At 68.1% G+C, this 115,343-nt stretch carries 111 protein-coding genes and 2 tRNA genes (1 of these 113 running past the window's edge); 29 read left to right on the top strand and 84 right to left on the bottom strand.

Annotation, left to right across the window (positions count from 1 at the left end; translation table 11 throughout):
• Positions 1–70 precede the first annotated feature (70 nt).
• Positions 71–721 carry a pentapeptide repeat-containing protein gene (locus tag DW298_RS08950; protein WP_136042096.1) on the top strand — a complete coding sequence of 217 codons (651 nt, stop codon included), beginning with the start codon at positions 71–73 and terminating at the stop codon, positions 719–721.
• Here the strand turns inward: DW298_RS08950 and DW298_RS08955 are convergent.
• The 11 genes from DW298_RS08955 to DW298_RS09005 form a co-directional block, all read right to left on the bottom strand.
• Complete coding sequence (locus DW298_RS08955; RefSeq protein ID WP_136042097.1) at positions 711–2,216, bottom strand: ABC transporter ATP-binding protein; 1,506 nt, start codon at positions 2,214–2,216, stop codon at positions 711–713. The genes DW298_RS08950 and DW298_RS08955 overlap by 11 nt on opposite strands.
• Positions 2,213–3,025: an ABC transporter permease gene (locus DW298_RS08960; protein WP_136042098.1), complete on the bottom strand. Its 813-nt coding sequence runs from the start codon at positions 3,023–3,025 to the stop codon at positions 2,213–2,215. Before DW298_RS08960 ends, DW298_RS08955 begins: the two co-directional genes overlap by 4 nt.
• Positions 3,022–3,966, bottom strand: coding sequence for an ABC transporter permease (locus tag DW298_RS08965; protein WP_240745078.1), 945 nt, complete (start codon positions 3,964–3,966; stop codon positions 3,022–3,024). The genes DW298_RS08960 and DW298_RS08965 overlap by 4 nt, the downstream gene beginning before the upstream one ends.
• A gap of 28 nt (positions 3,967–3,994) precedes the next feature.
• The gene (locus DW298_RS08970) at positions 3,995–5,608 is read right to left on the bottom strand and encodes an ABC transporter substrate-binding protein (RefSeq protein WP_136042100.1); all 1,614 of its coding nucleotides are present in this window, start codon (positions 5,606–5,608) and stop codon (positions 3,995–3,997) included.
• A 94-nt stretch (positions 5,609–5,702) separates the two neighbouring features.
• Entirely contained in the window at positions 5,703–7,238 is a 1,536-nt protein-coding gene (locus DW298_RS08975; RefSeq protein ID WP_240745079.1) for a beta-lactamase family protein, read from the bottom strand.
• Positions 7,235–7,948: a type 1 glutamine amidotransferase gene (locus DW298_RS08980; protein WP_136042102.1), complete on the bottom strand. Its 714-nt coding sequence runs from the start codon at positions 7,946–7,948 to the stop codon at positions 7,235–7,237. The genes DW298_RS08975 and DW298_RS08980 overlap by 4 nt, the downstream gene beginning before the upstream one ends.
• Complete coding sequence (locus DW298_RS08985) at positions 7,945–9,039, bottom strand: dipeptidase (protein ID WP_240745080.1); 1,095 nt, start codon at positions 9,037–9,039, stop codon at positions 7,945–7,947. The genes DW298_RS08980 and DW298_RS08985 overlap by 4 nt, the downstream gene beginning before the upstream one ends.
• Positions 9,040–9,055: 16 nt before the next feature.
• Complete coding sequence (locus DW298_RS08990) at positions 9,056–9,946, bottom strand: aminotransferase class IV (RefSeq protein WP_136042104.1); 891 nt, start codon at positions 9,944–9,946, stop codon at positions 9,056–9,058.
• A gap of 25 nt (positions 9,947–9,971) precedes the next feature.
• Positions 9,972–11,120: an o-succinylbenzoate synthase gene (menC, locus tag DW298_RS08995; RefSeq protein WP_136042105.1), complete on the bottom strand. Its 1,149-nt coding sequence runs from the start codon at positions 11,118–11,120 to the stop codon at positions 9,972–9,974.
• Complete coding sequence (locus DW298_RS09000; RefSeq protein WP_136042106.1) at positions 11,117–11,806, bottom strand: SIS domain-containing protein; 690 nt, start codon at positions 11,804–11,806, stop codon at positions 11,117–11,119. The genes menC and DW298_RS09000 overlap by 4 nt, the downstream gene beginning before the upstream one ends.
• On the bottom strand, positions 11,803–12,582 hold the full coding sequence (locus tag DW298_RS09005; RefSeq protein ID WP_136042107.1) for a GNAT family N-acetyltransferase: 780 nt from the start codon (positions 12,580–12,582) through the stop codon (positions 11,803–11,805). The genes DW298_RS09000 and DW298_RS09005 overlap by 4 nt, the downstream gene beginning before the upstream one ends.
• Positions 12,583–12,735: 153 nt before the next feature.
• On the opposite strand from DW298_RS09005, the gene DW298_RS09010 reads away from it, so the two are divergent.
• The 8 genes from DW298_RS09010 to DW298_RS09045 all read left to right on the top strand — a co-directional run bounded on the left by DW298_RS09010 (position 12,736) and on the right by DW298_RS09045 (position 22,209).
• Positions 12,736–13,824: a M20/M25/M40 family metallo-hydrolase gene (locus DW298_RS09010; protein ID WP_240745081.1), complete on the top strand. Its 1,089-nt coding sequence runs from the start codon at positions 12,736–12,738 to the stop codon at positions 13,822–13,824.
• Between the two features lie 289 nt (positions 13,825–14,113).
• A complete protein-coding gene (locus DW298_RS09015; RefSeq protein ID WP_136042109.1) occupies positions 14,114–15,946 on the top strand; it encodes an ABC transporter substrate-binding protein in 1,833 nt (610 codons plus the stop codon).
• A 71-nt stretch (positions 15,947–16,017) separates the two neighbouring features.
• Positions 16,018–17,061, top strand: a complete 1,044-nt coding sequence (locus tag DW298_RS09020) for an ABC transporter permease (protein WP_136042110.1) — start codon at positions 16,018–16,020, stop codon at positions 17,059–17,061.
• A complete protein-coding gene (locus DW298_RS09025; RefSeq protein WP_136042111.1) occupies positions 17,058–17,972 on the top strand; it encodes an ABC transporter permease in 915 nt (304 codons plus the stop codon). Before DW298_RS09020 ends, DW298_RS09025 begins: the two co-directional genes overlap by 4 nt.
• A gap of 1 nt (position 17,973) precedes the next feature.
• The gene (locus tag DW298_RS09030) at positions 17,974–19,623 is read left to right on the top strand and encodes an ABC transporter ATP-binding protein (protein WP_136042112.1); all 1,650 of its coding nucleotides are present in this window, start codon (positions 17,974–17,976) and stop codon (positions 19,621–19,623) included.
• On the top strand, positions 19,620–20,567 hold the full coding sequence (locus DW298_RS09035; RefSeq protein ID WP_136042113.1) for an LD-carboxypeptidase: 948 nt from the start codon (positions 19,620–19,622) through the stop codon (positions 20,565–20,567). Before DW298_RS09030 ends, DW298_RS09035 begins: the two co-directional genes overlap by 4 nt.
• Positions 20,564–21,400, top strand: a complete 837-nt coding sequence (locus DW298_RS09040; RefSeq protein WP_136042114.1) for a serine hydrolase — start codon at positions 20,564–20,566, stop codon at positions 21,398–21,400. Before DW298_RS09035 ends, DW298_RS09040 begins: the two co-directional genes overlap by 4 nt.
• Positions 21,397–22,209 (top strand): serine hydrolase, encoded by an 813-nt coding sequence (locus DW298_RS09045; RefSeq protein WP_136042115.1) that lies wholly within the window; start codon positions 21,397–21,399, stop codon positions 22,207–22,209. The genes DW298_RS09040 and DW298_RS09045 overlap by 4 nt, the downstream gene beginning before the upstream one ends.
• 9 nt (positions 22,210–22,218) lie before the next feature.
• Here the strand turns inward: DW298_RS09045 and DW298_RS09050 are convergent, their stop codons facing one another.
• Complete coding sequence (locus DW298_RS09050) at positions 22,219–23,268, bottom strand: P1 family peptidase (RefSeq protein ID WP_136042116.1); 1,050 nt, start codon at positions 23,266–23,268, stop codon at positions 22,219–22,221.
• Positions 23,269–23,425: 157 nt separating this feature from the next.
• Between DW298_RS09050 and valS the strand changes: the two genes are divergently transcribed.
• Together valS and DW298_RS09060 are read left to right on the top strand one after the other, a co-directional pair.
• Entirely contained in the window at positions 23,426–26,041 is a 2,616-nt protein-coding gene (gene valS, locus DW298_RS09055; protein WP_136042117.1) for a valine--tRNA ligase, read from the top strand.
• Positions 26,041–26,256 carry a hypothetical protein gene (locus DW298_RS09060; RefSeq protein ID WP_136042118.1) on the top strand — a complete coding sequence of 72 codons (216 nt, stop codon included), beginning with the start codon at positions 26,041–26,043 and terminating at the stop codon, positions 26,254–26,256. Before valS ends, DW298_RS09060 begins: the two co-directional genes overlap by 1 nt.
• A gap of 109 nt (positions 26,257–26,365) precedes the next feature.
• On the opposite strand, the gene DW298_RS09065 is transcribed toward DW298_RS09060, so the two are convergent.
• Together DW298_RS09065 and DW298_RS09070 are read right to left on the bottom strand one after the other, a co-directional pair.
• A complete protein-coding gene (locus tag DW298_RS09065) occupies positions 26,366–26,584 on the bottom strand; it encodes a hypothetical protein (RefSeq protein WP_136042119.1) in 219 nt (72 codons plus the stop codon).
• The gene (locus DW298_RS09070; protein WP_136042120.1) at positions 26,581–27,204 is read right to left on the bottom strand and encodes a helix-turn-helix domain-containing protein; all 624 of its coding nucleotides are present in this window, start codon (positions 27,202–27,204) and stop codon (positions 26,581–26,583) included. Before DW298_RS09070 ends, DW298_RS09065 begins: the two co-directional genes overlap by 4 nt.
• Before the next feature lie 136 nt (positions 27,205–27,340).
• Between DW298_RS09070 and DW298_RS09075 the strand changes: the two genes are divergently transcribed.
• Complete coding sequence (locus DW298_RS09075) at positions 27,341–29,392, top strand: M3 family metallopeptidase (RefSeq protein ID WP_136042121.1); 2,052 nt, start codon at positions 27,341–27,343, stop codon at positions 29,390–29,392.
• 80 nt (positions 29,393–29,472) lie between these two features.
• The gene (locus tag DW298_RS09080; RefSeq protein ID WP_136042122.1) at positions 29,473–29,970 is read left to right on the top strand and encodes a GyrI-like domain-containing protein; all 498 of its coding nucleotides are present in this window, start codon (positions 29,473–29,475) and stop codon (positions 29,968–29,970) included.
• A 6-nt stretch (positions 29,971–29,976) separates the two neighbouring features.
• Here DW298_RS09080 and clpX read toward each other — a convergent pair whose 3' ends face one another.
• The 10 genes from clpX to DW298_RS09130 all read right to left on the bottom strand — a co-directional run bounded on the left by clpX (position 29,977) and on the right by DW298_RS09130 (position 39,334).
• Positions 29,977–31,245: an ATP-dependent Clp protease ATP-binding subunit ClpX gene (gene clpX / locus DW298_RS09085; RefSeq protein ID WP_136042123.1), complete on the bottom strand. Its 1,269-nt coding sequence runs from the start codon at positions 31,243–31,245 to the stop codon at positions 29,977–29,979.
• 176 nt (positions 31,246–31,421) lie between these two features.
• Complete coding sequence (locus DW298_RS09090; protein ID WP_136042124.1) at positions 31,422–32,273, bottom strand: aldehyde dehydrogenase family protein; 852 nt, start codon at positions 32,271–32,273, stop codon at positions 31,422–31,424.
• Positions 32,270–33,712, bottom strand: coding sequence for an aldehyde dehydrogenase family protein (locus DW298_RS09095; protein ID WP_136042125.1), 1,443 nt, complete (start codon positions 33,710–33,712; stop codon positions 32,270–32,272). Before DW298_RS09095 ends, DW298_RS09090 begins: the two co-directional genes overlap by 4 nt.
• A 13-nt stretch (positions 33,713–33,725) precedes the next feature.
• Entirely contained in the window at positions 33,726–34,727 is a 1,002-nt protein-coding gene (gene deoC / locus DW298_RS09100) for a deoxyribose-phosphate aldolase (protein ID WP_136042126.1), read from the bottom strand.
• Positions 34,724–35,659 (bottom strand): sugar-binding domain-containing protein, encoded by a 936-nt coding sequence (locus tag DW298_RS09105; protein ID WP_240745082.1) that lies wholly within the window; start codon positions 35,657–35,659, stop codon positions 34,724–34,726. Before DW298_RS09105 ends, deoC begins: the two co-directional genes overlap by 4 nt.
• Before the next feature lie 154 nt (positions 35,660–35,813).
• Positions 35,814–36,455, bottom strand: coding sequence for an ATP-dependent Clp protease proteolytic subunit (locus DW298_RS09110; protein ID WP_021201511.1), 642 nt, complete (start codon positions 36,453–36,455; stop codon positions 35,814–35,816).
• Positions 36,456–36,475: 20 nt separating this feature from the next.
• Positions 36,476–37,072, bottom strand: a complete 597-nt coding sequence (locus DW298_RS09115; protein WP_017830295.1) for an ATP-dependent Clp protease proteolytic subunit — start codon at positions 37,070–37,072, stop codon at positions 36,476–36,478.
• Between the two features lie 81 nt (positions 37,073–37,153).
• Positions 37,154–37,648, bottom strand: a complete 495-nt coding sequence (locus DW298_RS09120; protein ID WP_136042127.1) for a tetratricopeptide repeat protein — start codon at positions 37,646–37,648, stop codon at positions 37,154–37,156.
• Between the two features lie 71 nt (positions 37,649–37,719).
• Positions 37,720–39,198, bottom strand: coding sequence for a trigger factor (gene tig / locus DW298_RS09125; RefSeq protein ID WP_136042128.1), 1,479 nt, complete (start codon positions 39,196–39,198; stop codon positions 37,720–37,722).
• Between the two features lie 62 nt (positions 39,199–39,260).
• Positions 39,261–39,334: transfer RNA gene (locus DW298_RS09130), tRNA-Pro, on the bottom strand.
• Positions 39,335–39,457: 123 nt separating this feature from the next.
• On the opposite strand from DW298_RS09130, the gene DW298_RS09135 reads away from it, so the two are divergent.
• Positions 39,458–39,528, top strand: a tRNA-Gly gene (locus DW298_RS09135).
• Between the two features lie 126 nt (positions 39,529–39,654).
• Positions 39,655–40,890, top strand: a complete 1,236-nt coding sequence (locus DW298_RS09140) for a hypothetical protein (RefSeq protein ID WP_136042129.1) — start codon at positions 39,655–39,657, stop codon at positions 40,888–40,890.
• Between the two features lie 74 nt (positions 40,891–40,964).
• Here the strand turns inward: DW298_RS09140 and DW298_RS09145 are convergent, their stop codons facing one another.
• The 16 genes from DW298_RS09145 to DW298_RS09220 form a co-directional block, all read right to left on the bottom strand.
• Positions 40,965–41,318: an RNA polymerase-binding protein RbpA gene (locus DW298_RS09145; protein ID WP_017830291.1), complete on the bottom strand. Its 354-nt coding sequence runs from the start codon at positions 41,316–41,318 to the stop codon at positions 40,965–40,967.
• Positions 41,318–41,566 carry a preprotein translocase subunit SecG gene (gene secG, locus DW298_RS09150; RefSeq protein WP_029261623.1) on the bottom strand — a complete coding sequence of 83 codons (249 nt, stop codon included), beginning with the start codon at positions 41,564–41,566 and terminating at the stop codon, positions 41,318–41,320. Before secG ends, DW298_RS09145 begins: the two co-directional genes overlap by 1 nt.
• 81 nt (positions 41,567–41,647) lie before the next feature.
• A complete protein-coding gene (gene tpiA, locus DW298_RS09155; RefSeq protein WP_136042130.1) occupies positions 41,648–42,439 on the bottom strand; it encodes a triose-phosphate isomerase in 792 nt (263 codons plus the stop codon).
• Positions 42,430–43,644, bottom strand: a complete 1,215-nt coding sequence (locus DW298_RS09160) for a phosphoglycerate kinase (RefSeq protein WP_136042131.1) — start codon at positions 43,642–43,644, stop codon at positions 42,430–42,432. Before DW298_RS09160 ends, tpiA begins: the two co-directional genes overlap by 10 nt.
• Before the next feature lie 10 nt (positions 43,645–43,654).
• Positions 43,655–44,665, bottom strand: coding sequence for a type I glyceraldehyde-3-phosphate dehydrogenase (gene gap / locus DW298_RS09165; protein WP_136042132.1), 1,011 nt, complete (start codon positions 44,663–44,665; stop codon positions 43,655–43,657).
• Positions 44,666–44,780: 115 nt separating this feature from the next.
• A complete protein-coding gene (locus tag DW298_RS09170) occupies positions 44,781–45,407 on the bottom strand; it encodes a superoxide dismutase (protein ID WP_029261619.1) in 627 nt (208 codons plus the stop codon).
• Positions 45,408–45,592: 185 nt separating this feature from the next.
• Positions 45,593–46,570: a DNA-binding protein WhiA gene (whiA, locus tag DW298_RS09175; RefSeq protein WP_017202788.1), complete on the bottom strand. Its 978-nt coding sequence runs from the start codon at positions 46,568–46,570 to the stop codon at positions 45,593–45,595.
• 67 nt (positions 46,571–46,637) lie between these two features.
• On the bottom strand, positions 46,638–47,510 hold the full coding sequence (gene rapZ, locus DW298_RS09180) for an RNase adapter RapZ (RefSeq protein ID WP_136042133.1): 873 nt from the start codon (positions 47,508–47,510) through the stop codon (positions 46,638–46,640).
• Between the two features lie 34 nt (positions 47,511–47,544).
• Complete coding sequence (gene uvrC / locus DW298_RS09185; RefSeq protein WP_136042134.1) at positions 47,545–49,449, bottom strand: excinuclease ABC subunit UvrC; 1,905 nt, start codon at positions 49,447–49,449, stop codon at positions 47,545–47,547.
• Positions 49,449–52,337, bottom strand: coding sequence for an excinuclease ABC subunit UvrA (gene uvrA, locus DW298_RS09190; RefSeq protein ID WP_136042135.1), 2,889 nt, complete (start codon positions 52,335–52,337; stop codon positions 49,449–49,451). Before uvrA ends, uvrC begins: the two co-directional genes overlap by 1 nt.
• A 9-nt stretch (positions 52,338–52,346) precedes the next feature.
• Positions 52,347–52,883 carry a hypothetical protein gene (locus tag DW298_RS09195; RefSeq protein ID WP_136042136.1) on the bottom strand — a complete coding sequence of 179 codons (537 nt, stop codon included), beginning with the start codon at positions 52,881–52,883 and terminating at the stop codon, positions 52,347–52,349.
• 44 nt (positions 52,884–52,927) lie between these two features.
• Positions 52,928–54,241, bottom strand: coding sequence for a DUF58 domain-containing protein (locus DW298_RS09200; protein WP_136042137.1), 1,314 nt, complete (start codon positions 54,239–54,241; stop codon positions 52,928–52,930).
• The gene (locus DW298_RS09205; protein ID WP_136042138.1) at positions 54,238–55,209 is read right to left on the bottom strand and encodes a MoxR family ATPase; all 972 of its coding nucleotides are present in this window, start codon (positions 55,207–55,209) and stop codon (positions 54,238–54,240) included. Before DW298_RS09205 ends, DW298_RS09200 begins: the two co-directional genes overlap by 4 nt.
• Positions 55,196–55,720 (bottom strand): hypothetical protein, encoded by a 525-nt coding sequence (locus DW298_RS09210; RefSeq protein WP_205820319.1) that lies wholly within the window; start codon positions 55,718–55,720, stop codon positions 55,196–55,198. The genes DW298_RS09205 and DW298_RS09210 overlap by 14 nt, the downstream gene beginning before the upstream one ends.
• Positions 55,717–56,472: a DUF4129 domain-containing protein gene (locus DW298_RS09215; protein ID WP_136042139.1), complete on the bottom strand. Its 756-nt coding sequence runs from the start codon at positions 56,470–56,472 to the stop codon at positions 55,717–55,719. The genes DW298_RS09210 and DW298_RS09215 overlap by 4 nt, the downstream gene beginning before the upstream one ends.
• 69 nt (positions 56,473–56,541) lie before the next feature.
• Complete coding sequence (locus DW298_RS09220) at positions 56,542–56,985, bottom strand: MarR family transcriptional regulator (protein WP_136042140.1); 444 nt, start codon at positions 56,983–56,985, stop codon at positions 56,542–56,544.
• Positions 56,986–57,030: 45 nt separating this feature from the next.
• On the opposite strand from DW298_RS09220, the gene DW298_RS09225 reads away from it, so the two are divergent.
• Positions 57,031–57,273 carry a hypothetical protein gene (locus DW298_RS09225; RefSeq protein ID WP_136042141.1) on the top strand — a complete coding sequence of 81 codons (243 nt, stop codon included), beginning with the start codon at positions 57,031–57,033 and terminating at the stop codon, positions 57,271–57,273.
• A gap of 67 nt (positions 57,274–57,340) precedes the next feature.
• Here DW298_RS09225 and uvrB read toward each other — a convergent pair whose 3' ends face one another.
• From uvrB to rpsA, 10 genes are all read right to left on the bottom strand, one after another.
• A complete protein-coding gene (uvrB, locus tag DW298_RS09230; protein WP_136042142.1) occupies positions 57,341–59,413 on the bottom strand; it encodes an excinuclease ABC subunit UvrB in 2,073 nt (690 codons plus the stop codon).
• A 37-nt stretch (positions 59,414–59,450) separates the two neighbouring features.
• Positions 59,451–59,993, bottom strand: coding sequence for a hypothetical protein (locus DW298_RS09235; RefSeq protein WP_136042143.1), 543 nt, complete (start codon positions 59,991–59,993; stop codon positions 59,451–59,453).
• Positions 59,994–60,149: 156 nt separating this feature from the next.
• The gene (gene coaE, locus DW298_RS09240; protein ID WP_136042144.1) at positions 60,150–60,749 is read right to left on the bottom strand and encodes a dephospho-CoA kinase; all 600 of its coding nucleotides are present in this window, start codon (positions 60,747–60,749) and stop codon (positions 60,150–60,152) included.
• Between the two features lie 32 nt (positions 60,750–60,781).
• A complete protein-coding gene (locus DW298_RS09245) occupies positions 60,782–61,366 on the bottom strand; it encodes a CoA-binding protein (RefSeq protein ID WP_168429616.1) in 585 nt (194 codons plus the stop codon).
• Positions 61,363–62,667 carry an O-acetylhomoserine aminocarboxypropyltransferase/cysteine synthase family protein gene (locus tag DW298_RS09250; protein WP_136042145.1) on the bottom strand — a complete coding sequence of 435 codons (1,305 nt, stop codon included), beginning with the start codon at positions 62,665–62,667 and terminating at the stop codon, positions 61,363–61,365. Before DW298_RS09250 ends, DW298_RS09245 begins: the two co-directional genes overlap by 4 nt.
• Complete coding sequence (gene acs, locus DW298_RS09255; protein WP_240745083.1) at positions 62,664–64,658, bottom strand: acetate--CoA ligase; 1,995 nt, start codon at positions 64,656–64,658, stop codon at positions 62,664–62,666. Before acs ends, DW298_RS09250 begins: the two co-directional genes overlap by 4 nt.
• Positions 64,659–64,660: 2 nt before the next feature.
• The gene (locus DW298_RS09260) at positions 64,661–65,518 is read right to left on the bottom strand and encodes an ABC transporter permease (protein WP_240745084.1); all 858 of its coding nucleotides are present in this window, start codon (positions 65,516–65,518) and stop codon (positions 64,661–64,663) included.
• Positions 65,515–66,555 carry an aliphatic sulfonate ABC transporter substrate-binding protein gene (locus tag DW298_RS09265; protein ID WP_136042147.1) on the bottom strand — a complete coding sequence of 347 codons (1,041 nt, stop codon included), beginning with the start codon at positions 66,553–66,555 and terminating at the stop codon, positions 65,515–65,517. The genes DW298_RS09260 and DW298_RS09265 overlap by 4 nt, the downstream gene beginning before the upstream one ends.
• A complete protein-coding gene (locus DW298_RS09270) occupies positions 66,552–67,403 on the bottom strand; it encodes an ABC transporter ATP-binding protein (RefSeq protein ID WP_136042148.1) in 852 nt (283 codons plus the stop codon). The genes DW298_RS09265 and DW298_RS09270 overlap by 4 nt, the downstream gene beginning before the upstream one ends.
• 142 nt (positions 67,404–67,545) lie before the next feature.
• Positions 67,546–69,003 carry a 30S ribosomal protein S1 gene (gene rpsA, locus DW298_RS09275; protein ID WP_105710170.1) on the bottom strand — a complete coding sequence of 486 codons (1,458 nt, stop codon included), beginning with the start codon at positions 69,001–69,003 and terminating at the stop codon, positions 67,546–67,548.
• A 239-nt stretch (positions 69,004–69,242) separates the two neighbouring features.
• Here rpsA and DW298_RS09280 point away from each other — a divergent pair, with 239 nt between their 5' ends.
• The 3 genes from DW298_RS09280 to DW298_RS09290 all read left to right on the top strand — a co-directional run bounded on the left by DW298_RS09280 (position 69,243) and on the right by DW298_RS09290 (position 71,543).
• Positions 69,243–69,782: a hypothetical protein gene (locus DW298_RS09280; protein WP_136042149.1), complete on the top strand. Its 540-nt coding sequence runs from the start codon at positions 69,243–69,245 to the stop codon at positions 69,780–69,782.
• A gap of 284 nt (positions 69,783–70,066) precedes the next feature.
• Positions 70,067–70,567, top strand: coding sequence for a hypothetical protein (locus DW298_RS09285; protein WP_136042150.1), 501 nt, complete (start codon positions 70,067–70,069; stop codon positions 70,565–70,567).
• 31 nt (positions 70,568–70,598) lie between these two features.
• A complete protein-coding gene (locus tag DW298_RS09290; protein WP_136042151.1) occupies positions 70,599–71,543 on the top strand; it encodes a 5'-3' exonuclease in 945 nt (314 codons plus the stop codon).
• A 19-nt stretch (positions 71,544–71,562) separates the two neighbouring features.
• Here the strand turns inward: DW298_RS09290 and DW298_RS09295 are convergent, their stop codons facing one another.
• Together DW298_RS09295 and trpD are read right to left on the bottom strand one after the other, a co-directional pair.
• Complete coding sequence (locus DW298_RS09295; RefSeq protein ID WP_205820321.1) at positions 71,563–72,549, bottom strand: PHP domain-containing protein; 987 nt, start codon at positions 72,547–72,549, stop codon at positions 71,563–71,565.
• Positions 72,550–72,551: 2 nt separating this feature from the next.
• Positions 72,552–73,622 carry an anthranilate phosphoribosyltransferase gene (trpD, locus tag DW298_RS09300; RefSeq protein WP_136042153.1) on the bottom strand — a complete coding sequence of 357 codons (1,071 nt, stop codon included), beginning with the start codon at positions 73,620–73,622 and terminating at the stop codon, positions 72,552–72,554.
• Positions 73,623–73,921: 299 nt separating this feature from the next.
• Here trpD and DW298_RS09305 point away from each other — a divergent pair, with 299 nt between their 5' ends.
• The 7 genes from DW298_RS09305 to DW298_RS09335 all read left to right on the top strand — a co-directional run bounded on the left by DW298_RS09305 (position 73,922) and on the right by DW298_RS09335 (position 79,732).
• Positions 73,922–74,479, top strand: coding sequence for a heme-copper oxidase subunit III (locus DW298_RS09305; protein WP_205828862.1), 558 nt, complete (start codon positions 73,922–73,924; stop codon positions 74,477–74,479).
• A 20-nt stretch (positions 74,480–74,499) separates the two neighbouring features.
• Positions 74,500–75,300 (top strand): cytochrome c, encoded by an 801-nt coding sequence (locus DW298_RS09310; RefSeq protein WP_136042154.1) that lies wholly within the window; start codon positions 74,500–74,502, stop codon positions 75,298–75,300.
• Positions 75,301–75,336: 36 nt separating this feature from the next.
• Entirely contained in the window at positions 75,337–76,413 is a 1,077-nt protein-coding gene (locus DW298_RS09315; RefSeq protein ID WP_136042155.1) for a Rieske 2Fe-2S domain-containing protein, read from the top strand.
• On the top strand, positions 76,410–78,224 hold the full coding sequence (locus DW298_RS09320) for a ubiquinol-cytochrome c reductase cytochrome b subunit (RefSeq protein ID WP_136042156.1): 1,815 nt from the start codon (positions 76,410–76,412) through the stop codon (positions 78,222–78,224). The genes DW298_RS09315 and DW298_RS09320 overlap by 4 nt, the downstream gene beginning before the upstream one ends.
• 80 nt (positions 78,225–78,304) lie before the next feature.
• A complete protein-coding gene (locus tag DW298_RS09325; protein WP_136042157.1) occupies positions 78,305–78,712 on the top strand; it encodes a Rid family hydrolase in 408 nt (135 codons plus the stop codon).
• Positions 78,713–78,714: 2 nt separating this feature from the next.
• A complete protein-coding gene (locus DW298_RS09330; protein ID WP_136042158.1) occupies positions 78,715–79,230 on the top strand; it encodes a GNAT family N-acetyltransferase in 516 nt (171 codons plus the stop codon).
• Between the two features lie 82 nt (positions 79,231–79,312).
• Positions 79,313–79,732, top strand: coding sequence for a rhodanese-like domain-containing protein (locus DW298_RS09335; RefSeq protein WP_136042159.1), 420 nt, complete (start codon positions 79,313–79,315; stop codon positions 79,730–79,732).
• A 68-nt stretch (positions 79,733–79,800) separates the two neighbouring features.
• Here DW298_RS09335 and DW298_RS09340 read toward each other — a convergent pair whose 3' ends face one another.
• The 5 genes from DW298_RS09340 to DW298_RS09360 all read right to left on the bottom strand — a co-directional run bounded on the left by DW298_RS09340 (position 79,801) and on the right by DW298_RS09360 (position 84,855).
• Entirely contained in the window at positions 79,801–80,235 is a 435-nt protein-coding gene (locus DW298_RS09340) for a cytochrome c oxidase subunit 4 (RefSeq protein WP_029261586.1), read from the bottom strand.
• 3 nt (positions 80,236–80,238) lie between these two features.
• The gene (gene ctaD / locus DW298_RS09345; RefSeq protein WP_205820323.1) at positions 80,239–81,972 is read right to left on the bottom strand and encodes a cytochrome c oxidase subunit I; all 1,734 of its coding nucleotides are present in this window, start codon (positions 81,970–81,972) and stop codon (positions 80,239–80,241) included.
• Between the two features lie 3 nt (positions 81,973–81,975).
• Positions 81,976–82,878 (bottom strand): cytochrome c oxidase subunit II, encoded by a 903-nt coding sequence (coxB, locus tag DW298_RS09350; RefSeq protein WP_136042160.1) that lies wholly within the window; start codon positions 82,876–82,878, stop codon positions 81,976–81,978.
• Between the two features lie 140 nt (positions 82,879–83,018).
• Complete coding sequence (erpA, locus tag DW298_RS09355; RefSeq protein WP_017830247.1) at positions 83,019–83,381, bottom strand: iron-sulfur cluster insertion protein ErpA; 363 nt, start codon at positions 83,379–83,381, stop codon at positions 83,019–83,021.
• 70 nt (positions 83,382–83,451) lie between these two features.
• Positions 83,452–84,855: a dipeptidase gene (locus tag DW298_RS09360; RefSeq protein WP_136042161.1), complete on the bottom strand. Its 1,404-nt coding sequence runs from the start codon at positions 84,853–84,855 to the stop codon at positions 83,452–83,454.
• A 45-nt stretch (positions 84,856–84,900) separates the two neighbouring features.
• Between DW298_RS09360 and DW298_RS09365 the strand changes: the two genes are divergently transcribed.
• Positions 84,901–85,473 (top strand): DUF3043 domain-containing protein, encoded by a 573-nt coding sequence (locus DW298_RS09365; protein WP_136042162.1) that lies wholly within the window; start codon positions 84,901–84,903, stop codon positions 85,471–85,473.
• On the opposite strand, the gene DW298_RS09370 is transcribed toward DW298_RS09365, so the two are convergent.
• From DW298_RS09370 to DW298_RS09495, 26 genes are all read right to left on the bottom strand, one after another.
• A complete protein-coding gene (locus tag DW298_RS09370) occupies positions 85,448–86,485 on the bottom strand; it encodes a quinone-dependent dihydroorotate dehydrogenase (RefSeq protein WP_136042163.1) in 1,038 nt (345 codons plus the stop codon). The two genes, DW298_RS09365 and DW298_RS09370, sit on opposite strands and share 26 nt — an antisense overlap.
• A gap of 10 nt (positions 86,486–86,495) precedes the next feature.
• Positions 86,496–86,966: a transcriptional regulator NrdR gene (gene nrdR, locus DW298_RS09375; RefSeq protein WP_136042164.1), complete on the bottom strand. Its 471-nt coding sequence runs from the start codon at positions 86,964–86,966 to the stop codon at positions 86,496–86,498.
• A gap of 10 nt (positions 86,967–86,976) precedes the next feature.
• The gene (gene hisD / locus DW298_RS09380; protein ID WP_136042165.1) at positions 86,977–88,281 is read right to left on the bottom strand and encodes a histidinol dehydrogenase; all 1,305 of its coding nucleotides are present in this window, start codon (positions 88,279–88,281) and stop codon (positions 86,977–86,979) included.
• A gap of 1 nt (position 88,282) precedes the next feature.
• Entirely contained in the window at positions 88,283–89,491 is a 1,209-nt protein-coding gene (locus DW298_RS09385; protein WP_136042166.1) for a PrgI family protein, read from the bottom strand.
• A 70-nt stretch (positions 89,492–89,561) separates the two neighbouring features.
• A complete protein-coding gene (gene dnaE, locus DW298_RS09390; RefSeq protein WP_136042167.1) occupies positions 89,562–93,080 on the bottom strand; it encodes a DNA polymerase III subunit alpha in 3,519 nt (1,172 codons plus the stop codon).
• Between the two features lie 305 nt (positions 93,081–93,385).
• Positions 93,386–93,643, bottom strand: a complete 258-nt coding sequence (locus DW298_RS19635; protein WP_240745085.1) for a sigma factor — start codon at positions 93,641–93,643, stop codon at positions 93,386–93,388.
• 31 nt (positions 93,644–93,674) lie between these two features.
• Positions 93,675–94,274, bottom strand: a complete 600-nt coding sequence (locus tag DW298_RS09400) for a GNAT family N-acetyltransferase (protein ID WP_136042168.1) — start codon at positions 94,272–94,274, stop codon at positions 93,675–93,677.
• Between the two features lie 48 nt (positions 94,275–94,322).
• Complete coding sequence (locus DW298_RS09405; protein ID WP_136042169.1) at positions 94,323–95,243, bottom strand: RluA family pseudouridine synthase; 921 nt, start codon at positions 95,241–95,243, stop codon at positions 94,323–94,325.
• Positions 95,244–95,245: 2 nt separating this feature from the next.
• Positions 95,246–95,923 (bottom strand): signal peptidase II, encoded by a 678-nt coding sequence (gene lspA, locus DW298_RS09410; protein ID WP_136042170.1) that lies wholly within the window; start codon positions 95,921–95,923, stop codon positions 95,246–95,248.
• Between the two features lie 8 nt (positions 95,924–95,931).
• Positions 95,932–96,528 (bottom strand): DivIVA domain-containing protein, encoded by a 597-nt coding sequence (locus DW298_RS09415; RefSeq protein ID WP_136042171.1) that lies wholly within the window; start codon positions 96,526–96,528, stop codon positions 95,932–95,934.
• A gap of 184 nt (positions 96,529–96,712) precedes the next feature.
• Positions 96,713–97,009, bottom strand: coding sequence for a YggT family protein (locus DW298_RS09420; RefSeq protein WP_136042172.1), 297 nt, complete (start codon positions 97,007–97,009; stop codon positions 96,713–96,715).
• A 3-nt stretch (positions 97,010–97,012) separates the two neighbouring features.
• Positions 97,013–97,486, bottom strand: coding sequence for a cell division protein SepF (gene sepF, locus DW298_RS09425; RefSeq protein ID WP_029261566.1), 474 nt, complete (start codon positions 97,484–97,486; stop codon positions 97,013–97,015).
• A gap of 43 nt (positions 97,487–97,529) precedes the next feature.
• The gene (locus tag DW298_RS09430) at positions 97,530–98,207 is read right to left on the bottom strand and encodes a YggS family pyridoxal phosphate-dependent enzyme (RefSeq protein WP_136042295.1); all 678 of its coding nucleotides are present in this window, start codon (positions 98,205–98,207) and stop codon (positions 97,530–97,532) included.
• A gap of 26 nt (positions 98,208–98,233) precedes the next feature.
• Positions 98,234–99,376, bottom strand: coding sequence for a cell division protein FtsZ (ftsZ, locus tag DW298_RS09435; RefSeq protein WP_136042173.1), 1,143 nt, complete (start codon positions 99,374–99,376; stop codon positions 98,234–98,236).
• Positions 99,377–99,562: 186 nt separating this feature from the next.
• A complete protein-coding gene (locus tag DW298_RS09440) occupies positions 99,563–100,504 on the bottom strand; it encodes an FtsQ-type POTRA domain-containing protein (protein ID WP_136042174.1) in 942 nt (313 codons plus the stop codon).
• Between the two features lie 2 nt (positions 100,505–100,506).
• Complete coding sequence (murC, locus tag DW298_RS09445) at positions 100,507–101,907, bottom strand: UDP-N-acetylmuramate--L-alanine ligase (protein ID WP_136042175.1); 1,401 nt, start codon at positions 101,905–101,907, stop codon at positions 100,507–100,509.
• Positions 101,908–101,947: 40 nt separating this feature from the next.
• Complete coding sequence (locus DW298_RS09450) at positions 101,948–103,024, bottom strand: UDP-N-acetylglucosamine--N-acetylmuramyl-(pentapeptide) pyrophosphoryl-undecaprenol N-acetylglucosamine transferase (protein ID WP_136042176.1); 1,077 nt, start codon at positions 103,022–103,024, stop codon at positions 101,948–101,950.
• Entirely contained in the window at positions 103,021–104,238 is a 1,218-nt protein-coding gene (gene ftsW / locus DW298_RS09455; protein WP_136042177.1) for a putative lipid II flippase FtsW, read from the bottom strand. The genes DW298_RS09450 and ftsW overlap by 4 nt, the downstream gene beginning before the upstream one ends.
• The gene (gene murD / locus DW298_RS09460; protein WP_136042178.1) at positions 104,207–105,742 is read right to left on the bottom strand and encodes a UDP-N-acetylmuramoyl-L-alanine--D-glutamate ligase; all 1,536 of its coding nucleotides are present in this window, start codon (positions 105,740–105,742) and stop codon (positions 104,207–104,209) included. The genes ftsW and murD overlap by 32 nt, the downstream gene beginning before the upstream one ends.
• Positions 105,732–106,838: a phospho-N-acetylmuramoyl-pentapeptide-transferase gene (mraY, locus tag DW298_RS09465; RefSeq protein WP_136042179.1), complete on the bottom strand. Its 1,107-nt coding sequence runs from the start codon at positions 106,836–106,838 to the stop codon at positions 105,732–105,734. The genes murD and mraY overlap by 11 nt, the downstream gene beginning before the upstream one ends.
• Entirely contained in the window at positions 106,835–108,247 is a 1,413-nt protein-coding gene (gene murF, locus DW298_RS09470) for a UDP-N-acetylmuramoyl-tripeptide--D-alanyl-D-alanine ligase (RefSeq protein WP_136042180.1), read from the bottom strand. The genes mraY and murF overlap by 4 nt, the downstream gene beginning before the upstream one ends.
• Before the next feature lie 27 nt (positions 108,248–108,274).
• A complete protein-coding gene (locus DW298_RS09475; protein WP_136042181.1) occupies positions 108,275–110,044 on the bottom strand; it encodes a penicillin-binding protein 2 in 1,770 nt (589 codons plus the stop codon).
• A 25-nt stretch (positions 110,045–110,069) separates the two neighbouring features.
• Positions 110,070–110,630, bottom strand: a complete 561-nt coding sequence (locus tag DW298_RS09480; RefSeq protein ID WP_136042182.1) for a hypothetical protein — start codon at positions 110,628–110,630, stop codon at positions 110,070–110,072.
• Positions 110,627–111,565 (bottom strand): 16S rRNA (cytosine(1402)-N(4))-methyltransferase RsmH, encoded by a 939-nt coding sequence (gene rsmH, locus DW298_RS09485; protein WP_136042183.1) that lies wholly within the window; start codon positions 111,563–111,565, stop codon positions 110,627–110,629. The genes DW298_RS09480 and rsmH overlap by 4 nt, the downstream gene beginning before the upstream one ends.
• A gap of 102 nt (positions 111,566–111,667) precedes the next feature.
• Positions 111,668–112,099, bottom strand: a complete 432-nt coding sequence (gene mraZ, locus DW298_RS09490; RefSeq protein WP_056418591.1) for a division/cell wall cluster transcriptional repressor MraZ — start codon at positions 112,097–112,099, stop codon at positions 111,668–111,670.
• A gap of 242 nt (positions 112,100–112,341) precedes the next feature.
• Positions 112,342–112,716 carry a DUF3040 domain-containing protein gene (locus tag DW298_RS09495; protein ID WP_136042184.1) on the bottom strand — a complete coding sequence of 125 codons (375 nt, stop codon included), beginning with the start codon at positions 112,714–112,716 and terminating at the stop codon, positions 112,342–112,344.
• Positions 112,717–112,813: 97 nt separating this feature from the next.
• Between DW298_RS09495 and DW298_RS09500 the strand changes: the two genes are divergently transcribed.
• Positions 112,814–113,902 carry a polyprenyl synthetase family protein gene (locus DW298_RS09500; protein WP_240745086.1) on the top strand — a complete coding sequence of 363 codons (1,089 nt, stop codon included), beginning with the start codon at positions 112,814–112,816 and terminating at the stop codon, positions 113,900–113,902.
• 12 nt (positions 113,903–113,914) lie between these two features.
• Here DW298_RS09500 and DW298_RS09505 read toward each other — a convergent pair whose 3' ends face one another.
• Positions 113,915–114,274, bottom strand: coding sequence for an Rv2175c family DNA-binding protein (locus DW298_RS09505; protein ID WP_342589085.1), 360 nt, complete (start codon positions 114,272–114,274; stop codon positions 113,915–113,917).
• A gap of 130 nt (positions 114,275–114,404) precedes the next feature.
• Here DW298_RS09505 and DW298_RS09510 point away from each other — a divergent pair, with 130 nt between their 5' ends.
• Positions 114,405–115,343 carry the 5' portion of a LysM peptidoglycan-binding domain-containing protein gene (locus DW298_RS09510; RefSeq protein WP_240745087.1) on the top strand. It continues 249 nt past the right edge of the window, so 939 of the gene's 1,188 nt are visible here — the first part of the coding sequence; the start codon lies at positions 114,405–114,407; its stop codon lies beyond the right edge, outside the window.

The following is a 115,343-nucleotide window of genomic DNA, read 5'->3' on the forward strand; positions in this document are numbered from 1 at the left end:
CACCCGTCGCAGGCGGCGCGGCGCGGCGCCGCCTGCGACGGGTGTCCGCGGCAGGCCATAGCCTCGAGGCATGGCCCGCACCGCAGAGTCCCCCGCACCGCCCCGCATCAGCGGTCCCGATCTCCCCCGCGAGTTCGAGCCCGCGACTCCCGCCCGCAGCGCCGACATCATCGCCGCGAGCCTCGATCTCCACGGCGCCGTCGACCTCGCCTACGCGACGCTCGAGCAGTGCACCGTGTCCGCCGATGCGGAGGCCGTCGATCTCACGGGAGCGACTGTGGTCGACGTCGAGATGTCCGGGGCACGCATCGCCTCTCTGCGTATGCGCGACGCCGGCGTGCGGCGGATGCGGATCAGCGGCGGCCGCATCGGCACGCTCGACCTCAGCGAGGCGCGCATCTCCGAGCTCGAGCTACGCGATGTGCGGATCGATTACCTCAACCTGGGCGCCGCGAAAGTGACCGACCTCGAGATATCCGGCTGCGCGATCCGCACGGTCGACATGCCGCAAGCCGAACTCACCCGCGTCCGGTTCACCGCCACGACCAGCGATGAGGTCGACCCGCGGGGCATGCGCGCGAAAGACGTCGACCTGCGCGGCCTCGACGCGATGACCTACCTCGACGCCAACAGCCTCCGCGGGACGACGCTCTCGTCATTCCAGGTGCAGCAGCTGGCGCCCGTGATCGCGGCGGGACTGGGCATCCAGATCAAGGACTGACGGGACCGCTCGCCGCCAGCAGCTCCCGAGTGAACGGATGCTGCGGCTCTGCGAACACGTCGGCGGTCGTTCCCTGCTCCACGATCCGGCCATCCTGCATGACGAGAACCTCGTCGGCGACGGCTCCGACCACGTCGAGGTCGTGCGAGACGAGGATCATCGTCAGCTGCCGTTCGCGCTGCAGTCGGGCCAGCAGCTGCAGCACCCGCTCCCGGACCGAGGGATCGAGCGCCGATACGGGTTCGTCGAGGACCAGCACCTCGGGATCGGCCGCGAGTGCCCGGGCGATCGCCGCGCGCTGCCGCTGTCCGCCGGAGAGTGCACGGGGGCGACGGTCCGCGAGCTCGGTCGCGAGGCCGACCTCGACCAGCAGCTCGGACGCCCGCTCGGCCCTTTTGTTCCGTGGCACACCGGCAGCCTCGAGCGCCTCGCGCAGGGAGCGGCCGATCGTCCATCGGGGGTCGAAGGCACCGAGCGGATTCTGATGCACCAGCTGCACCCGCGGCGTGCCGATCCAGCGCAGCGAGCCCGCGTCGGGCTGCTCGACACCGACGATCATCCGTGCCAGCGTGGTCTTCCCCGATCCGGACTCGCCCACGACGCCGAGCGTGTGCCCCGCCGAGACGGTGAACGAGGCGTCTGTGACCGCCGGCACCGCGTCGAAGCTCTTCGAGAGGCCCTCCACGACCAGCACCGGCGTCGACTCCGTCTGCACAGCCGTGCGGGGTTCGTGGATCGTCGCCGCGATCAGCTGACGCGTGTACTCGTGCTGCGGGTTCTCCAGCACCTCGACCACCGTGCCGGATTCGACCACCCGCCCGGCCTTCATGACCAGCACCCGGTCCGCGAGCCGCCGGACGGCCGCGAAGTCGTGACTGATGAAGACGAGCGCCGTCCCCGCATCCGTGATCTCGCGCAGCAGACCGAGGATCCGGGCCTGCACGGTGGCGTCCAGCGCGGTCGTCGGCTCATCGGCCACCAGCACGACGGGAGACGCGGCGATCGCCGAGGCGATCAGTGCCCGCTGTCGGAGTCCCCCGGAGAGCTCGTGCGCATACTGCCGGGCGCGACGCTCGGCATCCGGCATCCACACCCGTCGCAGCAGTTCTCGCACCCGGGCATCGAGCGCCGCACGACCGCGCACGATGCGGTGCAGGCGCAACGGCTCCGCCACCTCCGCACCGATGCGGCGCAGCGGGTCGAGCGAGACGAGGGCGTCCTGCGAGACGAGGCCGATGCCAGCTCCCCGGAGACTCCGCCAGCCGTGCTCGGAGAGGGTCGCCGCGTTCCGCCCGTCGACGGTGAGCGTGTCGACCGTCACCGTCGCATCCGACGGCGTGAGCCCGAGGAGTGCCCGGGCGGTGAGGGTCTTCCCCGCGCCCGACTCCCCGACGATGGCGACGCACTCACCCGGCTCGACCGCGAATCCGACGCCGTCGACCACCGGGTCCGCGCCGAACGCGATCCGCAGTCCCCGCACCTCCAGCGCGCTCACGTCGTCCGCCCATCTGCGCGTGCCCGCAGGATGCGCCCGATCACCGTCGCCGAGACGACCGTGAGGGTGATCGCGATGCCGGGGAAGACCGCGATCCACCACGCCTGTCCGAGCACATTGCGTCCGCCGGCGAGCATCAGCCCCCATTCGGGCGTCGGCTCGGACGGACCCAGACCCAGGAAGCTGAGGCCCGCGGCGGCCAGGATGCTCGAGCCGATGCCGATCGTGGCGAGCACGCTGAGCGCCCCGATCACACCGGGGACGACGTGACGCGTGAACGCCTTCCCCTTCGGCACGCCCAGGATCCGCGCGGCCTCGACGTGCTCGGCGACCCGCAGCGTCTGCGTCTGCACACGGGCGAGCCGGATGTACACCGGAACCGCTGCGAGCGTCACCGCGATCGCGATGTTCACCGGCCCGGGTCCCAGCACCGCGACCACGACGAGAGCGACGAGGAACTCGGGAAATGCCATCAGCACGTCGTTGACCCGCATCACCGTGGCGTCGACCTCTCTCGGCGCGACCCCGGCCAGTGCACCGATCACGAGGCCAACGGCGAGCGCGATCCCCGTGGCGAGCAGTCCGATCCCCAGCGAGCGTCCTGCGCCGTAGACGACACGCGAGTACACGTCGCGACCGCTCTGGTCGGTGCCGAAGAGATGGTCGGCACTCGGCGGGAGCAGTGCAGAGCGGACGTCGGTCTGCAGCGGATCGTGGGTCGCGAGGACTCCGGGGAAGAGCGCGGCGAAGACGATCACGGCGAGCACCGCCGCGGCCGTCCACAGCAGCACACGCTGTGCGCGCTTCATCGGATGCCTCCGGAGCGGGCCGCTCCGACCCGCGGATCGATCAGGGGATGCACGAGCTCGACGACGAGGTTCACGACGACGAACACGAGTGCGCTCAGGAGGATGATGCCGGTGATGACCGGGAGATCGCGGTCGCTGATCGCGGCGAGCGTGACGCGGCCCAGTCCCGGCCGGGCGAAGACGGTCTCGACGAGCACGGCGCCGCCGAGCACGGAACCCGTGAGGTACGCGGCGAGCGTGATGGCCGAGGCCGCACCGTGGCGCAACCCGTGCCGCACCGTGAACCACGAAGGGCTCGCCCCGCGCGCACGCACGGTCTCCGCGAACGGCATCCGCTCCGCCTGCATCAGGCCGTCGCGCAGTACCTGGCTCAGCAGCGCCGCGACCGGAAGGGCGAGGGTGATCGCCGGGAGCACGAGGGTGGCCGGGTTTCGCGCCCCGGAGACCGGGAACCAGCCGAGGCCGAACGCGAAGACGCTGAGCAGGATGAGCCCGATCCAGAAGACGGGCGACGACAGCACGACGAGCTCGATGCCCGCGGCGACGGTACGAGCCACCTGACCGCGCACCAGCACCGCGACCGCGAGCGCCAGCACCAGGGCGATGAGGAGCGCGAGGGCCGAGAGCTGCACCGTGGCACCGAGCTGTCGGCCGATGACCTCGGACACCGGCATCCGCAGCTGGTACGACTCCCCCAGGTCGCCTCGGGCGAGTTGCCCGATGAAGCCGAGGTACTGCTCGAACGGCGGCCGATCCAGCCCGAGGTCCGCGCGGATCCCGTCTTTGACCGCCTCGCTGACCTGCGCCTGGGGTCCGAGCATCACCGACACGGGATCGCCCGGGATCACCCGGAAGGCGAGGAACGCGACGGTGGCGGCACCCCACAGGACGATGACGAGGGATGCGGCGAGGCCGGCGATACGGACGAGAGCAGCCTTCACCACTCGTGCCCTCCGCTCAGCCGGCGGATCAGCCGACGGTCACATCGTAGAACAGCGGCCGACCGTACAGGTCGTACTGCAGTCCCTCGATGCGCTCGCCGACCGCGGTGATCGCCGACGGGCTGTACAGCGGCACGATCGCGGTGTATTCGGCATTCCACTGCTGCACCTGCGTGTACAGCTCGTTGCGCTCGTCCTGATCGCTGCTGCCGACGGCCTGCTCCAGAAGCGCGTCGATCTCAGGGTCGCTCACCTGAGACGCGTTCTGGAATCCGTCGGTGTGCAGGTGGGCGCGCAGCAGATCCGGATCGACCCCGGAGAATCCCCAGTCGGTCAGGTCGAACGTCTTCGGCTCGTACTGCTCGTTGTAGGCGCCCGGTTCGAGCACCTCGCGCTTCACCTCGAAGCCGATCCCCTTGAGGTCGGACTGGATCGCGTTGGCGAGGGCGGCGTTGTCGTCGGGAACGGGCGTCCAGGCGATCCAGCGCACCGAGAGACGCTTGCCGTCCTTCATGCGGATGCCGTCGGCGTCGCGCTCGGTCCATCCGGCCTCATCGAGCAGGGTGTTCGCGGCATCCTGGTCGAACGGCCAGCTGTCCTCGAGCGATGCGTCATAACCCGGGGTGGTCGAGCCGAGGATGCTCCACGCACGCGGGAACTGTCCGAAGTAGATCTCCTCGACCGCGGCGTCGATGTCGATGCCGCGGGCGAACGCCTGACGCACCTTCTCATCGGCGAACACGCCGTACTTCTCGTTCAGGTAGAGCGAGTACGGCAGGCCGGGGTACTCGATCGAGTCGACGGTGATGCCGTCGCCGAGGTCCTTCGCGAGGTTCGGCGGGATGTCGCTGGCGAGATCGGCCTCGCCGCTCGTCACGACGCCGGTACGGACGGAGGCCTCCGGCTGGATCTCGACACGGAGCGTCTCGAACTTCGGCGCCTTCTCGTCGTGCGGCCCCCACGCGTAGTCGTCGTTTCGCGTGTAGACGATCTCCTGGTCAGGCGTGTACTCGGCGAGCACGAACGGACCGGTGCCGACGTTGATGTCGGGGCCGCCGGCCTTGAGCTTGTCCGCCGACTCCTCGAGCACGGCGGGCGAGTAGAAGCCGAGCTGCGGCGTGCTCGCGGCCTGAAGGAAGGGGGCATACGGCTGGGTGAACGTCACCTTCACGGTGTAGTCGTCGACGACTTCGGTCCCCTCGTAGAAGGCCGCGCCGAGCATGCTCGCGGCCTGCTTCGAAGCCGTCTTCGGGTCGACGATGCGATCGAAGTTCGCCTTGACCGCCGCCGCATCGAAATTCTCGCCGTCGGTGAAGGTCACATCGTCGCGGAGCGTGAACGTGTACTCGGTGCTGTCGGGCGACACCTCCCACTCCTTCGCGAGCCAGGGCGTGAACGTGCCGTCGTTCTCCTGGAAGACGAGCGAGTCGAGCACCGCCCGCTGCACCATGCCCGAGACGTCGAGCTGGCTGATCTGCGGGTCCATGTGACCCGCCGACAGGTTGGCGCCTTCGATGGACCAGACGAGCTCTCCGTCGCTCTCTCCCTCGGAGCCAGGAGCAGCGCAGGCGCTCAGCACCAGAGCGGTGGCGGCGGCGAGCGCGGCGAAGGGCAGGAGACGACGCACGGGGTTTGCGGGCATGACGATCCTCAGGACGAACGGGGCGGGATGCCTCCAGTCTACGGCGATTTCTTGGACTGGGTCGAAAAGCGTGCCCCTGCGGCTCTCGGGGTCGTCACTCCCCGTCGAACACGATGCGATGCCGGTCGGCGGGCGAGGCGATCTCGTCCTCCGTCCGCGTCTCGCCGTGTGCGATGACGGCGAGACTCAGGCTCTGCACGCGAGGCCGGGGCACACCCACCAGGCGCGCTTCCACCCGCAGGTCCGCGCTCTCTCCGGCGATCCGCCAGCGCAGCTCGGCCTCGGTGGCGGCTGCGATCAGCCGCTCGGCGAAGGGCTTCTGAACGGGGCGGATGCCGCCGATCGTGGCGATGTGCGCAGCGAGCCGGGAATCACGGACGCCCGACGGCACATCCTCGAGGACGTGATCGGCCAGGCCCGGATACTCGGCGGCGGATCGGCCCTGTCGGATGGCGGCATCGATCGCCAGGGCCGCGGTCACGGTCTCCGGCCACGGCCGCACCACGGCCGAGGGCACGTCGGCCGTCTCGAGCGCGTCCTGCAGTGCGGCACCGGCCACACGCCGCGCACCGAACTCGTCCGAGTTCCCGAACGCCACCGCGCCGATGCCGGTCGCCGCATGCCAGCGCATGTGGGCGGAGAAGCCGGGAAGGCCCCCGGAGTGCTGCACGATGCGGCCGAACCGCCGGTCCTGCTCCACGAAGAGTCCGTACCCGTAGCCGGCGCCGGCGAGGTCGCGTCCGTCGAACATCCCCGATGGCACGTCGATGGGCGTTCGCGGCTGCTGCATCTCGATCCGCGAGGAGGGAGCCAGCACGTGCGGCGCGAGTGGGTCGTCGGTGAAGGCCGAACCGAGGAACCACATCCAGGTGGCGATGTCGTCCACGGTGCTGAACATGCTTCCGATGCAGCCGAGGGCGCCGGTGCGCACGTAGGGCTCGGGGTGGAAGGTCGCGCCGTCGTCGAAGGTGCGGAAGCCGCCGGCGAGGGTGTCGTGCGCGTAGCCGTCGGCCGAATGGGCGGTGCTCGTCAGTCCCAGCGGCTCCAGCAGGGTCTCCCGCACCACGTCCTCGACAGCGCGTCCGGTGACGGCCTCGACCGCCGCGCCGACCAGCGACTGCCCGAGATTGGAGTACTGGTACGTGGTTCCGGGCGCGGCGGCGAGCAGCATCCCCTCGGAGAACAGCGCCGCGATCTCTGCGCGGGAGTCCCCCAGGTGGCGGTCGACCCAGGCGTTGTCCTCGCCGAGCCCCGACCTGTTGGAGAGCAGCAGGTCTCCGGTGAGCACGGCATCAGAGCCCCGGTGCCTGGCGCGCACGGCGGGGAGATACTCGGTGATCGGGGCATGCAGATCGAGGGCACCGCTGTCGCGCAGCGCGAGTGCTGTCGCGGCGAGGAAGCTCTTCGACATCGAGGCGATCCGGAACACGGTGTCCCGACTCGTCGTCGCATCGTCGGCGCGCGGGTGTCCGTGGGTGCGGACGCCTCGCACCTCCCCGCGCTCGCACAGGGCGACGATCGATGCCGGGGCGGTCCGACGGGCCCGCTCGTCCAGCCCGCGCCGGAGGGCACGATCCACCGCCGGTGTGGTCATCGTCGGTGTCTCGAGCGGAGCGGCCGCCGCGTTCATCCGCGACCTCCGACCAGGATCTCGTCCGCGAACGCCTCGACGAGAGCACGGCTGACCTCGGTGTTGCGCGCGTCGACCTCCTCGGCGGCGGCGATGAGTCGCGCCAAGGACCGGCCTTCTCCCCGCAGGGCGGCGTCGTCCCACCGGGCGAGATCGGCAGCCGAGGCCTCGGGGTGGAACTGCACGCCGCGCACGTGCCGCCCCAGCCGGAAGGCCTGGATCTCGATCGCGTCGCTGGATGCGAGCAGCACCGCCCGCGGAGGCAGACGGGTGATCATGTCCTGGTGGTTCTCGATCATCGGGGCGCCGTCGCCGAGCGTCGCGATCACCGCGTCCTCCCGGCCGGACGGGGTCGGATGGATGGGCGTCGCCCCGCGCTCGACGGGACCGGTCTTCGCCTTCACCTCTCCACCGGCGATGTGCGCGAGCACCTGCGCACCCAGGCAGATGCCGAGCGTCGGGAGGTCGCGGTCGATGGCCTCGGCGGCGAGCGCGCGCTCGGCCACGAGCCAGGGTGCACGGTCGTCCTCGTCCGGCATCAGTCCCCCTCCGAGGAGCACCAGCCCGGAATAGCCGTCGAGAGTGACGGGAAGCTCCTCCTCCGCGCCCACCACGGGGGCGACCGCGATGCCGCGATCGGCGAGCCAGGTCCCGAGGCGTCGTGGTCCGGAGCTCGCCGAGTTGACGACGACGAGCACGCGCGGGCTCACAGCGCTCCCTCCCGCGTCGACACATCCACGGCGGGCACCAGCGCGGCGGTCGCGGGAGGTGCGGCCCGCCCTGCCAGGAAGGACTCGTGATCGCGATCGGAAGCCTCGAGGACCCGGAGCACGTTCTCGTGCGCGAGGCCGGCGAGGTCGGCCTCCGACCATCCCCGCGCTCGCAGCTCGGCGAACAGCGCCGGGTAGCCGGAGACGTCGGCGAGACCGTCCGGCATCACGTCGGTGCCGTCGTAGTCCGCGCCGATGCCGACGGCGTGCGGTCCCGCGACCCGCCGGATGTGGTCGAGGTGATCGGCCACGTCGCCGACGCCCACCACCGGCGCTTCGCCCTCGCCGCCGGCCTCCCACCAGTCGCGGCGGGCCTGCGAGACGAACGTGGGCACGAAAGCGACCATCACCACTCCGCCCTGTGCGCCGATCGCGGCGAGCACGTCGTCGGGGACGTTGCGCGGGTGATCGCAGAGGGCGAGAGCACCGGAGTGGCTCACCATCACGGGGCGCGTGGTCTCCTCGAGGGCGTGACGCATGGTGGTCGGCGCCACGTGGGAGAGATCGATGAGGACACCGATGCGGTTCATCTCGCGCACCACCTCGCGGCCCCATGCACTGAGACCGCCGTGATGCGCGTCGTCGGTCGCGGAGTCGGCCCAGGCGGTCGTCCGCGACCAGGTGAGCGTCATGTACCTCGCGCCCAGACGCGCGTACTGGCGCAGCACCGCGAGCGACCCGCCGAGCTGGCCGCCGCCTTCGATGCCGATGAGCGAGGCGATCCGCCCCTCCGCCATCGCCTCACGCACATCCGCAGCGGTCCGCGCGAAGGCGAGGCGCTCGGGATGCGCGTCGACCAGGCGGTGCACGAAGTCGATCTGCTCCAGCGTTCCGACGACCTGTTCTGCGCCCTGCAGCACCGGATCGACCCACACCGACCAGAACTGTCCGGCCACCCCGCCGATCGCGAGACGGGGAAGGTCGGTCTGCGTCGACGGCACGCCGGCCGCGAGTTCCTCCACCCCGTACCCGAGCAGGGTCCTGCTCGCCCAGGCCAGGTCGTTGTGTCCGTCGATCACACTGTCGAGCATCCGCCGTGCACCTCTCTCAGTCCTCGCGCGCATCCAGCGCTGCGTTCATCCGCGCGGTCAGGTCATGGTCGATGACCCGCTCCACGCCGTCGAGCTGCGCCACCGGCACCGCACCGCGCGTGCTGGAGCACAGCCACAGCGCATCCGCCCGATCCAGATCGTCGCGCATGAGCACCCCGATCCTCGTCGGGACGCCGGTGATTCCCGAGAATGCGTCGGCCTGGGTCGTTCCGGGGAGGACGCCGAGCTCGGCGGGTGGTGTGACGAGCTCGCCGTCGATCCGGGCGATCAACGTCGAGCGGGGTCCTTCGAGCACGAAGCCGTCTCCGCTCACGAAGATCACGTCATCGGCGCCGCGACGGGCCGCCTCCCGGAGAGCGGCCTGATTCACTGCGTAGGCGAGCGACTTCGCTCCCTGCAGCAGCCAGGGGGCGGTCTGCATCACATCGTGCCGGTAGCCGCGATCCAGCACGACGGCGCGGACGCCGCGGGCACGGACGCCGGAGGGGTCGCTGCCGGCGAACCCGAGCACCCATCCGGTCGGCCCTGCCGGGTCGAATTCATCGCCCCGGGTCATGACGAACTTGATGGAGGCGATCTCCCCCTCTTCCAGCGCTCCGGGAAGGGACACCTCCGCGGCCGCCCGGAGCACCGCGGCTCGCCACAGGTCGCGTCGGGGCGCGGGCAGCTCCATCAACGCCGCCGAACGTTCGAGGCGCGTCAGATGGGCCTCGAGCGCCTGCGGCCTGCCGCCGCGGACCACGGCGGTCTCGAACACGCCGTCGCCGCGATTGACGCCGAGGTCGGTCGCCCTGACGATCGGCTCACGCGGGTCGATCGGGTGGATGCTCTCCTCGACGGCGGACGTGCCCGACAGGTCGAGGCGATACAGCAGCAGCGCACGCATGATGGTCCTCTCCGGAACGGCCGTCTCACCCGTGCGTGAGCGCGGGGTCACGCACGGCGGAGTCGGAGGAATCCCAGGTGCGGATAGCGGCCCGCTCGATCCGCTCCACGAGGACGTCGTGGCCGATGCCCGCTCCGCGAGAAACCTGCACCCGGCCCTCGACCGCGGTGACGGGTGGGGCGATGATGTCGTCGACGTAGTACTTGTCGGAGCCGGAGACATCCGACGGGAGCAGGAACCCGGGCAGTGCCGAGATCGCGACGTTCGCGGCTCGACCGATCCCGAACTCGTGCATGCCCCCGCACCAGACGGGGATGCCGGCGTCGACGGCGAGGTCGTGCGCCGCCTTCGCGACGGTGAGTCCCCCCATCCGCGACACCTTGATGTTGAGGATGCGCGCGGCGGAGAGCCTGATCATCGTGCGCAGATCGCCGAGCCCGACGACGGACTCGTCCAGACACACCGCCGTCCCGATGCGCGCCTGGAGCGTCGCGTGCGCCACCATCTCCCGCGGGGCGAACGGCTGCTCGATCATCGTCAGCCCCAGTGCGTCGAGCTGGGTGAACACGGCGGCGGAGTCATCGTCGTCGGGATACGCGCCGTTCGCGTCGACGTGGAGGTCGAGGTCGGGGTGTGCGTCGCGCACCGCTCGCACCGGCTCCACGTCCCACCCGGGGGCGATCTTGAGCTTCACGCGCGGATATCCCGCGGCGCGCTGCAGCTCCACCTGGCCCAGGAGCTCGTCGATCGATGGTTCGATGCCGAGCGAGACTCCCGCCACGACCTCGTCGCGGGTGCCGCCCAGCGCCGCCGCGAGGGCGATCCCCCGGCGGCGGGCGAAGAGGTCCCACACCGCGCCGGAGAAGCCGGCCCTGGCGAACTCATTGCCGCGCACCCGCGCCCACGTCGTCTCCAGGTCGGCAGGCTCCTCGCCCTCTGCGCCGACCAGGGCCGGCACGAGGTAGCGGGTGGCGATCTCCCATGCGGTCGTGGTCGTCTCCGCGCCGAAGTACGGGTCGCTGGGCGCGGCGATCTCTCCCCAGCCGCGGCGGCCTTCCTCGTCGGTGGCCTCGACGAGGATGTGCTCGATGCCCGACTTGCGATGCGAGCTGGTCTCGAAGCTGTGCCGCAGTTCCTGACGAAGCGCGAACAGCCGGATGCGGGTGATCCTCACGTCGCCGCCTCGCCGTCGACCTCGGGCCGCGAGGGATCCGAGCTGTAGAGCCCCAGTCGCGCGACGAGCCGATCGCGCTCGGCCAGGCGGCGGCGGGCTCCCTTCGCGCTCGCCGTCGTCAGCGCACTCAGCAGGTGGCAGACGGCCGCGACCGGCGTCGGCGAGTCCGCATAGGACGCCGACCCCGTGCGCACGCGGATGAGTGACGTCGCGAGCGGGGCCAGCGGGGCGTCCTCGCTGTCGGTGATCACCACGAGCTGCCCGCCCGCCTCCCGGAACAGCTGCCCGAGCCGCACGGTCTCCTCCCGGTAGCGCCGGAGGGAGAAGGCGATGAGCACGTCCGAGGCCCGCACATCCGTCAGCACGGTCAGCGGCTGCAGCGCGTGCCCGTCGACGAGGAAGACGTTGGACAGCGTCGCGGACAGGTCGGCGTTGAGCAGCTGCGCGTAGGCCGCCGCCTTTCCCTCACCCGCGACATAGCGTCGTCGCGCGCCCAGCAGCAGCGCCGCGGCCTGCGGCACCTGGGCCGAGGTGCTCAGCTCCTCGAAGGTGAGCGCGAGCGTGCGCAGCTCGGTCTCGATGATGCGCGCCTGGATGCTCTCGGCGGAGAGATTCGTCCGGATGCGCTCGCCGAAGCGGTCTCGCGGCGAGACGAGCTCGCGATCCTCATGCTGCTGGTCGCTCATGCGATGGCCTCCCCTGATGTCGCGCGGTAGACCGCGGTGTGCTCGTCGACGCGGGAGGCAGCGACGAGGACGTCGCCGCGTCGGAACACCTCCGTCATCGCACTCTCCAGCTGCCGCCGCAGCGCCGAGCGTTCGCCGGGAGAGAGCTCGTCCGCACGAGCGGGGATCGCGATCCAGTCGACGTCGTCAGCGTGCACCACGCGTCCCCAGTCCTCCCTGGTCAGCGTCACAGGAGCACCCGATCGCGGTGCCCGGGGCGCATCCCGGGTCAGGTCCCAGGAGACCACGAGCCGGTCGGTGTCCGGTCGGGCGTAGTAGTCGCGTTCGAACGCGATGCCGACCGCGCCGAGGGAGCTGAGGTTGAAGTGCGCGTTCCGCGCCAACAGCGGATCGAAGGTCCAGCGCATGGACTGCTGCCCCCACCGGAGCGCGACGTCGCGTTGGGCGAGCTTGAGCGCCTGACCGACCCCGCGGCCCTGCTGCGAGGCGTCGACCGCGGCCGCCTGCGAGTAGTGGAAGTGGGTCCCGCTCGCATCGCAGCCCGCGAAGCCGTACGCGAACCCGATGAGCCCGCCGTCGTCTGCGAAGGCCCCCACCGCGGATCCTCCGTTGCGGGCGAGCGCGGTGAGCAGATTGGCGTTGAGCGCGTACTCCTGCTCGGTGTACGCGAAGACACGTGCATAGAGTGCCGCCGCCTCACGGAACTCGGAGTACTGGGTCAGTTCGCGGCAGTCGTAACCGACGCCCGCGTCGGCGGCCACCGAAGAGTGAGGCACGATACGTTTCCTAAGATCGAACGAGTGATGCGACTGGGAGCGATGTTATCGGCGGGTTGCACGTCAATCAAGAGGCAGATACGGTTCGTAACTGTGACCACTTTCCCGGCAGCTCCCGGAGCGGACCACCCTTCAGACGACATCATCGCACTCGTGCGTGAACTTGTGACGCGAGAGTCGCCCACCCGAGATGTCGAGGCGAGCCGCACCATCGCCGATCTTCTCACCGGATGGTTCGAGGGCGTCGGCGGGGCGGTCCGTCAGGAGCCGACCACCGCGGGAACGGATCTCGTCATCGATGTCCCCGGCGCCGGCGATCCGTACCTCCTGATCGGTCACACCGACACCGTGTGGCCGGAGGGCACCCTCGACGGCGTGCTGCCCTGGTCTGAGCAGGGCGACGTCGTGCGCGGGCCCGGCTCCTACGACATGAAGGCCGGAATCGTGGTCATGCTCGAGGCCTTGCGACGACTCCAGCCGCTCCCGCGCGAACGCCGCCGGGCCGTGCGCATCGTCCTGGTTGCCGACGAAGAGGTCGGCTCGCCCGAGTCCGGCCCCCTGCTCGCCGAACGCGCACGCGGAGCCGTCGCCGCCATCGGATTCGAGTCGCCGCATCCGGACGGCGCGCTCAAGGTCGGCAGGCGCGGGAGCGCACGGGTCAGGATCGCGGTCACCGGGCGCGCCGCACACGCCGCCCTCGACCCCGAGCACGGCATCTCCGCTGTGGACGAGCTCGTCGATCAGTTGCTGCGCGTGCGGGAGATCGTCGCGGATCCCGCCCTGCCGGGACCGGTGCTCTGCAATGTCGGGACGATCTCCGGTGGTGCCCGCGCCAACGTCATCCCCGCGCAGGCGCAGGCGGAGATCGGTCTCCGCTTCACCGATCCGGTCACCGAGGAGCGCGTGATGCGGGCACTCACGTCGCTTGCGCCCGTCCGCGCCGGTGCGGAGATCGTCGTCGAGACCCTGAGCGCCCGCCCTGCCTGGGCTGCCTCCGCGCAGGACGCCGCGCTGGTGGCGACCATCGAACGGTCCGCCGCCGGCATCGGACAGCACGTCGAGGCACGTCCGGCGGCCGGCGCGGGCGACACCAATCTTCTCGGCGCCCTCGGGCTGCCCACGGTCGACGGATTCGGACCCCGCGGGGGCGGCGCGCATGCGGAGGACGAGCACTTCCTGCGCTCCTCCCTCGGCGAGCGCGTCGAACTCCTGCGTGCCGTGCTCACCCTTGCCGCGGAGTGAGGATACGATTCCCGTTTGCGCCTTGATCACGCTGATCCCAGGGATACGTTCCGGATCTCGGGACGGAAATACTGCATAGCTGAGCCCCCTTCGTGTGGGGCGCATCCTTGCATCCGCATGTTTCCGCGCTGTTACACCCGGAGAGCAACCTGTGCCCAGATGCCGACTTGCGAAAAATCTTCGACGATACGCAACGAATCCCTTGACCCCGGGGCAGACTTCCGCTTGCATGGTCTCCACCGACCCGGCTTCATCGTGGATCCGGGCGGCGCCCGAAGGGACTTCTTCTATGCGTCTTGCCCCCCGCTCCAGAACAGCACGAAGTCTGACCGCCGCTGCGATCGCCTCCGCGCTGCTCATCGCTGCTCCCGCCGGTGCCGCTCAGGCGCAGTCGGTGAGTGCCGCGACCGAATCCCCCGCCTCGGACACCACGCTGCGCATCGCGACGTCCGGCTTCGTCGACACGTTCAACCCGTTCATCTCGATCTACCTGACGCCGACGAACATCATCCGCTACGTGTACGAGTCCCTCGTGCAGAACGACGCCGAGGACGGTTCCCCCACCAAGGGCCTCGCCGACTCCTGGGAAGCCACCGACGGCGGTCAGACCTGGACCTTCACCCTCCAGGACGACCTGAAGTGGTCGGACGGCGAGCCCATCACCTCGGCCGACGTGAAGTACACCTACGACCAGATGATGACCGTGCCGGCGCTGGCGACGGCGAACGGCAACCTCGTCTCCAACTTCGACTCGGTCGAGACCCCCGACGACAAGACCGTCGTGATCTCCCTCAAGACGCCGCAGGCACCCAACCCCGGTTCCGAGATCCCGATCGTCCCGCAGCACATCTGGGAGGCGGTCGACGACCCCACCACGTTCGCGAACGACTCCGAGGTGGTCGGCTCCGGCCCCTTCGTCCTGGACAGCTACTCGGCCAACCAGTCGATCGTGCTCAAGGCCAACAAGAACTTCTGGCGTGGCGCCCCCAAGATCGACGCGATCCAGTACGTGTACTACACGAACTCGGATGCCCAGGTGCAGGCACTGAAGGCGGGTGACGTCGACCTCGTCTCGGGTCTCACCCCGACGCAGTTCGAGGCGCTCGACGGCGTCGAGGGCGTCACCACCCATTCCGGGATCGGCCGCCGCTATCACTCGATCAGCATCAACCTGGGCCAGCAGACCCGCGAGAACGTGCCCTACGGCACCGGTAACGCGGCGCTGAAGGATATCGAGGTCCGCCAGGCGATCCGCCTCGGCACCGACACGGAGACGCTGCTCGACAAGGTGCTCTCCGGCGAGGGCGTGCAGGCCACCAGCTTCATCCCCGCGTCCTTCCCGAAGTGGCACCTCGCAGACGACGACGAGGTGATCGTCGGGTTCGACCCGGAGGCGGCGAAGGCGAAGCTCGACGACGCAGGCTGGGCGCCCGCTGCCGATGGCATCAGGGAGAAGGACGGACAGCGTCTGAGCCTGCGCCTGCTGACGGACGCCGACGACTCGAACGAGCAGTCCATCGCCGAGTTCTTCGTCCCGTGGATGAAGGACATCGGGATCGAGATCGCCGTCGAGTCGACCGACTCGGACACCATCAGCGCGAAGGCCACGTCGGGCGACTACGACCTGTACTTCAGCGGATGGTCCGTCAACCCCGACCCCGACTACCAGCTCGGCATCAACACCTGCATGAACCTGCCCACGGCGACCGACGGCACCGGCGGCACCACGCAGGACGGCTACTGCAACCCCGAGTTCGACGAGCTGTACGCCCAGCAGCGCTCGGAGACCGACGAGGAGAAGCGCCAGGAGATCGTGCACGACATGCTGGCGCTGAACTACACCGACACGGCACAGGTCGCCACCTGGTACGCCAACTCGCTCGAGGCCTACCGCTCCGACCGCTTCACCGGCTTCACGCTGCAGCCCAAGGACGGCGGCATCATCGCGAACCAGGCCGGCTACTGGGGCTACCTCACGGTGGAGCCCGTCGAGGGCGCGACCGCCAGCGGCACCGGCACGAACACCGGACTCATCATCGGAGGCATCGTGGTGGGAGTGGTCCTCATCGGAGGACTCGTCTTCTTCCTGATCCGTCGTCGCAACATCGCCGACGTCGAATGAGTCCAGCGAGACGCCGCGGGCGGCGGACATCCGTCCCCGCGGCGTCTCCCGGTCCGCTGTAAGGAGACTTCATGTCGAACGCGGTTCCCCCATCCACATCCGCCATCGCCACCAGCGCCGCAGCCGAGGAGCAGCCGAGAGGCCTCGGTGGCCTCCGCTACTTCCTGGTCAAGCTCGGCGGCGCGGCCATCAGCATGGCGATGGTCATCCTCCTCGGATTCTTCGCCTTCAAGATCCTGCCGGGCGACCCGGTCGCATCGATCGCGCGCGAGCGCGGCATGAGTGCCGAGCAGGTGGCGCAGCTGCGCGAGCAGCTCGGGCTGAACAAGCCCCTGTGGCAGCAGTTCTTCGACTACCTCGGCAACGTCTTCACCCTGAACTTCGGGACGAGCTACGTCTACCGCACCTCGGTCTCCGAACTCATCGGCATGTACTTCTGGAACACGATCCTCCTCACCGGCACCGCGGCGATCATCGCCATCGCCCTCGGCCTGTGGCTCGGCCAGAAGGCCGCGTGGAAGCACGGCTCCACCTTCGACCGCATCGTCTCCGGCACCTCGCTGGTGTTCTGGTCGGTCCCGACGTTCTGGCTCGCCCTGCTGCTGCTGATGATCTTCGGCGGCACGCTGCACTGGTTCCCCACCGGCGGGATGGTCTCCCCCAACCCGCCCACCGATCCCGTCGGCGCCGTCCTCGACGTGATCTCGCACATGGTCCTGCCGGTGATCACGATGGTCGCCGTCGTCTATGCGCAGTACCTGATGGTGATGCGCAGCTCGCTCCTGGAGGAGATGGGCGCCGACTACCTCACGACTGCGCGCGCGAAGGGGCTGCGGGAAGACCTCGTGCGTCGCCGCCATGCCGTCCCCAACGCCCTGCTCCCGACCGTCACGCTCGTCTTCATGCATATCGGCGGGCTGATCGCCGGGGCGGTGACGGTGGAGACCGTGTTCTCGTGGCCCGGTCTGGGCAAGCTCACCTTCGAGGCCATCTCCGGTCCCGACCTCCCGCTCCTGCAGGGCACCTTCGTGGTGTTCTCCACGATCATCATCGTGATGAACCTCGTCGCGGACCTCATCTACCGTCAGCTCGACCCGAGGGTGAGGCGCGCATGAGCACGGCATCCACTTCCATCCGCTCGCCCCGCGCGCTCGCCTGGCACCGTCGTGGTGCGGCATTCGCCGACTTCTGCCGCCAGTTCACGCACCACCGCGCGGGCATGGTCGGTCTGATCTTCCTGATCATCGTCGCGGCGGTGGCCATCCTGGCCCCGGTGATCGCGCCGTCGAGCATGCTCGACGTCACCAAGCTCGTCGACCCGGAGCGGTTCGCCCCACCCTCGTGGCAGCATCCGCTCGGCACTGACCAGCAGGGCCGCGAGATCTGGGTCCGCATGGTGTGGGGGGCGCGCGTCTCGCTTCTGGTCGGACTCGCGGCCACCGCCATGTCGATGGTCATCGGCACACTGGTCGGGCTCTCCGCCGGTCACTTCACCGGGTTCTTCGGCGGCCTGATGATGCGCATCATCGACTTCTTCCTCGTGCTGCCCTCGCTCATCCTCGCGATCGTGCTCTCCTCGGTGCTCAGCCGCGGTGTCTGGACGATCATCATCGCGATCGGACTCACCTCCTGGGCGGGCACGGCGCGCGTGGTCCGGGCGCAGACCCTGTCGATCGAATCGCGCGACTACATCGAGCGCTCTCGTGCCCTCGGCGCCGGTCACTGGCACATCATCATCAAGCACCTCCTCCCCGGCGTGCTGCCTCTGGTGCTCGCCAACACCACACTCACGGTGGGTTCGGCGATCATCTCCGAGTCCACGCTGGCGTTCCTCGGGCTCGGCGACACCACGCTGCAGTCCTGGGGCTCGATCCTGAAGAACGCGATGGACGTGTCCGCGGCGACCAGCGGCTACTGGTGGTACGTGCTCGTGCCCGGTATCGCGATCGTCCTGGTGGTGCTGTCGTTCACCCTGATGGGCCGCGCCGTCGAGAACATCACGAACCCGACGCTGAGGAGCCGATGACATGCCCGATCTGATCTTCGACGACGTCTCGATCACCTACCGCACCGCCGGGCGCGCCGGCCGAGACGAGGTCGCCGCTGTCCGCAACGTCTCGCTCACGCTGCCGGCGGGCCAGACGCTCGGCATCGCCGGGGAGTCGGGTTCCGGCAAATCGACCCTGGCGATGAGCGTGCTGCGCCTGCTCCCCCACAACGCACGCCTGAGCGGCCGCGTGCTCCTGGGCGACCAGGACGTCGCCGAGCTCTCCTTCGGCCAGCTGCGCGCGGTGCGCTGGGCGCAGACCTCCATCGTGTTCCAGGGGGCGATGCACTCGCTCAACCCGGTGCGGACCGTGGGCTGGCAGCTGCTCGAGGCCCTGGAGCTGCACGCGTCGGATCGCTGGAAGACCGAGAAGGGCCGCAAGCAGCGCATGGCGGAGCTGCTGGAGGTCGTCGACCTCCCGCAGCAGAAGTCCGAGTCGTACCCGCACGAACTCTCCGGCGGCCAGAAGCAGCGGGTGATGATCGCGATGGCACTGGCGTGCGACCCCGAGGTCATCATCGCCGACGAGCCGACGACCGCTCTCGATGTCATCGTGCAGAAGCAGATCCTCGACATGATCTCGCGGCTCGTCTCCGAGCGCGGCATCTCGATGCTGATGATCAGCCACGACCTGTCGGTCCTCGCGACGGCGTGCCAGCGCATCGCCATCATGCGCGACGGCGAACTCGTCGAGGTCGGTGAGAGCTACGCCGTCTGCACGCGTCCGACGCAGGACTACACCCGGCAGCTGGCCGATGCCTTCCCCACGATCGGCGATCCGGCCTCCCGCCTGGCGCCGGTCACCCGACACGGGCAGGGTGCCGAAGAGGTGCCGGACATCGCCCATGGCGACGAGGTGCTGCTGGAGGCCCGCGGGGTCAACGTCACCTATCGCTCGGGCAGCCGACCCGTGCACGCCGTGCGCGACGTCGACCTCACCGTGCGTCGAGGTGAGATCGTCGCCCTGGTCGGCCAATCCGGATCGGGCAAGTCGACGCTCGCCCGGGCGCTCATGGGTCTGCAGCCCGCCGACCCCGGCTCCCGGATCCTGTTCGACGGAGCCGAGATGCCGACGAAAGGCCGCGACCTCGCGCACTTCCGCTCCCAGGTGCAGCTCGTTCTCCAGGACCCATGGGCCGCGCTCAACCCGAAACACAGCGTGTACGAGTCGGTCGCCGAAGGTCTGCGGGTGCAGCGCTTCACGGGCGACGAACGCGCGCGCGTGGCCCAGAGCCTCACGGATGCGGAGATGACGCCGCCGGAGAGGTTCTTGAGCGCCATCCCGCAGGAACTCAGCGGCGGGCAGCGCCAGCGCGTGGTGATCGCCGGAGCCCTCGCCGTGCAACCGCAGATGCTCATCGCCGACGAACCCGTCGCTTCGCTCGACGCCTCGGTGCGGGGAGAGATCCTCGGACTGCTGCTCGACCTGCGCCGGCGGCTCGGACTATCCGCGCTCGTCATCACGCACGACCTGGGCCTCGCCTGGAACATCGCCCACAGCGTCGCCGTGATGTACCGCGGGGAGATCGTCGAACGGGGCACGACCGAGGAGGTCCTGTTGAATCCGCAGCACGAGTACACCCGGCATCTGCTCTCCGCCGCACCGCGCATCGAGGAGCAGCCGGCGTGACGACCTCTCCCTACCTCGACTCCGCGCCGCTGCAGCCCGGAGACACGGTGGCGATCGTCTCGCCGGCCGGGCCGGGGAACGAGGAGAACACCCAGCGCGCCGTCGACTACTACGAGTCGTGGGGGCTGCGGGTGCGGGTGGGCGATCACGTGCTCACCCCGCACCCGCGCGCGTCGTACCTCGCCGGTCCCGACGATGTGCGCCGTTCGGATCTCGTCGATGCGTGGATGGACCCGGACGTGGACGCCGTCGTGGCCGCCCGGGGCGGGTACGGGGCACTGCGGCTGCTCGACGGCATCGACTGGGCGGAGATGCGCCGCGGAGCACTGCGGCGCGACGGTCGCCCGAAGCTCCTCACCGGCTCCTCCGACATCACCGCGCTGCACGAGACCGTGCGGGCGCACCTGGACCTGGCGACGCTGTTCTGCCCCATGGCGGGCAACAACGTCTTCCGCGACTCCGAGCAGGTGCGCCACGACGTGCAGCGCTGGTTGTTCGAGCCCTGGCGCGGACGCGAGCTGATCGGCCCGAAGACCGAGGTGATGACGCCGGGGCGTGCAGTCGGACGCTTCACCGGCGGCAACCTGAGCCTGCTCGCCGCCGGACTCGGCGCCCCCGAGGCGGCCGTGCCCGCTCCCGGCATCCTGTTCCTCGAGGACATCACCGAGGAGCCCTACCGGCTCGACGGCTTCGTGACGCAGCTGCGGAGGGCGGGGCGGCTCGCGCAGGCGAACGCCATCGTGCTGGGCTCCTGGCATGAATGCGGCGACCTCGAGCTCGTACACGCCCTCATGCGCGACGAGTTCCAGGATGCGGGTGTGCCCGTGCTGTGGGAGCAGGGCTTCGGACACGACCCGCACGCCCTGACGATCCCCCTCGGCGTCGACGGTGTCCTCGATGCCATGTCGGACGAACCGCGACTCACGGTGGGAGTGCCCGGATGATCGCCGTGCCGACGCTCGATCCCCGCGTCACCTGGTCGGTGCGGGTGATCGACGCCGAGAGCGGCGCCACCCTCGCCGAGCACGAACCGCACGTGCAGTGCGAGACCGCCAGCATCGGCAAGGTCTTCCTCCTGCTCGAAGTCGCGCGCCGACTCGAAGACGGCACACTCGATCCGGATCAGCCGGTCGCCATCCCGGAGGAGCACCGGGCGGAGGACTCCGGCCTGCTCTATCGGATGCGGGGCCAGCGCATCGGCGTGCACGACGCCGCCCTCCTCGTCGGCGCGGTGAGCGACAACCTCGCCACGAACGCCCTCATCCACCTGTGCGGGCTCGAGTCCGTGCGCGCCGTCGCGCCGACCCTCGGGTACACGCAGACCTCGCTGCACGACTACATCCGCAACGAGCGCACCCCCGATTTACCCTGGACACCGTCGTACGGCACCGCGGCGGAGCTGGCCGACCTGATGCGCCGACTCGGTGCCGGCGAAGCCTTCTCCCCCGCCGTGAGCGCACGCGTGCTCGACTGGCTGGCCGCCGACACCGACACGTCCATGGCCGCCGATGCCTTCCTGCTCGACCCGCTCGCCCACGTCGACGCCGAGTACCAGGGCATGGTCCTGCGGCACAAGACCGGCAGCGTCGCATTCGCCCGCGTCGACACCGGCCTGCTCCGCGGCCCCGTCGCCGCCGTCGCCTACGCGGTGGCCGCGAACTGGAAGCAGAGCCCGACCGATCTGCGAGCGCCCGTCATCGACGGCATGAGAGACATCGGAGAACGGATCCGGCTGCACGTCACCGGACTCGCGCGTGACGAGACGGGGCTCGCATGAGCGTCATCGACACGGAGCTGCCCGCCGACCACGGCGCGGTGTGGTCGGTGCTGGTGAAGGACATCGACTCCGGCGAGGTGCTGCTCGAGCATGCGCCCGAGACGGTGCTCGACACCGCGAGCGTCGGCAAGATCTTCCTGCTGCATCGGCTGCTCACCGAGGTCGATGCCGGCACGCGGAGCCTGGAGGAGCGCGTGACGCGCCGCCCCGTGGAGTCCATCGACGACTCCGGGCTCTGGTACCTGCTGCAGGCGGCCGAGCTGTCGCTCTACGACGTGGCCGCACTCATCGGTGCGGTCAGCGACAACGCCGCGACGAACACCCTGGGTCGCGTGATCGGGATCCCCGTGGTCCAGGAGCACACGCGCGCCCTCGGCTACACGTCCTCCGCGCTGGACGACATCGTGCGATGGCCGATCCCGCCCGGCGCTCCGACGACGCTGTCGCATGCGAGCGCCACCGAGCTGGTGCGATTCATGACGCGTCTCGCCGACGGGACCGACCTGACCCCGGCATCGGCCGACACCCTCCGACGCTGGCTCGGCGCGGGGATGGACCTGTCGATGGTCGCGTCCGCGTTCGACCTCGACCCCCTCGCACACTGGGGCTTCGACCGCGGCATCTGGCTGCTCAACAAGACCGGCACGATCTCGCGGGTGCGGACCGACACCGGCATCGTGATGACGCCGGATCGCCGGATCGCCTATGCGGTGCTGGCGAACTGGGACCGCGGCGCAGACGGGCGGGGGCCGGTGCTGGCCGCGATGCGCAGGATCGGCGAGGGCATCCGCAGCGCGCTCGCCGGGTGAGATCAGAGTTCAGACGGCCCCGGCGCGGGCGAGTCTCTCCCGGACCCGGTCGACGGGAACCGCACGCGCGGTCCGACCCTCCGGGCCGACGGTCGTCTCGGCGGCGAGCACGGAGTTGATCAGCGCCTCCTCCACGGCATCCATAGTGGCGGCGAACAGCGGGGACAGTACATCGTCGGCCACCGGCCCGCCGAGCGCCGGGTCGTGCACCGAGAACGCGATCGCGTAGTCGCCGCTGCCCTGCGCGTAGTCGGCGCCGACACCCCGCATCGCGAACACGGCGCGGCCTGCCACGCGACCGAGCTGGCGTCCGTCGACGGGCGCATCCGTGGCGACCACGATCATGCACGAGTTGCCGACGGGCTGAGCTGCCGCCTCGGCCAGCAGCTCCTCGGCGGGGAGCGGCACTCCCGCGATCCGCAACGTCCCGCTGAAGTTGGTCTGCACCAGTGCACCGACCGTGCGCGTCTGTCCCGTGACGTCGACGAGCCGGGATGACGTGCCGATGCCGCCCTTGTAGCCGAGAGCGACCGTCCCCGCACCGGCGCCGACACACCCCTCCGCGACGGGACCGGCGGCCGCCGCCTCCAACGCCTGGACCACCTGCTCCTCGCCGACGGCCCGGCGCCGGATGTCGGAGAGGAAGCCGTCGTTGGTCTCCCCCACGACCGGATTCAGCGTCGTCGTCCGCGCGTGCTCCGGGGTCGCCAGCAGGTGTGCGAGCAGTGCATCGGCGACGCGGAAGACCGACAGGGTCGATGTGAGGAGGATCGGGGTCTCCAGGGCGGCGAGCTCACGGAGCTGCGTGGCGCCGACGAGCTTGCCGTAGCCGTTGCCGACCGAGAGGTTCGCGGGGAGGCTGCGGCGCTCCCCGGTCAGGGCATCGGGCACGATCGCGGTGACCCCGGTGTGGAGACCGTCGCCGTGCAGCGTGGCGTGCCCGACCCGGACACCGCCGACATCGGTGATGGCGTTCTCCGCACCGCGCGCGAACGCCCCCGACGAGACACCGAGGTCGGCGAGGCGGGGACGGGATGAGGCGGACGACAGCGGTGTCATGCTCCGATTCTTCCAGGCGCGGAGCAGCGGACATCCGCACCGCGCCGGACGACTCCACCGTGTCCAGCCGGCCTTCGGATCGCTCGGTAGACTGGGCGGAACACCCACACTCAGGCACGCTCACACAGTGCCGCATACATCGCTCGAGGAGACCTCCATGCCTGCTTCCGAATCAACTCCCACCGGGATTCCCGACAAGCCCGCACTCGAAGGTCTCGAAGCGAAGTGGGACGCCGCCTGGGCGGAGCAGGGTACCTACCTGTTCGACCGTCTGCGCGCGGCACAGGCCGGCCGTGAGGGCGTGTACTCGATCGACACCCCGCCGCCGACGGCATCCGGCAGCCTGCACATCGGACACGTGTTCTCGTACACGCACACCGACGTCAAGGCGCGGTACGAGCGCATGCGCGGCAAGACCGTGTTCTACCCGATGGGCTGGGACGACAACGGCCTTCCCACCGAGCGCCGGGTGCAGAACTACTACGGCGTGCGGTGCGACCCCTCGCTCCCCTACGACGCCGACTTCACGCCCCCGTTCGAGGGCGGCGACAACAAGTCCAGCCGTGCTGCCGACCAGCAGCCCATCAGCCGCCGCAACTTCATCGAGCTGTGCGAGCGCCTCACGATCGAGGACGAGAAGCAGTTCGAGGCGCTGTTCCGTCAGCTCGGACTGAGCGTGGACTGGACCCAGACCTACCGCACGATCTCGGACGACACGATCCGCCAGAGCCAGCTCGCATTCCTGCGCAACATCGAGCGCGGCGAGGCCTACCAGGCTCTCGCGCCGACCCTGTGGGACATCGACTTCCGCTCCGCCATCGCGCAGGCCGAGCTCGAGGACCGCGACCAGCAGGCCGCGTACCACACCATCGAATTCCCCTTCGCGGACGGGTCCGGATCGATCGCGATCGACACCACGCGTCCCGAGCTGCTGCCGGCGTGCATCGCCCTCGTCACGCACCCCGAGGGGCCGCACAAGCACCTCATCGGGACGAAGGTGAAGACGCCGTTCTTCGGCGCCGAGATCGAGATCCACGGACACCACCTCGCCCAGCCCGACAAGGGCACGGGAGCGGCGATGGTCTGCACCTTCGGTGACGTCACCGACATCGTGTGGTGGCGCGAGCTGCGCACCACCGAGAACGAGCCGCTGCCGAACATGACCACGATCGGCCTCGACGGACGCTTCCTCCCCGAGGCGCCCTCGTCCGTCGAGAACCCGGATGCGATCTCCTGGTACACCGACGAGCTCGCGGGCAAGACCGTCTTCAGCGCGCGCAAGGCCATCGTCGAGAAGCTGCAGGAGACCGGCGACATGACGGCGGTCGGCAAGCCGTTCAATCACGCGGTGAAGTTCTTCGAGAAGGGTGACCGCCCGCTCGAGATCGTGTCGACCCGCCAGTGGTACATCCGCAACGGCGCCCGCGACGGCGAGCTGCGCGACACGCTCATCGCACACGGACAGGAACTTGCCTGGCACCCGGAGTTCATGCGCGTGCGCTACGAGAACTGGGTCGGCGGCCTCACCGGCGACTGGCTGGTGTCGCGCCAGCGGTTCTTCGGAGTGCCGATCCCGCTCTGGTACGCCCTCGACGAGAACGGCGAGCGGGACTACGACCGCGTGCTCACCCCCGACGCGGCGACGCTCCCGATCGACCCGACCACCGACGTTCCCGCCGGATACACCGAAGACCAGCGCGGCGTGGCCGGCGGCTTCGACGCCGAGGCCGACATCCTCGACACCTGGGCGACGTCGTCGCTCACCCCGCAGCTGGCCGGCGGCTGGCAGCGCGACGAGGAGCTCTGGAACCTCACCGCGCCGTTCGACCTGCGCCCGCAGGGCCAGGACATCATCCGCACCTGGCTGTTCTCGACCATGCTGCGCTCGACGCTCGAAGACGACCGGACGCCGTGGCGCAACGCCGCGATCTCCGGCTTCATCGTCGACCCCGACCGCAAGAAGATGTCGAAGTCCAAGGGCAACGTGGTCACCCCGGCCGACGTGCTCGAGGCCCACGGCTCCGACGCGGTGCGCTACTGGGCCGCCTCGAGCCGCCTGGGCATGGACGCCGCGTTCGACCCGCAGAACCCGACGCAGGTGAAGATCGGTCGGCGCCTCGCCATCAAGGTGCTCAATGCGGCCAAGTTCGTGCTGTCCTTCCCCGTGCCCGAGGGCGCACAGGTCACGCATGCCCTGGACGCATCGATGCTGACCGCGCTCGACGGAGTGGTGACCGAGGCCACCAAGGCATTCGACCGGTACGACGCGGCGCGCGCGCTGGAGCTGACCGAGGCGTTCTTCTGGACCTTCTGCGACGACTACCTCGAGCTCGTGAAGGAGCGCGCCTACAACCAGGCCGATGTCGGGCAGGCGTCCGCAGCGCTCTCGCTGCGACTGGCCCTGTCGACACTCCTCCGCCTTCTCGCCCCCGTGCTGTCGTTCGCGGCCGAAGAGTCCTGGTCCTGGTTCGAGGAAGGGTCCGTGCACACGGCGGAGTGGCCCACGCCGCTCGGCATCGACGGCGACCCGGCCGTGCTCGCCGCCGCGAGTGAGGCGCTGATCGGCATCCGCCGTGCGAAGACCGAGGCGAAGGCGTCGCAGAAGACTCCGGTCTCACGCGCCGCGATCGCCGCTCCGGCTGCGAAGCTCGAGGCGCTCCGCGCCGCCGCCGACGACCTCCGCGCCGTCGGCCGTATCGCCGAGCTCGAGTTCAGCGAGGCCGAGGAGTTCGCGGTCACCGCGATCGAGCTCGCGCCGGTCGAGGGTTCCTGATGCAGCTCGGCACACGTTGGGCCGCGGGATCCGAGGCACCCGCCTCTGTTCCCGCATCCCTGCGCCCGGCGATCGCCGAGGTGGAAGCGAAGGGTCTCACCGGCCACTGGACCCTCACCTGGCTCGAGGGTCGCGCCATCGCCGAGCTCGACGCCGGCTGGGAGGTCTTCCAGGCCGCCTCGGGCGAGATCGTCGCTCGCCCCTTCGCCGACTGAGTCGGCCCGCGCAGGTCATCTGCTCCGGTCGATGACGAGACCCCCGTGACTCCGCTTCCGCGGATACACGGGGGTCTCTGCGTCTCACCGAGTCCGGTCTCCCATTCCTTCAGAACCGCGGGATGTCGAGTTGCGCGAGCGCGCGGGTCAACGACCGCGGGTCCTGTGTCGGAGTCTGCTGCTGCCGCAACCTGTCGAGAACCTGCCCGCGCCGCTCGGCACGGCGGGCGACGCGGCGCTCCACCCACACGGTGAGCGTGTCGGCCAACCGGAGCAGGCGAACTTCGGTGTGGGTCGGAGCCATCAGCTGAAGCGTGGCGCTGGTCATGATTCCTCCTCCATGTCGGCAGCGGGTGCGGATGTCGGGGTCGACGCGTTCCCCAGGTCGAAGAGCTCGGTCCGCAGCGACACCCGGCGGACGTCGGGGCCGATCTGACCCCGGTAGCGCTCGATCGAGCGCTCGACGATCGCCTCGAGCTCATCGCGCAGCGCTGATGCCTGCTCCGGGGTGAGGTCGAGGTGTGTGGTGATGATGATGCCGGCGTCGCGCCACGCCTCGGGCACGTCCGCCTGAGAGCGGTTGACGTACGCCATCAGAGTCTCGTGACGCAGGCGGAAGAACTCCGAGTTGACGATCTGTGCAGCGGCGCGGTGGGCGGGCGAGGTCATGTCGTCGGGTGCGGGCACGTCGATCCGCCCCTTCGGCCGCTCCCACCACCGCTCGCGGGCGGTGCCTCGGCCCTCGACCTCCTGGATGAGGTCGTGCGCGGCGAGAGCGCGAAGGTGGTAGCTGGTCGATCCGGAGGTCTCCCCCACCAGTGCCGCCAGCGAGCTGGCGGTCTGCGGGCCACGCGCGGCGAGCAGGTCGAAGATCTTCACCCGCAGCGGATGCGCCAACGCCTTCAGCGCCCCCGCATCGAGCGTCCGTACCTGCGTCTCGTTCGTCATGTATGCAAAGATACCGTTGCAAAAACTTCTTTGCAAGTGTTTGTTTGCAAAGAACTCTTTGCGGCCGCATCGGACGGTGACGCGCCTGACCGAGGAGGTTCCTGAGTACCGACCGTCTCGTGGCTAGGCTCGGAGGATGACCGACGCCACGAATCCGCTGCTGCAGCCGTCGACCCTCCCCTTCGGACTCCCCGACTACTCCGCGATCCGACCCGAGCACTATCTCCCGGCGTTCCAGGCCGGATTCGAGGAGCAGCTCCGCGAGGTCGCCCGGATCACGATGGTGCGATCGATGCCGACCTTCGAGAACACGATCGAGGCGCTCGAACGTTCGGGCGAACTGCTCGACCGCGTCGCCCACGCCTTCTACACGGTCAGTTCCGCGGATGCGACACCCGAGATCCAGGAGATCGACGAGCAGCTCGCACCCCTCATGGCCGCCCACCAGGACGCGATCACCCTGGACGCCCAGCTGTATTGGCGAGTGCAGCAGGTGTTCGAGCAGCGGGACGCTCTCGGCCTCGACGCCGAACAGCGCTATCTCGTGGAGCGCCACCACCGCGAGATGACGCACGCGGGTGCCGGTCTCGACGACAGCGCCAAGGAACGGCTGACCGAGCTGAATCAGAAGCTCTCGACGCTGACCAACACCTTCGAGCGCAACCTGCTGAACGACACGAACGACCTCGCGGTCGTCTTCGACTCCCCTGCCGAACTCGATGGGCTCAGTGCCGGCGAGCTGTCGGCTGCGGCACGTGCGGCGGCGGATCGCGGACTCGACGGCAAGCTCCTCATCACGCTGCCGCTGTTCACCGGGCACCCAGCCCTGGCTCAGTTGCGCGTCCGGGAGTCGCGACGGCGCATCATGGCCGCGTCCCTCGCGCGCGGATCCCGCGACAACGCGAATGACAACCGCCCTGTGCTGCTCGAGATCGCGCGGTTGCGGGCGGAGCGGGCCGCGCTTCTGGGATATGAGTCGCATGCCGCGTACGTCACCGCCGACGAGACGGCCGGGACCCCGGATGCCGTCGAGCGGATGCTGCGCCGGCTCGCCACGCCCTCCGCACGTAACGCAAGCGCGGAGCACGCCGCACTGCAGGCGATCGTCGATGAGACCGAAGCGACGCCGTTCTCGGTGGAGGCCCATGACTGGGCGTATTACACCGAACGGGTGCGCACGGCCCGGTACGACATCGACACCAGCGCGCTGCGCCCGTGGTTCGAGGCGGAGCGCGTCCTGCAGGACGGTGTCTTCTTCGCCGCGACGCGGCTGTACGGGGTGACGTTCTCCGAACGTCACGACCTCGCGGCCTACCACCCCGGCGCTCGGGTGTTCGAGGTGCGCAACGACGACGGCACCCCCGTCGGCCTGTACGTCCTCGACCTCTACACGCGCGATTCGAAGCGCGGTGGGGCCTGGATGAACGCGATCGTGAGTCAGTCCCGACTGCGCGGCACCGCGCCCGTCGTCGTCAACAATCTCAACGTGCCACTCCCCGGCGAGGGCGAGCCCACGCTGCTGACCCTCGATGAGGTCACGACCCTGTTCCACGAGTTCGGTCACGCCCTCCACGGACTCTTCGCGACGGTGACCTACCCGCACTTCGCCGGCACCAATGTGTTCCGCGACTTCGTCGAGTTCCCGAGCCAGGTGAACGAGATGTGGATCCTGTGGCCCGAGGTCCTCGACAACTACGCCCGACACCACGAGACCGGCGAACCGCTCGACCCCGCGATCGTCGAGCGTCTTCGCGCGACCGAGACCTTCGATCAGGGCCACGCGACGAGCGAGTATCTGGCCGCCGCCTGGCTGGACCAGGCCTGGCACCGGCTGGGCGTCGACGCGGAGATCGACGACGTCGCCGCGTTCGAGGCCGCCGCCCTCGCCGACATCGGCCTCGACGACCCGGCTGTCCCCACCCGCTACTCATCCACGTACTTCGCGCACGTCTTCTCCGGAGGGTACAGCGCGGGCTACTACTCCTACATCTGGAGCGAGGTGCTCGACGCCGACACCGTCGACTGGTTCCGGGAGAACGGCGGGCTCACGCGCGCCAACGGCGATCAGTTCCGCGCACGTCTGCTCGGGGTCGGCGGCTCGAAGGACCCCCTGGAGGCGTACCGCGACTTCCGCGGTCGGGATGCCGAGATCGAGCCGCTGCTGAAGCGTCGAGGCCTCGGCGGCTGAGGTGCACGGGTGATCGCCGAGTGGAGGCTGCTGCCCCGGATTCCGTGGACCTGGTCTCACCGTCGTGAGAACCTGAGCGCATGAACGCTTTCCCCGACGCGCCGTTCGGCCCCGCTGACCGCCTCGACCTCGACGCTGTTCCACTCGCGGTGATCCGTCACAAGGCCATCCGCATCGCCGATCTTCCGGACGCGTTCGACGCCGGCTACTCGGCGATCGCGCTCACGTTCGCCGGCGACGTACTGACCCCGACCGGGCCCGCCCTCGCGATCTACTACGGCGACCCGATGGACGTCTTCGACCTCGAGCTCGGCTTCCCCGTGCGGACGGCGCCGGAGACGCCGCTGCCGACGGCGAGCGAAAGCGTCATCGTCGCCTCGACTCTGCCCGCCGGTCCGGCCGTCGCGACCACCGTCTTCGGCTCCTACGACGGGCTCGGTGCCGGATGGGCAGGGCTCGTCGAACGCGCTGGCGCGGAGGGGGAACGCCCCGGTGGCATCTGGATCGAGGTCTACGTGTCCGACCCCGGCACGGCGCCGGCAGAGTTGCGCACCGACCTGATCATGCCGCTGGGCTGATCGAGGTCAGGCGCTCTTGCGCTTGCGCTCCATCACGATGGTGGGCGGCGCGCCCTCGTCGACGGCCGCGCGGGTGACGATGACCTTGGCGACGTCTTCTGCGGAGGGAATCTCGAACATGATCGGGCCGAGGACGTCTTCGAGGATGGCACGGAGCCCTCGGGCGCCGGTCTTGCGTTCGACAGCGAGGTCCGCGATCGAGCGCAGAGCCTCTTCTTCGAACTCGAGCTGGACGCCGTCGATCTCGAACATGCGCTGATACTGCTTCACCAGCGCATTGCGCGGGCCGGTCAGGATGTCGATGAGCGCGGCCTGGTCGAGCGGCGAGACCGAGGTGACGACAGGGAGGCGGCCGATGAACTCGGGGATCAGGCCGAACTTGTGCAGGTCTTCGGGGAGCACCTCGCTGAACAGGTCGAGATCCTTGCCCTTGTCGTGCAGCGGAGCACCGAAGCCGATCCCGTGCTTGCCGACCCGTGCGGACACGATGTCTTCGAGTCCGGCGAACGCTCCCGCGACGATGAACAGCACGTTCGACGTGTCGATCTGCAGGAACTCCTGGTGCGGGTGCTTGCGGCCGCCCTGCGGCGGAACCGACGCGACCGTGCCCTCGATGATCTTCAGCAGCGCTTGCTGCACACCCTCGCCTGACACGTCGCGAGTGATCGACGGGTTCTCGGCCTTGCGGGCGATCTTGTCGACCTCGTCGATGTAGATGATGCCCTGCTCGGCGCGCTTGACGTCGTAGTCGGCGGCCTGGATGAGCTTGAGAAGGATGTTCTCGACATCCTCACCGACGTAACCGGCCTCGGTGAGGGCGGTGGCGTCGGCCACGGCGAAGGGCACGTTGAGACGCTTGGCGAGTGTCTGCGCGAGGTAGGTCTTGCCGCAGCCGGTCGGGCCGATGAGCAGGATGTTGCTCTTCGCGATCTCGACCTCTTCAGCCCGCTGCTCGGCGGTCTGCAGCGTGCCGTGGGCACGGACGCGCTTGTAGTGGTTGTACACGGCGACGGCGAGAGCGCGCTTGGCGGGCTCCTGACCGACGACGTACTCCTCGAGGAACGAGAAGATCTCGCGCGGCTTGGGCAGCTCGAACTCCGCGACACCGTCGCCGGAGGACTCGGCCATGCGCTCTTCGATGATCTCGTTGCAGAGCTCGACGCACTCGTCGCAGATGTACACGCCGGGTCCGGCGATCAGCTGCTGGACCTGCTTCTGACTCTTTCCGCAGAAAGAGCATTTGAACAGGTCAGCGCTTTCACCGATGCGGGCCATGCGCGTCCTCCTATGGGGGATCAGAGATCGTTCTTCGAGCCTAACCGCTGCATACGACACTGGGCCGCATTGGAACGTACTCGGCGTCGGGTCGCGACACGTGAGGGGTCGGGAACCGCCACGTTCCCCGGTTCCGAGGCGACGATTCCCGACCCCTCACGAGATCGGCAGAGGGCTCAGACCATGCTCTTCGTGTGCCAGACCGTCTTCACCTCGGTGAAGGCGCCGATCCGCTCGGGTGAGGCTACGACCTCGCCGGGCGTGAGCACGCGCTTGAGAGTGTCGGCGGCCGCGATCTGCATGTCGACCCAGTCGAGGTCGCCGGCACCGGCCAAGTCCAGGGCGTTCACGTCCTGGTGCGAGGCCAGCCACGGGGCGATCTCCGCGGGCGAACCGGTGAGCACGTTGACGACGCCGCCGGGGACGTCGCTGGTGGCCAGGACCTCGGCGAGACTGATGGCAGAGAGCGGATGCCGCTCGCTGGCGACCACCACGACCGTGTTGCCCGCCACGAGGGCCGGCGCGACGACCGAGACCAAGCCCAGCAGCGCGGAATCCTGGGGCGCGACGATCGCCACGACGCCCGTCGGCTCCGGAACCGAGATGTTGAAGTACGGCCCCGAGACCGGGTTCGCGTTACCCGCCACCTGGGCGTACTTGTCGCACCACCCGGCGTACCAGACCCAGAGGTCGATGGCGTCGTCCACCTGCGTGGCCGCGGCGGAGGACGAGAGCCCCTGCTGCGCGACGATCTCGTCGATGAACTGCGCACGCCGCCCCTCGAGCACCTCGGCCACACGGTAGAGCACCTGACCGCGGTTGTAGGCGGTCGCTCCGGACCAGCCCTTGACCGCAGCGCGCGCAGCCACCACGGCGTCGCGGGCGTCCTTGCGCGAGCCCTTCGCCGCGTTGGCGAGGAACGCGCCCTTGGGCGTGAGCACCTCGTACGTGCGGCCGGACTCGCTGCGCGGGAAAGCCCCGCCGATCGCCAGCTTGTACGTCTTCGGGACGGTCAGACGCTTGCTCATGCTGCGGCTCCCTTGAGGTAGGCGGTGAGACCCTGACGTCCGCCCTCGCGGCCGTACCCGGACTCCTTGTATCCACCGAACGGGCTCGACGGATCGAATCGGTTGAACGTGTTGGCCCAGATGACCCCGGCACGGAGCCGGTCGGCCACCGCGAGGATGCGCGACCCCTTGTCGGACCAGATGCCGGCCGAGAGGCCGTAAGGCGTGTTGTTCGCCTTCGCGACGGCCTCGGCCGGCGTGCGGAAGGTGAGCACCGAGAGCACCGGGCCGAAGACCTCGTCGCGGGCGATGCGGTGAGACGCCTCGACACCGGTGAAGATCGTCGGAGCGAACCAGAAACCCTGCTCGGGGATCGCGCAGTCAGCCGTCCAGCGCTCCGCACCCTCAGCCTCGCCGATGTCGCTCAGCTCGCGGATCCGAGCCAGCTGAGCGGCGGAGTTGATCGCCCCGATGTCGGTGTTCTTGTCGAGCGGGTCGCCGAGGCGCAGCGTCGACAGGCGCGTCTTGAGCCGGTCGACGACCTCGTCGTGGATCGACTCCTGAACCAGCAGGCGGCTCCCCGCGCAGCAGACGTGGCCCTGGTTGAAGAAGATGCCGTTGACGATGCCCTCGACGGCCTGGTCGATCGGAGCGTCATCGAACACGATGTTCGCAGCCTTGCCGCCGAGCTCGAGGGTCACCTTCTTCTTCGTTCCGGCCACCGCGCGTGCGATGTCGCGACCGACACCGGTCGAGCCCGTGAAGGCGACCTTGTCCACATCGGGGTGGCGCACGAGGGTCGACCCCGTGGCACCGGCTCCGGTGACGATGTTCACGACACCGGCCGGAAGATCCGCCTGCTGCAGGATCTCCGCGAAGATCAGTGCCGTGAGCGGCGTGGTCTCGGCGGGCTTGAGGACGACGGTGTTGCCGGCGGCGAGGGCGGGAGCGATTTTCCACGCGAGCATGAGCAGCGGGAAGTTCCACGGGATGATCTGTCCGGCAACGCCGAGAGCCTGGGGGTTCGCGCCGAGTCCGGCGTGATCGAGCTTGTCCGCCCAGCCCGCGTAGTAGAAGAACCAGGAGGCGACGAGCGGCACGTCGACGTCGCGGCTCTCCTTGATCGGCTTCCCGTTGTCGAGGCTCTCCGCGACGGCGAGCTCGCGGGCCCGCTCCTGCACGAGTCGCGCGATGCGGAACAGGTACTTGCCGCGGTCGCGACCGCTCATCCGCGACCAGGTCTTCTCGTAGGCGCGACGCGCCGCCTTGACCGCACGGTCCACGTCTTCGTCGCTCGCGGAGGATATCTCGGCGATGTGCTTCTCGGTCGCCGGGGAGATCGTGTTGAACGATGCGCCAGAGCCGTCGACGAACTCGCCGTCGATGAACAGCCCGTAGCTGCTCTTGAGGTTCAGAACCGCGGTGGACTCCGGTGCCGGAGCGTATTCCAGAAATGACATGTTCGTCTTCCCGTCAGTCGATCGTGACGTAGTCGGGGCCCGAGTAATGGCCGGAGCTGAGCTTCTGACGCTGCAGGAGCACATCGTTGAGAAGGCTGGAGGCGCCGAAACGGAACAGGTGCGGCTGGAGCCACTCCTCCCCCACGGTCTCGGCGACCGTGACGAGGTACTTCACCGCGTCCTTCGACGAGCGGATGCCGCCGGCGGGCTTCACGCCGATCTTCTCGCCCGTGCCACGGTGCCAGTCGCGCACCGTCTCGAGCATCAGCAGAGTGGTCGGCAGGGTCGCGGCCGGCTGCACCTTTCCGGTCGAGGTCTTGATGAAGTCCCCTCCGGCCAGGATGCCGAGCCACGAGGCGCGCTTGATGTTGTCGTACGTGTTCAGCTCACCGGTCTCGAGGATCACCTTGAGGGAGGCGTACGAGCCGTCTTCGCGGCGGCAGGCTTCCTTCACCTGAGCGATCTGGTCGAACACGAGGCCGTAGCGACCGGAGAGGAACGCTCCCCGGTCGATGACCATGTCGATCTCGTCCGCGCCGGCGGCGACCGCCTCGGCGGTGTCGGCGAGCTTGATCGCGAGCGACGCACGGCCGCTCGGGAACGCCGTGGCCACAGCGGCGACCGAGATCAGACCGTCATCGGGGTCGCCGTGCAGGCTGCCGAGGGCGGTGACCGCGTCGTCCACCATGTCGCCGTAGACGCACACCGCTGCGACCCGAGGAGTCGACGCGTCGGCGGCATCCGGGGTCTTCGCCTTGGCGACGAGCGAGCGCACCTTGCCGGGGGTGTCCGCACCCTCGAGCGTCGTGAGGTCGATCAGCTTGATGATGGTGTCGAGCGCCCAGGCCTTCGAGGTGGTCTTGATGGAGCGGGTGCCGAGCCCGGCAGCGCGCTGCTCCAGTCCGACGGCGTCGACGCCGGGGAGCCCGTGCAGGAAGCGACGGAGGGTGGCGTCGTCCGGCTCACCGCCGAGGACATCCACCGCCGTCCTGCGGCTGATTTCTGTGGTCGTCACTGTTCCTCCAACAATGCTCGTGCTGTGGTCTCATCGGTCACCAGGACGCCGCACAGACCGCTGGTCACGACCGTGCGTGCGATGTCGTGCTTGGCGGGGCCGGCGGTGACGAAGATCGCGTGGGCGGCTCCGCGCAGCCGGTCGAGCGATACGCCGACCGTCCGGGCGTCGAGCTGCGAGTCGACGATGTTGCCCTCCGCGTCGACGTAGCGGCCGAGAACGTCGCCGACGGCTCCGCGGCGCGCGAGCTCCTCGACCTCCTCGACAGTGAGGTATCCGTTCTCGACATGGGCGGACGAGGCGTCGCAGGGTCCCGCGGTGAACAGGAACGCCTGTGCCTCGGCTGCCTCTTCGAGAACCGCCGCGACCGTGCGATCGGACTCGATGGCCTGCTTGGTCTCCACGCGTTCGAGTATCGCGGGACTCGGGAGCAGTGAGACCTGGCCGGATGCACGCTGAGCGATCGTGACGGCCAGCCCGGCCGCACCGCCTGAGCGGCGGTTCAGGCTGACGCCGCCGTTGAGCTGCACGACGGTGACGCCGTTGGCCCATCCGTCGGGGAGCGCCTCGGCGACGGCACGGAGCGTGCGGCCCCAGCTCACGCCGAGTGTCCGCGGAACCGGCCGCAGTGCGGTCAGGAAGTCGGCGGCAGCCTGTGCGACGCGTTCGAGCGTCCCGTCATCGCCTTCCGGCGCGGGCACGACGACGGCATCCGTGAGGCCGAACCGCTCCACCAGCATCCGCTCCAGACCGAGCCGGCGGGCGCGCGGGTGCACGATCTCGATGCGCACGATGCCGCGATCCTTGGCCTGCACCAGGAGTCGGCCGACCTTCCAGCGGGAGATCTTGAGGAGTCCACCGATCTCGTCCTGAGTCTTGTCCTCGTCGTAGTAGAGCTCGGCGACGCGAACCATGAGCAGATCGTCTTCCACGGCATCCTCCTTCCTCGTCCAGAGTATGCCGAAATCCGCGTTCGCGCATCCGAATGCTCATATGAGCATGGCCCGCGGAACAAGTGCACATCCGCCGGGGACGAAGAAGGGGCGTCCGTCGTGATGACGGACGCCCCTTCTGGATCGAACGGTCTCAGACGCGCTTGCGCGTGGTGAGCACCTGGTCGACGATGCCGTATTCGAGCGCCTGCGCGGCGGAGAGGATGTTGTCGCGATCGATGTCGCGGTTCACCTGCTCCGGCGTGCGCTTGGTGTGCCCGGCCAGGGTCTCTTCGAGCCAGGTCCGCATGCGGAGGATCTCCGCGGCCTGGATCTCGATGTCGGAAGCCTGGCCGTGACCGGCCTCCCCCATCGCGGGCTGGTGGATGAGCACTCGGGCGTTCGGCAGCGCGAGACGCTTGCCGGGTGCGCCGGCCGCGAGCAGCACGGCCGCGGCGGATGCCGCCTGGCCGAGCACGACGGTCTGGATCTGCGGTGCGACGTACTGCATCGTGTCGTAGATCGCCGTCATCGCGGTGAACGAGCCACCGGGCGAGTTGATGTACATCGTGATGTCGCGCTCGGCATCCTGGCTCTCCAGGACGAGGAGCTGCGCCATGACGTCGTCAGCAGACGCGTCGTCGACCTGCACGCCGAGGAAGATCACGCGGTCCTCGAACAGCTTGTTGTACGGGTCCTGGCGCTTGAAACCGTAGGCCGTGCGCTCCTCGAACTGCGGGAGCACGTAGCGGCTGGAAGGAAGGTCACCGGCTGAGCGGAAGGTGGGTGTGTACATGAGCGTCCTTTCGCTTTCCGTTACTCGGTGTCCTGGTCGGTTCCGCCGCCACCGATGACGTCGGAGGCCGATTCGCGGATGTGGTCGACGAAACCGTACTCGAGCGCTTCCTCGGCGGTGAACCAGCGGTCGCGGTCACCGTCGGCGTTGATCTGCTCGACCGACTTGCCGGTCTGCGCCGCAGTGATCTCGGCGAGGCGGTTCTTCATCGACATGATGAGCTGCGCCTGGGTCTGGATGTCGCTCGACGTACCGCCGAAGCCACCGTGCGGCTGGTGCAGCAGCACCCGGGCGTTGGGCGTGATGTAGCGCTTGCCCTTGGTGCCCGCGGTCAGCAGCAGCTGGCCCATCGATGCGGCCATGCCGATGCCGACCGTGACGATGTCGTTCGGCACGAACTGCATCGTGTCGTAGATCGCCATACCCGCGGTGATCGAGCCACCAGGCGAGTTCACGTAGAGGTAGATGTCTCGCTCGGAGTCCTCTGCGGCGAGAAGAAGGATCTTCGCGCAGATCTCGTTCGCGTTCTCGTCTCGCACCTCCGAGCCGAGCCAGATGATGCGGTCCTTCAGCAACCTGTCGAAGACGCTCGTTGCGAGGAGGGGTTCTGCAGCCATGTCAGCTCCTGATTCCGTGTTTCAGTGATTCGAATCTACCGGCGACGACGCAGCACTCAGGCCGTGTTCGCCGTCGGCATATCAGGTGTCGGTGCCGGCGATCTCGTGGGCGTATGCCGTCATCGAGCGGTGGTACCGCGGGAGGTGCGGCACGAGCGCGAGCAGTGCCACCGAGAGCCCCTGCGCCGGTCGTCCGGCGCTCGCGAGGATGAGGGCATGGACCGTCGCGACGGCGTCGCGATAGGGCCCGTCCGCCGACAGCTCCTCCTCGGCGCGGATCACGGCGAGAGCCTCGTCGTACTCCCCCAGGTTGCGCAGGGAGCTGGCCAGCTGGATCACGCACTGCGGGCGGTGCTCCTCGTCGAGCCCCAGCGCGAGCGCGCGGCGGTACAGCTCCACGGCCTCGGCCGGCTTCCCCGCCGAGTCCCGCGCGCCGGCTCGTTCGAACTCCGCGCGTGCATCGTCCGCCCCGCGCTCGGCGGCCAGGGCATCGATCCGCGCGATCGTGTCGTCGCCGACCTCTTCGCCCGACGCATCCGTCCAGACCTCGTCGATGCGCTCATCCCATGTCTTCATCACTGCTCTCCCTCGGATGGAAAAGAGGGCGGATGCCGCAGCACCCGCCCTCTTCACTGGATCGTGTCCGATCACTCGGCCTTGTCGGCCGCCTTCTTGGCCGGAGCCTTCTTGGCGGCAGGCTTCTTGGCAGCCGGCTTCTTCTCGGCGGGCTCCTCGGCAGCGTCGGCGTCGACCTTCTTGGCCGGAGCCTTCTTCGCGGGCGCCTTCTTGGCCGGAGCCTTCTTGGCCGGCTTCTCCTCGGCTTCTGCCTCACCCTCGGCAGCCTCATCGTCCGTGACGATGAAGTCGGAGAGGTCGACGGCCTTGCCGTTGCTGTCGACGACCTTGACCTTGCCGAGCGCGATGGCGAGGGCCTTGTTGCGGGCGACCTCACCGACGAGCGCGGGGAGCTGGTTCGAGGACTGCAGCGCCTCGACGAACTCCTGCGGGGCCATGCCGTACTGCGCGGCCGACTGGATCAGGTACTGGCTCAGCTCTTCCTGCGAGACCTGCACGTCGGCCTGCTCGGCGATCGTGTCGAGCAGCACCTGCGTGCGGAACTGCTTCTCGCTCGCCTCGGTGACCTCGGCGCGGTGCACGTCGTCCTCGAGGCGGCCTTCGCCCTCGAGGTGGTTGTGCACCTCGTCCTCGATGAGCTGCGGCGGAACCGGGATCTCGATCTTCTCGAGCAGCGCCTCGACGAGCTTGTCGCGCGCGGCGGAACCCTGCGTGAAGACGCCCTGCTGCGCGACGCGCTCGGCCAGGCTCTCGCGGAGCTCTGCGATGGTGTCGAACTCGCTCGCGATCTGCGCGAAGTCGTCGTCAGCCTCGGGAAGCTCGCGCTCCTTGACGGCCTTGACGGTCACGGAGACCTCGGCCTCGGAACCGGCGTGGTCGCCGCCCACGAGGGCCGAGCGGAACGTGGTGTCCTCACCGGCGGTGAGCGACTCGATCGCGTCGTCGATGCCCTCGAGCAGCTCGCCGGAGCCGATCTCGTAGGAGACGCCCTCGGCGCGGTCGATCTCGGCGCCGTCGATGGTGGCGACCAGGTCGAGCTCGACGAAGTCGCCCTTGGCGGCCGGACGGTCGACCGGGACGAGCGTGCCGAAACGGGCGCGCATGTTGTCGAGCTCGGCATCCAGTGCGGCCTCGTCGGCCTCGATGGCGTCGACCGTCACGGTGATGTCGTCGTAGGCGGGCAGGTCGATGTCGGGGCGCACGTCCACCTCGATGTCGACGAGCAGGTCGCCGGAGAAGTCCTTCTCGTTCGGCCACTGCGTGATGTCGGCGGCCGGGCGACCGACGACCCGCAGCTTGTGCTCGACCGTGGCGTCACGGAAGAACTTGTCCAGGCCCTCGTTCACCGCGTGCTCGATGACCGCACCGCGGCCGATGCGCTGATCGATGATGGGCGCCGGGACCTTGCCCTTGCGGAAGCCGGGGATCTGCACGTCCTGAGCGATGTGCTCGTAGGCGTGAGTGATGCTGGGCTTGAGGTCGTCCGGGGTGACCGTGATGCTGAGCTTGACCCGGGTCGGGGTCAGCTTCTCGACGGTGCTGTTCGCCATGCTGGTGTGTTCTCCTTGTGATTTCCGCGCGGTATCGCGGCTGTAAGGTCCGTGGGGCCGTGTCGGGGCGACAGGAGTTGAACCTGCGACCTCCCGCTCCCAAAGCGGGCGCTCTACCAAGCTGAGCTACGCCCCGGGGAATCCGCACGCAGATTCAGCCCCACCGAGTCTAACGGACGGGAGCACTCCCGACTGTCCGGTATGATCGATGAGTCCGGAGATGAAAATCCGGCCCGTCCCCGAGATTCCGCGGGGATCCGGGGCTGTAGCTTAGTGGTAAAGCCTTAGTCTTCCAAACTAATGATGCGGGTTCGATTCCCGTCAGCCCCTCCGGATCAGAAGGCCCTCATCGGAAACGATGGGGGCCTTCTCGCATGCTCAGGGGTCGGTCCCATACGCTGACAGCACCGACGCACGCAGTCTCCGACCGGAAGGCGACAACGAAATGGGCACGACGTGACCGCCCCGCTTCGGCCCGGCCCCGGGACGCACGCACTCCCCCCGACGCGCGGCGCCCACGAGCTTCCGGCGCGCTTCTCTTCGAGTCCGAGCCCCGTCGCGGGCCCCCGGGAGCGCCGACGCCCGCGCCGAGGCCTCGTCGTCGGCATCCTCGGGGGCGCAGCGGTGATCGCTGCGCTGGGCATCACGCAGCTGTCCGCGAATCTCGGTTACGACGACACCGCTGACCGACTCGACGACACCCTCCGCACCGCGACGGCGGTGAAGGCGGAAACCGATCACACCCGTGACGCGCTCACACAGGCGACGGATGCCGGCCACGTCATCCTGGACGTGACCGATGCGCGGATCGCCGTGCCGGAGGATGCCGTATCGGCGCTGTCCACCGCCGTCGCCAAGGGCGAGGAGACAGGAGCTGCCGCGGAGACGCTCGACGCCACCGCATTCCCGTCTCCGGGAGAGAAGCCGGTCTGGTTCTGGGAGCTGATCGGAGAATCCGCGGAGCTGGCCGATGACGAGAACTCCCTCGAGGATCTGGTGCGGGACCTCCAAGATGCGTCCGAGAATGCGGCCGAGGCCGAGGACGCCGTCCAGGAGAGTGGATTGGCCGTGCTGTCCGCAGCGGCTGAGGCGGCAGCGGGGTTCGAGGCGGCACACCTCTCCGCGCGCAACGACGCCGTGATCGCGCTCCGAGACGCCGCGGCGGATGCACTGGCCGTGAAGCGCATCGACGCCAAGGCGGCGACCACGTATGTCGCGCTGCAGGACGCCGGCGCTCAGATCATCGCGACGGAGTCCGAGGAACTGGCCGAGAAGTCGGGGCCGCTGCAGGGCGCGCGGCTGGAGATCGAGGCGTTCGCCCGTTCCCTCGCACCGGGCGTGCTGCTCGAGTTCGACTGGTCCCCCGTGGTCAACGGCGCGGGCTACAACGGAAGCATGGGCGGGTACACCACCTGGTGGTGGGACGACCCCGGACGCGCGAACATCGAGCTCTCCGACTCGGTGGCCGAGCAGTGGCCGGCAGAGCGGAGCAAGGCGCTCGTCGCACACGAGGTGGGTCACGCGATCAGCGTGAAGTGCCAGGACATGTACGACTCCTCGACGCAGGACAGCATCGAGAAGTGGGCCACCGCGTGGGCCATCAGCATGGGCTACACCGACGATGCCAACGGCGTCTGGGCCTATGGATACCCGCCGCAGGAGTACATCGACGCCGCCGCGGGCTGCCGCTGAGCGCACAGCGCGACCGCGTGACAGAAGAGGCCGCCGTGATCACTCACGGCGGCCTCTTCGACGTCAGGTCGAGGTCACTGCCCCCGACGCTCGCGCAGCTGCGTGAGCGCGTCGTCGAGAAGCTGGACGGCCTCCTCGTCGGTGCGACGCTCCTTCACATACGCGAGGTGCGTCTTGTACGGCTCCGCCTTCGCGAGAGCAGGAGGGTTCTCCTTGTCGCGCCCGGCCGGGAGACCCGACTGCGGGTGGTCGATCGTCTCGGGGATCTCCTCTTCCGGGAGCCCCGCGGCGAAGTAGCGCACGGTCTCGTTGCCGAGACCGTCCCAGTACGAGACCGCGATGCGATCGGCGTGGTAGCCGTGATCCTGTTCGCCCATCGGGCCGGAGCCCACGCGGGTGCCGCGGATGGCGTTTCCACCGGTAGCCATCAGATGACCTCGAATTTCGTGATGAGGCCCAGCGCGACGATGGCGACGAACCATGTCAGTGCCAGGACGACGGTGAAGCGGTTGAGGTTCCGCTCCGCGAGACCGGAGGAGCCGACCGCAGAGGTCATGCCGCCACCGAACATGTCGGACAGTCCACCGCCGCGACCTTTGTGCAGGAGGATGAGGAGGGTCAGCAGAACGCTGGTGATGCCCAGCACGACCTGCAGGACGAACTCGAGAATTGCCACGAGAAAGAGCCTTTCGCTGGGGCCGGAACGCCCCCGTAACGGTCAAGTATACGGTGCAGCGGGGCCGCAGCCCCGCTGCACTCACACGCCGACGTGCTTCTCGAAGCGGATGATCGCTGCGAACTCGTCCACCACGAGGCTCGCCCCGCCGACGAGTGCGCCGTCCACGTCGGGCTCGCGCATGAAGCTGGCGATGTTCGCCGCCTTGACCGAGCCGCCGTACAGGATGCGGGTGCGGGCCGCAGCCTCGTCCCCGAGAACCTTCGCGATGACCGCGCGCAGAGCGGCGCAGACGTCCTGCGCCTGCTGAGGCGTCGCGGCCTGGCCGGAGCCGATCGCCCACACGGGCTCGTACGCCACGACGATGTCCGCCTTCGGCGACACGCCCTGGAGCGCGGCCTCGAGCTGCGACACCGGAACGGCGCTGGCACCGAACTTCTCCAGGTCGCCCGCGGTCTCGCCGACGCAGATCACCGGCACGAGGCCGTGCTTGAGAGACGCCTGCACCTTGGCCGCCACGACATCGTCGCCCTCGGCGTGGTACTCACGACGCTCCGAGTGGCCGATGATGACGTACTTCGCGTCGAGCTTCGCCAGGAAAGCCCCGGAGACCTCGCCGGTGTATGCACCGGAGTCGTGAGCCGAGACGTCCTGCGCACCGAGTGCGAACGGGATCTTGTCCGCGTCGATGAGCGTCTGGACGCTGCGGATGTCGGTGAAGGGCGGGAAGACCGCGACCTCGACGGATCCGTCCTCGTGCTTCGCATCCTTCAACGTCCAGTGCAGCTTCTGCACGAACGCGACCGCCTGAAGGTGGTCGAGATTCATCTTCCAGTTTCCCGCGATCAGCGGGGTACGGGAGTTCACGCCCATCCGAGGACCTCCAGCCCAGGTAGTTTCTTGCCCTCGAGGAACTCGAGGCTCGCGCCGCCGCCGGTCGAGATGTGACCGAACTGGTCGTCAGTGAATCCGAGCTGACGCACGGCCGCGGCGGAGTCGCCGCCACCGACGACGCTGAGGCCGTCGACCTCGGTGAGTGCCTGCGCGACGGTCTTGGTGCCGGCAGCGAACGCCGGGAACTCGAACACGCCCATCGGACCGTTCCAGAACACAGTCTTCGACTCGCGGATGACCTCGGCGAAGCGCGCTGCCGTCTCCGGACCGATGTCGAGTCCGATGCCGGAGGCACCGAACGGCGTCGACTCGATCGCGTCTGCTGCGGCGACTTCGTGCGCGGCGTCCGCACCGAAGGATGCGGCGACGACGACATCTGTGGGGAGCACGAGCTCCACGCCGCGTTCCGCCGCCTCCGCGATGTAGCCGCGGACCGTCTCGAGCTGATCCTCTTCCAGCAGGCTGGAGGCCACGGCATGACCCTGCGCCTTCAGGAAGGTGAAGAGCATTCCACCGCCGACGAGAATCTTGTCGACGCGCGGCAGCAGGTGAGAGATGACTCCGAGCTTGTCGCTGACCTTCGAGCCGCCGAGCACGACCGCGTAGGGGCGCTCAGGCTTCTCGGTCAGACGGTCGAGCACGTCGAGCTCGGCCGCGATCAGCAGACCGGCCGCCGACGGGAGCAGTTCGGCGAGCTCGTAGACGCTCGCCTGCTTGCGGTGCACGACCCCGAAACCGTCGGAGACGAGCACGTCGCCGAGTTCCGCGAGTTCCGCCGCGAAGGCGGCGCGCGCAGCGTCGTCCTTCGAGGTCTCCCCCGCGTTGAACCGCAGGTTCTCGATGACGACGACCCCGCCGTCCTCCAGCGAGGCGACGGCTTCCTTCGCCGACTCGCCGACCGTGTCGCGGGCGAACGCGACCGGAGAACCGAGCAGCTCCGACAGCCGCTGAGCCACCGGCTCCAGGCTGTACTGCGGGTCGGGGGCGCCATCCGGCCGCCCGAGGTGGGAGCACACGACAACGCGGGCGCCCGCGTTGATGAGTGCATTGAGGGTCGGCAACGAGGCGCGGACACGGCCATCGTCCGTGATGATCCCATCCCGCAGGGGGACGTTGAGATCACAACGGACGATGACGCGCTTGCCCTCGAGCGACCCCAGTGTGTCCAGGGTGCGCAGAGTCATGTGTCTGAGCTTAGAGGCGCTCGGCCACGTACTCGGTCAGGTCGACGAGACGGTTGGAGTAGCCCCACTCGTTGTCGTACCAGCTCGAGACCTTGATCAGGTTGCCGCTCACGTTGGTGAGCGTCGAGTCGAAGATCGACGAGTGCGGGTTGTGCACGATGTCGCTCGAGACGATCGGGTCTTCGTTGTACTGCAGGAAGCCGGCGAGACGACCCTCGGCAGCGGCCTTCTTGTACGCCTCGTTGACCTCGTCGACCGTGAGGTTCTCACGGTCGGTGATCAGCGTGAGGTCGACGATCGAGCCGGTGGGAACCGGCACGCGGTACGACGAGCCGCTCAGCTTGCCCTGGAGCTCCGGGAGCACCTCGCCGATGGCCTTGGCTGCACCGGTCGAGGCCGGAGTGATGTTGATCGCGGCGGCGCGTGCACGACGGAGGTCGCTGTGCGGGCCGTCCTGCAGGTTCTGGTCGGCGGTGTACGCGTGAGCCGTCATCATGAAGCCGCGGTCGATGCCGAACGCGTCGTTGAAGACCTGTGCCAGCGGCGCGAGGCAGTTGGTCGTGCAGGACGCGTTGGAGATGATGTGATCCGTCTCCGGGTTGTACGTGTCCTCGTTCACGCCCATGACGAACGTGCCGTCGACACCGGTGCCGGGAGCCGAGATGAGGACCTTCTTCGCGCCGGCCTCGATGTGCTTCTTGGCGAGCTCGGCCTTGGTGAAGAAGCCGGTCGACTCGATGACGATGTCGACGCCCAGCTCGCCCCACGGGAGACCTGCGGGGTCGCGCTCGGCGAAGGCCTTGATCTTCTTGCCGTTGACGGTGATGCTCTCATCGTCGTAGCTGATCTCGGCGTCGAGGACGCCGCCCACCGAGTCGTACTTCAGCAGGTGCGCCAGGGTCTTGTTGTCGGTGAGGTCGTTGACGGCGACGATCTCAAGGTCCGCTCCCTGCGCGAGAGCCGCGCGGAAGTAGTTGCGTCCGATGCGGCCGAAGCCGTTGATACCGATCTTGACAGACACTCAGGTCTCCCTGTTTCTCGTGCACTGCACACAGCTTTCCAGCATGAGTGAAGCGCGGGGTTTTTTGGCTGAGAGGGCGTCCCGACGAGCCGGGGCCCGTCGGGACGCGACCCGATTACGACAGTACCAGCAGGCCGTTCGTCTGCTTGCGGGCGACCTCGAGGCGCTGGGCGACGTTCTCCCAGTTCGCGATGTTCCACGCGGCCTTGACGTAGTCGGCCTTGACGTTGAGGTAGTCGAGGTAGAACGCGTGCTCCCACATGTCGAGCTGGAAGAGCGGGATCGTGCCCTGCGCCGTGTTCGACTGCTGGTCGAACAGCTGCTGGATGATCAGGCGCGAGCCGATCGAGTCCCAGCTGAGCACGGCCCAGCCGGAGCCCTGGATGCCGGTCGCCGCTGCCGTGAAGTGCGCCTGGAACTTCTCGAACGAGCCGAAGTACTCGTCGATAGCCGCCTTCAGCTCGCCCTCGGGCTGGCCTCCGCCGTTCGGCGACAGGTTCGTCCAGAAGATCGAGTGGTTGACGTGACCGCCGAGGTTGAAGGCGAGATCCTTCTCGAGCTTGTTGACGTTCGCGAGGTTGCCGCTCTCACGGGCCTCGGCGAGCTGGTCGAGCGCGGTGTTCGCACCGGCGACGTAGGTTGCGTGGTGCTTGTCATGGTGCAGTTCCATGATCTTGCCGCTGATGTGCGGCTCGAGGGCTGCGAAGTCGTAGGGAAGGTCGGGGAGCGTGTAGGTCGCCATATCGCTTTCATCCAATCCGCGCCGCGCCGCGGCGCTTGCCGATCCTCCGCGCCGCCGATGTGCGGCGTAGAGCGGACATCTTTCATCCTACTGACGACAACGCGGGTGCGCTCCGGAACCTTCCGCCATATGACGAAGACCCGCCGTCCGGTGGCCGGGCTGCGGGTCTTCGTCGAGGATGCGGGTCAGACGTCGAGTCCGACGGGCACCGCGGCTTCGGTTCCCGGGATGCCCTCCTGCTGAGCGCGCTTGTCGGCCATCGCCAGCAGGCGGCGGATGCGTCCGGCGACGGCATCCTTCGTCAGCGGCGGGTCGGCGTGGTGGCCCAGCTCGTCGAGACTGGCGTCCCGGTGTGCGAGACGCAGCTCTCCCGCGACCTTGAGGTGATCCGGCACCTCATCGGCCAGGATCTCGAGTGCGCGCTCCACGCGAGCGCAAGCGGCGACCGCTGCCTGCGCCGATCGACGCAGGTTCGCGTCGTCGAAGTTCACCAGACGGTTGACCCCCGCTCGGACCTCGCGGCGCTGACGGAGCTCTTCCCACGCGATGGCGGTCTTCTGCGCTCCCATCTCGTTGAGGATGGTGCGGATCGCCTCGCCCTCACGCACGACGACGCGCGGCATACCGCGCACCTCGCGCGCCTTGGCGGCCACGCCGAGCCGGTGCGCCGCACCGACGAGCGCCATCGCGGCCTCGGACGACGGGCAGACGACCTCGAGCATCGCCGAGCGGCCCGGCTCGCTCAGGGTGCCGGCAGCGAGGAACGCACCTCGCCACAGACCGGCGACCTCGGCCCGGGAGCCGGTCGTGAGACGGTTCGGCAGCCCGCGCACGGGGCGCCGCCGCTGGTCGAGGAGCCCCGTCTGACGGGCGAGCGTCTCACCCTGGGCGATCACCCGCACAGCCCACCGGGCGCCGTCGTTCGCGGTACTCGACTGCACCTGCGCGATCTCGGGGCGCACGCCGTAGATCTCGGCGAGGTCACGCGCGACTCGGCGCGCGAGCGTCTCGGCATCCACCTCGGCCTCCACGGCCACACGGCCGGCGATCGAATGCAGACCACCGGCGAACCGGAGGATCGCGGTGACTTCCGCAACTCGCACCGTCGGGGGTGCATTGCGGATGCTGACCAGCTCGGCCTTGACGTCGGTGGTTAGTGCCACGACACTCCTTCACGTTCACGCGCCGGGTCGCGGCGCAAACGTCCAGCTTACTCGGCCGAGCGGACCCCTATTCTCGGCCGAGATCGCGGTGACGGACGCTGACCGCGACGCCCGGAATCGCGGAGAGGCGGCGCGCCAACTCCTCCGACATCGCGACCGAACGGTGTTTTCCTCCTGTGCAACCGATCGCGATCGTGGAATGGCTCTTGTTCTCCCGCTGATACCCCTCGAGGACCGGGACGAGGGCGGTCGAGTAGGCATCCAGGAACTCCATCGCCCCCGGGCGCGAGAGAACGTACTCACGGACCGTTTCGTCCTGGCCGGTCAAGCCGCGGAGATCTTCGTTCCAGAACGGGTTGGGAAGAAACCGCATGTCGGCGACGATGTCCACGTCCGTCGGGAGTCCGTACTTGAAACCGAAGCTGAGGAGCGTCACCCGGTGACGTGCCGCGCCCTCCTCGGAGAAGATGTCGGAGACCTGCGTCGCCAGCTGATGGATGTTGAGCGTCGAGGTGTCGATGACCAGGTCGGCAGCCTCGCGGATGGGCGCGAGCCTGGTGCGCTCGATACGGATGCCGTCGAGCAGCGTCCCTTCCCCCTGGAGCGGATGCGGGCGACGCACGGACTCGAAGCGCCGCACGAGCACGTCGTCGGACGCATCGAGGAACAGCACGCGGACGGACCCGCGAGAGCGGAGAGCACGTGCGACGCCGGGGAAGTCGTCGAAGAGGTTGCGTCCACGGACATCTACCACGGCAGCGACCTTCGGGAGGGCATTGCCTCCCATATCGGTCAGCTCCAGCAGCGGCCGGAGGATCTGCGGCGGCAGGTTGTCGACGACGTACCAGCCGAGATCCTCGAGCGCATTCGCCACTGTCGTCCGGCCCGCGCCGGACATTCCTGTGACGATGAGGAATTCGCCCTTTTCCTCGTCAGACATTGCTCAGTGCTCCCTCTCCCCCTCGGCCTCCAGCCTAGCGAGTAGACAGGTGCGAATGAATGTTCTGCGCGAGCACCGGCCCGATTCCCTGCACCTCTTCGATCTGGCCCGGTTCGGCGGCGCGGAGCGCCGTCACCGAGCCGAAGTGCTTGAGCAGCACCTTGATGCGGGAGGCGCCGAGCCCCGGCACTTCGGCGAGTACGGAGGAGATGTCGTTGCGGCGTCGCTTGCGCTGGTGCGTGATCGCGAAGCGGTGGGCCTCGTCTCGAAGACGCTGCAGCAGATAGAGCGCCTCGCTGGTGCGCGGCAGGATCACCGGGAAGTCGTCGCCGGGGAGCCAGACCTCTTCCAACCGCTTCGCGATACCGCACACCGCGATCTCGGTGTGACCGGCGTCGCGGAGCGCGCGGGCCGCCGCTTCCACCTGCGGTTGCCCTCCGTCGACGAGCAGAAGCTGCGGCGGGTACGCGAATCGCGGCTTCCGTCGCGCTGTGACCTCGCCCACGTCTTCCGCCACGACACCGTCGGTCGTCGGATCGATGACCTCCGGTTCCTCGGGACGATCCAGGTAGGCGAGTCGACGACGCAGCACCTGGTACATCGAGTCGGTGTCATCCGTCGTCTCGGCGATGTTGAAGGAGCGGTACTGGTCCTTGCGAGGAAGGCCGTCTTCGAACACCACCATCGATGCCACGACGTTCGTTCCGCCGAGGTGCGAGATGTCGAAGCACTCGATGCGCAGCGGGGCCTCGGACATCCCCAAGGCTTCCTGCAGATCGGTGAGCGCCTGCGTGCGGGCGACATAATCGCTCGTGCGCCGGGTCTTGTACCGGATCAGCGCCTGCTGCGCATTCAACGTCGCCGTGCGCATGAGGTCGGCCCGCTGGCCACGCTGCGCGACCGCGATCTCGACCTTTTTTCCGCGACGTTCGCGCAGCCACACCTCGAGTTCGGCAGCATCGTCGGGCAGGGTCGGGACGAGGATGCGGCGAGGGACGTCCTGCGCCTCGCCGTACGCCTGCTGCAGCACCTGTTCGACGAGATCGCCACTCGAGATGTCGATCTCCTTCTCGATGGTGAGCGCACGCACACCGCGGACCCTGCCACCGCGGATCACGAAGTGCTGCACTGCGGCGGCCAGCTCGTCCTCGGCGATGCCGAAGAGGTCGGCGTCCTCGTCGGACGGAAGCACGAGTGCGCTCTTGCCCAGCACTGCTTCGATCGCCGAGAGCTTGTCACGATACTTCGCCGCCGCCTCGTAGTCCATCGCCGCCGACGCTGCCAGCATCCGTTTGGTGAGTTCCCGGGTGAAACGCTCGTCACCGCCCGCCATGAACGCCACGAAGTCATCGACCATGGCCCGGTGCTCCTCGATGGTCACCGTCATCGAGCACGGGCCACCGCACTTGCCGATCTGCCCGGGGAAACAGGGCCTTCCGGTCTGCATCGCGCGCTTGTAGCTGGAGTCGCTGCAGGTGCGGATCGGGAACGCCTTGATCATCAGATCGATCGTCTCGTGCACCGCCCACACCTTCGGGAACGGGCCGAAGTACCGCGCACCGGGGATCTTGCGATTGCGCGTGACGATCACCCTGGGCGCTTCATCGGCGAGCGTCACCGCCATGAAGGGATATGACTTGTCGTCCTTGTAGCGCACGTTGAACGGCGGATCGAACTCCTTGATCCACATGTACTCCAGCTGCAGCGAGTCGACGTCCGTCGGGACGACCGTCCACTCGACGGACGCCGCCGTCGTGACCATGCGCCGGGTGCGCTCGTGGAGCGTGCGTAGCGGGGCGAAATAGTTCGACAACCGCTGACGCAGGTTCTTCGCCTTGCCGACATAGAGCACCCGGCCGGACGCATCACGGAAGCGGTACACGCCGGGATCGGTCGGGATCTCTCCCGTCCGCGGCTTGTACGGCAGTACGTCGGCCATCAGCTGGCCTTCCGCGCGGAGCGCCCCTCACCCAGGATCTCGCCGAGGAACAGCCCGGTGTGGCTCGCCTCGACGCGTGCGATCTGCTCCGGGGTGCCCGTGGCGACGATCTGGCCACCGCCGGAACCGCCCTCGGGGCCGAGATCGATCACCCAGTCGGCCGACTTGATCACATCGAGGTTGTGCTCGATGACGATCACGGTGTTGCCCTTGTCGACCAGACCGTTCAGAACCTCGAGGAGCTTCCGCACGTCTTCGAAGTGCAGACCCGTCGTCGGCTCGTCGAGCACGTAGATGCTGCGTCCGTTGCTGCGGCGCTGGAGCTCGGTGGCGAGCTTGACGCGCTGCGCCTCTCCGCCCGAGAGCGTCGTGGCCGACTGTCCGAGTCGGACGTAGCCCAGCCCGACGTCGACGAGCGTCTTCATGTAGCGGTGGATCGCCTGGATCGGCTCGAAGAACTCCGCGGCCTCCTCGATCGGCATCTCGAGCACCTCGGCGATGTTCTTGCCCTTGTAGTGCACGGCGAGGGTGTCGCGGTTGTAGCGCTTGCCGTGGCAGACCTCGCAGTCGACGTACACATCGGGCAGGAAGTTCATCTCGATCTTGATCGTGCCGTCGCCGGAGCACGCCTCGCAGCGGCCACCCTTGACGTTGAAGCTGAAGCGACCGGGCTGATAGCCGCGGACCTTCGCCTCCGGTGTCTCGCTGAAGAGTGTGCGGATGCGATCGAACACTCCCGTGTACGTGGCGGGGTTCGACCGCGGGGTGCGGCCGATCGGCGCCTGGTCGACGTGCACGACCTTGTCGAGGTTGTCGAGTCCGGTGACGCGCGTGTGCTTGCCGGGGACCGTGCGAGCGCCGTTCAGCCGCGACGCGAGCACCTGGTACAGGATGTCGTTCACGAGCGAGGACTTGCCGGAGCCGCTGACCCCGGTGACGGCGGTGAGCACGCCCAGGGGGAAGTCGGCCGTGACATTGCGGAGGTTGTTGGCCCGAGCCCCGACCACGCTCAGCATCCGCTTCTTGTCGATCTTGCGGCGCTTGGTCGGCATGGGGATCTCGCGGCGACCGGAGAGGTACTCCCCCGTCATCGAGTCGCTGTCGTCGAGCAGAGCCGAATACGGCCCCGAATGCACGACCTCGCCGCCGTTGACGCCGGCGCCCGGGCCGATGTCGACCACCCAGTCGGCCGCTTCGATGGTCTCTTCGTCGTGCTCGACGACGATCAGCGTGTTGCCGAGGTCGCGCAGCGTGAGCAGCGTCTCGATGAGGCGTCGGTTGTCGCGCTGGTGGAGTCCGATCGACGGCTCGTCGAGCACGTAGAGGACGCCGGTCAGACCGGAGCCGATCTGCGTGGCCAGGCGGATGCGCTGAGCCTCTCCACCGGAAAGGGAACCCGCGGAGCGGCTGAGGTTGAGGTAGGAGAGCCCGACCTGCAGCAGGAAGTCGAGCCGCAGACGGATCTCGCGCAGCACCTGGGCGGCGATCTTGGCTTCACGATCGGTGAGGGTGAGCGTCTCCATGAACGCGCGGGCGTCGGCGAGGCTGAGGTGCGAGACCTCGGCGATGGAGTGGCCGTGCACCTGCACGGCCAGCACCTCGGGCTTGAGGCGATTGCCGTCGCAGACCGGGCACGGCACCTCGCGGAGGTACTCGCCCCACCGGCTGCGCTGGTTGTCGGACTCGGCCTGCAGGTACTGCCGCTCGATGTAGGGGACCACGCCCTCGAACCCCGACGCGTAGCGCATCTCGCGCCCGTAGCGGTTCTTCCACTTGACGGTCACCTTGTAGTTCTCGCCGCGCAGGATCGCGTTCTGCACCTCGGAGTGCAGCTTGCGCCACGGGGTGTCCAGCGAGAAGTCCAGATCGCGGGAGAGTCCCTCGAGCAGACGCTCGTAGTACTGGAAGAGCCCCTTGCCCTGGGTGGTCCAGGGGATGATGACGCCCTCGCGGATCGAGAGGTCTTCGTCGCCCAGCATCAGGTCGACGTCGACCGACATGCGGGTGCCGAGCCCGGAGCACGCCGGGCATGCACCGAACGGCGCGTTGAACGAGAACGTGCGCGGTTCGATCTCGGTGAGCGTGAGCGCATGCCCGTTCGGGCAGGCCAGCTTCTCGGAGAACGTCTGCCATGCGTCGTCGCCCTCGCCGTCGACGTAGTTGATCTGCACCACTCCGCCGGCGAGCCCGAGCGCCGTCTCGACCGAATCGGTCACGCGGCCCAGGATGTCATCAGACGCCACGAGCCGGTCGACGACCACCGCGATGTCGTGCTTGTAGCTCTTCTTGAGCGTCGGCGGCTCGGCGAGTTGAATGAGCTCGCCGTCGACGATGGCACGCGAATAGCCCTTCGCGCCGAGTTCGCGGAACAGGTCGACGAACTCGCCCTTCTTCTGGGAGACGATGGGCGCGACCACCTGGTAGCGCGTGCGCTCCGGAAGCTCCATGAGCTGATCGGCGATCTGCTGCACGGTCTGACGCTGGATGCGCTCACCGCACTCGGGACAGTGCGGGATGCCGATGCGCGCCCAGAGCAGACGCATGTAGTCGTAGATCTCGGTGATGGTGCCGACGGTCGACCGCGGGTTGCGGTTGGTCGACTTCTGGTCGATGGAGACGGCCGGGCTGAGCCCCTCGATGAAGTCGACGTCGGGCCGGTCGACCTGACCGAGGAACTGGCGCGCGTACGCGCTCAGCGATTCGACGTAGCGACGCTGCCCTTCGGCGAAGATCGTGTCGAACGCGAGACTCGACTTGCCCGACCCGGACAGGCCGGTGAACACGACCAGTGAGTCGCGCGGGATGTCGATGTCGACATTCTTGAGATTGTGGACGCGGGCACCGCGGACACTGAGTTTTCCTGGGGAAGCAACGGGGACGATGGGCACCGAACAAGTCTACGAGGGACCACGGACATCGGCTCCGACTCCCGGTTCTGCTCCCTCCGGGTCCGTTCGCGTCGGTTCGGCATCCGCCCGTCTCGCAGCCCACAGTGCGAGCAGCACTCCTGCGACGAGCACGGCAGCGGCGATCGGAGCGAACCACGCTGTACCGTCGTCGACACCGCGCGGAGCGAGCAGCCACATCGCGAACACCAATGGCTGCGACAGGAGCTGCACGACGACGAAGCGCTGAAGGGTCGGTCGGAGCACCCGCAGCGCGAGGCGCGATCTCATCGGCACGACCAGGCTGAGCGAGGCGAGGACGTGCACGGCGTGCACGAGCAGGAGCGCGAGAGCCGTCCGGCCGGGAGACGGCTCCGTGAGGATCACCCCGAACGGGAGGCAGGCCGCAGCGGCCCACGCCGCGAGCGTGCGAGGGATCACGGCGGAGACCACGGCCGCGACCACCGCGATCCCCTGCCAGAGAGGGAACGGGATCAGCGTCACCGCACCGACCCACACGACGCCGACGACGAGCAGCCGGATCGTCATCCCCGGTACGGCACCCGGTACCCGGATTCGGCGGACCGCGGCACTCATCGGCGCACGGCCCTCATCCGCTGCTGGCGAAGCGCCGCCAGTCGCATCTCGGCGTCGACGTCGGGCGCCGCCCACGGCACCACCTCGATGCCCGTATGGCGCAGCTCGGTCAGGATGTCGGTCCGTTCCGCGAGGACTGTGCGCAACGCGATGCGCTGCTCCCGCGTGAGCCGCGACTCGTCCGGCGTCGGAAGCACGTCCACCGCGACGACCGCGTGGCCTGCAGAGCGCCATCGCGTGGCCAGCTGAGCGGCCACCCCGTCGAAGAAGGTCGAGAGCACGAACACGATGGACCCCGAGGGGACGACGGGCGAACGGCGATATGCCGAGCCGTCGGTACTCGGCCCGGTCGCGGCGATGACATCGCGCAGCCGGGCGAGGTGTCGTGCTCCTCCCCCGGAAGGAATGCTCCGGCCCCCGCTCGACAGCGCGTGGTAGGCGACCCTGTCCCCCTCACCGAGGGCCGAGGCGGCGATCGACAGCGCCGCTTCGCGGGCGAGATCCAACGAGGTCGCACCGGACCGGTCGGGGTCGTCGGCACCCCAGCCCGCCACGACCGAGCCGAGATCCTCTGCGGTGTCGATGGCGATGACGACCGACGAGTCGCTCAGAGTGTTGTTGCGGCGCACGAGGAGCTCACCGGGCCGCCGGGCGGCCCGGGCGGTGGCACGCCAGTCGACGCGGCGCAGTTCGTCGCCAGGCGCGAACGGATGGATGTCGCGGAAGTCGCCGCCCTGTCCCGGGCGCGCCCCCTCGTGTGCGCCGTGAAGACCTGAGAGCCGCGGTGCGACCGGCAACCGACCGAGACGACGAACCCGGGGCGGCGTCTTCCACCGGATCCCCACGCGCGGAGCCTCATCGGTGATCCATGCGCCGTCCTGCGCCACGCACCGAGCGGTCATGCTCAGCAGGTCCAGCGGACCAGAGTGCTGCAGGCGCGTCCTCGCGGTGAGCACCGAGGGACCCGCCACGACGTCGGCGAGTCGCTGCGGTCCACTGTCCTGTTCGACCGCGAGCTGTACCCAGTCAGCGTCGACCTGGACCTCGACCTCGGCGCGAGCCTCCGATCGCTCCCCGTCCTCACCGCGCTGCGCACGCACTTCCACCCGCAGCTCGGCCGTGGCGGGCCGGCGTATCAGCATCCACGCCGTCGTCAGCGCGAGTGGAAGTCCGATGCCGACCACATCCGGCCGCGAGAACGCGAGACCGACGGCGACGAGCAGCGCGGCTCCGGCCAGGCCGATCGCGACGACGGGTGTCCGCCGCCACGGGAGCGTCGCGTGCTCGGTGACGCGGATCGGATCGGTCATCGCACCGCGGAGACTGTCGGCGGCACCGAGGTCTTGGCGACGACCGACGCGACCACCGAACGGGGATCCACGCCCTGTGCCCAGGCCTGCGGAGTGAGAGTCAGGCGATGCGCCAGCACGGGCTCCGCGATGCGTTTGATGTCGTCCGGTCGCACATACGCCCGCCCCTCCAGCGCCGCGAGAGCGCGTCCGAGCAGCACCAGCGACTGCGAACCGCGGGGAGAGGCGCCGACCGACACATTCGTCGCCTCGCGCGTGCCGCGGACCAGCTCGACGCAGTAGCCGGCGACGTCCTCGTCGACGTGGATCCGCTCCACCGCTCGTTGGATCGCCAGCAGGCCTTCGGCATCGACGACAGGCTCGACGGATACGTCCGGCGACTGCCGTCGCACGCGGTCCAGGATGATGCGGGTTTCGTCGGCACCCGCGGGGTAGCCGATCGAGAGCCGCACCATGAAGCGGTCGAGCTGAGCCTCGGGAAGCGCGTAGGTTCCCTCGTACTCGATCGGATTCGACGTGGCGATGACGTGGAACGGCCGGGGCAGCGGGAATCTGTTCCCCTCGACGGTGACCTGATGCTCGGCCATCGCCTCGAGCATCGCCGACTGCGTCTTGGGGGTGGTGCGGTTGATCTCGTCCGCCAGCAGCAGCCCGGTGAAGATGGGCCCGGGGCGGAACTGGAACTCGCCCGTCGCCGGAGCATAGACGTACGACCCGGTGACATCTCCGGGAAGCATGTCCGGCGTGCACTGCAATCGGCGGAAGTCCAGGCCCAGCGCGGAGGCCAGGCTCCGTGCGGCGAGTGTCTTGCCGAGCCCCGGGACATCTTCGAACAGCACGTGGCCTCCGGCGAAGATCGCGGCCAGGGCGATCGTCAGGGGCTCGTCCATTCCGACGACGGCGGTGCCGACGCTCTCCCGCACGCGGCGGCCGAGAGCGGCGATCCGTGTGATCTCATCCGTGTTCATCGGTTCTCCTCTGTTCCGGCCTCACGGCGGTCTTCGGCTCTGTGTTCGCGGCGGAGTCGTCCGCGATGCGCTCGACCGCATCGAGGACCTGTTCGAGATCGGCGGCGTGAACCTCGCGCTTGTGCAGCGCGTCACGCACGCCCCGCCCGAGAAGCGCGTCGATCATCGCGTAGTGGGAGGGATCGTCGAGGTCGAGACCCCGGAGCGCCAGTCGGCGCCGCAGCACGTTCTGCACTCGACGAACGACCACATGCCCGGCGAGGCCCGTGCGCGAGTTGATCGACCAGGCGAGACGCGACACCTCGGAGCCGCGCTCGGCGCGTCGTCGTCGCTCCGGAGGCCAGCCGGAACCCTCGTCGAAGAAGACCTGGCGACCGACGAGCGCGATCGTCAGCACGAGCAGCAGCCAGGAGACGGCGAACATCACCGGCGCGCCGAGCACGACGAGCAGCACGAGGACCACGCCCGCGACCACTGCCCCGCCCCCGACGAGGATGAGCCGCCCCGTCATCGCCACCCTGCCTGGATGCCGCGCAGACAGGACGCTGCCGTGGCACGGTCGTGTTCGCCCGCGACGAGACCGCCGAAACGGACCCGCTCATACAGTCCGAGCAGCATGATGACGTCGGCGGAGATGCCCTCTCGCCTTCCGATGATCCGGACGGTGAACTCGGACGGCGTCTCGTTGGGCGCGCGACCGGCACCGGCATCAGCCGCCGATTCTTCCAGGCCGACCCAGGCCGCGACGATGCTGTCTCCCGGTTCCGGGTCGAGGTCGATCACCCGCAGCGCTTGATCGATCCCTCGTCGGATGGTCGCCGTGTCGGGCTCGGCCTCCACCTCGGTGGCGCCCATGGCCGATGCGTCGATATCGGCGCCCTCGCGCTGTGCGAACGGTCGATCCCGCCAGAGACCGCGCAGGTGGCGGATCAGGATCCTCGCGCCGAAGAACAGCAGCGTCAGGACCGCGATCGCGACGAGGGTCGCCATGATCGCGCCGATGACGTCACGCAGCGGAGAATCCTCGGGCTCCTGCGTGGGCACGGGCGGCGTCGCAACGGGTGCGGGTTCGCTGGTCACCCCGTCCACCGGCTCCGCCTCGCTGCCCGGCAGCGGGCGGAACTGCGGAAGGCCCTGTTGCGCAGCGATGAACATCAGGACGACGAAGAGACCCGCGACCGTCACCAGAGGCAGTAGAACCCGGGCCACGCGAGAGTCGCCGACGCGCCGGTCCCCGGAAACCGGGGCTTCGTGGCGCGACATGACTCCACCATAGGACGCAGATCCCGGGGAGTCGCTCCCTGGCGCGCTCAGCGGCCGGGATCTTCGGGCTCAGCCGAGGTCCGGGCGCCGCCCGGCGAACGGACCGAGGCCGTCGCGGAGCGCAGCGATCTCGTCGATGCCCATGCCGACCGCCGCCATGACCTGATGGGGAACGTCGACGGCACGCTCGCGCAGTGCCGCGCCTGCCGCTGTCAGCGTGATCTCCAGTCGCCGCTCGTCCTCACTGCTCCGCTGCCGGGCGACGAGTCCTTCTGCTTCGAGCCGCTTCACCAGGGGCGACGCGGTCGCAGGTTCCATGGCGAGATCCAGGGCGAGATCGTTCAGCGTCCGCGGCGCCTTCTCCCACAGTGCGAGCATCACGAGGTACTGCGGGTGCGTGAGGCCCAGGGGCTCGAGGATGGGGCGGTAGAGGGCGACGACGTTTCGTGCCGCGGTCACCAGGGCGAAGCACAGCTGGTTCTCCAGCTTGAGCAGGTCGTCTGTAGCCGTCACACGGAAAACTATACATCTGCACTAATCGTTAGTACACTAAGCAACATGGCACAGGACCCCGACCGCCCGCCCCTTCGCACCCGCATCCGCGAGGCCGGTGGCCTCTACTCCTGGGTGAACACGAACCTCATCCGGTTCGCCGGCCCCGCCTCCGTCGGCCCGTACGAGAAGACTCCTCCGCCGAGCCCGGCAGAGCGCGCCGAACGCGCGTGTCCGCTGTGCGGTGCTCCGATGACCCAGCACGAGATCGACCGATCGGGACCGAAGCCTCTGATGCACTGCCCCTAGGCCAGTCTGAGCCGAGAGCGCCGGGCGTCGAACCGGCGGCCACCCGCGCGACGCCCCGCGGCCCCGCCTACGCGTGCCCCGCGCGTTCCATCGCCCGGAGCTCCTTCTTCAAGTCCTGCACCTCGTCGCGCAGACGTCCGGCCAGCTCGAACTTGAGCTCCGCCGCCGCCGCGAGCATCTGGTCGGACAGATCCTGGATCGTTGCTTCGAGTTGCTGCGCGCCCTCGGCCGCGATGCCGGTGCGGCGCAGGTTGGGCGTCGGGGACTTGCCCTTCCCCGACGCGCGGCCGCGCCCCGACATCATCTCCGCCGTGTCTGCACCTTCGCGGGCGAGCACCTCGGTGATGTCGGCGATGCGCTTGCGGAGAGGCTGCGGGTCGATGCCGTGCTCCTTGTTGTACGCGACCTGCTTCTCGCGACGACGGTCCGTCTCCTCGATCGCCTTCGCCATCGAGTCCGTCATCTTGTCGGCGTACATGTGCACCTCGCCCGAGACGTTTCGAGCGGCACGACCGATGGTCTGGATGAGCGACGTCCCCGATCGCAGGAAGCCCTCTTTGTCGGCGTCCAGGATCGCCACAAGGGAGACCTCGGGAAGATCGAGGCCTTCACGCAGCAGGTTGATGCCGACCAGCACGTCGTACACGCCGGCACGCAGCTCGCTGAGGAGTTCGACACGACGGAGCGTGTCGACGTCGGAATGCAGGTACCGCACTCGCACGCCGTGCTCGCCGAGGAAGTCGGTCAGCTCCTCTGCCATCTTCTTCGTGAGGGTCGTGACGAGAACGCGCTCGTCACGCTCGACGCGCACGCGGATCTCCTCGAGCAGGTCGTCGATCTGACCCTTCGACGGTTTGACCACGATGTGCGGGTCGACGAGGCCGGTCGGGCGGATGATCTGCTCGACGATTCCGTCGGCGATGCCCATCTCGTACTTACCGGGCGTGGCCGACAGGTAGACGGTCTGCCCGATCCTGTTCTTGAACTCGTCCCATCGGAGCGGACGGTTGTCCATCGCGCTCGGAAGCCGGAAGCCGTGGTCGACGAGGGTGCGCTTGCGGGATGCGTCTCCCTCGTACATCGCACCGATCTGCGGCACCGTGACGTGCGACTCGTCGATCACCAGGAGGAAGTCGTCGGGGAAGAAGTCGAGGAGCGTGTGCGGCGGCTCCCCCGGCATGCGCCCGTCCATGTGACGCGAGTAGTTCTCGATTCCCGAGCAGAAGCCCAGCTGCTGCAGCATCTCGAGGTCGAAGGTGGTGCGCATGCGCAGACGCTGCGCCTCGAGGAGCTTGCCCTGCCGCTCGAACTCGGCCAGACGCTCCTCCAGCTCGTGCTCGATCGTGCCGATGGATCGCTGGATCACGTCGGTGCCGGCCACGTAGTGGGACGCCGGGAAGATGGGGACGGCGTCGAGCTTCTCGATGACCTCGCCCGTGAGCGGGTGGAGTGAGTAGAGGGCCTCGATCTCGTCGCCGAACAGCTCGATGCGGATGGCGTGCTCTTCGTAGACGGGGATGATCTCGATCGTGTCGCCGCGCACCCGGAAGTTGCCGCGCGAGAAGTCGACGTCGTTGCGGTTGTACTGCATCGCGATGAACTGGCGGATCAGCGCGTCGCGGTCGTACCGCTCGCCCACCTGCAGAGCCACCATGGCGCGCAGGTACTCTTCGGGGGCACCGAGTCCGTAGATGCACGACACCGTAGAGACCACGATCACGTCGCGACGACTGAGCAGCGAGTTGGTCGTCGAATGCCGCAGCCGCTCGACCTCGGAGTTGATCGACGAGTCCTTCTCGATGAAGGTGTCGGTCTGCGGGACGTAGGCCTCGGGCTGGTAGTAGTCGTAATACGAGACGAAGTACTCGACGGCGTTGTTCGGCATGAGCTCGCGGAACTCGTTGGCCAGTTGGGCTGCGAGCGTCTTGTTGTGCGCCAGCACGAGGGTCGGCCGCTGTACCTGTTCGACGAGCCAGGCCGTCGTCGCCGACTTACCGGTACCCGTCGCGCCGAGCAGCACGACGTCGGTCTCGCCCGCGTTGATGCGCGCCGCCAGGTCGGCGATCGCCTGCGGCTGGTCGCCGGCAGGCTCGTACTCGCTGATGACCTCGAAGGGGCGGACACTGCGCGTGGGTTGCATACCTCCAGCGTATGCCGCCCCTCCGACATCGAGGCCGTCAGGCGACGATGGTGGCCGTCTTCGCCGACGGCTCCGACGACCAGGTGGTCGTGCCGCCACCCAAGAGTCCCATCGTGGCCGTCGAGGTGAGCGTCCCGGCGGCGGAGCCGATCACGTTGAACGTCAGCGAATCGCCGAAGCTCGCCGGCGTCTTCGTGAAGGTGAACGTCCGTGCGGAGGAACCGCCCGCAGGGACCGGAGTCCATGACCCGACGGACGGACCGGAGTCGAGCGTCACGGGTGAGCTGAACTCGACGACGACCACGAGCGACGCGCCGGCCGGAGGATTCACCCAGTCGGGCTGGGACCGATAGCTGATCTGCGTGCTGAAGGTCGCCCTGAGCTCGCCGGCCGCCGGCACGAGCGACGTGTAGCCGCCCTGGGCTTCGGCGTCCCAGTAGTAGTTCGCCAGATCGTTGCTGGTGTTGCTCCCGCTCGCTGCCGCCAGCGGTAATGCCACCGCTGCGGCGATGACCGGCACCGACCAGGCTGCGCCCGCCACGAGGGTCCGACGCGAGATTCCGCGGTTGTCGTGAGTCACTTCTCCACTCCCCAGAGCGCGCGGAAAAGCTATCCCCCAGCAGACCATCCCCTGGTGCGTCCCCACGCCCACAACCAGAATACCAGCGACGCCCGGCCCCCTGAGCGGGAAGCCGGCCACCGCTCCACCCGCATCGCGAAGCGCGCCCGGAGACGGTCAGCCGCGCCGGATCCGGTCCCAGAGCGCGTCGACCTGCTCGTGCGTGTGCCCCAGGGTGCCTGCCGTGTCGATCACGACGTCCGCGATGGCGAGTCGCGTCTCGTCGGAGACCTGCGCATCGATCCGCTCCCGCGCAGCTTGCTCTTCCATGCCGCGCAGCTCGATCAGTCGTCGGAGCCGTTCCGACGCGGGAGCGTGCGCGACGACGATCAGGTCCCACGGATCATCGACCCGCGCCTCGACGAGCAGGGGGACGTCGTACACGACCACGGCATCCTCATCCGCCGCGAACGCCGCGTCGAATCGGCGCTGCGACTCCTCTCGCACGGCCGGGTGCACGATCGCGTTCAACTGCTGGAGGAGCTCGGGGGTTCCGAAGACCTTCGCGCCCAGGGCCGCTCGATCGAGCACCCCCTCACCGTCGATCACCGACGACCCGAACGTCTCCGCTATCCGCTCCAGCACCGGCGAGCCCGGTGCCTGCACGTCGCGGACGATCTGATCGGCGTCGACGATCACCGCTCCGTGCTCCGCCAGTCGCCGGGCGATGGTCGATTTCCCCGACGCGATGCCGCCGGTGAGCGCGATGAGTGGCATCTCGCCAGTCTATGTTTCGATGCGGCCAGCGGTCAGCGGGCGAGCAGCTGGCGCCGCGAACTGATCACGCCGGTGTCGAACCCCGCGAGGTGCAGACCGCCGTGGAACCGCGCGTGCTCGATCTTGATGCAGCGATCCATCACGACCGACAGTCCGGCCGCCTCGGCGATCGCCGCCGCATCCTCGTTCCACGAGCCCAGCTGCAGCCACAGTGTCTGCGCGCCCGCGTCGATCGCCTCCTGCGCGACGCCGGGCAGGTCGTCGTGCCGGCGGAACACGTCCACGATGTCGGGGACCACAGGGAGGTCGCTCAGCGACGCATAGACCGGCTGCCCGAGGATCTCGGTCTCGCGCGGGTTGACGAGGTAGACGTCGTACGACGTGCTGGAAAGCAGATAGGTCGCCACGAAGTACGACGCCCGTGCCGGATTGTTCGACGCTCCCACGATCGCGATCGACGTGGCCTTCCGGAGCAGCCCGAAGCGCTCCTGCTGGCTCGGCCCCGCCCAGGTCCGCTCGGGGTGAGCCGCGGGCACGCCAGGCAGTGCGCACGCGACGGCATCCGCCACCGCCGGAACGGCGCAGGAATCCGCGGAGGTCGTCTGCGTCTCGCTCATCGGTTCGCTCCCGTCGCCGTCGTGAGTGCCTGGTCGAGGTCCCAGATGATGTCCTCGGCGTCTTCGAGACCAACCGAGATGCGGATCAGGTCGGGTCGCACACCGGCGGCGACGAGCTGCGCCTCGGTGAGTTGGCGGTGCGTCGTCGAGGCCGGGTGGATCACGAGCGTGCGCGCATCGCCGATGTTCGCGAGGTGCGAGGCGAGCTGCAGGTTCTCGATCAGCGCCTCCCCCGCGGCCCGACCGTCGTCCGCCGCGACGCCGAACGCGAAGACCGAGCCGGGGCCGAGCGGGAGGTACTTGGCCGCGCGCTCATGATGCGGATGCCCTTCGAGACCCGCCCACGTCACGTAGGCGACCCGCGGGTCGGAGGCGAGCCAGTCGGCGACGATGCGCGCGTTCGCGAGGTGCGCGTCGATGCGCTGCGGCAGCGTCTCGATTCCCTGCAGCAGGTTGAAGGCCGACTGCGGGCTGAGCGCCGGACCAATGTCGCGCAGCTGCTCCGAGCGCAGCTTGGTGAGGAACCCGTACTCGCCGAAGTTGTCCCACCATTTGATGCCGCCGTAGGAGTCGACGGGTTCGGTCATCTGCGGGAACTTGCCGTTGCCCCAGTCGAACGTGCCCTTCTCGATGACGACGCCGCCGAGGGTCGTCCCGTGTCCGCCCAGGAACTTCGTCACGGAGTGGATCACGATGTCGGCACCGTGTTCGAGCGGCCGCGCCAGGTACGGCGTGGCGAGCGTCGCATCCACCACGAGAGGCACCCCGGCCTCGTGGGCGACGGCGGCCAGCCCTTCGATGTCGGCGATCTCCCCCGAAGGGTTGCCGATCATCTCGACGTAGACGACCTTGGTCTCCGGACGGATGGCCGCCGCGTAGTCCGCCGGGTCGGTCGAGGCGACGAAGGTCGTCTCGACGCCGAACCGCCGCAGCGTCACATCGAGTTGCGTCACCGTCCCGCCGTAGAGCTGTGCCGCTGCGACGACGTGGTCACCCGCACCGACGAGAGCCGCGAACGTGATGAACTCCGCACTCATCCCCGAGGCGGTCGCAACAGCGCCGATGCCGCCTTCGAGCGATGCCAGGCGCTCCTCCAGCGCGGCGACCGTGGGGTTGCCGATCCGTGAATAGATGTTGCCGTACTTCTGCAGGGCGAACAGGTTGCCGGCATCCGCCGCGTCCTCGAACACGAACGACGTCGTCTGGTAGATCGGCACCGCCCGTGCACCGGTCGCGGCGTCGGGCGTGCCTCCGGCGTGCAGGGCTCTGGTGCGGAATCCGAAGCGGTGTTCTTCCGTCATGCTGTCCTCAGTTCGGCGGCGGTGAGCACGTCGGCGATGTCGGCGACGGCCCAGGGGTTCTGCAGCGACGTGGTGTCGCCGAGGGGCTCGGCGTCGCGGCCGGCTCTGCGATCCTGCTCGGCCTCCCACAACTGTGCCAGGAGTCTGCGCATGATCTTGCCCGAGCGGGTCTTCGGCAGATCGGGCACGATGACGATGTGCTTCGGCTTGGCGACGGGACCGATGGCCTGCGCGACCTGCGCGCGCAGGTCGGCGGGCGTGATCTCGGCTCGGCCGGACGGGGTCACGAAGGCGACGACGGCCTGTCCGGTGACCGGATCGGACACGCCGGCAGACCCCGCCTCCCCCACGGTGTCGTGTGCGACTAGTGCAGATTCGATCTCGATGGTGGAGAGTCGGTGTCCCGAGACGTTCACGACGTCGTCGAGTCGGCCGAGGATCCAGATGTACCCGTCGGCATCCCTGGTCGCTCCGTCGCCGGCCACGTAGAAGCCGCCGTACTCACCCCGACCCGCGAATGTCGACCAGTAGGCGTCGCGATAGCGGGCGGGGTCACCCCAGACCGTCCTGGCCATTCCGGGCCAGGGCCGGCGGACCACGAGGGTTCCCGAGCGGCCGGGCGCGACCTCGTCGCCCCGCTCGTCCACCACGGCCACATCTATACCGGGGAGCGGGACAGAGGCCGACCCCGGCTTGAGAGCAGTGACGCCCGGCAGCGGGGCGATCATCGCCGCGCCGGTCTCCGACTGCCACCAGGTGTCGATGACGGGCAGCTCGTCGCGGCCGAAGTTGTGCCGGAACCACACCCAGGCCTCCGGGTTGATCGCCTCGCCGACGGTGCCGAGCAGCCGCAGCGTGGAGAGGTCGTGTCCCGCGGGCAGGTCCGCCCCGAACCAGGTCATGAACGTGCGGATCAGCGTGGGCGCCGTGTAGTAGACGGTTACCCCGTAGCGTTCGATGATCTCGAGGTGGCGCTCCCGATGCGGGGCGTCGGGCGTGCCTTCGTAGATGACCTGCGTGAGCCCGTTCGAGAGCGGACCGTAGATCTCGTAGGTGTGTGCCGTGACCCACGCGAGGTCTGCGGTGCACCAGTGCACGTCGTCGGGCTTCGCGTCGAAGTGGGCCCAGTGTGCCCAGCTCGCCTGCGTCAGATACCCGCCGGACGTGTGCACCAGCCCCTTCGGCTTTCCGGTGGTGCCGGACGTGTAGATGATGAAGAGCGGATGCTCGGCGTCGAAGGACTCCGCCTCGTGCATGGGCGACGCCGTGTCGACGACGTCATGCCACCAGACGTCGCGACCGTCCGTCCACGGGACGTCCTGTCCGGTGCGGCGCAGCACGAGCACGTGCTCGAGGTCGGGGAGATCCGCCGCGGCCGCATCGGCAGTCGACTTCACCTCGGTGGCGGTTCCGCGGCGATACTGACCGTCGCTGGTGACGAGCAGCTTCGCGCCGGTGTCGGCGAGACGGAACCGCACGGCCTCGGCGGAGAAGCCGCCGAACACGAGCGAGTGCACCGCGCCGACGCGCGCACAGGCGAGAGTGATCACGATCGTCTCGACCAGCACAGGGAGGTAGATGACGACGCGGTCGCCGGGACGGACGCCGAGGGCGACGAGCGCGTTGGCGGCCTGCGACACGCGGTGCTGCAGCTCGGCGTAGGTGACCGAGCGGCGGTCGCCCGGCTCACCCTCGAAGTGCAGCGCGACCTTGTCGCCGCGTCCGGCGAGCACATGGCGATCCACGCAGTTGACGGCCACGTTGAGCCTGCCGCCGAGGAACCAGCGGGCGGCCGGAACGGCGTCCCCGACCGGCGGATCCCACTCGTGGGCGGTGTGCCACGGCTCGGACCAATCCAGTCGGCGCGCGGCCTCTTCCCAGAACGCGACGGGGTCGGCAGCGGCCCGCGCGTACGCCTCGGCGGTCACGTTCGCGTCCGTGAATCCGGCAGCCGGGTAGACGCGCGATTCCTGCAGTCGTGCCTCGGTCACGCTCACACCCACCGGCGCAGCAGGTACTTCTCGACCAGCACGAGGACCGCGTTGGTGAGCGTTCCCAGCACGGCGAGCAGCACGATGGAGAGCAGGATGCGGTCGACGCGTCCACTGCTCTGAGACTCGGTCAGCAGGAAGCCCAGCCCCATGGACGCCGCGATGAGCTCGGCTGCGACGAGGAACAGCCAGGCCTGTGCGAGCGCCAGCCGGAGTCCGGACACGACGGAGGGCACCACCGCCGGCAGCTGCACGATGCGGAACAGCGACCAACCCCGCAGGCTGAACGAACGCCCCGCCTCAACGAGCTGCGGGTCGACGTGCCGGAGCGCCGACGAGACCGTCGTGTAGACGGGGAAGAACGCGCCGATCGCGATCAGCGTGACCTTCGACTCCTCGCCGATCTGCATCCAGAGGATGAGGAGCGGTACCCAGGCGAGCGACGGCACTGCGCGCAACGCGGTGAGCGTCGGGCTGAGGAGAACATCCCCCAGGCGAGAGAGTCCGACGACGCCGGCGACCGCGAGCCCGATGACGGATCCGATCGCGAAGCCGAGCAGCACGCGCTGCACGGAGATCGCGATATGCGTCCAGAGCTGTCCGGTCTCGGCCAGCTCCACGCCCGCCTGGAACACCGACGCCGGTGTGGGCAGGCGGTACGGCGGCACCATCCCGCTGGTCGTCACGATCTGCCAGGCCACCAGGATGATCACGGGCAGCAGGAGCCCGGCGATGATCCGCACGCCCGGCCGGTCCCAGGAGCGCCGAGCCCCGACATCGGGACGCCGGTAGCGGCCCTTCGCGAAGTCGAGCGCGTCCCGGGATTCCTCGGGAACGATCAGTCGGTCGGGAATCGTCACTCGCCGTCGACCGCCTTCTTCGCGAACGTGTCGTTCACGATCGACGACAGCGCCTTGTCGACGGAGTCCTTGCCGCCCTGCACGTCACCGGATTCGACGAGCACGGGTGCGATCTTCTCGAGCACCGCGATCTGGTCGTCACCGGGGATCCCGCTCACGTCGAGGTTCGAGCGCTCCTCGATCACGGTGGTGGCGACGCCGGCGTCGATGCCGGCGACCTCGGCGAGCAGCGCGGCGGTCTCCTCGGGGTTCTCGAGCGCCCACTCGCGGGCCTGCTCGTACGCGTCGACGACGGCCTGCGCCAGGTCGGGGTGGTTGGTGATGAAGTCCTCGGTCGCGTTCAGGAAGCCGTAGGTGTTGAAGTCGACGTTGCGGTAGATGAGCTTGTCGCCCGACTCCACCTCGGCCGCGGCCATGATGGGGTCGAGTCCCGACCATGCGTCCACCGAGCCACCGTCGAGCGCAGCCCGGCCGTCGGCGTGCTGCAGGTTCTGCACCTCCACGTCGGAGAGCGACAGGCCGCCCTCTTCGAGCGCCTGCAGCAGGAAGAAGTAGGGGTCCGTGCCCTTGGTCGCCGCGATCGATGCGCCCTTGAGGTCCTCGACCGACGTGATGTCGCTGCCCGGGCCGACGACGATGGCTGCCCACTCGGGCTGCGAGAAGATGTCGATCACCTGGATCGGCGAGCCGTTCGCGCGGGCGAGCAGCGCTGCCGATCCTGCCGTCGAGCCGACGTCGACCGATCCGGAGCGCAGCAGTTCGTTGGCCTTGTTCGAGCCGGCGGACTGCACCCACTCGACCTCGACGCCATCACCGAGGATCTCCTCGAGGATGCCCTGGTCCTTGATCACCAGGCTCAGCGGGTTGTAGGTGGCGAAGTCGATCGACAGGGTGTCGGATGACCAATCGGTCGTACCGGAGGTGGGCTTCGTGTCGGCCGCCCCGGCGTTCTCTCCCGCCACGCAGCCGGTCGCGACGAGCATCATCGTCCCGGCGATCGCGATCGCGGGGATGATTCGGCGGGTGGTGGTGCTCATCGGGACTCCTCGGTGATGCGGTGGTGGGTGTCGACGCCGAGGCCTTCGAGAAGGTCGGCGCGCAGGTCGGCGAGGCCGCGGTCTGCGCGGTCGCGGGGGCGGACGCCCGGCACGGAGATGGTGCGGGCGACGGACGGTTCGCCGTCGGTTCCCGTGTCATCCAGGGTCTGCAGGAGCAGCACGCGGTCGGCGAGGTAGAGCGCCTCTTCGACATCGTGGGTGACCAGCAGGATCGTGGTGGGCTCCGCAGAATGGATCTTCAGCAGCAGGTCGTGCATGCGCAGGCGCGTCAGCGCATCGAGCGCGCCGAACGGTTCGTCGAGCAGCAGCACGCCGGGGTTTCGCGCGAGAGCCCTGGCAAGGGAGGCGCGCTGGGCCATACCGCCGGAGACCTCGCGCGGGCGCTGGTCGGCCGCGTGCTCGAGTCCCACGAGATGCAGCAGTTCGTGCACTCGCTCGCGGCCGACACGGCGGGCAGTGCCTCGCGGCAGCCCCAGCTCGACGTTCTGGGCGATGGTGCGCCATGGGAGCAGTCGCGGCTCCTGGAAGGCGATGGCTGTCCGCTCGTCCACGTCGGCGACGCCGATGTCGTCGAGGAGGATGCGTCCGCGCGTCGGAGCATCGAGTCCGCCGACGAGCCGGAGGAGGGTGGACTTCCCGCACCCGGAAGGGCCGACGACCGCGAGGATCTCCCCTGCGGCGATCTCGAGGTCGATGCCGCGGAGCACATCCCGACGCCCGCGCGGCAACGCGAAGGAACGCTCGATCCCGTCGAGTCGGACGGCCTGCGCTGTGCCTGCCGGCGACGAAGCGCCGGCGGTGCGCGACGCAGGCAGAAGAGCAGTCATATCCCCATGGTGGCGGGGCGGGTCGTTTGTTACGAATGCCGTCGTAATGTTCCGTCACGCAGCGGAAGCAGCACCCAGGAAACGCGAAACGGGCCGCCACTCCCGCCCGAAGGCGAGGTGGCGACCCGTTTCAGAGTGCTGCTTAAGCGTTGCCGCCCGAGAGCTTCTCGCGCAGAGCCGCGAGAGCCTCGTCGTCCGCGAGGGTGCCGGCGCCGGCAACCTCGCTGGTGAAGGACTGGCCGCCGCCGAAGTCTTCGCCGGCTGCTGCCTCGGCCTCGGCCGCCTTGACGACCTGAGCCTTGTGCGCCTCCCAGCGAGCCTGGGCCGCAGCGTACTCCTGCTCCCATGCCTCGCGCTGGGCGTCGAAGCCTTCCTTCCACGCACCGGTCTCGGCGTCGAAGCCCTCCGGGTACTTGTACTCGCCGTTCTCGTCGTACTCGGCGAGCATGCCGTACAGGGCCGGGTCGAACTCGGTGCCGTTGGGGTCGACCGACTCGTTGGCCTGCTTCAGCGACAGCGAGATGCGACGACGCTCGAGGTCGATGTCGATGACCTTGACGAAGACCTCTTCGCCGACCGACACGACCTGCTCGGCCAGCTCGACGTGCTTGCTGGAGAGCTCGGAGATGTGGACGAGGCCCTCGATGCCGTCTGCGACGCGGACGAACGCACCGAACGGAACGAGCTTGGTGACCTTACCCGGCGTGACCTGACCGATCGCGTGGGTGCGGGCGAAGACCTGCCACGGGTCCTCCTGCGTCGCCTTCAGCGACAGGGAGACACGCTCGCGGTCGAGGTCGACCTCGAGGATCTCGACGGTGACCTCCTGGCCAACCTCGACGACCTCGGAGGCGTGCTCGATGTGCTTCCAGGACAGCTCGGAGACGTGCACGAGGCCGTCCACGCCGCCCAGGTCGACGAACGCACCGAAGTTGACGATCGACGACACGACACCCTTGCGGACCTGACCCTTGTGCAGGTTGTTCAGGAACGTGGTGCGCGACTCCGACTGCGTCTGCTCGAGCAGCGCACGGCGGCTGAGGACGACGTTGTTGCGGTTCTTGTCGAGCTCGAGGATCTTGGCCTCGATCTCCTGGCCGAGGTACGGCGTGAGGTCGCGGACGCGACGCAGCTCGATGAGCGACGCCGGCAGGAAGCCACGGAGGCCGATGTCGACGATGAGTCCACCCTTGACGACCTCGATGACCGTACCGGTGACGACGCCGTCGTTCTCCTTGATCTTCTCGACGTCTCCCCAGGCACGCTCGTACTGTGCGCGCTTCTTGGAGAGGATCAGACGGCCTTCCTTGTCCTCCTTCTGGAGAACGAGGGCCTCGACCAGGTCGCCGACAGCGACGACCTCGTTGGGGTCGACGTCGTGCTTGATCGAGAGCTCACGCGAGGGGATGACACCCTCGGTCTTGTAGCCGACATCGAGGAGGACCTCATCGCGGTCGATCTTGACGATCGTGCCTTCGATGATGTCGCCGTCGTTGAAGAACTTCAGGGTCTTCTCGACCGCGGCCAGGAAGTCCTCAGCAGATCCGATGTCGTTGATGGCGACCTGCTTGGTGGCCGGGGCGGTCGTTGCGGTAGTCATGTAGTGGGTTGTCCTTGTTGAATGGAGACTCGGGCTGAGACTCAACGGCCGCGCACGGCCGACTGCATGCTTCTCAGCGGTTGGATTTTGGTTTTCGCGCCACGAGGGCATGCGCGTGCACGCCACGAGTGACGGTTAAGGCTATCAGAACTTCGGATGCGGCAGGAAGTCGGATTCAGGCCTGCCGGAGCTGTGGATAACTCGAACGGGCATCCCGTCCCCCGAGTTAGCGTGACCGGGTGATCTCCCCGATACCTTCGCCCCGCTCGTTCGCGCGCACTGCAGCCCTGACGAGCGCTCTCCTCCTGCTCGTCGGCTGCACGCCGGACCCCTCTCCGTCTCCCACGCCGACGCCCGCCTTCGCCTCGGAAGAAGACGCCTTCGCCGCCGCCGAGGCGACTTATCGGGCGTACAACGACTCAAGCAATGCTCGGCGAGCTGGTGGCGCAGATGCCAGTCCTGCCGACTATCTGATCGGAGACGCCCTCGAGGCGGACCAAGAAGCTACCGATTATCTACGGGAGGCAGGCCTCAGACTGACCGGGGAGGTTCAGATAGTCAGTTTTCAGGGAGTGGAGGCGGCGGTCGATGGCGACCGCCTCTCTGTAACCGCGGTCGTATGCCTTGACTCATCTGCTACACGAGTGGTGGACGCCGATGGAAACGACGCCACGCCACCTAGTCGCAACACGGTAGTCGCGCTCACCGCCCACATGATCGCCGTGGATGAGACGTTCCGCATCGAGCAGGAGCGCGAAGAAGGGACAGAGCAATGCTGAAGACAGTCGCCTCGCTCGGCACGGCATTGGTGGTCTTATTGTCGGCGGCGCCTGAATTGAGCTTTGCCCCGCTAAGTGCATCGTGCGCGAGAGAGCTGCAACTCGCTGGTCTGTGCAGCTCCCAAACCAGCGGCGACCGACTGGAGATCTTCGGAACCGAGACCCGCACTGCCCCCAACAGCGGTAATCCCAACTCTTCCGGACGTCGTGGCCCGACCGACAAACCCAAGCCCTGCACGACCGACCCCGTCCGCCAGGCGTCCTGCAACATCACCGCTGAGCGGGTGACGAACGACGAAGGTCGCCCCCTCACCATCACCGACGTGGCGCAGTTCGCCCCTGCTCCCGCCACCACCGTCGGGGAGCCGGGCAATGTCGGCATCGCGGGCATGCCCGCGAACTTCGTGGCGGCGGCATCCGTGCACACCCGCGCAGGGACGCTGTTCGCCAGACCGACCAGCGTGCGGTTCACCCCGGTCCGATTCAGCTTCACGTACGGCGACGGCGGGACGACGACGACGAACACCGGCGGGCGGTCCTGGGCTGCGCTCGGTCAGGCGCAGTTCACGCCGACCCCGACGAGCCATTCGTATCGCGAGCGCGGCACCTACTCGGCGCACGTCACCGTCCACTACACCGCCGAGGTCGACATCGGCGGTGGATGGTTCCCGATCGACGGCGAACTGTCCATCGACGGCCCCGCGCGGCAGATCCGTGTCTACGAGGCGGAGACCGCTCTCGTCGCGCGCACCTGCGCCGAGCAACCCGGCGCGCCCGGTTGCTGACCGCGGACCGACCGCGCTCTACGCTGAGTCCATGACCCGCGCCGACCGCCTCATGCTGCTCGACACCGCCAGCCTCTATTTCCGTGCCTTCTACGGTGTTCCCGACAAGGTGACGGCGCCGGACGGATCGCCGATCAACGCCGCCCGCGGTCTGCTCGACATCATCGCCAAACTCGTCACCCTGTACGAGCCGACGCACGTGATCGCCTGCTGGGACGACGATTGGCGCCCGCAGTGGCGTGTCGACCTCATCCCCAGCTACAAGACTCATCGCGTCGTCGAAGTCGTGGCCAGTGGGCCCGACGTCGAGGAGGTACCCGACCCGCTCGAGGCGCAGATCCCGCTGATCCGCGAGACGCTCGCCGCCATCGGCATCCCCATCATCGGCGTCTCCGAGCACGAGGCCGACGACGTGATCGGCACACTCGCGACCGATGCGACGATGCCGGTCGACATCGTCACGGGCGACCGGGACCTGTTCCAGCTGGTCGACGACGCCCGAGACGTACGCGTCATCTACACCGCTCGCGGCATGAGCAACCTCGAGGTCGTCACCGATGCGACCGTCGTCGCCAAGTACGGGGTGCTTCCTTCGCAGTACGCGGACTTCGCCACGATGCGCGGCGACGCCTCCGACGGCCTGCCCGGCGTCGCGGGCGTGGGAGAGAAGACGGCGGCGACGCTCCTGCAGACCCACAGCGACCTCACCGGCATCCGCGCCGCGGCGGAGGCCGGCGAGGGGATGAGCGCGGGCGTCCGCGCGAAGATCCTGGCGGCTTCGGACTACCTCGAGGTCGCACCGACCGTGGTCGCCGTGGCGACCTCGCTGCCGATCAGCGCACCCGACGTCCCGCTGCGGGTTCTCGACCCCGCCGAAGTAGACGCCGCAACCGCCCTCGCCGAGAAATGGAACCTCGGCGGTTCGATGACGCGCGCGGTCGCGGCCGTATCGAAAGCCGCCCTGCGAGCCGACTGATCGAAGTAGCGGCGCCGACTCACCCCGCCCAGGCGAGCAACCGCGAGAGGCCCCAGGTCGTCACGATCCGCGACGGGGGTATCCCCGCCCGTTCGGCGCGCTCTGCGCCGTGATCGAGCAACGACAGCTGTCCCGGCGCGTGCGCATCCGAATCGATCGAGAACAGGCACCCCGCGTCGAGCGCGATGGCCATCAGCTCGTCCGGAGGGTCCTGCCGCTCCGGACGCGAGTTGATCTCCACCGCCACACCGTTCTCCGCGCACGCGGCGAAGACGGCGGCAGCATCGAACGCCGACGGCGGTCGCGTTCCCCGGTCACCCTGCACGAGCCGCCCCGTGCAGTGCCCGAGCACGTTCACCCGCGGATGCGAGACGGCCGCGATCATGCGCGCCGTCATCGGCCGTGCGTCCATGCGCAGCTTGGAATGCACGGAAGCCACGACGATGTCGAGTTCCGCGAGCAGGTCGTCTTCCTGATCGAGCGTGCCGTCCTCCAGGATGTCCACCTCGATGCCTGCGAGCAGGGTGAAACCCTCGCCCGATTCAGCTCGCACCAGGGGCATCTGCTCCCGAAGACGTTCGGCAGACAGACCGCGTGCCACCCGCAGTCGCGGAGAGTGGTCCGTGATCGCCTGGTATTCGTGCCCGAGCGCCCGCGCGGCCGCGGCCATGACCGGGATCAGGGTGGTGCCGTCGGACCAATCGGTGTGCGCGTGCAGGTCGCCTCGCAGCTTGGCACGCAACGCCGAGACGCGCTCCGGCTCGACGTCGCCGCGCAACTCGACCAGATAGTCGGGCACCTGCCCCGACTGCGCCTGGCGGATGACGGCGAACGTGGATTCGCCGATCCCCTTGGCTGCACGAAGCCGCGTGGGATCGGTCTGCACATCGTCCGGCAGGTCCTGCAATGTCGCGGCGGCCTGGCGGAAAGCCTTCGCGCGATACCGCGACGCGCGCTCGCGCTCCAGGAGGGAGGCGATCTCGAGCAGCGCGTCGACGGGGTCCACGGTCACTCCTGGGCTGCCGCCAGCTCGCGACTGACGCCGATCCACTGATCGAGCTTCGCCAGGGCACGACCGTCGTCGACGGCCGCAGCAGCCTTGTCGTACCCCGCGCGCAACCGCTCGAGGATGGGCCGCTGCACCTGTGTCGCGTCCTGCGAGAGCTCGAAGGCCACGATCCCGGCAGCGGCGTTGAGGAGCACGATGTCGCGCACCGCGCCGGTCTCCCCCGCGAGCGTGCGCCGCAGCACCTCGGCATTGTGCTGCGGCGAGCCGCCGATCAGGTCGGCGAGGTCGGCGATCGGGATGTCGAGGTCGCGCGGGTCGAGGTCGTGTTCGTGGATATCTCCCCGCGTGACCTCCCAGATACGGCTGTGTCCGGTCGTCGTCAGCTCGTCGAGGCCGTCGTCGCCGCGGAAGACGAGCGCTGTCGCGCCACGGGTGCGGAACACACCCGTGATCAAGGGGACGCGTTCGATCTGCGCCACCCCGACGGCATTGGCTTCGGCGCGAGCCGGGTTGCACAGCGGACCGAGCATGTTGAAGACGGTCGGCACCCCGAGCTCGGCCCGGACGGCGCCGGCGTGCTTGAATCCGGGATGGAACGCCCCGGCCCACGCGAAGGTGATACCGGTGCGGTCGAGGATGGATGCCACGTCCGCGGGGTCGAGCGATAGCTCCAGACCGAGCGCTCCGAGCACGTCGGAAGACCCGGAGGCGGAGCTGGCCGCACGGTTGCCGTGCTTCACGACCGGCACTCCCGTGGCGCCGATGATGATCGCCGCGGTCGTCGACACGTTGACGGTGCCGACGCGATCCCCACCCGTTCCGACGATGTCGAGCACGTTCGGTGACACCGGCAGCGGCACCGCGGCTTCGAGGATCGCATCGCGGAAACCGACGATCTCGTCGATCGTCTCGCCCTTCGCGCGGAGAGCGACGAGGAAACCGGCGAGCTGGGCCTCGCTGACCCCGCCCTGCATAATCTGACGCATCGCCCACGTGGACTCCCAGACACTGAGATCGCGGCGCTCCAGCAGGGAGGTGAGCACGTCGGACCAGGTCAGCGAATCAGGCATGTGTGCGATCCTATCGGCGCGGAGAAAACGCGGAGAAAACATGCAGATGCTTCCGCACGCATGCGCAATTCGCCCCCACCCCCTGTTTCCCGCGGATTCACGGGGTATTCGCAGTGTTTTCTTAGGGTCCCCTAAGTCATCGGAGGGCGATTCGAAGGCCGCGGGTGCAAGAATCACGCCCGAGGATCGGCCATAATGGAGGGGTGACGACCTCAGCGACGTATGCCCCGGCGGCGAGAACGATTAAGCGGCCCAACCCGGTAGCTGTCGGCACCATTGTGTGGCTCGGCAGTGAGGTGATGTTCTTCGCGGGACTCTTCGCGATCTACTTCACCCTCCGCAGCACCTCCCCGGAGCTGTGGGCAGACCGGACCGAGCTGCTGAACGTCCCGTTCGCCGCAGTGAACACTGCGATCCTGGTCCTCTCCTCGTTCACGTGCCAGATGGGTGTGTTCGCGGCAGAAGACCTGCAGCCCTACAAGATCGGCAAGGGGCAGAAGAACGGCGCCGGACGCCGTCGCCTCTTCGGCTGGGGAATGGTCGAGTGGTTCTTCCTCACCTTCGCCCTCGGCGCGATCTTCGTCTCCGGCCAGGTGTGGGAGTACGCACAGCTGGTCGCTGAAGGCATGCCGATCAACGCCGACTCGTATGCCTCCGCCTTCTACCTGACGACCGGCTTCCACGCCCTCCACGTCACGGGCGGCCTCGTCGCGTTCCTGCTCGTCATCGGACGCGCATACGCCGTCAAGAACTTCCGGCACAAGGAGGCGACCTCCTCGATCGTGGTGTCCTACTACTGGCACTTCGTCGACGTCGTCTGGATCGTGCTGTTCCTCGTTATCTACTTCCTGAAATAAGAGCGGAGCTGATCCCCGAGATGGCACGAGAGAAGAAGCGCCGTTCCAGCGGTCGTCGCAGCCCTTTGGCGGCGGCCGCGCTCATCGGCGCAGGCCTCATGATCACCGGCGCCGTGTACGCCGGTGCATCGGCTGCGTTCGCCGCATCCGACACGCAGACCGCGTCGACGCAGCTGACCGTCGAAGACGGCGAGAAGCTGTTCCAGGCGAACTGCGCCACCTGCCACGGCCTCGACCTGCAGGGCACCGCCAACGGCCCCAGCCTGTACGGCGTGGGTGAGCTGGCCACCGAGTTCCAGCTGTCCACCGGTCGCATGCCCCTGCAGATGCAGGGACCGCAGGCTCCGCAGAAGACGCCGCAGTTCACCGAGGACCAGATCCTCGCGATCTCGTCCTTCGTGCAGTCCGAGGCTCCTGGCCCGACGTTCCCTGCCGACCACATCCTGGACGGAGAGGGCGACGTCGCGAACGGCGCTGAGCTGTTCCGCGTCAACTGCGCGATGTGCCACAACGTGGCCGCCGCCGGTGGAGCACTCACCGAGGGCAAGTACGCTCCTGGACTCCAGGAGACCAGCGCGCTGCACATGTACGCGGCCATGGTCACCGGCCCGCAGAACATGCCGGTCTTCGGCGACATGAACCTGTCCGACGAGGACAAGCGCGACATCATCTCGGCGCTGCTCTTCCAGCAGCAGTCCGTGCAGATCGGCGGATTCTCGCTCGGTTCGCTCGGACCGGTCTCCGAAGGCCTGTTCGTGTGGATCTTCGGAATCGGCGCGCTCGTCGCCATCACCGTGTGGATCACGGCGAAGTCCAACTGACGCTTATTCATCGAAGAGGAACGTACGAGGAGCACCATGGCACACGACGACGACTCGCAGGCTCTTGACAGGGCCTACCAGCCCTCTCCGGGGCTGGGTGTCGCAGTCAGCGATCCCGTGCAGAACCCCGGGCTTCCGCCGCACCGCGAGCGGATGACCGACAAGGACCCGCGCGCTGAGAAGGCCGCTGTCCGCACTGTCTACACGCTGTTCTACCTCTCGCTCGCCGGCAGCATCTGGGCGGTCGCCGCCTACATGCTGTTCCCGATCGAGAGCGGCGCGCTCATCGACATCCGGCAGAACAACCTCTTCATCGGCCTCGGCATCGCTCTCGCGCTGCTGGCCCTCGGCATCGGTGCGATCCACTGGTCCAAGGCGCTCATGTCCGACAAGGAGTTCGTCGAGCACCGCCACCCCACCCGGGGCAAGGATGCGACCCGGGAGGCGGCCGTCCAGGCTTTCGCCGACGCGAACGAAGAGTCCGGCTTCGGACGCCGCACCGTGATCCGCAACTCGCTGTTCGCCGCCCTCGTCGCCTCGATCATCCCCGGTGTCACGCTCTTCCGTGGCTTGGCACCGCACTCGACTCCGGATGACCCCACTGCGGGCGACCCGGTCGTGCTGCTCAAGCACACGATGTGGGAGAAGGGCGCACGCCTCGTCCGCGACCCGGACGGTACCCCGATCCGCGCCGCGGACGTGACCCTCGGATCCGCGTTCCACGTGATCCCGGAGGAGCTCGCCACGCTGAGCCACCACGACGGCTACCTCGAGGAGAAGGCCAAGGCCATCGTGCTGATGATGCGTCTGCGCCCCGAGCAGCTGATCGAGGCCGAGGACCGCAAGGACTGGTCCTACGACGGAATCGTCGCCTACTCCAAGGTCTGCACGCACGTCGGATGCCCTGTGGCTCTGTACGAGCAGCAGACCCACCACCTCCTGTGCCCGTGCCACCAGTCGCAGTTCGACGTCACGGACCACGCAAAGGTCATCTTCGGCCCGGCGGCTCGTCCGCTGCCGCAGCTGCCCATCACCGTCGATGACGAGGGCTACCTGGTCGCACGCAGCGACTTCAAGGAACCCGTCGGCCCGAGCTTCTGGGAGCGCCATTGAGCACCGCAACGCTGTCCAAAGACGACAAGGACACCAAAGCACCCCTCGGCGGTCGCTTCGTCGGCGCCGCGTCGAACTACATCGATGAGCGCACCAGCCTCTCGGGCTTCGTCAAGGAGCTCGGACGCAAGATCTTCCCCGACCACTGGTCGTTCATGCTCGGCGAGATCGCGCTGTGGAGCTTCGTCGTCGTGTTCCTCTCCGGAACCTTCCTGACGTTCTTCTTCCAGGCATCGATGGTCGAGACCCACTACACCGGCGCCTACGCCCCGATGCGAGGCATCGAGATGTCCGCGGCGCTCGAGTCGTCGCTGCACATCTCGTTCGACCTGCGCGGTGGCCTCCTGGTCCGCCAGATCCACCACTGGGCAGCGCTCGTGTTCATCGCCGGCATCGGCGTGCACATGCTTCGCGTGTTCTTCACCGGTGCGTTCCGCAAGCCGCGTGAGCTCAACTGGGTGATCGGCTTCATCCTGTTCATCCTCGCGATGGCAGAGGGCTTCACCGGCTACTCGCTCCCCGACGACCTGCTCTCGGGTAACGGCCTCCGCATCATCGACGGAATGATCAAGGGTCTCCCCCTCATCGGCACATGGACCTCGTTCCTCCTCTTCGGCGGCGAGTTCCCCGGCACCGACATCGTGGGGCGTCTCTACACACTGCACATCCTGCTGCTGCCGATGATCGTGATCGCCCTCATCGTCGTGCACCTGATGCTCATGGTCATCAACAAGCACACGCAGTTCGCCGGCCCCGGCCGCTCGAACGACAACGTCGTGGGCTACCCGATGATGCCGGTCTACATGTCGAAGATGGGCGGCTACCTGTTCATCGTGTTCGGCGTGATCGTGATGATCGCGACCTTCTTCCAGATCAACCCGATCTGGAACTACGGTCCGTACGACCCGTCCCCGGTCTCCGCCGGCACCCAGCCGGACTGGTACATCGGCTTCGCCGACGGCGCACTCCGTCTGGCACCGTCGAACTGGGACATCGTGTTCCTCGACCGCACGTGGTCCTTCGGAATCATCGCGCCCGTGCTGGTGCTCGGCCTGTTCATCGTGGTCGTCGCGATCTACCCGTTCATCGAAGCGTGGGTCACCGGCGACAAGCGCGAGCACCACATCGCACAGCGTCCCCGCAACGCGGCGACGCGCACCGCCATCGGCGTCGCCGGCGTCGTTTTCTACGCCGTCCTCTGGGCTGCGGCATCGTCCGACCTCATCGCGACGCACTTCATGCTCACGATGGAAGGCGTGATCCACACGCTGCAGGCGCTGCTCTTCCTGGGCCCGATCCTCGGATACTTCGTCACGAAGCGCATCTGCATCGCGCTTCAGAAGAAGGACCGCGAGATCGTGCTGCACGGCTTCGAGTCCGGCCGCATCGTGCGCCTTCCCGGTGGCGAGTTCATCGAGGTCCACCAGCCGGTCGACAAGTACGACCGCTGGAAGCTCATCGATGTCGACTCCTACGAGCCCCTCGTGGTTCGCCCCAACGCCAAGGGTCGCATCCCGTGGACGGAGAACCTCCGTTCCTCGATCTCGCGCTGGTTCTTCGAAGACCGTCTCGCCCCGCTCACGCAGGCCGAGGTCGAGGCAGCCGACGCACACCAGCACGACGTGACGGCTCAGAACGACGAGACCGAGGCTGCGGAGATCCAGGGCGCTCATGAGCGCGCCGGCTTCCCTGACGCCCCCCTCACGATCGGCGAGACCCACGTCGACGAGACGGCGAACACACCCAGCACCGTGATCTCCACGGAGCCGGTGAAGAGGCCTCGCAAGAAGGACTCGGAGGACGGCGAGTAGCCGCCACTCCCCCACTGATGAAGGCCTCGTCCACCAGGACGAGGCCTTCATCGTTGATCCGTGAATGAGAGGATCGAATCATGTCTTCCGTCGTCCAGATGATCCGTTCCACCACCCTCGCCGACGCGCCATACGCCTATGCAGCGACCGCTCCCGTCGGGGCGCGACTCATCTTCCTCGCCGGTGCTTGTCCGCTCAACGATGACGGCACCACCGCAGCGCCCGGCGACTACGCCGCGCAGGCAGCCCGGTGCATCGAAACTCTGAAGAGCGCACTCGACGTCGCCGGTGCCACCCTCACCGATGTGATCAGCACGCGGGTGCTGGTGGCCTCCTCCGCGCAGGCCGACCTCGTCACGGCTTGGGATGTGATCCACGCCGCTTTCGGCGCCCACGACGTCCCCAGCACCCTCTTGGGTGTCACCGTCCTCGGTTACGACGACCAGCTCGTCGAGATCGAAGCCATCGCCGCCGTCGCTGGAGAGTGAACGTGGAGATCCGCGTACGTCCTGCACAGCGGACGGATGACCCGGCCATCGAACAGATCGAAATCGCCGCAGACGCCTTGCTGGTCGATCTTTTCGCCGCTGCCGACTGGCCTCCGCCGACCAGCGCACAGGACCGGGCGTCGATGCCCGGATTCGTCCTCGTCGCCGAGCCCGACGATGTCGGCGCTCCATCTCCCGAGCCCGTCGGTTTCGTTCACGTCCTGGAGATCGACGGACACGCTCATCTCGAGCAGCTCTCGGTTCTCCCCTCCTTCGGGCGTCGCGGAATCGGCCGTCGACTCGTGCAGGCCGCCCTCTCGGAGGCTCGTCGCCGGGGGCACCGGAAGATCACACTGCGCACCTACCGCGACGTCCCGTGGAACGCGCCCTTCTACGCCTCCGCCGGATTCTCCGTCACAGAGCCGGACTCTCCCCTGCTCCGCTCCCTCATCGACACGGAGACCGCTCTCGGGCTCTTCAGATACGGCCCTCGCGTGCAGATGTCGGCGACTCTCTGAGGGGACGACGCTGACGGTATTCGCTCTCTGCGCGACAGGAATCTGCTCGGATCAGCGGATGGCCTCGTCCTAGGCTGAGATCATGATCGATCGCACCGACTTCTATGCCGCCAAGCTCGCCTACGAGACGGATCCCAGCGATGTCCACGCCGCGCTCAAGGCCGGCGAGGACGTCATCGTCGTGGATGTCCGCTCCGAAGAGGCGTGGACGCAGGGCCGGGTGGCCGGCGCCGTGCACATGCACTACAGCGAGATCGCGTCTCGCGCCCGGTCCGAGGTGCCGGAAGGAGCGGACGTCGTCGTTTACTGCTGGAGCCCGGGCTGCAATGCCGGAGCGAAGGGCGCCCTCGAGTTCGCCCGACTCGGCTATCGGGTCCGCGAGATGATCGGAGGCTTCGAGTACTGGGTGCGCGAGGGCTACCCGGTGCAGGACGCCGATGGCGTCCATCACCGCCCCGTGGATCCGCTGACCGGTATCGCACGCGTCCGTACTCGCGCCTGAACGCGGACCCCTCATGACATGAAGAAGGCCCCCGGACGAATCCGGGGGCCTTCTTCAATGCGGCTGTCTCAGCGTGCGAAGTTGCCGCGGTAGTACTCGTACACCCAGCCGACGATCGCGACGACGAAGATCGCGAGTCCGATCGGGAGCAGGAAGTGACCGACGGCCAGGCCGACGACGAAGACACCCGCCGAAGCCGCGAGAACGATGGGCCACCAGGACCACGGGCTGAACTCGCCGAGCTCGGGGTCGCCGTCATCGATGTCGGCCGTGAGGATGTCTTCCGGCAGCTCACCGTTCTGCGCCTTGTGCGTGCGGTCGAGGTAGAACGCGACCATCGCCGCCATGAAGGCTGCGAAGAACAGGGCGACAGTTCCGACCCACTCGATACGCATCGCGAAGTTGTCGGACGGAGTGACCAGGATGTGCCAGCCGGTGTAGACGACACCGACAAGGGCGAAGAACGCCGTCAGCACCCACCAGAGAATGACGTTGTCGCGCATGACTTAGTGGGCCTCTCGCTCGCCGGGTGCCGTGGTCGCGAACTCGGCAGCCTCCGGGTGATTCAGATCGAACGCAGGACGCTCGCTGCGGATGCGCGGGATCGACGTGAAGTTGTGACGCGGCGGCGGGCACGACGTCGCCCACTCGAGCGATGCGCCGTAGCCCCACGGGTCGTTGACCGTGACCTTCGGAGCCTTGCGGGCCGTGATCCAGACGTTCAGGAAGAACGGCAGCATCGAGGCGCCGAGGATGATCGCTCCGATCGTGGAGACCTGGTTCTGCCAGGTCCAGCCGTCGGCCGCCGAGTAGTCCGCGTAACGACGGACCATGCCGTCGACACCCAGCCAGTGCTGGATGAGGAACGTCATGTGGAATCCGATGAACAGCATCCAGAAGTGCACGTAGCCGAGACGCTCGTTCAGCATGCGACCGGTCCACTTCGGCCACCAGAAGTAGAAGCCGGCGAACATGGCGAACACGACGGTACCGAACACCACGTAGTGGAAGTGAGCGACGACGAAGTACGAGTCGGAGAGCGCGAAGTCCAGCGGCGGGGCCGCGAGGATGACACCGGTCAGACCACCGAAGACGAAGGACACCAGGAAGCCGAGGGCGAACACCATCGGAGTCTCGAAGGTCACGGACCCTCGCCAGAGCGTGCCGATCCAGTTGAAGATCTTCACACCCGTCGGCACGGCGATCAGCATCGTCATCAGCGCGAAGAACGGCAGCAGCACCGAGCCGGTCACGTACATGTGGTGTGCCCACACGGCGACGGAGAGGGCCGCGATGGCGATCGTGGCATAGACCAGGGTCTTGTATCCGAAGATCGGCTTGCGGCTGAAGACCGGGAAGATCTCGGAGACGATGCCGAAGAACGGCAGCGCGATGATGTAGACCTCGGGGTGTCCGAAGAACCAGAAGAGGTGCTGCCACAGCAGGACTCCGCCGTTGGCCGGGTCATAGATGTGCGCGCCGAGGATGCGGTCGGCGGCAGCGGCGAAGATGGCTGCCGCCAGCACGGGGAACGCCATCAGGATGAGCAGGCTCGTGATGAGCGTGTTCCACGAGAAGATCGGCATTCGCCACATGGTCATACCAGGAGCACGCATCGTGATGATCGTGGTGATGAAGTTGACGGCACCGAGGATGGTTCCGAAACCGGAGATGCCCAGTCCGACCATCCAGAGGTTTCCACCTGCACCCGGCGAGAACGACGCGCCCGCCAGTGGCTGATACGCGAACCAACCGAAGGAGGCCGCTCCCTGCGGGGTGAGGAACCCGGCGACCGCGATGGTCGAGCCGAAGAGGAAAAGCCAGAACGCGAAGGCGTTCAGACGCGGGAAGGCCACGTCGGGAGCACCGATCTGCAGCGGCAGGATCGCGTTGGCGAAACCCGCGAACAGCGGCGTCGCGAACATGAGCAGCATGATCGTGCCGTGCATCGTGAACAGCTGGTTGTACTGCTCCTTCGTCGGGACGATCTGCATGCCCGGCGCGAAGAGCTCGGCGCGGATGACGAGGGCCATCACACCACCGAGGAGGAAGAACAGCACGGATGCGATCAGGTACATGTACCCGATGGTCTTGTGGTCGGTGGAGGTGATCCACTTGACGACGATGTTGCCCTTCTGCTCCACGCGCGAGGAGCTCATCAGAGCGGCCTGGCGGGCGGGCAGAGTGGTGGGACGCGACCTGGGGGTCTCGTCGGTACGGGGAGCTTCTGTGGTCGACATGACTTACTCCCCTCCTTCCTCGGTGTCGGTCTTCGCGGTCGTTCCCGGGAAGTTCGCGAGACGGTCGTACGCGTCGGTGATGTCGCCCGTGTTGCCCTTCTCCTCGAGCGACTCGAGGTACGCGTCGTAGTCGTCCTGAGAGACGACCTTCACGTTGAAGAGCATCATCGAGTGATACTCACCGCACAGCTCGGCGCATTTGCCGGCGTACTCGCCCTCACGGGTGGGGATGAACGACCAGGAGTTGTCCTTCCCGATGAACATGTCCTTCTTGTAGAGGAAGTCGATGATCCAGAAGGAGTGGATGACGTCGCGCGACTGCAGGTCGATCGTGACCTTCTTGTCGACCGGCAGCACCAGGGTCGGCAGCTGCGACTGGTCGATGTTGCCTTCCGCATCGGGCTGGGCCTGGATGCCCATGGTCCACACGGCGTCGGAGTTGTCTTCCTCTTCGCCGTCGTACTGGAAGTCCCACGCCCACTGCTTGGCGATCGCGGTGATCTCGACGTCGGGGTCGTCCCACTTGGCCTCGATCTCGGTCTGATCTCGAGCAGTGAAGAAGAACATGCCCAGCACGAGGATGAGCGGCACGATCGTGTAGAAGATCTCGATCGGCATGTTGTAGCGCATCTGCACCGGGAGGCCGGTCTGGCCCTTGCGGCGGCGGTACGCGATCGCTGCCCACGCCATCAGGCCCCAGGTGATGATGCCGACGGCGAGAAGCACGATCCAGGAGTTCACCCAGAGCGACGAGACACGCTCGGTCTGATTGGTGGCTGCGGGGCCACCCTCCACGAAGCCCGGAAGAAAGCCGTTCAGCTCGGTGGGAGAGCATCCCGCCAGGGCCACGGCTGCCACGACTCCCACAGGGAGTGCGGCCCAACGAAGGCTGCGTTTCGAGGGCACGATGCACCTTTCAGATCGCGAACAGAGCACACCCAAGTCTAGGGCAAGCTCACACCTGATTCATGCCAACCACGCAGGTTCCGAAAGCGGAACGGCCGCCGTCACCAGTGGTGACGGCGGCCGATCCGGCAGACGGAAGATCAGTGGAAGCTGTCGCCGCACGCGCAGCTGCCCGCTGCGTTGGGGTTGTCGATGGTGAACCCCTGCTCGGAGATCGTGTCCTTGAAGTCGATCGCCGCACCGTCGAGGTACGGGACGCTCATGTTGTCGATGATCACCTCGACACCGTCGAAGTCGACGGTCTCGTCGCCCTCGAGGTACCGCTCGTCGAAGTACAGCTGGTAGATCAGGCCCGAGCATCCGCCGGGCTGCACGGCGACGCGCAGACGGAGATCGTCGCGGCCTTCCTGCTCGAGGAGGTTCTTCACCTTCGTGGCGGCAGCGTCGGTCAGGGTGACGCCGTGTGCGCGGGTGGTCTCTGGGGAGAGTGTGGTGTCGCTCATGTCGCTCCTTGTGACGGGCCGCAGGTGCACGGCTTCTCGGATGATTCTACCGCCGCAGATCCTGTGAGGCTCAGAGTTCCGCCGCATTCATACGGGTGAGCAGCAGCGCCTCTGTCGCAACCGCGTGGCGGAAGGTGTCGAGGTGCAGCGACTCGTTCGGGCTGTGCGCGCGAGAATGCGGGTCTTCGACGCCGGTGACGAGGATCTGCGCGGACGGGAACTCCCGCACCAGGTCGGCGATGAACGGGATCGAACCACCGACACCCAGATCGACGGGCGGGACACCGTAGCCGTCGCGCATCGCATCGCGCGTCAGCTGCACCGCCCATCCGCTGGTGTCCACGAGGAAGCCATCGCCCAGGTCGACATCCGAGAACGCCAGCTCCGCGCCGAACGGGGCGTGTGCCCGCAGGTGGCTCTCGAGGGCGTCGTACGCGTCCTGTCCCGTCTGCCCTGGCGCGACGCGCGCACTGATCACCACCGTGACCTCGGGAAGCAGCGTGTTGGATGCCGCACCCACGCTCGTCGCATCGATCCCGATCACGGTCACCGCGGGCTTGTTCCAGATCCGGCTGAGGATCGTGCCGTCGCCGATCGGAGTCGTGCCGGGCAGGAGCCCCGCCTCGTCGCGGAGCGTCGCCTCGGTGTAGTCGGGGGTGGGGGCGTCGCGCTCGGTCATTCCGGCGACGGCCACGGAACCGTCGGCGTCCCACAGCGTCGACAGCAGCTTCACCGTCGTCATCATCGCGTCGGGCACCGCACCCCCGAACTTGCCCGAGTGCGACGCGTGGTCCAAGGTGCGCACGCGCAGCGTGAAGCGGGCGTTGCCGCGGAGAGAAACGGTGAGCCCAGGGGTGACGGAATCCCAGTTGCCGGAGTCGGCGACCACGATGGCGTCGGCACGAAGTGCATCCTTGTTGTCGGAGAGGAACTGGGCGAACGAACGGGACCCGTACTCCTCCTCCCCCTCGATGAACATCGCGATGCCGAGGTCGAGGTCATCGCCGAGCACCTCGTGCACCGCTCGGATCGAGGCGATGTGCGCCATGATCCCCGCCTTGTCATCTGCGGCACCGCGCCCGTAGAGGCGCCCGTCCCGCACCGTCGGCTCGAACGGCGGGGTCTCCCAGAGTGCGTCATCGCCCGGAGGCTGCACATCGTGGTGTGCGTAGAGCAGGATCGTCGGCTTGCCGTTGCGGGCCGCGCGCGTGGCGAGGACAGCCGGCTGTCCCTGCTCATCGGTGCCGGGGATCGCAGCGCGCAGCACTCGAACGTCGTCGAAGACTCCGGTGTCCGAGGCCAGCGCTGCCACGGCTTCCGCGCTGCGCTCCAGCTGGGTCTGGTCGAACGCGGGCCAGGCCATCCCGGGAATGCGCACGAGGTGGCCGAGGTCCGACAACGCGGAGGGGATGCCGGTCGCCACGGCCTCGAGGACAGCGGCATCGGGCTCACGGGGAGGAACAGGAGAGGTCATGCGAGTAATCTTAAGGTGATCCCCCGCAGCGAACCGAGGAACTCCGTGGCCACTACCCCTGTCTCCCCTTCGACGAACGACGACGCCTCCGAGACGCCAGCCGTCGGAAAGGGACGCGCGACGCCGACCCGTGCGGAGCAGGAGGCCGCTCGTCGCCGCCCCCTGGTCGCCAACACCAAGGAAGCCAAGGCAGCTGCCAAGGCCGAGCTCAACGAGCGCCGAGCCAAAGCGCAGGCCGGTATGGCCGCCGGCGAGGAGAAGTACCTCCCCGTCCGCGACAAGGGCCCCCAGCGTCGTTGGGTGCGCGACTACGTCGACGCGGGCTGGCACCCGGCCGAGTTCGTGATGGGCGTGATGGTGCTGGTCATCCTCGCCTCGCTGCTGCCCACGAACATGATGATCTCGTTCTATGCGTACGCGGTGATGATGGGCTACCTGGTGATCGCGATCGGCGGCATGATCCTGCTGAGCATGCGGGTCAAGCGCAAGGCCGCGGCGAAATTCGGCAAGGAGCGCCTCGAGCGCGGCCTCGGCTGGTACGCAGCGATGCGGGCCCTGCAGATGCGATTCATGCGCCTGCCGAAGCCGCAGGTCAAGCGCGGGCAGTACCCCGACTGACCAGTCCCCTGTTGATCTCGCGGCCCCAGAACGGACCGCGGTACAGGAACGCCGTGTAACCCTGCACGAGAGTGGCGCCCGCTTCCAGACGCTCCTGCACATCGGCAGGCGTCTCGACACCGCCGACCGCGATCACGCAGAAGTCGGCGGGCACCGCAGCGCGCACGACGCGCAGCACTGCGAGCGAGCGCTGCTTCAGCGGCGCACCCGACAGACCGCCGGCACCGGCAGCCTCCACTTTCGCCGCGTCCGCGAGCAGGCCGTCTCGACTGATCGTCGTGTTGTTCGCGATGATGCCCGCGAGACCTTCGGCGACCGCCAGCTGCGCGATCGCCGCGATCTCCTCATCCGGCAGGTCGGGGGCGATCTTGACGAGCAGCGGGGTGGCGCCGGCGGCCTGCTTGACCGCGCGCAGGAGTGGGGCGAGAGTCTCCACCGTCTGCAGCCCGCGCAGCCCCGGCGTGTTGGGAGACGACACATTCACCGCGAGGTAGTCGGCGAGCGGGGCGAGGCGGGTTGCGGAGGCCACGTAGTCGGCGGTCGCGTGCTCCACGTCCACCACCCGGCTCTTGCCGATGTTGACACCGACGACCGTGTCCGGGGCACCACGACGCAGGCGGGCGAGACGGCGTGCTGCCGCATCCGCGCCGGCGTTGTTGAAGCCCATCCGATTGATGACCGCGCGATCGGCGATGAGCCGGAACAGCCGCGGCTTCGGGTTGCCGTCCTGCGGAACCGCCGTGATCGTCCCGACCTCCACGTGCCCGAAGCCGAGCGCAGCCAAACCACGCACCCCGACCGCGTTCTTGTCGAACCCGGCCGCGATGCCGAACGGCGAGGGGAAGGTCAGACCCAGCGCCTCGACGCGCAGCGAGGGGTCCGGGCGCGTCATCGCGCGCGTCGCCCAGGAGAAGGGGGGCACGCCCAGAACGCGGATCACCGCCATTCCGGCGTGATGGGCGAACTCAGGGTCGAAGCGCGAGAGGACAGCGCGAAAGAGCAGCGGATACATCCCTGCCAGATTACCGGTCCGCGGGCTCCTGCTTCGTGTGGTCGGCGCGCAGGTCGGTGATCGCTGCCTCGAAGTCCTCGAGGGAGTCGAATGCCTGGTAGACACTGGCGAAGCGCAGGAACGCGACCTCGTCGAGCTCACGCAGCGGACCCAGGATAGCGAGACCGATCTCGTTCGCGTCGAGCTGCGAGACACCGGTCTGGCGGACGGCCTCCTCCACCCGTTGCGCGAGGATGGCGAGGTCGGCCTCGGTCACGGGCCGCCCCTGACACGCTTTGCGCACGCCGGAGATGACCTTCTCGCGGCTGAACGGCTCCATGACGCCGGAGCGCTTGATGACGTTGAGGCTCGCCGTCTCGGTGGTCGTGAACCTGCCCCCGCACTCGGGGCACTGACGGCGCCGTCTGATCGAGAGCCCGTCGTCGCTGGTGCGCGAGTCGATGACGCGGGAGTCGGGGTGACGACAGAAGGGGCAGTGCATCTGACCGATCCTACGCGCTGAAACGCGCCTCGATCGCCTCACCGTGCGCGGGGAGCACCTCGGTCTCGGCGAGGGCGACGACACCGGCGCGAACCTCGGCCAGCGCGGCACGGTCGTAGGAGATCACCTGCTGCGGGCGCAGGAACGTGTACGACCCGAGACCCGGCGCGTAGCGCGCCTGACCGCCGGTCGGGAGCACATGGTTGCTCCCCGCCATGTAGTCGCCGAGGCTGACGGGAGTCTGGTCGCCCACGAACACCGCACCGGCGCTGGTGAACGCCGCAGCCGCATCCTCGGCGTCGACGAGATGCAATTCGAGGTGCTCGGGAGCATAGGCGTTACTGAAAGCCGTCGCCATGGCACGGTCGTCGACGAGGACGATCGCGGATTGCGGACCGCCCAGAGACGCGGCGACACGCTCGCTGTGGCGTGTGACCGACGCCATACGCGCGACCTCGACGGCGACCTGATCAGCGAGCTCGACCGCATCCGTCACCAGGACGGCGGAAGCCTGCTCATCGTGCTCCGCCTGGCTGACGAGGTCCGCAGCGATGAGTCGCGGGTCGGCCTCGGCATCGGCGACGACGAGGATCTCTGTCGCGCCGGCCTCGGAATCCGTGCCGACGACACCGGCTACGGCGCGCTTCGCAGACGCGACGTAGTTGTTGCCGGGACCCGACACCACATCGACCGGGTCGAGGCGCAGCGACGGAACACCATGCGCGAACGCGCCGATTGCGCCGGCTCCCCCCATGGCATAGACCTCGGTGACGCCCAGCAGGGCGGCGGCCGCCAGAATCGTCGGGTGGATTCGCCCTCCCTGATCGGCCTGCGGTGGCGAAGCCAGCGCGATCTGCTCGACACCTGCCACCTGTGCGGGAACCACGTTCATGATCACACTCGACGGGTAGACCGCCTTGCCGCCGGGGATGTAAACGCCCACGCGGTGCACGGGCTGCCACCGCTGCAGAATGCGGGCCCCGGGGCCGATCTCGGTGGTCCGAGCCGTCGGCACCTGGGCTTCGGATCCGCGGCGCACGCGGACGATCGCCTCTTCGAGCGCGGCACGGACGGCGGGTTCGAGGGATGCGAGCGCCTCGGCGGTGTGCTCCGCAGGAACACGGACCTCGTGACCGGTCACCCGGTCGAACTGCTCGGCCTGCTCCCGGAGCGCCGCTTCACCACGGACGCGCACGTCCTCGACGATGCGTGCGGCGGTGTCGAGCGCCTCCGCACGCGCCTGTGCGGCGCGGGGTACGGCCGCGAGCATGTCAGCGGGCGAGAGCTCGCGCCCCCGCAGGTCGATCGTGCGCATTTCAGCCCTTCGAGATGTCGGAGATGTCGTGGAGGTAGCCGATCCGTCCGTCGTCATGTCGGACGACATAGGCACCTCCACGGTCCTCGATCACGAGTGCCCAGGCGCTCGGTCCGATGCGGAACAGCGGCTCTCCCCGCTCGTCATGCACATCCCGTTCGGAGGCGGCGAGAATCCAGAACGGCTGCGCGGCGGGCGTCGTCTCGCGCGGGTTCGTCGCATCGAGATCCGGGTCGCCATCGGCCAGGCCCTCCACGATGCGGGGCTCGTTCTCGGCTGTGACATCGCCGGTCTCATAGGTCGCCGCCGTCTCGAGCAGTGACTCGATGCTCCCGGTGTCCGAGACGATCTCGGGCTCCTGTCCGCGGGAACGACGTGAGTACGCGGGCGTGTACTCCTCGTCGGAGGCGTCGTGATCCGTCCCGACTCCGCCCCCGGACGCATGCGCCGTGAGGGGAACCTGCTCCGCGAGGTCGAATCGCGCGATCTCGTCCGTCGCCTGTCGGCCGGTCGTCTCGTCGTCGAGGTCGGTCACGGGAGGCAGTGCCGATCCGTCCACCGTGACATCGGCCGGAGTGTCACTGGTGGCCGCGGCCGATTCGGCGACGGGCGCGGGCTCAGGGCGTGGGCGTGCGATCACCGGTCGCACCGGATTGGCATTGCGATGGGCGAGCGTGACGAGACGTCCGTGGAAGTCCTCTTTCAGGCCCGGAATGATCGGGGCGAAGACGGTGAGCACGACCAGTGCAAGAGAGGTGATGACCATCCCCACGCCGTTCCACGGGAGCCCCCAGTAGCCGGTGGCGATGAGCCCCGAGATCGAGAGCCACAAATTCCCGACCCAGACGACAGCCGCGACGGAGAACGTCACCGAGGCGAACTGATCGATGCCCAACGAGCCCACCCGGCGGATGCCGTCCGGCGAGAAGCGACGCAGCACCAGGAGGAACACGGCCACCGTCGGAAGCGCGATCGGAAGGATCCACTGGATGCCGACGCCCCACAGCGACAGGCCGCCGGTCAGCGGGAAGAAGGACAGGATGAAGGAGACCGCCCACACTCCGACGATCAGCAGCTCGCGCAGCGTGAACCCGAAGATGCCGAATTCCGGCGTGACTTCATCGTCGTACAGAACGCCGTCGTCGTCACTGAAGATCGAGTCCTCGGGGTCGGACTCGGGAAGGTCGGGTTCGGAGGTGTCCGTACTCATGATGGTCCTTTCGTCACAGTGCTCGACGGGAAGTTTCGCCGTGCTGTCGACGGCTCACGATCCTACCCGCTCACCCCAGACAGGTGGGTCCGAGCAGCGACTTGAGGTCGCCGAACAGGTCTGCCGAGACCTTGACGGGCATCGGCACTTCGAACACCTTCGCGGTACCCCCGCGGTGCACTCGGAGCAGCACCTCGGTGTCGCCGTTGTGCCGACGAAGAACCTCGGCGAGCTCCGTCATCACGCGTTCCGTCGCACGCTGCTCGGGGAGGACGAGCGCCAGCGGACCCGCGGCATCGAACGATCCGATGTCGGGCGCGAACGCCGATTGGGCATGGAGGTTGAGCCCGTCATCCCGTCGCGAGACGCGCCCGCGGACAGCGAGGATCGCATCCTGCTGCAGCGTGTGCTGGAACTCGGTGTAGGTCTTCCCCATGAACATCACGGTCACCTCACCGTTGAAGTCCTCGACGGTGATCATGCCGTAGGGGTTTCCGCTGGCCTTGGCGACGCGGTGCTGCACGCTGGTGACGAGCCCCGCGACCGTCACCTGGTCGCCGTCCTGGAGGTCCTCGGAGTTGTTGAGGTCGTGAATCGAGATCGACGCGTGCTTCGCCAGTGGAACTTCGAGCCCCGCGAGCGGATGATCGGAGACGTAGAGCCCAAGCATCTCCCGCTCGAAGGCGAGCTTGTCTTTCTTGATCCACTCCGGACGCGTGGGCACCTTGGCGGGCGCCGCCTCTTCCATGCCGTCGTAGAGGCTGTCGAAGTCGAAGCCGATCGCGCCCTGGGCCTCGTTGCGCTTGCGGTCGACGGCCGCCTCGACCGCGTCTTCATGCACCTCCATGAGGGCCCGCCGCGTGTCTCCCATCGAGTCGAAGGCGCCGGCCTTGATCAGCGACTCGACGGTGCGCTTGTTCGAGACGTGCAGCGGCACCTTGTCGAGGAAGTGGTGGAACGAGGTGAACCGCTCGTCCTTTCGAGCCCGCACGATGCCGTCGACGACGTTGCTGCCGACGTTGCGCACAGCGCCGAGACCGAAGCGGATGTCGTCGCCGACGGCCGCGAAGTAGTTGATCGAGTCCGACACATCGGGCGGGAGCACCTTGATACCCATGCGGCGGCACTCGTTCAGGTACAGCGCCATCTTGTCCTTGGAGTCGCCGACGCTGGTCAGCAGCGCCGCCATGTACTCGGCGGGATAGTGCGCCTTGAGGTAGGCGGTCCAGTACGACACCAGACCGTACGCGGCAGAGTGGGCTTTGTTGAAAGCGTAGTCCGAGAAGGGCAGCAGGATGTCCCAGAGCGCCTTGATCGCCGCCTCGCCGAACCCGCGCTGCTTCATGCCGCCCGCGAAGCCCTCGTACTGCTTGTCGAGCTCGGACTTCTTCTTCTTTCCCATGGCGCGGCGCAGGATGTCTGCCTGTCCGAGGCTGAACCCGGCCACCGCCTGGGCGATCGCCATCACCTGCTCCTGGTAGATGATGAGGCCGTAGGACTCCTGAAGGATTTCTGCCAGCGGCTCCTCGAGCTCGGGATGGATCGGGGTGATCTCCTGAAGACCGTTCTTGCGCAGCGCGTAGTTGGTGTGCGAGTTCGCTCCCATGGGCCCGGGACGGTACAGGGCGATGAGGGCCGAGATGTCACCGAAGTTGTCGGGCTTCATCAGGCGCATCAGCGAGCGCAGCGGCGGGCTGTCGAGCTGGAAGACACCCAGAGTGTCGCCGCGCGCGAGCAGCTCGTACACGCCCGGGTCGTCGAGGCCGAGGTGCTCGAGGTCGAGCTCCTCGCCACGGTTCGTCCGGATGTTGTCCAGCGCGTCCGAGATGATCGTGAGGTTGCGGAGCCCCAGGAAGTCCATCTTGATCAGACCGAGCGACTCGCACGACGGGTAGTCGAACTGCGTGACGATCTGGCCGTCCTGCTCGCGCTTCATGATCGGGATGATGTCGAGCAGCGGGTCGGACGACATGATGACGCCGGCGGCGTGCACACCCCACTGCCGCTTCAGTCCCTCGAGCCCGAGCGCGCGGTCGAAGACCGTCTTCGCCTCGGGGTCGGTCTCGATCAGCGCACGGAACTCGCTCGCCTCTTTGTAACGGGGGTGCGCAGAGTCGAACATCCCGTCGAGCGGCATGTCCTTACCCATGACGGGCGGCGGCATCGCCTTGGTCAGGCGCTCCCCCATGCTGAACGGGAAGCCGAGCACACGACCCGCGTCCTTCAGAGCCTGCTTGGACTTGATGGTGCCGTACGTGACGATCTGGGCGACGCGCTCCGAGCCGTACTTCTCGGTGACGTAGTCGATGACCTCGCCACGACGCCGGTCATCGAAGTCGACGTCGAAGTCAGGCATCGAGACGCGGTCGGGGTTCAGGAACCGCTCGAAGATCAGACCGTGCTCGAGGGGGTCGAGGTCGGTGATCTTCATCGCATACGCGACCATGGAACCGGCACCGGAGCCACGGCCGGGACCGACGCGGATGCCGTTGTCCTTGGCCCAGTTGATAAAGTCGGCGACGACGAGGAAGTAGCCGGGGAAGCCCATCTGCAGGATGATGCCGGTCTCGTACTCCGCCTGCTTGCGCACCTTGTCGGGGATGCCACCCGGGTACCGGTAGTGCAGACCCGTCTCGACCTCTTTGATGAGCCAGCTGTCCTCGGTCTCGCCGTCCGGCACCGGGAACCGCGGCATGTAGTTCGCCGAGGTGTCGAACTCGACCTCGCAGCGTTCGGCGATCAGCAGGGTGTTGTCGCACGCTTCGGGGTGATCGCGGAACAGCTGCCGCATCTCGGCGGCCGTCTTGATGTAGTAGCCGTCGCCGTCGAACTTGAACCGGTTCGGGTCGTCCATGGTGGAGCCCGACTGGACGCACAGGAGCGCCTCGTGCGCGTCGGCCTCGTGCTGGTGCGTGTAGTGCGAGTCGTTGGTGGCGACGAGCGGGATGTTGAGGTCTTTCGCGAGCCGGAGCAGATCGGTCATGACCCGTCGCTCAATGGAGAGACCGTGGTCCATGATCTCGGCGAAGTAGTTCTCCTTGCCGAAGATGTCCTGGAACTCTGCGGCCGCCGCCCGTGCCGCGTCGTACTGGCCGAGCCGGAGTCGTGTCTGCACCTCGCCCGACGGGCACCCCGTCGTCGCGATGATCCCCTTGCCATAGGTCTGGAGCAGCTCGCGGTCCATGCGCGGCTTGAAATAGTAGCCCTCCATGCTCGACCGGGAGCTGATCCGGAAGAGGTTGTGCATGCCTTCGGTGCTCTGGCTCCACATCGTCATGTGGGTGTAGGCGCCTGAACCGGAGACGTCGTCGCTCTTCTGGTCGGGCGAGCCCCACTGCACGCGTGTCTTGTCGCTGCGGTGGGTGCCCGGGGTCATGTACGCCTCGAGCCCGATGATGGGCTTGATGCCCGCGTTCCGCGCCGCGTTGTAGAACTCGAACGCCGCGAAGGTGTTGCCGTGATCGGTCACCGCGATGGCCGGCATGCCGTACTCGGCGGCCGCCTGGGTCATCGCATTGATCTTCGCCGCACCGTCCAACATCGAGTACTCGCTGTGCACATGAAGGTGGACGAAGGAGTCGGATGCCATGCCTTCGAGTCTACGGCGGAGCCCCGACACCGAAGGTCGGTGCCAGTCTCGTCCGCACGCGGTTGATGCGCGATCGGACGGCCCCACCGCGACGCCGAGGGCGATCGCGATCTCTTCGTAGGTGAGATCTCCCCAGGCAGACAGCAGCTGAGAGCGACGCGATCATCGGCGCCAGCTCCCTGGTGGACGTCATCGACTGCACCGGGCGCTCGGCGTCGACCCTCGTCATCGCATTCGTCGAACCCACCGTCCGACAACTGCTCCTCGCCCGCGACGGATCCTGCGAACGACCGCCAGTGCTTTGCCTACACCGCCCGATGCCTGCGAATCACGCGCGAGGCGATGCCGAGCAGCCAGGGCACTGCTGATTCGACGTTGGCGTCGTAGTCTGCGCGGCGGCGGAAGGCGACAAGGAACGTCTCGCTCAACACGTCTTCCGCGGCGTGCCGTCCGATGCGATAGGTCGCGAACGCGTTCACGGAGCGCGCATGTCTATCGAAGAGCTCGGCGAACGCCGCCGGCTGCTGAAGAGATCGCTGGATGATCTCGCTGTCTGTGCTCACGCTGTGTATTGCCCGTGTGGCATCGAACGGTTCACGCTTTCTTCGAAGAATTTCGTGACGCGCCCAGATCGAGCCTCATCAACACCCGAGGGAACCCGTCGAGCACGGAACCCGTGTCCGCCGCCTTCGCGAACCCCGCGCTCTCGAAGAGCGCTCGAGTGCCGACGTACGCCATGGTGAGATTCACCTTCTCCCCGGCGTTGTCGACGGGGTACCCCTCGATGGCCGGGGCTCCGCGTTCTTTCGCGTATGCCACAGCTCCCTCGATAAGCGCGTGGGAGATGCCCTGTTTGCGGTGCCCCGGCCGCACGCGGAAGCACCACAGCGACCACACGTCGAGGTCGTCGACATGTGGGATCAGCCGATTGCGGGCGAAGCTCGTCTCACGCCGCGGGTGCAGCGCCGCCCAGCCCACCGGCTCATCATCGAGGTACGCGATCACGCCGGGTGGCGGATCCTGATGACACAGCTCCCGCACACGATCAGCGCGCTGCTCCCCGCGCAGCGCGACGTTCTCCTTGCTGCCGATGCGATAGCTCAGGCAGAAGCAGACGTTCGACGTCGGTTTCTTCGGGCCGACGAGCGCCGCGACATCGTCGAACTCCGTTGCTGGTCGAACCTCGATGTCCATGCGATCAGTGTGCCGGAGACGGCCGACATCGCAACGCCGACGCACGGGCTATTCGCCGCGCAGCACATCCAGTGCGTGCCGGAAGTCCTCCGGATACGGGGATTCGAACTGCACCCAGTCCCCCGTCGCCGGATGGGCGAACGCGAGCTGGTGCGCGTGCAGCCACTGCCGAGTGAGCCCGAGCCGAGCCGACAGCGTCGGGTCGGCTCCATAGAGCGGGTCCCCGACGCAGGGATGCCGATGCGCCGCCATGTGCACGCGGATCTGGTGAGTGCGGCCCGTCTCGAGATGGATCTCCAGGAGCGAAGCACCGGGGAAGGCCTCGAGCGTCTCGTAATGAGTGACCGAGGGCTTGCCGTCCGGAACCACCGCGAATTTCCAGGAGTGGTTCGGGTGCCGCCCGATCGGCGCGTCGATCGTGCCCGCCAGCGGATCCGGATGCCCCTGCACCACGGCGTGATAGATCTTCTCGACCGTGCGGTCCTTGAACGCCTGCTTCAGAACCGTGTAGGCGTGCTCGGACTTCGCGACGACCATCAGACCGCTGGTGCCGACATCGAGCCGATGCACGACGCCCTGACGCTCGGGCGCGCCACTCGTGGCGACACGGAATCCTGCGGCCGCGAGAGCGCCGACGACCGTGGGGCCCTCCCAACCGACCGACGGATGCGCCGCGACGCCGGTGGGCTTGTCGACCACGACGATGTCGTCGTCGTCGTACACGATGCCGAGTTCGGGCACCGCGATCGGGACGATCTTCGGTGCTTCCTTCGGCCGCCACTCCACATCGAGCCACCCGCCGCCGCGGAGGCGGTCGGACTTGTCGAGTGTCACGCCGTCCAACCGCACACCGCCTGCTGCGGCGACGTCGGCGGCGAAGGTGCGGGAGAAGCCCATGAGCTTCGCCAGGGCTGAATCGACGCGAGTGCCGTCCAAGCCGTCGGGCACCGGCAGAGACCGCGATTCCACGATCAGCGACCTTCGGATGCGGGAGCCGCACCCTCCGAGGGCGCATCGTCGTCGTCTGCGCGACCGGCGGGCGCGTCCGCCGGCATGACGTCGGCGTCGGTCTCGGTGGCGGCGACAGCAGCCGCCGCTGCGGCCTCTGCTTCCTCCTCCGTCTCGACCACGGCATGGTCGCGCTCGCGCGTGCCGTCGAAGCGAAGCCCGAACACGACGAGGAGTGCGACCGAGATCATGCCGGTCACGATGAAGATGTCTGCCACGTTGAAGATCGCGGGCATCATCCACGGCATGGAGATCATGTCGACGACATGTCCGACAGGGAAACCGGGCTCACGGAGCAGACGGTCCGTGAGGTTGCCCAGCACACCGCCGAGCAGGCAACCGAGCACCACGGCCCACAGCCGCGACCTGAGGCCGAACGCCTTCCAGATGATGATCGACGCCACCACCGCGAGGGCGATCGTGAAGATCCACGTCACCTCGGAGCCGAGCGAGAATGCCGCGCCGGGGTTGCGGACGTAGTACAGCTGAAGGAACTCGCCGAGAACCGGAACCGGCTCATGCAGAGGCAGGTTCTCGATGGTGAGGTACTTCACAAACTGATCGGCGGCCAGCACGAGCGCTGCGAGAATCGCAACGATCGCACCGGCCGCCGACCGACGAAGGGGCGGGCGTCCTGACAAGAGGCGCCTTACAGACCGATCGCGGAGACGGGCGTGGAGTCCGTGGACGCCGACTTCTCGTCGAGCTCTCGAAGCTGGCCCTCGATGTAGCCGCGCAGCTGCGAACGGTAGTCGCGCTCGAAGTTGCGGAGTTCGGTGATGCGGGCTTCGAGCGTGTTGCGCTCGCGCTCCAGGCGTGCCGACTCTTCGCGCTGCTTCGCCTCGGCCTCGGTGCGGATGCGCGCGACCTCGGTCTCGGCCTCGGCGATGAGCGCGTTGCGCTTCGCCTCACCCTCGGCCACGTGCTCGTCATGCAGACGCTGCGCGAGCTCGATGATGCCGGCCGTCGCGGTCGCGGAACCCGTCGGAGCAGGCTCTGCAGGCACCTCGGCGACGGGCGCGGGGGCTTCGGTCGCGGCCGGAGCTGCCGGTGCGGCAGCCTCGGGAGCGGCGCCGGATTCGTACGCTGCCAGCTTGGCCTTCAGCTCGACGTTCTCCTCGAGAGCCTTGCGCCACTCGATGACGATCTCGTCGAGGAAGTCGTCCACCTCGTCCGGGTCGAAGCCGTCCTTGAAACGGACGTGCTGGAACTGCTTGGTGACGACGTCATCCGGGGTAAGTGCCATGAGTGGCTCCTCTTTCGATGAGTTCGAATGCCAGTATCGATGTATGGCGTGGTCGTGATGTGGCGCGAACCCGGGGCGCGCACCTGGGTGCCAGCATAGCCCCCGCGCCACAGCGCCGCGATGTCGCGACACCCAGACTGCGGGAACTCGGGGCGTGCCCGACGGGAGAATCAGGCGGTGTTCGTCAAATGAAAAGCCGCACGATGTTCATCAGGATCAGTACCACCAGCAGGGTGAGCGTGAACCCGAAGTCGAGGGACAGCGACCCGATCCGCAGGGGCGGGATGAGCCGCCGGAAGAACCGGATGGGTGGATCGGTGACCGTGTAGACGGCCTCAGCGGCGACCAGACCGAAACCCTTCGGACGCCATTCCCGATTGAACATCGGGATGTAGTCCAGGATGAGGCGCGCGAAGAGCACGAAGATGTACAGCAGCAGCAGCAGATGGACGATGCTCGCCGCGACGGAGACCAGCTCCACGAGTTACGACTGGTCGAAGCCCGCAGACTCAGCGTCTGCGTGTGCGATGCCCCCGTGGCCCGAAACCGCGATGTTCTCCGGCGAGAGCAGGAACACCTTCGAGGTGACGCGCTCGATACGGCCGTACAGACCGAGGGAGAGCCCGCTCGCGAAGTCGATGAGGCGACGCGCATCGGCATCGCTCATCTGGGAGAGGTTGATGATGACGGGGACGCCCTCGCGGAAGCTCTCGGCGATCAGCTGCGCATCGCGGTACTGCTTCGGGTGGACGGTGAGGATCTCGTTCACGGCTCCTGCAGACGGCTGGCGGACGGCGACGGGGCGACGCAGCGGCGTGACGGGAGCCGGTGCGGGCTCCTCGCGGTCACGGTCGCGTTCGCGGTGAGCGCGGGCAGGTGCCTGCGCCTCCTCCTCGTAGACCTCTTCCTCGTCGGCGAGGCCGAGATACACCATGGTCTTCTTCAGCGGGTTACCCATCGTGTCCTCCGGTTCGAACGTTTGGGGCTGGTCTTTTCACAGGTTAACCCCGGTCGGGCCGGGGGCCGGTGATTGCGGAGCCGATCCGCAGGTGTGTCGCACCGGCGGCGATCGCCTCGGCGAAGTCTCCGGTCATCCCGGCTGAGATCCAGGACGCGGCGGGCTCGGCGACGCGGACGGCATCGGCGATGTCGCGCAGCCGAGCGAACGCGGCAGCCGGTTCCTCATCGAGGGGCGCCACCGCCATCACGCCGCGCAGGCGCAGCGACGGGAGGGAGAGCACGTGCTCGGCAAGAGCCACCGCATCCGTGGGAGCGACGCCGCCTCGGCCTGGATCGTCCGTCAGGTTGATCTGGACGAGCACGTCGAGCACGTCGTCGCTCTCGGCCGCCCTGTGCAGGGCATCGGCGAAGCGGTCGCGGTCGACCGAGTGCACGACGTCGGCGCTGCGACGGATGGCGGCGGCCTTGTTGGTCTGGCCCTGACCGATGAAGTGCCAAGTCAGATCGAGAGCCGCCAACTCGGTCTGTTTCGCCGACAGCGCCTGCTGACGGTTCTCCCCGACCTCGCGCACACCGAGCGCACGCAGGTCGCGCACGAGGGAGGCAGGGTGGAACTTCGTCACCACGATACGGGTGATCTCCTCCCGCCCCCGCCCTGCGGCGCGCGCGGCGACGGCGATGCGTTCATCGATCGCCGTCAACCGCTCGGCCAGGCCCAGATGGTCCTGGCCGTCGATCGCCGAGGTCACTTCAGGAATTCGGGGATGTCGATGTCGTCGTCAGCGAAGGCCGGTTCGATGCTCGTGGTCGGCACGCGCTGCTGCACGGGCTCGGGCTTCGCCGTCTCGCTCTTGGTCTCGGACTCGTCCGGGAGGGCGACCTCGGGGAGCGTCGCGGCCGACGGACGCGAGACGACCATCGGATCCAGGCGGAGGGAGGGCTCCCCGCCGTCGAAACCGGCGGCGATCACGGTCACGCGGACCTCGTCGCCGAGGGTGTCGTCGATGACCGTACCGAAGATGATGTTCGCCTCGGGGTGCGCGGCCTCCTTGACGAGATCGGCGGCGTCGTGGATCTCGAAGATGCCGAGGTTCGATCCACCCTGGATCGAGAGCAGTACGCCGTGCGCACCCTCGATGGATGCTTCGAGCAGCGGCGACTCCACGGCCAGCTCCGCGGCCTTGATCGCACGATCGGCGCCGCGCGCGGAGCCGATTCCCATGAGGGCCGATCCCGCGCCCTGCATGACCGATTTGACGTCGGCGAAGTCGAGGTTGATCAGACCCGGGGTCGTGATGAGGTCGGTGATGCCCTGGACACCGGCGAGCAGAACCTGGTCGGCGGTGGCGAACGCCTCGATCATCGAGATGCCGCGGTCACTGATCTCGAGGAGGCGGTCGTTCGGCACCACGATGAGGGTGTCGACCTCTTCCTTGAGCTTGGCGACGCCGGCCTCGGCCTGGCTCTGGCGGCGGCGACCCTCGAAGGAGAACGGCTTCGTGACGACACCGATGGTGAGGGCGCCGATCGACTTCGCGATGCGTGCCACGACCGGGGCGCCACCGGTTCCGGTTCCGCCGCCTTCGCCGGCGGTCACGAAGACCATGTCGGCACCGGTCAGGGCCTGCTCGATCTCTTCGGCGTGGTCCTCGGCGGCGCGTCGACCCACCTCGGGGTCCGCACCGGCACCGAGGCCTCGGGTGAGCTCGCGGCCCACATCGAGCTTGACGTCGGCGTCACTCATCAGCAGCGCCTGCGCGTCGGTGTTGACGGCGATGAACTCGACTCCGCGGAGACCGAGATCGATCATGCGATTGACGGCATTGACGCCGCCACCGCCGACGCCGACGACCTTGATCACGGCGAGGTAGTTCTGGTTCTGGCTCATGGCCGGCCTCCGATTATTCGAGCCTGGAAAAGGGTGAACCTTAAACCTCAACTAGAGGTGTAAAGTATTTCCCGGTATTGCGTTCTCTTTGATCGAAGGTAAGCGCCGCCCGCCCTCGTGCGCGCGATCACGTGGGCGTGTCGCCCCATTCCCTCGCGAAAGCCGTCGGCGTTGCCGCGAAAGCCGTCAGCCGACGACGGCCACCTCGGGAGACGTGACGTCGATGGACGCCGCATCCGGGTTCTTAGCCATGGTCACCGAGAGTGTGAGCGCCTTGAGCGCCGACTCCTCCGCGCTCCCCCAGACCACGACCAATCCGGAATCGAGCGTCAGCGTCACATCGTCCGCGGTCGTCGCACGCACACCCGTGAGAGCGGCACGGACATCGGCCGGCAGCGCGCGCACGACGAGCCCGGCGCTCTGGAAAGCTCGCGACTCGACCCCGCCGTCGACGTCGATCACCGGCTGGCCCGCCGGCTGATCGGACGTGGTCGAGAGCGCGACGCCGGCGGCGTCGACGAGGGTGTATCCGGCGGTCGATCGGATGACGCCGACAGGCGTGCGCTCCACGATCCGCACCGTCAGGTCGTGCGGAGGGCGCGCTTCCAGCGCATACGTCTCGATGAGGGGAAACGCCAGCAGCGCGGCCTTCACCTCGCTGGTGTCCACGAGCGCGAGCGGCGTGCCGACCTGGTCGCCCAGAGCAGCCTCGATCGCAGCAGGATCGAGACTCGCAGCCCCGACCACGGTGATCTTCTCCACGGCGAACAGCGGACTGTACGCGGCCGCGACGCTGCCCCCGATCAGCAGGACCACCGCGCCGATGCTGCTCAGCCAGATGATCCGTCGACGCCGGGAACGCTGCGTGAAGCGCCGGATCTCGGAGCGGAGCGCCTTGCGTCTGGCCCGTGCCGCTCGCCACACGTCTCTCGTGGAGGTCGGCTCCGGCTCGTCGGCGACAGCCCCGGCGGCGCCGTCAGCACGAGGCTCCGGCACCGATTCATCCGATTCGGCCCGCGCTCCGACGAGGTCGTCGCTCCGACGACCGGGGCGCACCCGCCGTTCTGACGCGACGCCCTTCTCCGCCGGGTTCTCCGGGGCGGACGGAAGCGGTGCGGGACGGCGCATCGCTATGCCTCGTCGGTCTGGCGCAACGACTCGAGTACCTGCGGGATGATCTGGTAGACGTTGCCGCAGCCGAGGGTCACGACGAAGTCGCCGTCACGGGCGACCGTGGCGGTGTAGTCGGCCGCCTGCTGCCAGTCGGCGACGTAGTGCACATGGGACGGGTCGCGGAACGCGGTGCTCACCAGCTCCCCCGTGACGCCGGGCACCGGGTCTTCCCGAGCGCCGTAGACATCGAGCATCACCGTATGGTCCGCGAATTCCTCCAGGACGTCGGCGAACTCCTGATACATGTGCTGCGTGCGGGAGTACGTGTGCGGCTGCTGGATCGCGATGATCCGCCCTGACCCCGCGATGCTGCGCATGGCCTCGAGTGCCGCCCGCACCTCGGTGGGATGGTGCGAGTAGTCGTCGTACACCGTGACGCCCCGCTCGATACCGTGCTGCTCCAGCCGGCGCACGGTGCCGGCGAAGCCCTCGACGGCGCGCACGGCGTCGACGAGCGCGTATCCGAGTGCCCTGAGCACCGCGACGACCCCCGCCGCGTTGATCGCGTTGTGCACGCCGGGGACCGCGAGCTGCATGCGCACCTGCTCGTCCCCTTGGCTGATGGTCGCGGCGACCGGTCCGGCCGCGACGATGTCGCTGACACGCACGTCGGCGGTTTCCGCCTGGCCGAACGTCAGCACGTTCGGGTGGGTGATCCCGGCGCCGACGCGGAGCGCTCCGGCATCGTCGCTCGAGATGACGACGGCTTCGGTCGCGGCGTCGGCGAACCGCACGAACGCGTCGTGGAACGCCCCCTCCGAGCCGTAGTGGTCGAGGTGGTCGGGGTCGACATTGGTGATGAGCGCCACCGCGGTGTCGTAGAGCAGGAACGTGCCGTCGGACTCGTCGGCCTCGACCACGAACAGGTCGCCCGTGCCCGTGGCGCTCGAGGTGTCGAGCTGCTCGATGACGCCACCGTTGACGAAGTGCGGGTCGGCACCGAGCTCGCGCAGTGCCGTGACGATCATTCCCGTCGAGGTGGTCTTCCCGTGCGCCCCCGCGACCGAGACCAGTCGTCGGGAGCCGATCAGCCAGTGCAGCGCCTGCGACCGGTGGATCACATGGAGACCGCGAGCCTTGGCCGTCACGAACTCGGGGTTCTCGGGCCAGATCGCCCCGGTGTGCACGACGGTGTCGGCATCACCGAGGTGTGCGGCGTCGTGGCCGACGTGCACGGTCGCCCCGGCGGCTGCCAGGGCACGCAGGTTGTCACTGTCCGCCCGGTCGCTGCCGGAGACGCGGATGCCCGCATCGAGGAACATCTTCGCGAGGCCGCTCATGCCGGAACCGCCGATGCCGATGAAGTGGGCGGCGGTGATCGTCTCGGGAATGGGGAGGGAGAGGTCGGGTCTGATCATGTCCGCTTCAGTCTACTTTTCTTGGCTGTTCTCGGCCGTGTCAGACCGCGTCCAGTGCGCGGTCGATCAGCCTGATCACGTTCTCGGTGCCGTTGCGCGTTCCGGCCGTCTCGGCGGCTGCAGCCATCCGGTCGAGCCTGTCCCTGTCTCCCAGCAGCGGCACGACGATCCGACGCACCGCATCGCCGTCGAAGGTCGCGTCGTCGAGGAGCTCGGCGGCACCTGCGGCCACCGCCGACGCTGCGTTCAGGCGCTGCTCGCCGTTGCCGACCGAGTAAGGCACGTAGAGCGCGGGGATGCCCAAGGCGCTGATCTCGCTGACCGTCGCCGATCCGGACCGCGACACGATCAGGTCCGCCAGCGCGAAGGCCAGGTCCATGCGGTCGACATAGCGACGCAGTGCGTACCCCTCCACGCCAGGATCGGCGAGATCGCTGCGCTCGCCCGTCACGTGCAGCAGCTGCCACCCGGCCGCGAGGATATCGCGCCAGGAATCCGCGAGAGCCTCGTTGAGGCGCTGGGCACCGAGCGATCCGCCGAACGCGAGCAGGACCGGACGATCGGCGTCGAGGCCGAAGTACTCCGCTGCCTCCGCACGCGTCGCCTCACGATCGAGCGCGATGACCTCCTGCCGCAGCGGCATCCCGACCGTCTCGCTGCCCCGGAGCGGCGTGCCCTCGAAGGCGACGCCCACGGCGGCGGCGCGACGAGCCCCGAGCACATTCGCGAGACCGGGCTTGGCATTGGCCTCGTGCACCACGAACGGCACACCCTCTCGCCGCGCAGCCACGTAGGCGGGTGCGGACGCGTAACCGCCGAATCCGACGACGACCTCGACGCGGTGGCGTCGGATATGCGCGCGCACCTGAGCGATCGCGCGGCGGAAGCGCACGGGGAAGGCCGCGGCCTGGCGGTTCGGACGACGCGGGAACGGGACCTTGTCGACGACGAGCAGTTCGTAGCCTCGAGCGGGCACCAGCCGGGACTCCAGTCCCTCGGCGGTCCCGAGCACGAGCACGGTGGCATCGGCGTCGCGTTCACGGAGCGCGTCGGCGACGGCGAGCAGGGGATTGACATGGCCGGCGGTGCCACCGCCGGCGAGGAGGTACGAGGTCACCTGGTGACCCTACCCCGCCCGGCTGATGGCTTCTCGACCGGCTTCTCGACGACGGGAATGGTGCGCGCGAAGGCGAGCAGCACCCCGCACGCGATCAGCACGGCGAGCAGCGCCGTACCCCCCTGAGACATGAACGGGAGCGGGACTCCCATCACCGGGAACACACCGATCACGACGCCGATGTTGAGCACGGCCTGACCGACGATCCACACGGTGATGCCACCGGCGGCGACGCGGATGAACGGATCCGGCGTCTTGCGGATCACGTGGAAGGCGCCGACGGTGAAGAACGTGAACAGGGCCAGGACCACGATGCAGCCGATCAGCCCGAGCTCCTCCCCGACGATCGCGAAGATGAAGTCGTTGCCGGCAGCGGGCAGCCAGCCGTACTTCTCCTGAGAGTTGCCGAGCCCGAGCCCGAAGATCCCACCCGATGCCATGCCCCAGATGCCGTGGATGGACTGGTAGCAGTCGCTCTCGTACAGCGCCATGTTGTCGCAGGTCGCCGTGATGCGCCGCATCCGGTCCTGGCTCGACAGCGCATACGCGAGGACGGCGACGATGCCGATCACCACCGGGATGATGAAGAGCCGGAGCTTGACGCCCGAGAAGAAGAGACAGCCGAGCAGGATGAGCACCAGCACCATCGCGGTGCCGAGGTCCTTGCCGGCGAGCACGGTGCCGATCGCGAGCGCGCCGACCGGGATCACGGGGATGAAGACGTGGTGCCAGGTGCCGAGCATCGCCTGCTTGCGCAGCAGCACCGCGGCGATCCAGAGCGCCAGCGCGAGCTTGAGGAACTCTGACGGCTGCAGCGTGAAGCCGGCGATGTCGATCCAGTTCCGGTTGCCGCCGTCTTCGATCCCGAGCGGCGTGAACACCAGGAGCTGAAGGGCGACGGCGCCGAAGAGGGCCGGCCACGCCATCTTCTTGAGGAATGCGACGGGCAGACGGCTGATCAGGAACATCAGCGGGACGCCGAGGAGCGCGAACACCCCTTGGCGGAGGACCCCGCCCATCGGATCGGCGCCGCTGGCGACTGCGGTCGCACTCGTCGCGGAGAGCACCATCACCAGGCCGAAGAGGGTCAGCAGCAGAGCGGTCGACGCGATGAGGAGGAACTCGGTCGACACCGGCGTGAACCGGCGGCCGAGCGACACCCGGGCGGCGAGTCCGCCGGACTCAGAGCGCGGAGGGCGGGACACCTGCGTCATCGGCGCTCCCCCGGTCTATCCAGTCACGCACCGCCTCGGCGAAACGGTGCCCTCGATCCGCATAGCTCGAGAACTGATCGAACGATGCCGCCGCCGGGGCCAGCAGGACTGTGCCCTCGCCGTCGACGATCCCCGACGCGATCTCCACGACACGGTTCATGACCTGTCCAGTCTCGCCAGCATCGACCTCGAACACCGGTACCGACGGCGCGTGTCGCCGGAATGCCGCGACGACGGAGGTCCTCTCGACCCCGATCACGACCGCAGCGCGAGCAGTCGCACCGACATCGGCGACGAGGTCGGCGATGTCGACGCCCTTCAAGTCTCCCCCGACGACCCACACCGCACCGGGGTAGGCACGCAGCGATGACGCGGCGGCATGCGGATTGGTGGCCTTGGAGTCGTCGACCCAGGTGATGCCCGCATGCCGCGCGATGACCTGGATGCGATGCGCATCGAGGCGGAACGACTGCAGGGCGGAGTGGATGGCCTCCGGTTCGACTCTCAGCGAACGCGCCAGGGCGCTGGCGGCAAGGATGTTCTGCACGATGTGCGGAGCCGCGAGTCCGACCTCGTCCAGTGCCGCGATGGTCGTGAGCTCGAGCGCGCTGCGCGCGCGGTCGTCGAGGAACGCCCGGTCGACGACGAGTCCCTCCACGATGCCGAGGTCGCTCGGACCTGGGATGCCCAGATCGAACCCGATCGCGCGGGCACCTTCGACGACCTCGGCTTCTTCGACCATGAGCCGGGTCGCATCATCTGCCTTGTTGTAGACGCAGGCGACGCGGGTGTTGCGGTAGACCACGGCCTTCGCATCCCGATACGCCTGAGCGCTGCCGTGCCACACGAGATGGTCGTCGGCGAGGTTGAGGCACACGGCCGCGTGCGGGAACAGCTCACCCTCTGGCCGCGACTGGCCGAGGTACCAGAGCTGGTGGCTGGAGAGCTCGACGACGAGCACGTCGAAGCCGGCAGGATCCCGCACCGCATCGAGGACGGGCACGCCGATGTTGCCGCAGGGCGCTGCCCGGAGACCGCCTTCGACCAGCAGCGACGCCGTGAGCTGGGTGGTGGTCGTCTTGCCGTTGGTCCCGGTGATGAGTACCCAATCGGCCGGCGTTCCGTCGGCGCGGACCACCTTGTCGCGGACACGCCAGGCCAGCTCGACATCGCCCCAGATCGCGATTCCCGACTCCTGCGCCCAGCGGATCACCGGGTGCGACGGCGAGAACCCGGGCGAGGCGATGACCACCTCGGGGGCGAAGTCCACCAGCGCGGCCGGCACCTCGGCGAGGGAGCCGAGTTCGAGGCCGGCACCGATCACCGGGAGCAGACGCGCATATTCCTCCTCCGCGGACTCGCTGAGCACGAGCACCTGCGCACCGAGCTCCGCGAGGGTGTCGGCAACCGAGAAGCCCGTCATCGACAGCCCGAGGACAGCGACGCGGAGATCGCGCCAATCGGCGTTCCAGCTGGTGAGGCTGCTGAGGCGATCAGTCGACACGGGTGAGCCATTCGACGTAGAAGAGGCCGACGGCGGAGACCGCGAGGAGCCCGGCGATGATCCACATGCGGACCACGATCGTGACCTCGGACCAGCCGCGCATCTCGAGGTGGTGATGGAAGGGGCTCATCAGGAACAGGCGCTTTCCTCGCGTGATCTTGAAGTATGCGCGCTGCAGGATGACAGAGCCGGAGGACAGGACGAAGACGCCGGCGATCACCAGCAGGAGGAGCTCTGTGCGGGTCAGGATCGCCATCGCGGTGATGACGCCGCCGATCGCCATCGAGCCGACATCGCCCATGAAGACCTTCGCCTTGGGCGCGTTCCACCACAGGAATCCGATGAGGCTGGCGGCGACCGATGCGGCGATGATGGCCAGATTGAACGGGTCGCGCACCTCATAGCATCCGCCGAGGGCATCGGGATCGCCGCCGATGCAGGGCTGCTTGAACTGCCAGAATGCGATCACGCTGTAAGCGCCGACGACGATGACGCCGGCTCCGGCCGCGAGTCCGTCGAGACCGTCGGTGAGGTTCACGCTGTTCGAGGTCGCGACGCCGATGATCGAGATCCACACGAGGTAGAGGATCCAGCCGAGCACGACGCCGAAGGCGAAGAGGTTGAGCCAGGTGATGTCACGAAACAGCGAGATCGCAGGGCTCGCCGGCATCTGCCCCCATCTGTTCGGGAAGTTCAGAGCGACGATGCCGAACGGGATGATGACCAGCAGCTGGCCGATCACCTTGCGCCACCCCGACAGCCCGAGACTGCGCTGGCTGCGCACCTTCATGTAGTCGTCGATGAATCCGACGGCGCCGAAACCGACCATCAGCCAGATCACCAGCAGCGCAGAGAGCGCCGGGACCCCTCCGCTGACCAAGACGCCGGTGAAATATCCGACGATGGATCCGACGATGAAGATGACGCCACCCATGGTGGGGGTGCCGCGCTTCGCCTCGTGACTCGGGTTGTGGACCGACTCGGGGGTGCGGATGACCTGCCCCCAGCCCCACTTCCGGAAGAGCCGGAGGAAGACGGGAGTCAGGAACAGGGTGAAGGCGAGCGAGATCGCCGCCGACATGATGAGTGACCTCACGAGAACAATTCTCCCAGACGATCGCCGAGATGCCGGAGGCCCACGGAATTGGATGACTTCACGAGGACTCGATCACCGTCGCGGAGCTCGGTGCGGAGATACTCGAAGGCGGCGTCCTGATCAGGCAGGTGGATGGCCTCACTGTCCCAGGAACCCTCGCCGACGGCGGCGAGGTAGAGCCGCCGCGCCTCGGGCCCGACCACGACGATGCGTTGGATGTTGAGCCGCACCGCGAGCAGACCGATCCGGTCGTGCTCCTCTCCCGCGCTCTCGCCGAGCTCGGTCATCGCGCCGAGAACGGCGACGGTGCGCTCATCGGGGCCGGTGATCTGCGCGAGAGTCCGCAAGGCCGCGGCCATCGAGTCGGGGCTGGCGTTGTACGCGTCGTTGATGATCCGCACCCGGTCGCTGCCCAGCGGCTGCATGCGCCACCGCTCGGCGATCTCCACCGTCTCGAGTCGCGCGACCGCATCTGCGGGCGTGACGCCGACGACGACGGCTGCGGCGATGGCCGCCAGTGCATTGGACACGTGATGCGCTCCGAGGACGCGCAGGCGCAGCGCCAGGCGGTCTCCGCCGACCTCGACGGTGCAGGACGTGCCGGAGGCGGAGACGGCGATGTCGTGCGCACGGACATCGGCACTGGGCCCCTGCCCGAAGCCGACGACCTGCAGACCACGCGTTTCGGCGAGCTCCCGCATCGCGGCGACCCTGTTGTCGTCGATGTTGAGGACGGCGGTACCGGGAACCCGAGCCGCTTCGACGAGCTCTGCCTTGGCCTTCGCGGTGGCTTCGATCCCGCCGAATCCTCCCGCATGAGCCATGCCGACCATGAGCACGACGACGACATCCGGCTCGACGAGACCGGCGAGGTGCGCGATGCTGCCGGGTGCCGCTGCCCCGAACTCGCTCACCAGGAACCTCGTGTTCTCCGTGACGCGGAGCATCGTGACCGGGGCCCCGACCTCGTTGTTGAACGACTTGACCGGCGCGACCGTCTCGCCCTCGTCCTCGAGGATGCGCGCCAGGAAGTTCTTCGTCGTGGTCTTTCCGTTGGATCCGGTGATGCCGATGATGCGGAGGGAGCCTCCGGCACGCACGCGCGCCACGACCTCTCTTGCCAGCTCCCCCAGCGCAGCGACGGCGTCGGCGACGACGATCTGGCTGACCGGCACTTCGACCGGGTGCTCCACGATGGCCAGCACGGCGCCGGCAGCGACCGCGGACCCCACGAATTGGTGTCCGTCGGTCTCCGCGCCGGGCTTGGCCACGAAGATCGAGCCGGGGACCATCGTCCGCGAGTCCGTGTCGACGAGGCCGTCGACGACGGTCTCGTCGGTGTCTTCTCCGGCCACGCGCAGATCACCGCCGATTGCGGCGGTGATCTCAGCGAGCGTCAGGGCGATCATTTCATCTCCATGCGCGGCTCTCGCCGACTATCCGAACTTGGGAAGGAGCTCGTCCATCGGGACAGAGGACGGCATCACGCGATACGTTTTCATCACCTGCGTCATCGCCTTCTGGAAGGCGGATGCGGTGGCCGCGGACGATACAACCTTAGTCGGCTCGTCGAGGGTGACCACGACGACGTACTGGGGATCGTCCACCGGCGCGAAGCCGACCATGCTGGTGTAGTACACGCCGTTCTTGTAGCCGCCGTTGACGGGGTCTGCGACCTGAGCGGTACCGGTCTTGCTCGTCACACGGTAGCCGGGGACCTGGATCCGCTCGGCGTTACCACCCTGAACGGCGACGTTCTCGAGCATGCGCGTGATCTCGGACGCGGTCTGCTTCTCGATGATCTGCTCGTGCTTCGGCTTGTCGGGCGAGGCGACGCTGCCGTCCGCCTTCGTGCACGACTCGACCAGCGAGAGGTCGATCTTCTCACCGCCGTTGGCGATCGCCTGGTACGCGCCGGCGAGCTGCGCGGCTGTGACCGTGTAGTACTGGCCGAACGTCGTCGTGTAGAGCGACTGGCTGTCCCATTCGCTGACCGGGTGCAGCGTGCCCCCGACCTCGGAGGGGAAGTCGATCGTCTTGTGCCCGACCCCGAACCGCTCCAGGTAGTCGTAGCGCACCTCGGGACTCACCATGGTGCCGAACTTCGACAGCGCGACGTTCGACGAGTCGATGAGCCCGCCGGCGAGGGTGTAGTTGTACGCCGGGTGGTTGAACGCGTCGTTGATGACCGCGCCGTTGGGGAATGTCTCCCGCGACGACGCCGTGACCGTGCTCAGGGGCGTGAGCCCGGCACCCTCGATGGCGGCGGCGGCGGTGATCGCCTTGAAGGTCGACCCCGGCTCGAAATCCCTGTGGAAGATCTGGCTGTATCGCGTCTCCGGCGTCGAGGAGTCGAGGTCGTTGGGGTCCAGGGACGGCCACTCGGCCGCCGCACGGATCTTCCCGGTCTTCACCTCGACGACGGTGACGGTGCCGCCCTTGGCACCCTGCTTCCGCGCCTCTTCGCCGACCATCTGCTGCAGATACCACTGCAGATCACTGTTGATGGTGAGCTGCACCGAACCGCCGTCGACGGCCTCCACCGTGCGCTCGCTGCCCGGGATCACCACGCCGTTCGCGCCTCGGCGGTACGACTCCTCGCCATCGATCGGCGCAAGGCACTCCTCGCCCAGCTGCTCGACACCGGCCTGGGCGGTCCCCGAGCCGTCGAGGAAGCCGAGGACGTTGCCGGCGACCGCGCCGTTCGGGTAGACGCGGGTCTCTCTCGCCTCCATGTGGAGGTAGGCGAGCTTCAGGTCGCGCAGCTCGATGTACTGCTCGGTGGTGAGGGATTTCTTCAGCGGCGCGTACTGACTCTGCGAATCCTTCGCGAGTGCGTCGGCGACGAGCGCGCGCACCTCGTCGCCCGTCTGCCCGGTGATGGCCGCGATCTTCTCGGACGCCTCCGCCCAGGGCACCTTCGGATCCTTCTCCTCGAACTGCGTGATGACGAGCGGGCTGAGTTGCGCGTCGTACACCATGACGCTCGATGCGAGGACGGTGCCACCGGCATCGACGACCGAGCCGCGCTGTCCGGAGATCGTGTCCCCCACGCCGATCTTGGTGAGCGACTGCGCGACGTGCTCGTCAGCGCTCACGACCTGGATGTCGACGAGGCGCACCACGAAGGCCGCCAGCACGGACAGGATGACGGCGAGGGCGACGACGGTGCGTCGCCGCGGTCCGCGGGTGGCTCGTGTCGTCATGGCTTTCTCCGTCGATCGTGTGTGTTCAGCGTGTCGTGGGGCTCGGGAGTCCGTCGGTGATCGCCGGCGGCAGGTCCTGAGTGGTCTGGCCCGTCGCTCCTGCATCGGTCGCCGTCTTCGTCGGCGTGGGCTTGACGATGAGCGAGTTGCTCACCGCACCCGCGCCTCCGGGGTTGACGGTGGAAGTCCAGTCCGCGCCCGCGCCGGTGCCGAACACCGTTCCATCGCTGAGGCGCAGGTACGACGGCGATCCCGCCACCACCATCCCGAGCCCCGCCGCGCTGTTGGCGAGCACCTGGGGTGAGCTCAGCCCGGTGAGCTCCTCCTGGAGCGCGTGGGTCTGCAGATTCAGTTCACGCTGCTGGGATGTGAGGCCGGCGAGCGTGAAGGAGTCCTGCGTGATCGCGAGCGACAGCGCGACCTGGACCGCGCCGATGGCCAGGGCACCGCCCAGGGCGACCAGTGCGTACGCGAGCTTGGGTTTGCGTCGGATGGCAGGCTGGGTGACCGGTTGAAGCCTCCGCTGCGGCTCACGTGCCGGGGCGACCGGCTGGACCGGTTTGCGGACGACGGCGTTCAGGCTCATGCGCTCTCCCGCAGCTTCTCGGCGGCGCGAAGACGCACCGGGATCGCACGCGGATTGCGCGCGCGTTCTTCGTCGGAGGCGAGTTCCGCCCCCTTGGTGAGGATGCGGAACTTCGGCGCATGCTCGGGAAGCTCGACAGGGAGCCCTGCCGGAGCCGTCGAAGCTGCGGCAGCGGCGAACGCCTGCTTGACCAGGCGGTCCTCGAGCGACTGGTACGACATCACCACGATGCGTCCGCCGACACCGAGCGCGTCCATCGCGGACGGGATCGCGTCGGCGAGCACGTTGAGCTCCGTGTTCACCTCGATGCGCAGGGCCTGGAACACGCGCTTGGCCGGATGCCCGGCGCGCTGAGCAGCAGCCGGAGTCGCGGCGATCAGGATCTCGACCAGCTGGCCGGAGCGGGTGATCGGCTGCTTCTGCCGGGCGTCGATGATGAAGCGCGCGTAACGACCGGCGAGCTTCTCCTCGCCGTACCGCTCGAAGATGCGCCGCAGATTGCCCTCGCTGTACGTGGCGATCACGTCGGCCGCCGTGACGCCCTTGGTCTGATCCATCCGCATGTCGAGCGGTGCATCCTTCGAATACGCGAACCCGCGCTCGGCCTCATCCAGCTGCAGCGAGGAGACCCCGAGATCGAAGAGGATGCCCGCCGCGCCCTGGGCGTGCAGGCCGATCTCGTCGTACACCGTGTGCACGAGCGTGACGCGGTCCTTGAAGCGGGCGAGCCGCTCCCCCGCGATGCGCAGGGCGTCGGTGTCGCGGTCGAGCCCGACGAGACGAATGTTCGGGAAGCGCTCGAGCAGCGCCTCCGAGTGGCCGCCCATGCCGAGCGTGGCATCGACGAGCACCGCTCCGTCCGCCTGGAGGGCAGGAGCGAGCAGCTCGACGCAGCGGTCGAGCAGTACGGGGGTGTGAATGTCTCGGAGGTTCATGATCTTTCTCGGGGTGACCTTCGGCTCTGATCCCCCTCCGCTTCTCGACCCGGCACCGGGGAAGTGTGTCGGGGCGGGAGCGGCGGGGCATCACAGCCGTGGTCAGAAGAGTCCCGGAATCACCTCCTGCTCGAGGTCGGAGTAGGTCTCCTCGCCGGCGGCGAGGTAGGCGTTCCAGCTCTCGGCATCCCAGATCTCGGCGTGGGCGCCGACTCCGGTGACGATGAGCTCCTTCTGCAGTCCTGCGTACTGACGCAGATGCGCGGGGATGGTGATGCGGTTCTGGCTGTCGGGCATCTCCGCGCTCGCACCGGAGAGGAACAGTCGCATGAAGTCACGCGCCTGCTTGTTGGCGAGCGGGGCCTGGCGGATCCGCTCGTGCATCGTCTCGAATTCGGCCGTGCTGAACACGTAGAGGCAACGCTCCTGGCCACGCGTGACGACGATGCCGCCGCCGAGGTCCTCGCGGAATTTCGCAGGAAGGATGACCCGTCCTTTGTCGTCCAGCTTCGGTGAGTGCGTACCCAGCAACATCGGCCATCACCCCCTCTCCGTCCGGCCAACTCGAGGTGCGCCCCACTTTACTCCACTTTCCTCCACTTACCTACGACCAATCCGCAGAATCAGGGGCGAGGACAATTCGGGCGCGCCAGAGAACCGCGGAATTCCGCGGTGGAGGAAGGTGGAGCGCCAGTGGAGGATCAGCGAGGGGTCGCGTTAACGACAGAAGCCCGGATGCTCAGCATCCGGGCTTCTGTCGTGAAAGATCTGGGGGGTCAGTGACCGTCCTGGCGCCGATCCCAGCGGTCGTTCATCCGATCCATGAACGAGGCGGAATCCTGACGCTTCGAGGCGGTGCGTTCACGAGGCTCTGCGGGAGTCGATCGGCGCACGGGCATGACGGCGATCATGACGCCGGCGAGCATCGCCGCGAATCCGATCACACCGACCACGATGCCCCACACTCCGCCGAGGATGACACCGGCCACGAGGCCGCCGACTCCGGCGAGCAGAAGGAGAGCACCGTAGACCAGATTTCGGTAGCTCAGTGCACGGTCGCCGGACGGCGCGCTGACGACGTCGGCATCGTTGTGAAGGAGATGGCGTTCCATCTCGTCGAGCAGACGCTGCTCCTGTTCGGAGAGTGGCATTTCGTCCCCCTCGGGTATCGTGCGTTCCATTCTACGCGCGCCCGGGCTTCCGGGGCTAGCAGTTCGATGTCCCCATGCTTTACGTATGCTGGGAGTCGTGCCGTCTTCCTCCCCCGTCCCCGGTGCGGTCGCCGCGCGCCTCGACCGATTCCTCACCCGGATGCGCGAGGAATCCTCGGAGTACGGACCGGATGCCGCCTCTTTCCTTGATGCCGCTGCCGGCACGCTCGAAGGAGGGAAGCGCCTTCGCGCCCGGTTCTGCCATGCCGGATGGCGCGCCGTCGCCCGCTTCGACGACCGCGATGCGAACGAGACCGACGCCCTGTGGGACGTCTGCACCGCACTCGAGATCTTCCAGTCGGCCGCCCTCGTGCACGACGACTTGATCGACAACTCGGATACACGCCGCGGGCGGCCTGCCGCCCATCGCGCGCTCGAGGCGGCGCATCGGTCCGCCGGCTGGTCGGGAGACGGCGAGGCCTTCGGGCGCGCCTCGGCGATCCTCCTCGGAGACCTCCTCGTCGCGTGGAGCGATGACCTGCTCGAGTCCGCGCTGGACGCGCAGCTCCACGCTCGGGCAGTGCGCTCCGAGTACGCGCGGATGCGACGGGATGTGACCACCGGCCAGTTCCTCGATATCGCCGAGGAGTCGGCCTGGAGCGTCAATGACGGTCGACTCCATGCCGAGAGGGCGTTGCGCGTCGCGTCGCTCAAATCCGCCCGTTACAGCATCGAGCAGCCGCTGGTCCTGGGCGCCGCCCTCGCCGGCGCCCACGCGGATCAGACGGCGGCGCTGCGTCGCTTCGGCCACCCGGTCGGCATGGCGTTCCAGCTCCGCGACGACGTGCTCGGCGTCTTCGGCGATGCCTCCGTCACGGGGAAACCCGCCGGGGATGATCTCCGTGAAGGCAAGCGCACCGTTCTCGTCGCACTCACCCGGCAGACTCTGGACGCATCGGCGAGGAACCTCCTGGACGAGATGCTCGGCGACCCGGACCTGACGGCGCAGCAGGTGTCGTTCCTGCAGGCCACCATCGCCGACTCCGGTGCACTGGACAAGGTGGAGGCGATGATCGCCGAATACGCTCGCGAAGCAGACCGGGCCCTATCCGGCGCACGGCTCGACAACGCCGCGGTCGGCGATCTGCGCGAGCTCGCGCGAGCCGCCACCGTGCGCTCAGCCTGACGTCGGCTCGCCTCAGGCGAGGGTGCGCGCGAGTCGCCGGACCGCGCTCTTGTGGCCGGCCAGCAGCGCATCGATCGGCGATCGGCCGAGGGTCTCCTCCTCCGCGAGGAGCCAGTCGATGAGCTCATCGTCGGTGAAGCCGGCATCCTGGAGCACGATGATCGTTCCCCGCAGCGAGCTGAGCGGATGCCCATCGACGATGAACACCGCAGGAACCGCGAAGACGCCGCTGCGACGCGATCCGACCAGATAGTGGTCGTCGATCAGGCGGCGGACACGACCGAGGGGCTCGTCGAGCACCTCGACGAGCTCGGGCATCGTCAGCCACGCGACGTCAGCGGCGGCAGGGGTTCCAGCAACGTTCTCAGACACGTTGCCAACTATCTCATCTCTGCACGGGCGTCGCATGTCACCCCTCCAGTCACATCTGTCACTTGCGTCACTTCTGTTGACTTCCGTTTACATCCGTGTCAGCGTGAAGTGCTCGAAAAGGGGGCCCGCCTTGAGAACCAAGACCGCCACGCGTCGAACGCGAAACCTGCAACTCGGAGTGCCTGCCGCCGTTCTCGGCGCTCTCGCCGCCACTCTCTCCGCGGCGCCGGCCGATGCCGCAGCGGCCACCGATCTCACCCCGGTCGAACGTCAGCGCAGCACACCCGTACGGGTGGTGCCCGCCCAGGCGGTGCCGGCGAGCTATGTCGTGCGCCCGGGCGACACGGTCTCATCCATCGCGTCGAGATTCGGGCTCCGCACCGTCGATGTGCTGACCTGGAACCATCTCTCCTGGCGCTCGGTGATCTACCCGGGTCAGACCCTCACGCTGCGGACGGCCGCTGCGGCGCCCGCGGCCACCCCTGCCGCTGCTCCCGCGCCGACCGCCGCCGCACACAAGGTGGTCGCGGGTGACACCGTGTACGCCATCGCACAGAAGTACGGAACCACCGTCGACGCGGTTCTGGCCGCGAACGGGCTCACACGCGCATCGGTGATCTACCCCGGCCAGAGCCTGGTGGTCGCCGGATCCGCTGCGCCCGCCGCCGCGCCGGCCGCCGCGCCCGCTCCCGCTCCTGCGACTGCAGCCGCCGCGGCCCACACCGTCGTCGCTGGCGACACCGTCTTCAGCATCGCCCAGAAGTACGGCACCACGACGCAGGCGGTCTTCGCCCTGAACGGACTGGGGCCGACCTCGATCATCTACCCCGGTCAGAAGCTCGCCGTCCGTGCGGCTCCGACTCCCGCACCGGCGACAGCCGCAGCAACCACGGGCGGACAGCGGTCGGCGACCCTCGACGGCGAGCAGGCAGCGAACGCGGCCCTCATCATCCGCGTCGGCCGCGAACTCGGGGTCTCCGATCGGGCGATCGCCATCGCGCTCGCGACCGGCATGGTGGAATCAGGACTCCGCAATCTCGACTGGGGCGACCGCGATTCCCTCGGCATC

It is taken from the genome of Microbacterium sp. A20 (assembly GCF_004794515.1).
Taxonomy (GTDB): domain Bacteria; phylum Actinomycetota; class Actinomycetes; order Actinomycetales; family Microbacteriaceae; genus Microbacterium.

Coding starts and splice junctions, on each gene's coding strand:
- DW298_RS08950 (WP_136042096.1), top strand. CDS start 71: ATGGCCCGCACCGCAGAGTCCCCCGCACCGCCCCGCATCAGCGGTCCC.
- DW298_RS08960 (WP_136042098.1), bottom strand. CDS start 3,025: ATGAAGCGCGCACAGCGTGTGCTGCTGTGGACGGCCGCGGCGGTGCTC.
- DW298_RS08970 (WP_136042100.1), bottom strand. CDS start 5,608: ATGCCCGCAAACCCCGTGCGTCGTCTCCTGCCCTTCGCCGCGCTCGCC.
- DW298_RS08975 (WP_240745079.1), bottom strand. CDS start 7,238: ATGAACGCGGCGGCCGCTCCGCTCGAGACACCGACGATGACCACACCG.
- DW298_RS08985 (WP_240745080.1), bottom strand. CDS start 9,039: ATGCTCGACAGTGTGATCGACGGACACAACGACCTGGCCTGGGCGAGC.
- DW298_RS08990 (WP_136042104.1), bottom strand. CDS start 9,946: ATGCGTGCGCTGCTGCTGTATCGCCTCGACCTGTCGGGCACGTCCGCC.
- DW298_RS09000 (WP_136042106.1), bottom strand. CDS start 11,806: ATGAGCGACCAGCAGCATGAGGATCGCGAGCTCGTCTCGCCGCGAGAC.
- DW298_RS09015 (WP_136042109.1), top strand. CDS start 14,114: ATGCGTCTTGCCCCCCGCTCCAGAACAGCACGAAGTCTGACCGCCGCT.
- DW298_RS09020 (WP_136042110.1), top strand. CDS start 16,018: ATGTCGAACGCGGTTCCCCCATCCACATCCGCCATCGCCACCAGCGCC.
- DW298_RS09025 (WP_136042111.1), top strand. CDS start 17,058: ATGAGCACGGCATCCACTTCCATCCGCTCGCCCCGCGCGCTCGCCTGG.
- DW298_RS09030 (WP_136042112.1), top strand. CDS start 17,974: ATGCCCGATCTGATCTTCGACGACGTCTCGATCACCTACCGCACCGCC.
- DW298_RS09040 (WP_136042114.1), top strand. CDS start 20,564: ATGATCGCCGTGCCGACGCTCGATCCCCGCGTCACCTGGTCGGTGCGG.
- DW298_RS09045 (WP_136042115.1), top strand. CDS start 21,397: ATGAGCGTCATCGACACGGAGCTGCCCGCCGACCACGGCGCGGTGTGG.
- DW298_RS09050 (WP_136042116.1), bottom strand. CDS start 23,268: ATGACACCGCTGTCGTCCGCCTCATCCCGTCCCCGCCTCGCCGACCTC.
- valS (WP_136042117.1), top strand. CDS start 23,426: ATGCCTGCTTCCGAATCAACTCCCACCGGGATTCCCGACAAGCCCGCA.
- DW298_RS09060 (WP_136042118.1), top strand. CDS start 26,041: ATGCAGCTCGGCACACGTTGGGCCGCGGGATCCGAGGCACCCGCCTCT.
- DW298_RS09065 (WP_136042119.1), bottom strand. CDS start 26,584: ATGACCAGCGCCACGCTTCAGCTGATGGCTCCGACCCACACCGAAGTT.
- DW298_RS09070 (WP_136042120.1), bottom strand. CDS start 27,204: ATGACGAACGAGACGCAGGTACGGACGCTCGATGCGGGGGCGCTGAAG.
- DW298_RS09075 (WP_136042121.1), top strand. CDS start 27,341: ATGACCGACGCCACGAATCCGCTGCTGCAGCCGTCGACCCTCCCCTTC.
- DW298_RS09080 (WP_136042122.1), top strand. CDS start 29,473: ATGAACGCTTTCCCCGACGCGCCGTTCGGCCCCGCTGACCGCCTCGAC.
- clpX (WP_136042123.1), bottom strand. CDS start 31,245: ATGGCCCGCATCGGTGAAAGCGCTGACCTGTTCAAATGCTCTTTCTGC.
- DW298_RS09090 (WP_136042124.1), bottom strand. CDS start 32,273: ATGAGCAAGCGTCTGACCGTCCCGAAGACGTACAAGCTGGCGATCGGC.
- DW298_RS09095 (WP_136042125.1), bottom strand. CDS start 33,712: ATGTCATTTCTGGAATACGCTCCGGCACCGGAGTCCACCGCGGTTCTG.
- DW298_RS09110 (WP_021201511.1), bottom strand. CDS start 36,455: ATGTACACACCCACCTTCCGCTCAGCCGGTGACCTTCCTTCCAGCCGC.
- DW298_RS09115 (WP_017830295.1), bottom strand. CDS start 37,072: ATGGCTGCAGAACCCCTCCTCGCAACGAGCGTCTTCGACAGGTTGCTG.
- DW298_RS09120 (WP_136042127.1), bottom strand. CDS start 37,648: ATGAAGACATGGGATGAGCGCATCGACGAGGTCTGGACGGATGCGTCG.
- tig (WP_136042128.1), bottom strand. CDS start 39,198: ATGGCGAACAGCACCGTCGAGAAGCTGACCCCGACCCGGGTCAAGCTC.
- DW298_RS09145 (WP_017830291.1), bottom strand. CDS start 41,318: ATGGCTACCGGTGGAAACGCCATCCGCGGCACCCGCGTGGGCTCCGGC.
- tpiA (WP_136042130.1), bottom strand. CDS start 42,439: ATGGGCGTGAACTCCCGTACCCCGCTGATCGCGGGAAACTGGAAGATG.
- DW298_RS09160 (WP_136042131.1), bottom strand. CDS start 43,644: ATGACTCTGCGCACCCTGGACACACTGGGGTCGCTCGAGGGCAAGCGC.
- DW298_RS09170 (WP_029261619.1), bottom strand. CDS start 45,407: ATGGCGACCTACACGCTCCCCGACCTTCCCTACGACTTCGCAGCCCTC.
- rapZ (WP_136042133.1), bottom strand. CDS start 47,510: ATGTCTGACGAGGAAAAGGGCGAATTCCTCATCGTCACAGGAATGTCC.
- uvrC (WP_136042134.1), bottom strand. CDS start 49,449: ATGGCCGACGTACTGCCGTACAAGCCGCGGACGGGAGAGATCCCGACC.
- DW298_RS09195 (WP_136042136.1), bottom strand. CDS start 52,883: ATGACGATCCGGCTGCTCGTCGTCGGCGTCGTGTGGGTCGGTGCGGTG.
- DW298_RS09200 (WP_136042137.1), bottom strand. CDS start 54,241: ATGACCGATCCGATCCGCGTCACCGAGCACGCGACGCTCCCGTGGCGG.
- DW298_RS09205 (WP_136042138.1), bottom strand. CDS start 55,209: ATGAACACGGATGAGATCACACGGATCGCCGCTCTCGGCCGCCGCGTG.
- DW298_RS09210 (WP_205820319.1), bottom strand. CDS start 55,720: ATGACGGGGCGGCTCATCCTCGTCGGGGGCGGGGCAGTGGTCGCGGGC.
- DW298_RS09215 (WP_136042139.1), bottom strand. CDS start 56,472: ATGTCGCGCCACGAAGCCCCGGTTTCCGGGGACCGGCGCGTCGGCGAC.
- DW298_RS09225 (WP_136042141.1), top strand. CDS start 57,031: ATGGCACAGGACCCCGACCGCCCGCCCCTTCGCACCCGCATCCGCGAG.
- uvrB (WP_136042142.1), bottom strand. CDS start 59,413: ATGCAACCCACGCGCAGTGTCCGCCCCTTCGAGGTCATCAGCGAGTAC.
- coaE (WP_136042144.1), bottom strand. CDS start 60,749: ATGCCACTCATCGCGCTCACCGGCGGCATCGCGTCGGGGAAATCGACC.
- DW298_RS09245 (WP_168429616.1), bottom strand. CDS start 61,366: ATGAGCGAGACGCAGACGACCTCCGCGGATTCCTGCGCCGTTCCGGCG.
- DW298_RS09250 (WP_136042145.1), bottom strand. CDS start 62,667: ATGACGGAAGAACACCGCTTCGGATTCCGCACCAGAGCCCTGCACGCC.
- DW298_RS09265 (WP_136042147.1), bottom strand. CDS start 66,555: ATGAGCACCACCACCCGCCGAATCATCCCCGCGATCGCGATCGCCGGG.
- DW298_RS09270 (WP_136042148.1), bottom strand. CDS start 67,403: ATGACTGCTCTTCTGCCTGCGTCGCGCACCGCCGGCGCTTCGTCGCCG.
- rpsA (WP_105710170.1), bottom strand. CDS start 69,003: ATGACTACCGCAACGACCGCCCCGGCCACCAAGCAGGTCGCCATCAAC.
- DW298_RS09290 (WP_136042151.1), top strand. CDS start 70,599: ATGACCCGCGCCGACCGCCTCATGCTGCTCGACACCGCCAGCCTCTAT.
- trpD (WP_136042153.1), bottom strand. CDS start 73,622: ATGCCTGATTCGCTGACCTGGTCCGACGTGCTCACCTCCCTGCTGGAG.
- DW298_RS09305 (WP_205828862.1), top strand. CDS start 73,922: ATGTTCTTCGCGGGACTCTTCGCGATCTACTTCACCCTCCGCAGCACC.
- DW298_RS09310 (WP_136042154.1), top strand. CDS start 74,500: ATGGCACGAGAGAAGAAGCGCCGTTCCAGCGGTCGTCGCAGCCCTTTG.
- DW298_RS09315 (WP_136042155.1), top strand. CDS start 75,337: ATGGCACACGACGACGACTCGCAGGCTCTTGACAGGGCCTACCAGCCC.
- DW298_RS09325 (WP_136042157.1), top strand. CDS start 78,305: ATGTCTTCCGTCGTCCAGATGATCCGTTCCACCACCCTCGCCGACGCG.
- DW298_RS09335 (WP_136042159.1), top strand. CDS start 79,313: ATGATCGATCGCACCGACTTCTATGCCGCCAAGCTCGCCTACGAGACG.
- DW298_RS09340 (WP_029261586.1), bottom strand. CDS start 80,235: ATGCGCGACAACGTCATTCTCTGGTGGGTGCTGACGGCGTTCTTCGCC.
- ctaD (WP_205820323.1), bottom strand. CDS start 81,972: ATGTCGACCACAGAAGCTCCCCGTACCGACGAGACCCCCAGGTCGCGT.
- erpA (WP_017830247.1), bottom strand. CDS start 83,381: ATGAGCGACACCACACTCTCCCCAGAGACCACCCGCGCACACGGCGTC.
- DW298_RS09360 (WP_136042161.1), bottom strand. CDS start 84,855: ATGACCTCTCCTGTTCCTCCCCGTGAGCCCGATGCCGCTGTCCTCGAG.
- DW298_RS09370 (WP_136042163.1), bottom strand. CDS start 86,485: ATGTATCCGCTGCTCTTTCGCGCTGTCCTCTCGCGCTTCGACCCTGAG.
- nrdR (WP_136042164.1), bottom strand. CDS start 86,966: ATGCACTGCCCCTTCTGTCGTCACCCCGACTCCCGCGTCATCGACTCG.
- hisD (WP_136042165.1), bottom strand. CDS start 88,281: ATGCGCACGATCGACCTGCGGGGGCGCGAGCTCTCGCCCGCTGACATG.
- DW298_RS09385 (WP_136042166.1), bottom strand. CDS start 89,491: ATGAGTACGGACACCTCCGAACCCGACCTTCCCGAGTCCGACCCCGAG.
- dnaE (WP_136042167.1), bottom strand. CDS start 93,080: ATGGCATCCGACTCCTTCGTCCACCTTCATGTGCACAGCGAGTACTCG.
- DW298_RS09400 (WP_136042168.1), bottom strand. CDS start 94,274: ATGGACATCGAGGTTCGACCAGCAACGGAGTTCGACGATGTCGCGGCG.
- DW298_RS09415 (WP_136042171.1), bottom strand. CDS start 96,528: ATGGCACTTACCCCGGATGACGTCGTCACCAAGCAGTTCCAGCACGTC.
- sepF (WP_029261566.1), bottom strand. CDS start 97,486: ATGGGTAACCCGCTGAAGAAGACCATGGTGTATCTCGGCCTCGCCGAC.
- ftsZ (WP_136042173.1), bottom strand. CDS start 99,376: ATGAGCCAGAACCAGAACTACCTCGCCGTGATCAAGGTCGTCGGCGTC.
- DW298_RS09440 (WP_136042174.1), bottom strand. CDS start 100,504: ATGCGCCGTCCCGCACCGCTTCCGTCCGCCCCGGAGAACCCGGCGGAG.
- murC (WP_136042175.1), bottom strand. CDS start 101,907: ATGATCAGACCCGACCTCTCCCTCCCCATTCCCGAGACGATCACCGCC.
- ftsW (WP_136042177.1), bottom strand. CDS start 104,238: ATGACGCAGGTGTCCCGCCCTCCGCGCTCTGAGTCCGGCGGACTCGCC.
- murF (WP_136042180.1), bottom strand. CDS start 108,247: ATGATCGCCCTGACGCTCGCTGAGATCACCGCCGCAATCGGCGGTGAT.
- DW298_RS09475 (WP_136042181.1), bottom strand. CDS start 110,044: ATGACGACACGAGCCACCCGCGGACCGCGGCGACGCACCGTCGTCGCC.
- DW298_RS09480 (WP_136042182.1), bottom strand. CDS start 110,630: ATGAGCCTGAACGCCGTCGTCCGCAAACCGGTCCAGCCGGTCGCCCCG.
- rsmH (WP_136042183.1), bottom strand. CDS start 111,565: ATGAACCTCCGAGACATTCACACCCCCGTACTGCTCGACCGCTGCGTC.
- mraZ (WP_056418591.1), bottom strand. CDS start 112,099: ATGTTGCTGGGTACGCACTCACCGAAGCTGGACGACAAAGGACGGGTC.
- DW298_RS09495 (WP_136042184.1), bottom strand. CDS start 112,716: ATGCCACTCTCCGAACAGGAGCAGCGTCTGCTCGACGAGATGGAACGC.